Annotated in this window: 96 protein-coding genes and 4 pseudogenes; 53 read left to right on the forward strand and 47 right to left on the reverse strand. The window is 71.8% G+C overall.

The annotated features are described in order from the left end of the window. Positions 1 to 388 (reverse strand): annotated as a pseudogene (locus ACGWYJ_RS16930) (hypothetical protein); the annotation flags it as partial. Between the two features lie 204 nt (positions 389 to 592). Here ACGWYJ_RS16930 and recA point away from each other — a divergent pair. The 4 genes from recA (at position 593) to ACGWYJ_RS16950 (ending at position 6,435) form a co-directional block, all read left to right on the forward strand. Continuing rightward, the gene (gene recA, locus ACGWYJ_RS16935) at positions 593 to 1,684 is read left to right on the forward strand and encodes a recombinase RecA (RefSeq protein ID WP_285694933.1); all 1,092 of its coding nucleotides are present in this window, start codon (positions 593 to 595) and stop codon (positions 1,682 to 1,684) included. Positions 1,685 to 2,509: 825 nt separating this feature from the next. After that, positions 2,510 to 3,010 carry a regulatory protein RecX gene (locus ACGWYJ_RS16940; RefSeq protein WP_395106943.1) on the forward strand — a complete coding sequence of 167 codons (501 nt, stop codon included), beginning with the start codon at positions 2,510 to 2,512 and terminating at the stop codon, positions 3,008 to 3,010. 456 nt (positions 3,011 to 3,466) lie between these two features. Further along, positions 3,467 to 5,041 carry a ribonuclease Y gene (rny, locus tag ACGWYJ_RS16945; protein ID WP_395106944.1) on the forward strand — a complete coding sequence of 525 codons (1,575 nt, stop codon included), beginning with the start codon at positions 3,467 to 3,469 and terminating at the stop codon, positions 5,039 to 5,041. Between the two features lie 152 nt (positions 5,042 to 5,193). Then, a complete protein-coding gene (locus ACGWYJ_RS16950; RefSeq protein WP_395106945.1) occupies positions 5,194 to 6,435 on the forward strand; it encodes a glycerophosphodiester phosphodiesterase family protein in 1,242 nt (413 codons plus the stop codon). Here ACGWYJ_RS16950 and ACGWYJ_RS16955 read toward each other — a convergent pair. The 7 genes from ACGWYJ_RS16955 to ACGWYJ_RS16985 all read right to left on the reverse strand — a co-directional run bounded on the left by ACGWYJ_RS16955 (position 6,432) and on the right by ACGWYJ_RS16985 (position 13,076). Further along, the gene (locus ACGWYJ_RS16955) at positions 6,432 to 6,950 is read right to left on the reverse strand and encodes a Clp protease N-terminal domain-containing protein (RefSeq protein ID WP_395106946.1); all 519 of its coding nucleotides are present in this window, start codon (positions 6,948 to 6,950) and stop codon (positions 6,432 to 6,434) included. The two genes, ACGWYJ_RS16950 and ACGWYJ_RS16955, sit on opposite strands and share 4 nt — an antisense overlap. Beyond that, entirely contained in the window at positions 6,947 to 7,162 is a 216-nt protein-coding gene (locus ACGWYJ_RS16960) for a helix-turn-helix domain-containing protein (protein WP_395106947.1), read from the reverse strand. The genes ACGWYJ_RS16955 and ACGWYJ_RS16960 overlap by 4 nt, the downstream gene beginning before the upstream one ends. An 85-nt stretch (positions 7,163 to 7,247) precedes the next feature. Continuing rightward, positions 7,248 to 9,212 carry a S9 family peptidase gene (locus tag ACGWYJ_RS16965; protein WP_395106948.1) on the reverse strand — a complete coding sequence of 655 codons (1,965 nt, stop codon included), beginning with the start codon at positions 9,210 to 9,212 and terminating at the stop codon, positions 7,248 to 7,250. A 293-nt stretch (positions 9,213 to 9,505) separates the two neighbouring features. After that, positions 9,506 to 10,498 (reverse strand): amino acid ABC transporter permease, encoded by a 993-nt coding sequence (locus tag ACGWYJ_RS16970; RefSeq protein WP_395106949.1) that lies wholly within the window; start codon positions 10,496 to 10,498, stop codon positions 9,506 to 9,508. Beyond that, complete coding sequence (locus tag ACGWYJ_RS16975) at positions 10,495 to 11,196, reverse strand: amino acid ABC transporter permease (protein ID WP_395106950.1); 702 nt, start codon at positions 11,194 to 11,196, stop codon at positions 10,495 to 10,497. Before ACGWYJ_RS16975 ends, ACGWYJ_RS16970 begins: the two co-directional genes overlap by 4 nt. A gap of 175 nt (positions 11,197 to 11,371) precedes the next feature. Beyond that, the gene (locus ACGWYJ_RS16980; protein ID WP_395106951.1) at positions 11,372 to 12,241 is read right to left on the reverse strand and encodes a glutamate ABC transporter substrate-binding protein; all 870 of its coding nucleotides are present in this window, start codon (positions 12,239 to 12,241) and stop codon (positions 11,372 to 11,374) included. Between the two features lie 115 nt (positions 12,242 to 12,356). Next, entirely contained in the window at positions 12,357 to 13,076 is a 720-nt protein-coding gene (locus tag ACGWYJ_RS16985; protein ID WP_395107035.1) for an amino acid ABC transporter ATP-binding protein, read from the reverse strand. A gap of 364 nt (positions 13,077 to 13,440) precedes the next feature. On the opposite strand from ACGWYJ_RS16985, the gene miaB reads away from it, so the two are divergent. Both miaB and ACGWYJ_RS16995 read left to right on the forward strand, forming a co-directional pair. Next, positions 13,441 to 14,985: a tRNA (N6-isopentenyl adenosine(37)-C2)-methylthiotransferase MiaB gene (gene miaB / locus ACGWYJ_RS16990; RefSeq protein ID WP_395106952.1), complete on the forward strand. Its 1,545-nt coding sequence runs from the start codon at positions 13,441 to 13,443 to the stop codon at positions 14,983 to 14,985. Positions 14,986 to 14,997: 12 nt separating this feature from the next. Continuing rightward, positions 14,998 to 15,756, forward strand: coding sequence for a class III extradiol dioxygenase subunit B-like domain-containing protein (locus tag ACGWYJ_RS16995; protein ID WP_395106953.1), 759 nt, complete (start codon positions 14,998 to 15,000; stop codon positions 15,754 to 15,756). 51 nt (positions 15,757 to 15,807) lie between these two features. Here the strand turns inward: ACGWYJ_RS16995 and ACGWYJ_RS17000 are convergent, their stop codons facing one another. Then, positions 15,808 to 16,023, reverse strand: coding sequence for an antitoxin (locus ACGWYJ_RS17000; RefSeq protein ID WP_395106954.1), 216 nt, complete (start codon positions 16,021 to 16,023; stop codon positions 15,808 to 15,810). A gap of 166 nt (positions 16,024 to 16,189) precedes the next feature. Here ACGWYJ_RS17000 and miaA point away from each other — a divergent pair, with 166 nt between their 5' ends. Both miaA and dapF read left to right on the forward strand, forming a co-directional pair. Continuing rightward, the gene (miaA, locus tag ACGWYJ_RS17005) at positions 16,190 to 17,113 is read left to right on the forward strand and encodes a tRNA (adenosine(37)-N6)-dimethylallyltransferase MiaA (RefSeq protein WP_395106955.1); all 924 of its coding nucleotides are present in this window, start codon (positions 16,190 to 16,192) and stop codon (positions 17,111 to 17,113) included. A 7-nt stretch (positions 17,114 to 17,120) separates the two neighbouring features. After that, on the forward strand, positions 17,121 to 17,975 hold the full coding sequence (gene dapF, locus ACGWYJ_RS17010) for a diaminopimelate epimerase (protein WP_395106956.1): 855 nt from the start codon (positions 17,121 to 17,123) through the stop codon (positions 17,973 to 17,975). Positions 17,976 to 18,389: 414 nt separating this feature from the next. On the opposite strand, the gene ACGWYJ_RS17015 is transcribed toward dapF, so the two are convergent. Both ACGWYJ_RS17015 and ACGWYJ_RS17020 read right to left on the reverse strand, forming a co-directional pair. After that, a complete protein-coding gene (locus ACGWYJ_RS17015; protein WP_395106957.1) occupies positions 18,390 to 20,369 on the reverse strand; it encodes a sensor histidine kinase in 1,980 nt (659 codons plus the stop codon). A gap of 494 nt (positions 20,370 to 20,863) precedes the next feature. Further along, positions 20,864 to 21,487, reverse strand: coding sequence for a TetR/AcrR family transcriptional regulator (locus ACGWYJ_RS17020; protein ID WP_395106958.1), 624 nt, complete (start codon positions 21,485 to 21,487; stop codon positions 20,864 to 20,866). 103 nt (positions 21,488 to 21,590) lie between these two features. Here ACGWYJ_RS17020 and ACGWYJ_RS17025 point away from each other — a divergent pair, with 103 nt between their 5' ends. Then, a complete protein-coding gene (locus ACGWYJ_RS17025; RefSeq protein ID WP_395106959.1) occupies positions 21,591 to 22,574 on the forward strand; it encodes a hypothetical protein in 984 nt (327 codons plus the stop codon). Between the two features lie 62 nt (positions 22,575 to 22,636). Here ACGWYJ_RS17025 and ACGWYJ_RS17030 read toward each other — a convergent pair whose 3' ends face one another. The 5 genes from ACGWYJ_RS17030 to aceB form a co-directional block, all read right to left on the reverse strand. Beyond that, the gene (locus tag ACGWYJ_RS17030) at positions 22,637 to 23,353 is read right to left on the reverse strand and encodes a hypothetical protein (protein ID WP_395106960.1); all 717 of its coding nucleotides are present in this window, start codon (positions 23,351 to 23,353) and stop codon (positions 22,637 to 22,639) included. A gap of 165 nt (positions 23,354 to 23,518) precedes the next feature. Next, on the reverse strand, positions 23,519 to 24,817 hold the full coding sequence (locus ACGWYJ_RS17035; protein ID WP_395106961.1) for a (Fe-S)-binding protein: 1,299 nt from the start codon (positions 24,815 to 24,817) through the stop codon (positions 23,519 to 23,521). After that, a complete protein-coding gene (locus tag ACGWYJ_RS17040; RefSeq protein ID WP_395106962.1) occupies positions 24,818 to 26,071 on the reverse strand; it encodes an FAD-binding oxidoreductase in 1,254 nt (417 codons plus the stop codon). Continuing rightward, positions 26,071 to 27,540, reverse strand: coding sequence for an FAD-linked oxidase C-terminal domain-containing protein (locus ACGWYJ_RS17045; RefSeq protein ID WP_395106963.1), 1,470 nt, complete (start codon positions 27,538 to 27,540; stop codon positions 26,071 to 26,073). The genes ACGWYJ_RS17040 and ACGWYJ_RS17045 overlap by 1 nt, the downstream gene beginning before the upstream one ends. 60 nt (positions 27,541 to 27,600) lie before the next feature. Next, complete coding sequence (gene aceB, locus ACGWYJ_RS17050) at positions 27,601 to 29,202, reverse strand: malate synthase A (RefSeq protein WP_395106964.1); 1,602 nt, start codon at positions 29,200 to 29,202, stop codon at positions 27,601 to 27,603. A 269-nt stretch (positions 29,203 to 29,471) separates the two neighbouring features. Here aceB and hflX point away from each other — a divergent pair, with 269 nt between their 5' ends. The 6 genes from hflX (at position 29,472) to drmC (ending at position 39,739) form a co-directional block, all read left to right on the forward strand. Next, positions 29,472 to 30,977 (forward strand): GTPase HflX, encoded by a 1,506-nt coding sequence (gene hflX, locus ACGWYJ_RS17055; protein WP_395106965.1) that lies wholly within the window; start codon positions 29,472 to 29,474, stop codon positions 30,975 to 30,977. A 998-nt stretch (positions 30,978 to 31,975) separates the two neighbouring features. After that, the gene (hutI, locus tag ACGWYJ_RS17060) at positions 31,976 to 33,190 is read left to right on the forward strand and encodes an imidazolonepropionase (RefSeq protein WP_395106966.1); all 1,215 of its coding nucleotides are present in this window, start codon (positions 31,976 to 31,978) and stop codon (positions 33,188 to 33,190) included. Positions 33,191 to 33,282: 92 nt separating this feature from the next. Continuing rightward, the gene (locus ACGWYJ_RS17065; RefSeq protein WP_395106967.1) at positions 33,283 to 34,128 is read left to right on the forward strand and encodes a DegV family protein; all 846 of its coding nucleotides are present in this window, start codon (positions 33,283 to 33,285) and stop codon (positions 34,126 to 34,128) included. A gap of 436 nt (positions 34,129 to 34,564) precedes the next feature. Continuing rightward, positions 34,565 to 34,975 (forward strand): helix-hairpin-helix domain-containing protein, encoded by a 411-nt coding sequence (locus ACGWYJ_RS17070; protein WP_395106968.1) that lies wholly within the window; start codon positions 34,565 to 34,567, stop codon positions 34,973 to 34,975. Positions 34,976 to 36,036: 1,061 nt separating this feature from the next. After that, the gene (locus ACGWYJ_RS17075; protein WP_395106969.1) at positions 36,037 to 38,154 is read left to right on the forward strand and encodes a ComEC/Rec2 family competence protein; all 2,118 of its coding nucleotides are present in this window, start codon (positions 36,037 to 36,039) and stop codon (positions 38,152 to 38,154) included. 829 nt (positions 38,155 to 38,983) lie between these two features. Beyond that, positions 38,984 to 39,739: a DISARM system phospholipase D-like protein DrmC gene (gene drmC / locus ACGWYJ_RS17080; protein WP_395106970.1), complete on the forward strand. Its 756-nt coding sequence runs from the start codon at positions 38,984 to 38,986 to the stop codon at positions 39,737 to 39,739. Positions 39,740 to 39,964: 225 nt separating this feature from the next. Here the strand turns inward: drmC and ACGWYJ_RS17085 are convergent, their stop codons facing one another. Next, a complete protein-coding gene (locus ACGWYJ_RS17085) occupies positions 39,965 to 40,678 on the reverse strand; it encodes a hypothetical protein (protein ID WP_395106971.1) in 714 nt (237 codons plus the stop codon). Positions 40,679 to 40,788: 110 nt separating this feature from the next. Here ACGWYJ_RS17085 and holA point away from each other — a divergent pair, with 110 nt between their 5' ends. Beyond that, on the forward strand, positions 40,789 to 41,748 hold the full coding sequence (gene holA, locus ACGWYJ_RS17090; protein ID WP_395106972.1) for a DNA polymerase III subunit delta: 960 nt from the start codon (positions 40,789 to 40,791) through the stop codon (positions 41,746 to 41,748). Between the two features lie 6 nt (positions 41,749 to 41,754). On the opposite strand, the gene ACGWYJ_RS17095 is transcribed toward holA, so the two are convergent. The 3 genes from ACGWYJ_RS17095 to rpsT all read right to left on the reverse strand — a co-directional run bounded on the left by ACGWYJ_RS17095 (position 41,755) and on the right by rpsT (position 43,156). Beyond that, complete coding sequence (locus tag ACGWYJ_RS17095) at positions 41,755 to 42,168, reverse strand: SRPBCC family protein (protein ID WP_395106973.1); 414 nt, start codon at positions 42,166 to 42,168, stop codon at positions 41,755 to 41,757. A 19-nt stretch (positions 42,169 to 42,187) separates the two neighbouring features. Next, on the reverse strand, positions 42,188 to 42,733 hold the full coding sequence (locus ACGWYJ_RS17100; protein WP_395106974.1) for an RNA 2'-phosphotransferase: 546 nt from the start codon (positions 42,731 to 42,733) through the stop codon (positions 42,188 to 42,190). A gap of 150 nt (positions 42,734 to 42,883) precedes the next feature. Then, positions 42,884 to 43,156 (reverse strand): 30S ribosomal protein S20, encoded by a 273-nt coding sequence (gene rpsT / locus ACGWYJ_RS17105; protein ID WP_285694874.1) that lies wholly within the window; start codon positions 43,154 to 43,156, stop codon positions 42,884 to 42,886. A gap of 325 nt (positions 43,157 to 43,481) precedes the next feature. Between rpsT and lepA the strand changes: the two genes are divergently transcribed. Further along, positions 43,482 to 45,326, forward strand: coding sequence for a translation elongation factor 4 (gene lepA, locus ACGWYJ_RS17110; protein WP_395106975.1), 1,845 nt, complete (start codon positions 43,482 to 43,484; stop codon positions 45,324 to 45,326). A 110-nt stretch (positions 45,327 to 45,436) separates the two neighbouring features. Next, a complete protein-coding gene (locus tag ACGWYJ_RS17115) occupies positions 45,437 to 46,396 on the forward strand; it encodes a Uma2 family endonuclease (RefSeq protein ID WP_395106976.1) in 960 nt (319 codons plus the stop codon). A 15-nt stretch (positions 46,397 to 46,411) separates the two neighbouring features. Here the strand turns inward: ACGWYJ_RS17115 and ACGWYJ_RS17120 are convergent, their stop codons facing one another. Together ACGWYJ_RS17120 and ACGWYJ_RS17125 are read right to left on the reverse strand one after the other, a co-directional pair. Then, the gene (locus tag ACGWYJ_RS17120) at positions 46,412 to 46,837 is read right to left on the reverse strand and encodes a DUF4870 domain-containing protein (protein ID WP_395106977.1); all 426 of its coding nucleotides are present in this window, start codon (positions 46,835 to 46,837) and stop codon (positions 46,412 to 46,414) included. A gap of 131 nt (positions 46,838 to 46,968) precedes the next feature. Then, the gene (locus ACGWYJ_RS17125; protein WP_395106978.1) at positions 46,969 to 47,913 is read right to left on the reverse strand and encodes a hypothetical protein; all 945 of its coding nucleotides are present in this window, start codon (positions 47,911 to 47,913) and stop codon (positions 46,969 to 46,971) included. Between the two features lie 198 nt (positions 47,914 to 48,111). Here ACGWYJ_RS17125 and ACGWYJ_RS17130 point away from each other — a divergent pair, with 198 nt between their 5' ends. Then, positions 48,112 to 48,576: a hypothetical protein gene (locus tag ACGWYJ_RS17130; protein WP_395106980.1), complete on the forward strand. Its 465-nt coding sequence runs from the start codon at positions 48,112 to 48,114 to the stop codon at positions 48,574 to 48,576. A gap of 70 nt (positions 48,577 to 48,646) precedes the next feature. Continuing rightward, entirely contained in the window at positions 48,647 to 49,858 is a 1,212-nt protein-coding gene (gene hemW, locus ACGWYJ_RS17135) for a radical SAM family heme chaperone HemW (protein WP_395106981.1), read from the forward strand. Between the two features lie 24 nt (positions 49,859 to 49,882). On the opposite strand, the gene ACGWYJ_RS17140 is transcribed toward hemW, so the two are convergent. Next, the gene (locus tag ACGWYJ_RS17140) at positions 49,883 to 50,425 is read right to left on the reverse strand and encodes a DUF4870 domain-containing protein (protein WP_395106982.1); all 543 of its coding nucleotides are present in this window, start codon (positions 50,423 to 50,425) and stop codon (positions 49,883 to 49,885) included. Positions 50,426 to 50,522: 97 nt separating this feature from the next. Continuing rightward, on the reverse strand, positions 50,523 to 51,368 hold the full coding sequence (locus ACGWYJ_RS17145) for a DUF3097 domain-containing protein (RefSeq protein ID WP_395106983.1): 846 nt from the start codon (positions 51,366 to 51,368) through the stop codon (positions 50,523 to 50,525). Positions 51,369 to 51,627: 259 nt separating this feature from the next. On the opposite strand from ACGWYJ_RS17145, the gene hrcA reads away from it, so the two are divergent. The 3 genes from hrcA (at position 51,628) to ACGWYJ_RS17160 (ending at position 54,631) form a co-directional block, all read left to right on the forward strand. After that, the gene (gene hrcA, locus ACGWYJ_RS17150) at positions 51,628 to 52,641 is read left to right on the forward strand and encodes a heat-inducible transcriptional repressor HrcA (RefSeq protein WP_285694865.1); all 1,014 of its coding nucleotides are present in this window, start codon (positions 51,628 to 51,630) and stop codon (positions 52,639 to 52,641) included. Further along, a complete protein-coding gene (dnaJ, locus tag ACGWYJ_RS17155) occupies positions 52,642 to 53,778 on the forward strand; it encodes a molecular chaperone DnaJ (RefSeq protein ID WP_395106984.1) in 1,137 nt (378 codons plus the stop codon). 109 nt (positions 53,779 to 53,887) lie between these two features. Continuing rightward, positions 53,888 to 54,631, forward strand: a complete 744-nt coding sequence (locus tag ACGWYJ_RS17160; protein ID WP_395106985.1) for a 16S rRNA (uracil(1498)-N(3))-methyltransferase — start codon at positions 53,888 to 53,890, stop codon at positions 54,629 to 54,631. A gap of 26 nt (positions 54,632 to 54,657) precedes the next feature. Here ACGWYJ_RS17160 and ACGWYJ_RS17165 read toward each other — a convergent pair whose 3' ends face one another. Beyond that, entirely contained in the window at positions 54,658 to 55,335 is a 678-nt protein-coding gene (locus tag ACGWYJ_RS17165; protein WP_285694862.1) for a hypothetical protein, read from the reverse strand. After that, complete coding sequence (locus tag ACGWYJ_RS17170) at positions 55,332 to 55,919, reverse strand: SigE family RNA polymerase sigma factor (protein ID WP_395106986.1); 588 nt, start codon at positions 55,917 to 55,919, stop codon at positions 55,332 to 55,334. The genes ACGWYJ_RS17165 and ACGWYJ_RS17170 overlap by 4 nt, the downstream gene beginning before the upstream one ends. A gap of 357 nt (positions 55,920 to 56,276) precedes the next feature. On the opposite strand from ACGWYJ_RS17170, the gene ACGWYJ_RS17175 reads away from it, so the two are divergent. The 5 genes and pseudogenes from ACGWYJ_RS17175 to ACGWYJ_RS17195 all read left to right on the forward strand — a co-directional run bounded on the left by ACGWYJ_RS17175 (position 56,277) and on the right by ACGWYJ_RS17195 (position 60,749). Continuing rightward, positions 56,277 to 56,621, forward strand: coding sequence for a histidine triad nucleotide-binding protein (locus tag ACGWYJ_RS17175; protein ID WP_285694860.1), 345 nt, complete (start codon positions 56,277 to 56,279; stop codon positions 56,619 to 56,621). Between the two features lie 183 nt (positions 56,622 to 56,804). Further along, positions 56,805 to 57,518: pseudogene (locus ACGWYJ_RS17180) on the forward strand (PhoH family protein); the annotation flags it as partial. A gap of 990 nt (positions 57,519 to 58,508) precedes the next feature. Continuing rightward, positions 58,509 to 58,856 (forward strand): annotated as a pseudogene (locus ACGWYJ_RS17185) (PhoH family protein); the annotation flags it as partial. A 26-nt stretch (positions 58,857 to 58,882) separates the two neighbouring features. Continuing rightward, a complete protein-coding gene (ybeY, locus tag ACGWYJ_RS17190; protein ID WP_285694859.1) occupies positions 58,883 to 59,362 on the forward strand; it encodes an rRNA maturation RNase YbeY in 480 nt (159 codons plus the stop codon). Between the two features lie 43 nt (positions 59,363 to 59,405). Then, positions 59,406 to 60,749 (forward strand): hemolysin family protein, encoded by a 1,344-nt coding sequence (locus ACGWYJ_RS17195; RefSeq protein WP_285694857.1) that lies wholly within the window; start codon positions 59,406 to 59,408, stop codon positions 60,747 to 60,749. A gap of 44 nt (positions 60,750 to 60,793) precedes the next feature. Here the strand turns inward: ACGWYJ_RS17195 and ACGWYJ_RS17200 are convergent, their stop codons facing one another. Next, entirely contained in the window at positions 60,794 to 61,117 is a 324-nt protein-coding gene (locus tag ACGWYJ_RS17200; protein ID WP_285695090.1) for a cytidine deaminase, read from the reverse strand. Positions 61,118 to 61,370: 253 nt separating this feature from the next. Between ACGWYJ_RS17200 and ACGWYJ_RS17205 the strand changes: the two are divergent. The 4 genes and pseudogenes from ACGWYJ_RS17205 to era all read left to right on the forward strand — a co-directional run. Further along, positions 61,371 to 62,420, forward strand: a pseudogene (locus tag ACGWYJ_RS17205) (MMPL family transporter); the annotation flags it as partial. Positions 62,421 to 62,492: 72 nt separating this feature from the next. Next, the gene (locus ACGWYJ_RS17210) at positions 62,493 to 63,500 is read left to right on the forward strand and encodes an MMPL family transporter (protein ID WP_395107037.1); all 1,008 of its coding nucleotides are present in this window, start codon (positions 62,493 to 62,495) and stop codon (positions 63,498 to 63,500) included. A gap of 81 nt (positions 63,501 to 63,581) precedes the next feature. Further along, on the forward strand, positions 63,582 to 66,914 hold the full coding sequence (locus ACGWYJ_RS17215) for a BTAD domain-containing putative transcriptional regulator (RefSeq protein ID WP_395106988.1): 3,333 nt from the start codon (positions 63,582 to 63,584) through the stop codon (positions 66,912 to 66,914). Between the two features lie 48 nt (positions 66,915 to 66,962). Next, positions 66,963 to 67,886: a GTPase Era gene (gene era, locus ACGWYJ_RS17220; RefSeq protein WP_395106990.1), complete on the forward strand. Its 924-nt coding sequence runs from the start codon at positions 66,963 to 66,965 to the stop codon at positions 67,884 to 67,886. Here era and ACGWYJ_RS17225 read toward each other — a convergent pair. Beyond that, complete coding sequence (locus ACGWYJ_RS17225; RefSeq protein WP_395106991.1) at positions 67,877 to 68,704, reverse strand: hypothetical protein; 828 nt, start codon at positions 68,702 to 68,704, stop codon at positions 67,877 to 67,879. The two genes, era and ACGWYJ_RS17225, sit on opposite strands and share 10 nt — an antisense overlap. A 121-nt stretch (positions 68,705 to 68,825) precedes the next feature. Here ACGWYJ_RS17225 and ACGWYJ_RS17230 point away from each other — a divergent pair, with 121 nt between their 5' ends. The 3 genes from ACGWYJ_RS17230 (at position 68,826) to leuA (ending at position 72,308) form a co-directional block, all read left to right on the forward strand. Beyond that, a complete protein-coding gene (locus ACGWYJ_RS17230; RefSeq protein WP_395106993.1) occupies positions 68,826 to 69,437 on the forward strand; it encodes a TerB family tellurite resistance protein in 612 nt (203 codons plus the stop codon). 89 nt (positions 69,438 to 69,526) lie between these two features. After that, entirely contained in the window at positions 69,527 to 70,384 is an 858-nt protein-coding gene (gene ddaH, locus ACGWYJ_RS17235) for a dimethylargininase (RefSeq protein ID WP_395106994.1), read from the forward strand. Between the two features lie 217 nt (positions 70,385 to 70,601). Continuing rightward, a complete protein-coding gene (gene leuA / locus ACGWYJ_RS17240) occupies positions 70,602 to 72,308 on the forward strand; it encodes a 2-isopropylmalate synthase (protein WP_395106995.1) in 1,707 nt (568 codons plus the stop codon). A gap of 45 nt (positions 72,309 to 72,353) precedes the next feature. Here leuA and ACGWYJ_RS17245 read toward each other — a convergent pair whose 3' ends face one another. Continuing rightward, positions 72,354 to 72,608 (reverse strand): protealysin inhibitor emfourin, encoded by a 255-nt coding sequence (locus ACGWYJ_RS17245; RefSeq protein ID WP_285694849.1) that lies wholly within the window; start codon positions 72,606 to 72,608, stop codon positions 72,354 to 72,356. A gap of 58 nt (positions 72,609 to 72,666) precedes the next feature. Next, positions 72,667 to 73,695 (reverse strand): M4 family metallopeptidase, encoded by a 1,029-nt coding sequence (locus ACGWYJ_RS17250; protein ID WP_395106996.1) that lies wholly within the window; start codon positions 73,693 to 73,695, stop codon positions 72,667 to 72,669. Positions 73,696 to 73,887: 192 nt separating this feature from the next. Between ACGWYJ_RS17250 and recO the strand changes: the two genes are divergently transcribed. Next, a complete protein-coding gene (gene recO / locus ACGWYJ_RS17255) occupies positions 73,888 to 74,673 on the forward strand; it encodes a DNA repair protein RecO (protein WP_395106997.1) in 786 nt (261 codons plus the stop codon). Further along, positions 74,670 to 75,470, forward strand: a complete 801-nt coding sequence (locus ACGWYJ_RS17260) for an isoprenyl transferase (protein ID WP_395106998.1) — start codon at positions 74,670 to 74,672, stop codon at positions 75,468 to 75,470. Before recO ends, ACGWYJ_RS17260 begins: the two co-directional genes overlap by 4 nt. 217 nt (positions 75,471 to 75,687) lie before the next feature. Here ACGWYJ_RS17260 and ACGWYJ_RS17265 read toward each other — a convergent pair whose 3' ends face one another. The 6 genes from ACGWYJ_RS17265 to ACGWYJ_RS17290 form a co-directional block, all read right to left on the reverse strand. Continuing rightward, entirely contained in the window at positions 75,688 to 76,113 is a 426-nt protein-coding gene (locus ACGWYJ_RS17265) for an OsmC family protein (RefSeq protein WP_285694845.1), read from the reverse strand. 42 nt (positions 76,114 to 76,155) lie between these two features. Beyond that, entirely contained in the window at positions 76,156 to 76,542 is a 387-nt protein-coding gene (locus ACGWYJ_RS17270; RefSeq protein ID WP_285694844.1) for a Fur family transcriptional regulator, read from the reverse strand. Next, complete coding sequence (locus ACGWYJ_RS17275) at positions 76,539 to 77,408, reverse strand: metal ABC transporter permease (RefSeq protein ID WP_285694843.1); 870 nt, start codon at positions 77,406 to 77,408, stop codon at positions 76,539 to 76,541. Before ACGWYJ_RS17275 ends, ACGWYJ_RS17270 begins: the two co-directional genes overlap by 4 nt. Next, the gene (locus ACGWYJ_RS17280; RefSeq protein ID WP_395106999.1) at positions 77,408 to 78,133 is read right to left on the reverse strand and encodes a metal ABC transporter ATP-binding protein; all 726 of its coding nucleotides are present in this window, start codon (positions 78,131 to 78,133) and stop codon (positions 77,408 to 77,410) included. Before ACGWYJ_RS17280 ends, ACGWYJ_RS17275 begins: the two co-directional genes overlap by 1 nt. Next, entirely contained in the window at positions 78,130 to 79,122 is a 993-nt protein-coding gene (locus ACGWYJ_RS17285; RefSeq protein WP_395107000.1) for a metal ABC transporter substrate-binding protein, read from the reverse strand. Before ACGWYJ_RS17285 ends, ACGWYJ_RS17280 begins: the two co-directional genes overlap by 4 nt. Positions 79,123 to 79,183: 61 nt before the next feature. Next, positions 79,184 to 79,534: a DUF6703 family protein gene (locus tag ACGWYJ_RS17290; protein ID WP_395107001.1), complete on the reverse strand. Its 351-nt coding sequence runs from the start codon at positions 79,532 to 79,534 to the stop codon at positions 79,184 to 79,186. A 56-nt stretch (positions 79,535 to 79,590) separates the two neighbouring features. On the opposite strand from ACGWYJ_RS17290, the gene ACGWYJ_RS17295 reads away from it, so the two are divergent. The 3 genes from ACGWYJ_RS17295 to ACGWYJ_RS17305 all read left to right on the forward strand — a co-directional run bounded on the left by ACGWYJ_RS17295 (position 79,591) and on the right by ACGWYJ_RS17305 (position 82,933). Continuing rightward, positions 79,591 to 79,935, forward strand: coding sequence for an antibiotic biosynthesis monooxygenase family protein (locus ACGWYJ_RS17295; RefSeq protein WP_395107002.1), 345 nt, complete (start codon positions 79,591 to 79,593; stop codon positions 79,933 to 79,935). Positions 79,936 to 80,041: 106 nt separating this feature from the next. Further along, positions 80,042 to 81,328: a DUF1906 domain-containing protein gene (locus ACGWYJ_RS17300; protein WP_395107003.1), complete on the forward strand. Its 1,287-nt coding sequence runs from the start codon at positions 80,042 to 80,044 to the stop codon at positions 81,326 to 81,328. 216 nt (positions 81,329 to 81,544) lie between these two features. Further along, positions 81,545 to 82,933 carry a glycine--tRNA ligase gene (locus ACGWYJ_RS17305; protein WP_395107004.1) on the forward strand — a complete coding sequence of 463 codons (1,389 nt, stop codon included), beginning with the start codon at positions 81,545 to 81,547 and terminating at the stop codon, positions 82,931 to 82,933. A gap of 81 nt (positions 82,934 to 83,014) precedes the next feature. Here ACGWYJ_RS17305 and ACGWYJ_RS17310 read toward each other — a convergent pair whose 3' ends face one another. Further along, entirely contained in the window at positions 83,015 to 84,895 is a 1,881-nt protein-coding gene (locus ACGWYJ_RS17310; protein WP_395107038.1) for a glycoside hydrolase family 15 protein, read from the reverse strand. Between the two features lie 304 nt (positions 84,896 to 85,199). On the opposite strand from ACGWYJ_RS17310, the gene ppdK reads away from it, so the two are divergent. The 7 genes from ppdK (at position 85,200) to ACGWYJ_RS17345 (ending at position 93,872) form a co-directional block, all read left to right on the forward strand. Continuing rightward, positions 85,200 to 87,881, forward strand: a complete 2,682-nt coding sequence (gene ppdK, locus ACGWYJ_RS17315; RefSeq protein WP_395107006.1) for a pyruvate, phosphate dikinase — start codon at positions 85,200 to 85,202, stop codon at positions 87,879 to 87,881. Between the two features lie 108 nt (positions 87,882 to 87,989). After that, positions 87,990 to 88,853: a YdcF family protein gene (locus tag ACGWYJ_RS17320; RefSeq protein ID WP_395107007.1), complete on the forward strand. Its 864-nt coding sequence runs from the start codon at positions 87,990 to 87,992 to the stop codon at positions 88,851 to 88,853. 70 nt (positions 88,854 to 88,923) lie between these two features. Then, the gene (locus ACGWYJ_RS17325) at positions 88,924 to 90,177 is read left to right on the forward strand and encodes a deoxyguanosinetriphosphate triphosphohydrolase (RefSeq protein ID WP_395107008.1); all 1,254 of its coding nucleotides are present in this window, start codon (positions 88,924 to 88,926) and stop codon (positions 90,175 to 90,177) included. 101 nt (positions 90,178 to 90,278) lie between these two features. After that, positions 90,279 to 91,538 carry an NAD(P)/FAD-dependent oxidoreductase gene (locus tag ACGWYJ_RS17330; protein ID WP_395107009.1) on the forward strand — a complete coding sequence of 420 codons (1,260 nt, stop codon included), beginning with the start codon at positions 90,279 to 90,281 and terminating at the stop codon, positions 91,536 to 91,538. A gap of 91 nt (positions 91,539 to 91,629) precedes the next feature. Beyond that, the gene (locus tag ACGWYJ_RS17335; protein ID WP_395107010.1) at positions 91,630 to 92,850 is read left to right on the forward strand and encodes an MFS transporter; all 1,221 of its coding nucleotides are present in this window, start codon (positions 91,630 to 91,632) and stop codon (positions 92,848 to 92,850) included. 86 nt (positions 92,851 to 92,936) lie between these two features. Then, positions 92,937 to 93,470, forward strand: coding sequence for a GtrA family protein (locus tag ACGWYJ_RS17340; protein ID WP_395107011.1), 534 nt, complete (start codon positions 92,937 to 92,939; stop codon positions 93,468 to 93,470). 45 nt (positions 93,471 to 93,515) lie between these two features. Then, a complete protein-coding gene (locus tag ACGWYJ_RS17345) occupies positions 93,516 to 93,872 on the forward strand; it encodes a DUF305 domain-containing protein (RefSeq protein WP_395107012.1) in 357 nt (118 codons plus the stop codon). 27 nt (positions 93,873 to 93,899) lie between these two features. Here the strand turns inward: ACGWYJ_RS17345 and ACGWYJ_RS17350 are convergent, their stop codons facing one another. Then, a complete protein-coding gene (locus ACGWYJ_RS17350; RefSeq protein ID WP_395107013.1) occupies positions 93,900 to 94,772 on the reverse strand; it encodes an LLM class F420-dependent oxidoreductase in 873 nt (290 codons plus the stop codon). A gap of 115 nt (positions 94,773 to 94,887) precedes the next feature. On the opposite strand from ACGWYJ_RS17350, the gene ACGWYJ_RS17355 reads away from it, so the two are divergent. Continuing rightward, positions 94,888 to 95,349 carry a MerR family transcriptional regulator gene (locus tag ACGWYJ_RS17355; protein ID WP_395107014.1) on the forward strand — a complete coding sequence of 154 codons (462 nt, stop codon included), beginning with the start codon at positions 94,888 to 94,890 and terminating at the stop codon, positions 95,347 to 95,349. Here ACGWYJ_RS17355 and ACGWYJ_RS17360 read toward each other — a convergent pair. From ACGWYJ_RS17360 to ACGWYJ_RS17395, 8 genes are all read right to left on the reverse strand, one after another. Continuing rightward, complete coding sequence (locus ACGWYJ_RS17360) at positions 95,330 to 96,622, reverse strand: ABC transporter ATP-binding protein (protein ID WP_395107015.1); 1,293 nt, start codon at positions 96,620 to 96,622, stop codon at positions 95,330 to 95,332. The two genes, ACGWYJ_RS17355 and ACGWYJ_RS17360, sit on opposite strands and share 20 nt — an antisense overlap. Before the next feature lie 100 nt (positions 96,623 to 96,722). Next, positions 96,723 to 99,617: a DEAD/DEAH box helicase family protein gene (locus ACGWYJ_RS17365; protein ID WP_395107016.1), complete on the reverse strand. Its 2,895-nt coding sequence runs from the start codon at positions 99,615 to 99,617 to the stop codon at positions 96,723 to 96,725. Between the two features lie 22 nt (positions 99,618 to 99,639). Continuing rightward, the gene (locus ACGWYJ_RS17370) at positions 99,640 to 100,356 is read right to left on the reverse strand and encodes an urease accessory protein UreD (protein WP_395107017.1); all 717 of its coding nucleotides are present in this window, start codon (positions 100,354 to 100,356) and stop codon (positions 99,640 to 99,642) included. After that, the gene (gene ureG, locus ACGWYJ_RS17375; protein WP_395107019.1) at positions 100,353 to 101,030 is read right to left on the reverse strand and encodes an urease accessory protein UreG; all 678 of its coding nucleotides are present in this window, start codon (positions 101,028 to 101,030) and stop codon (positions 100,353 to 100,355) included. The genes ACGWYJ_RS17370 and ureG overlap by 4 nt, the downstream gene beginning before the upstream one ends. 12 nt (positions 101,031 to 101,042) lie before the next feature. Further along, positions 101,043 to 101,720: an urease accessory protein UreF gene (locus ACGWYJ_RS17380; protein WP_395107020.1), complete on the reverse strand. Its 678-nt coding sequence runs from the start codon at positions 101,718 to 101,720 to the stop codon at positions 101,043 to 101,045. Position 101,721: 1 nt separating this feature from the next. Beyond that, on the reverse strand, positions 101,722 to 103,449 hold the full coding sequence (locus ACGWYJ_RS17385; protein WP_395107023.1) for an urease subunit alpha: 1,728 nt from the start codon (positions 103,447 to 103,449) through the stop codon (positions 101,722 to 101,724). A 113-nt stretch (positions 103,450 to 103,562) separates the two neighbouring features. Further along, entirely contained in the window at positions 103,563 to 103,874 is a 312-nt protein-coding gene (locus ACGWYJ_RS17390) for an urease subunit beta (protein WP_395107024.1), read from the reverse strand. Further along, positions 103,871 to 104,173 (reverse strand): urease subunit gamma, encoded by a 303-nt coding sequence (locus ACGWYJ_RS17395; protein ID WP_285694818.1) that lies wholly within the window; start codon positions 104,171 to 104,173, stop codon positions 103,871 to 103,873. Before ACGWYJ_RS17395 ends, ACGWYJ_RS17390 begins: the two co-directional genes overlap by 4 nt. A 325-nt stretch (positions 104,174 to 104,498) precedes the next feature. On the opposite strand from ACGWYJ_RS17395, the gene ACGWYJ_RS17400 reads away from it, so the two are divergent. After that, a complete protein-coding gene (locus tag ACGWYJ_RS17400; RefSeq protein WP_395107026.1) occupies positions 104,499 to 106,118 on the forward strand; it encodes an FAD-dependent oxidoreductase in 1,620 nt (539 codons plus the stop codon). Positions 106,119 to 106,121: 3 nt separating this feature from the next. Next, positions 106,122 to 106,784 carry a Rid family hydrolase gene (locus ACGWYJ_RS17405; RefSeq protein ID WP_395107028.1) on the forward strand — a complete coding sequence of 221 codons (663 nt, stop codon included), beginning with the start codon at positions 106,122 to 106,124 and terminating at the stop codon, positions 106,782 to 106,784. A 47-nt stretch (positions 106,785 to 106,831) separates the two neighbouring features. On the opposite strand, the gene ACGWYJ_RS17410 is transcribed toward ACGWYJ_RS17405, so the two are convergent. Further along, entirely contained in the window at positions 106,832 to 106,984 is a 153-nt protein-coding gene (locus tag ACGWYJ_RS17410) for a hypothetical protein (protein WP_395107030.1), read from the reverse strand. A 173-nt stretch (positions 106,985 to 107,157) separates the two neighbouring features. Between ACGWYJ_RS17410 and dnaG the strand changes: the two genes are divergently transcribed. From dnaG to ACGWYJ_RS17425, 3 genes are all read left to right on the forward strand, one after another. Continuing rightward, complete coding sequence (dnaG, locus tag ACGWYJ_RS17415; RefSeq protein ID WP_395107031.1) at positions 107,158 to 109,071, forward strand: DNA primase; 1,914 nt, start codon at positions 107,158 to 107,160, stop codon at positions 109,069 to 109,071. A gap of 71 nt (positions 109,072 to 109,142) precedes the next feature. After that, positions 109,143 to 110,288 carry an RNA polymerase sigma factor RpoD gene (rpoD, locus tag ACGWYJ_RS17420; protein WP_395107040.1) on the forward strand — a complete coding sequence of 382 codons (1,146 nt, stop codon included), beginning with the start codon at positions 109,143 to 109,145 and terminating at the stop codon, positions 110,286 to 110,288. A 123-nt stretch (positions 110,289 to 110,411) separates the two neighbouring features. Then, positions 110,412 to 110,891, forward strand: a complete 480-nt coding sequence (locus ACGWYJ_RS17425; RefSeq protein WP_395107033.1) for a YbjQ family protein — start codon at positions 110,412 to 110,414, stop codon at positions 110,889 to 110,891. Positions 110,892 to 110,899 lie beyond the last annotated feature (8 nt).

Genomic DNA, 110,899 nt, shown 5'->3' on the forward strand with positions numbered 1-110,899 from the left:
CTAAGTCACCCGGATCCTGGCCGGGGGACAGAGGCCGCCACACGCTCTGCGGTGTCAGTCCCGCGAACGTGTCATGCCAGCCGGGCAGCTCGTGCGCCCGCCGATAGTCGTCCGGATGCGTCATCAGCAGCGTGCCCCGCTTCTTCAGGAGAGCGGCCATCGCCGCGTACTCCGCGCTGGTGAGCATCCAGCCGCGGTACCAGACGGGCCCGAGGTCCCTGGGGACGGCCCGTACCGCCGCCTCGGCGTCACCGCGCCGCAGCGCCTCGTGGTCGATCAGGGCGATCTCGCCGTAGTGATCCCGTACGGCGGCGGCCTCGCGGGCGAAATGGGGGTCAACGCGCCGGGGGCTGAGCGGATCGACGCAGAAAAGGACGGTCAGCGTCATGATGGAACCCTCCGTCGACGGCGCCAGGTTACGGGGTCCGCCATGCCGAGCGCACGGAGATTCGGCGGCCGGATCCGCGGCGGATCCGGTGTCCCGGACCATGATCGAACGGATGTTCGGTAAAGTCGGGTCGGGAACTGTCGGTGGCGCCCCGTAACGTCGCCTCCGACACCGAAGGACAGACGACAAAGGGGCGATCACCTCATGGCAGCGAACGATCGGGAGAAGGCCCTCGAAACCGCACTGGCCCAGATCGAGCGCCAGTTCGGCAAGGGCTCGGTCATGCGGATGGGCGACGAGGCGCGGGCACCGGTCGAGGTGATCCCCACCGGGTCCATCTCGCTCGACATCGCCCTCGGCATCGGCGGCCTGCCGCGCGGCCGGGTCGTGGAGATCTACGGCCCCGAGGGCTCCGGCAAGTCCTCCCTCGCCCTGCACGCGGTGGCCAACGTCCAGAAGAAGGGCGGCATCGCGGCGTTCGTCGACGCCGAGCACGCCCTCGACCCCGAGTACGCCCGCAAGCTCGGCGTCGACATCGACAGCCTGCTGGTGTCCCAGCCCGACACCGGCGAGCAGGCCCTCGAGATCACCGACATGCTCATCCGCTCCGGCGCGATCGACCTCGTCGTGATCGACTCGGTGGCGGCGCTGGTGCCGCGCGCCGAGATCGAGGGCGAGATGGGCGACAGCCACGTCGGCCTGCAGGCCCGTCTCATGTCGCAGGCCCTCCGCAAGCTCACCGGCGCGATCAACCAGACCAAGACCACCGCCATCTTCATCAACCAGCTCCGCGAGAAGGTCGGCGTCATGTTCGGCTCGCCCGAGACCACCACCGGCGGCCGCGCGCTGAAGTTCTACGCCTCCGTCCGGCTGGACGTGCGCCGGATCGAGACCCTCAAGGACGGCACCGAGGCGGTCGGCAACCGGGTCCGGGTCAAGGTCGTCAAGAACAAGATGGCCCCGCCGTTCCGGGTCGCCGACTTCGACCTGCTCTACGGCCAGGGCATCTCCCGCGAGGGCGGCCTGATCGACCTGGGCGTCGAGCACGGCTTCGTGCGCAAGTCCGGCGCCTGGTACACCTACGACGGCGACCAGCTCGGCCAGGGCAAGGAGAACGCCCGCAACTTCCTCAAGGCCAACGCCGACATGGCCGACGAGATCGAGAAGAAGATCAAGGAGAAGCTGGGCATCGGCCCCCGCGTCGACAAGGAGGCCGACCCCGCGCCCGCCGAGGCCGCCACCCCGCCGGCGCCCGCCCCCACCCGCAAGGGCAAGACCCCCAAGCCCGGCGACTGACCACCGCGACCACCCGGCGGAAACCGCGCACCCGCGCACGACGGCGATTCGCGCTGGAGGCGTATGTCACCGAGGCCGATCGGCAACCTACATGTGACGTCACTCCCTGACGAGGATTCCCCCGATCAGGGTGACTCCTGACGGAGGTTGGGGAATGATCTCGTTTGCAGGGCGGCGGCGCCCTACCCGGCACCGGCCGGTCGGTGCACGGACCTTCCCCTTTGGCGCCGCCGCTCCCACGGGCGGTGTCCCCGTCCAGGCACGTCCGGGCACCCCCACATGACCCGCCCGAGCGATCAGCGCCCGCCCGAGTCGCAAGAACCGCCGCCGTTCGGGTCGGGTGAGAGCGCCGGTGCGAGCGATGCCGAAGTGAGCGATGCCGGGGTGAGTGGGTCGTCGGAAGAGCGAGGGTTTCCCTGGGACGGGTGGGAAAGGGCGGGTCAGGGTGGTCCTTTCGGGGCTGAGTGGGCTCGCAAGGCGTGGACGGGTGAGCCCGCTTCGGCGCCGGAGGCAGGCGGCTCTGAGGATCGCGCGGGTGGCTCGTCGCGTGCGGGTCGGTCGAGGAGCGAGCGTTCGGGGCGCGTGCCCGGTGGTGGGGGCGGTCCGGCGGCGGGGGATGAGCGGGAGTCGGCAGGTGGGGGCGGCCCGCGGGCGGGGCGGTCCGAGAGTGTTCCGCGGGCTGAGGTGCGTGCGGGGAGTGCTCGGGAAGGTGATCAGAGCGTTTCCTCGGGGGACGGCCGTGGCGCGAAGGAAGGCGGCGCGGGAGGCGTTGCGCAAAGAAGCGGTGGGCGGACGCGGCGCCGGGGTGGGGCGGCGGACGGAGATGTGGAGGGGCGGGCCCGGGAGGTCTGCCTGCGGTTGCTCGGGGCGGCGCCGCGGACCCGCGCTCAGTTGGAGGACGCGCTGCGACGGAAGGGGATTCCCGACGAGGTCGCCGAGCGGGTGCTGGGCAGGTTCAGCGATGTCGGGCTGATCGACGACGAGGCGTTCGCGCAGGCGTGGGTTCGGTCGCGGCACACCGGGCGCGGGCTGGCGCGGCGGGCGCTGGCGGGGGAGCTGCGGCGACGCGGGGTGGCCGAAGAGACCGTCCGGGACGCTGTGGAGGGCCTGGACGCCGACGAGGAGGAACGGACCGCGCGGCGGCTGATCGAGCGGAAGGCGGCATCGACGCGGGGCGTCGAGCCGGTCAAGCGGATGCGGCGGCTGGTCGGTGTCCTGGCGCGCAAGGGCTACCCGCCCGGGCTGGCGTACCGGGTCGTCCGGGAGGTCCTGGAAGCGGAGGGGGACGACGTGGAGGGTCTGCCCGACGTGGTGGATCTGGAGTGAGCCCCGTGGCGTGGAGCGACACGCCGGGAGGTGACGGGGTGTCGGGCGAGGGGCGGTGGTGTTCATGGCCGCCGAACGTCCCAGGTCGGGGCGTCCTGGGATGCGGTAAGCGATTCCTCACGCGTCCGTTTGGTTAGTCCGGAATGCCCGGGGTTTGCTTGCTCATTACCTCCGTGCCGCTTACCGTTACGGCAGTGAGGAATTACTCCGCGCACTGCGGATTGCCATACGACCGAACACGTTCGCGCAGCTGAGAGGCATAGAGGACAGACGTTGGCCGACCTCGGTGGAGGACGGGCCGCGGGCTCCGGGTACGGCTCACCGCCGTCCTGGCGCTGTGGCGTACCCGCCGCGGGGCGTTGTCAGGCGTGCGGCGGTCCGGCCGAACGCGGGTAAATCCTCGCAGAGCAGGGCTCCGATCTCGGCGGGGCCCGCGGGCGAGGAAGGGTCTGCCTCATGGAGAGCGTCCTGCTGGGTGCCGCGCTTCTGGTGACCCTGGTCGCTCTCGTCATCGTCGTGTTGCGGCGTCCCGGCACGCCCGCCGGGTTCGATCCGGAGGAACTCGGCCGGGCGCAGCGGGACGCCGACGAGATCAGGTCGGACGCCCGGTCGCAGGCGCAGGAGATCCTCGCCAAGGCGGAGGCGCAGGCCCGGCGGATCGGCAGCGACGCGCGCGGCGAGGTGGAGAAGGAGGCCCGCGCGCTGCGGGAGGACCTGCGCGTCCTCCGCGAGGACCTGGAACGCCGGGAGGCCAGGCTCGCCGAGCGCGAGCAGCGGCTGGACGGCGAGGTCCGCCGCCTGGAGGAATGGTCCGAGCGGCTCCTGGAGTCCAAGAAGGCGCTGGAGGCCCGCAAGCGCGAACTCGGCGAGATGGAGGAGGAGCGCCGCCGGGTGCTCGAACGCGCCGCCGGGCTGACCGCCGAGGAGGCCAAGGCCGAGCTGGTCGCGGCCATGGAGAACCAGGCCAAGCGGGAGGCCATCCCGATCACCCGGGAGATCGAGAACGCGGCCAGGGCGGAGGGCGAGAAGCGCGCCCGCAAGATCGTCACCCTGGCGATCCAGCGGGTGGCCAGCGAGCAGACCGCCGAGTCGGTGGTGTCGGTGCTGCACCTGCCCGGCGACGAGATGAAGGGCCGGATCATCGGCCGCGAGGGGCGCAACATCCGCGCGTTCGAGTCCACCACCGGGGTCAACCTGATCATCGATGACACGCCCGAGGCGGTGCTGCTCAGCTGCTTCGACCCGGTGCGCCGCGAGGTCGGCCGGCTGACGCTGGAGAAGCTGGTGCTGGACGGCCGGATCCATCCCCAGCGGATCGAGGAGGTCTACGAGCGCAGCCGCGCGGACGTCGAGCAACTGTGCGTGCGGGCCGGTGAGGACGCCCTGGTCGAGCTGGGCATCACCGAGATGCACCCGGAGCTGATCACGCTGCTGGGGCAGTTGCGCTACCGCACGTCCTACGGGCAGAACGTGCTCAAGCACCTGATCGAGTCCGCCCATATCGCCGGGATCATGGCGGCCGAGCTGCGGCTGCCCGCCGAGCTCGCCAAGCGCTGCACGCTGCTGCACGACATCGGCAAGGCGCTCACCCACGAGGTGGAGGGCAGCCACGCCCTGATCGGCGCGGAGATCGCCCGGCGGTACGGCGAGCATGAGGACGTGGTGCACGCCATCGAGGCGCATCACAACGAGGTCGAGGTCCGCACGGTCGAGGCGGTGCTCACCCAGGCCGCCGACGCGATCAGCGGCAGCCGTCCCGGGGCGCGCCGCGAGTCGCTGGAGGCGTACGTCAAGCGGCTGGAACGGCTTGAGGAGATCGCCCGGGAGAAGCACGAGGGCGTCGAGAAGGTCTTCGCGATGCAGGCCGGCCGTGAGATCCGCGTCATGGTGAAGCCGGACGCGGTGGACGACATCCAGGCCCAGGTGATCGCCCGGGACATCGCCAAGCAGGTGGAGAGCGAGCTCACCTACCCGGGCCAGATCCGCGTCACCGTCGTCCGCGAGTCCCGCGCGATCGAGTTCGCCCGCTGACCCTCCAGTCCGCTGACCCTCCAGTACGGCTGATCCTCCGGCCCGCTGATCCGCCGTCGCTGACCTGCCCGGGATGTTGCGGGTGGTGTTCTGTGATGTTCATGTGCGCGTCCGGGACGGGTCATCGGCGCAGATCAACATCATTCCCCGACATGAGCGGAGGAATGATGACGAACAGGATCGCGGTGCTCGGAGCCGGTGTGGGGCTGGCGGTCTCGGCGGTGGTCATGAGTGTGGGGAGCGCGCAGGCCGGGGCGGACCGCGCGGTGGTCGTCGGGCACCGTGGGTCGCCGGGGCAGGCGCCCGAGGAGACGGCGGCCTCCTACGAACGGGCGCTCGCGGAAGGGGCGCAGGTGCTGGAGGCCGACGTGCAGCTCACCTCGGACGGGCGGCTCGTCCTGGTCCACGACGACACGCTGGCCAGGACCACGGACGTGGAGACCGTCTACCCGGACCGGTCGCCGTGGCGGGTCGGGCAGTTCACGCTCGACGAGATCAAGAGGCTGGACGCGGGTTCGTGGTTCGACTCGCGTTACAAGGGGCAGCGGGTGGCGACGCTGCAGGACCTCCTGCGGATCAACCGCGGAAGGGCCGGGCTGACGCTGGAGCTGAAGTCGCCCGCGAACAGCCCCGGGGTGGCGACGAAGCTGGCGCAGGAGCTCAACGCGGCGAAGCTGACGGACGGGGCCACGCTCAAGTCGGGCGCGTACCGTGTCCACGTCCACTCCAGGGACGAGGCGGCGCTGAGGGAGTTCCATGCGGCGGCGCCCAAGGTGCAACTGTCGTACCTCTCCGGGGGCGCGATGCTGAGCGACGCCGACCTGGACCGGTTGTCGGGGTGGACGGTCAGCGTCTACGCCCATCCCCGGGTGACGAGTGCCGCCGACGTCAAGCGCGCGCACGCGAAGGGGCTGAAGGTCGTCAGCGACCCGGTGGACAGCCCCAAGGAGATCGGCATGGCGGTGAACCAGGGCTACGACTGGGTCGTGACCAACTTCCCTGAGACGGTCCGCCGCGTCCTGGACAAGCGGAAGGAGACGTTCCGGGACGCGCGGGGCGTGGTCGTGGACAGCGTGTTCCCCGACCCGGGCGGCGATGACGTGCAGCCCGAGACGGGGGAACACGTCGTCCTGCGCAACACGACGTCCCGCGCGGTCGCCGTGGGCGGGGGCTACCTGCGGGACCAGGCGGGCAACCTGCTCACCATCGGTGCCGGCTACACGATCCCGCCGGGCAGCCTGCTGCGGGTGTACGTGGGCCCCGGGACGAACCGTCCCGGCGCCTACTACAACGGCCGTACGGCGGGCTTCCTCAACAACACCGGGGGCGACACCATCTCCTACTTCGGCCCCGACCACGCCCTGCTCGACATCGGCTCCTACATGGTTCCCTAGGCGGCGCCGAGGGCGGTCCAGAGTGTGCGGAGGTCGATGTTGTGGCTGCGCAGAATCTGGACCGCCTTGTTGCGGCGGTCGGCCAGCAGCCCCCAGAGAAGGTCTTCACGGGATGCCGAAGGGTGGCCATGGCGGCGAGCAGCCCACAGCGCGACTTCCAGGGTCTTGCGGGCGGCCTCATTGAGGGTCACCTGCGTCCCAGGGCCCGTGAGCGTCACCCGCAACGGGAGGAAGGGGGAACGCCTAAGCCTCCACAGGGAGGGATCGTCCAGGCGCAGGGAGGTGGCCTCTGACGCACGCCTGTGTACGTCATCGACGTCGATGCCCAGGGTCGCGAGAAGGTCCCTTTGAGACCGTCCAGCGAAGTCGGGGGTGAGGTCGAGCCCGGCTATGGGGCCGTCTTCGAGGAGTGCGTGCAGCAGAGGGCGGGTGCCCAGCGTCGGGCCTTCGGTGAGCAGGCCCGCGCGGATGAGGGCGTGGCGTGCGGACGGGTCGAACGAGGCGAGCGTCATCATGCCAGGCGCCTCGCGTGCTTCTTGTGGACGGACTGACGCCGCACCCCCAGCGCGGACGCTATGGCCTGCCAGGACCAGCCTTGGGCACGCGCGTTCGCGACATGGAGCGCTTCCAGTTCGTCGGTGAGCCGGCGCAGGGCGGCCACGGCGCCCAGGCCCGTGGCCGGATCGCGGCTGTCCACGGCCTGGGCGAGTTCGGTCATCGTCGTCATGCTGTCAGCCTAGGCTGACATGGCCGATGTGTCAGCCTAGGCTGACACAGTTCCTTCCGCGACCGCGTGAAGGCCCATGCGAGGGTCAGCCCACGATGAGGTCGATGGGGTCCACTCCCTGCGGCTTGAAGCCCAGCGTCTGGCCGTAGAAGGCGAGCTCCGCCTCCAGGCAGGCGATGACGGTGTCGGCGCGCCGGAACCCATGGCTCTCGCCCTGGAACGTCAGGTACGCGTACGGCGTCTTCTTCGACGCCAGCGCGAGCGCGAACCGCTCGGACTGGTCCGGCGGGACGACCGGGTCGTCCATGCCCTGCAACAGCAGCACGGGGCAGGACGTGTCATCGGCGCGGTTGAGCGGCGAACGCTCCTCGTAGGCGCGCTCGAACCCGGGCAGGGGGCCGATCAGCCCGAACAGGTAACGCGACTCGAAGTCGTGCGTGGCCTCGGCGAAGCCCTTCAGGTCGCTGATGCCGTAGTAGGACGTGGCGGCCTTGAACACGTCGGTGGTGGTGATGGCGGCCAGGGTCGTCCATCCGCCCGCGCTGCCGCCGCGGATGGCGATTCGCTCAGGGTCGGCGATGCCGGCGTCGACGAGCGCCTTGGCGGCGGCCACGGCGTCCTCGACGTCCACCACGCCCCACTGGCGGCGCAGGCGTTCCCGGTACGCGCGGCCGTATCCGGTGGAGCCGCCGTAGTTGACGTCGATGACGCCGATGCCGCGGCTGGTGAAGAAGGCACGCTCCAAGCTCAACGTGCGCGACGCGCGGCTCGTCGGCCCCCCGTGGATGAACACCACGTAGGGAGGCAGCTCCCCTTCCTGCCCCGCGTACTCCGGGTTGGACGGCGGGTAGATGTTGGCGTGGACGGGACGTCCGAAGGGGCCTTCGATCTGCTCCGCGCGTGCCTTGGGCAGGTAGGCGATGTCGGGCAGCTCCGCCAGCTCACGGCGCAGCCCCTCCACGCGCCCCGTGGTGGTGTCGATGCGCACGACCGACGGCGGGACGGTCATGCCCCCCGCTATGCCGACGATGGTGGAGCCGTGCGCCGACAACGACAACTGCCAGTCGTCGTAGGGGACCTCCAGGTCGACCAGCTCCAGGGTGTCCGGGTCGTAGATGCCCAGGCGCTGGTCGCCCTCCCCGTGCAGCACGGCGAGCCGGCCGTCCTCAAGGAGCGCGTAGGGCATGCCGCCCAGCTGCCACAGCGGCCCGGCGAACTCCTCCTCCGCCGGGTAGAGGGCCTGCGGCGACTCCCCGTGGAGACCGACCTGGTAGATGTTCCACCAGCCGGGCCAGTCGGAGATGACGTAAAGCGAGCTGTCGTCGCGCCACAAAGGCGCCAGAGCCGACTCGTTGAGACCGCCCTTGACAGTGCGGGGCGCGACGGCCTGCCCGTTCTCCAGCGCGGCCACACGGATCTCCGTGCCGTCCCAAGGCATCCTCGGATGGTTCCACTGGACCCAGGCCAGATGCCCGCCGCTGGGAGACGGGGTGGGGGAGGCGTAGAAATCGGCTCCGGTGACGAGCTCACGGATCGCGGACGCGTCAGCGGCGGCGCTGCCGTCCAGGGGGACGGCGACAATGGCGCGGCGAATCCCGTCAGGCGTGTGCCCCTCGCAAACGCACCACACCTCGGAGCCGTCCGGGGAAAGCGTGTAGTCGGCATAGCGAAGCCCGCCGGGAAGAGCCGGCTCAGGGGTCAGCGGGCGCGGCTTGGGGTCGCCCGGGTCAAGGCGATGCAACCGCTGGTCCTCGTAGTTGGAGAACACGATCGCAAAGCCCTCGCCGGTGCGGACGGGCAGATAGGACCGTCCGCCGTACTCATGCACCCGGGTGCGGGCGTCCCACGGAGCCTGCAGGAGCTCGGTGCGGTGACCGCCCTGCAGGTGGATGACCGTGGTCCGGCCGCCTTCCTCTGGTCGGGTCTCCTGCCACCACACATCGCTGTTATGGACGGTGGGAAAACTGAGGCGCAGCCGGGCGCGAGCGACGTCGGCGGCGGATATGGGGGAGGGCCAGGAGCCGTAGGGAAGGGTCGCACGAGCGGTCATATGCGAATCGTCCCGCATACGGGGATCCGTTGGGGCCATGACGGGGCAGTTGACCTTGGAAAGATACAAGCCGTTCACAGGGTGAGCGACCGCCAGGGCACCTCGCCATCGGCCGCCAGGGCGCCTTCCCTCGGCCGGCCGGACAGGTAGCCGAGTCCCCTTCCCACGCCGCCCCAGCGGCCTTCTCAGCGATCGGGGAAGGCCGGTGCCACGCCCGCCCTCGGAGCCGCGGAGACGGATGGGGCCACCGCATCACGCGGTGACCCCATCCGGCCGTTCCGTACGGGCGCCGATCAGGTGCTCGGGGTCTGACCGGCGACGGACATGCCGGCGGCGGGCGGCGCCCCGGTGCCGGTGCCGATCGTCTTGGCGGCGGTCCTGCGGCTGCGCCGGCTGCGCGCCTCGAGCCGGTTCGCCAGCATGCTGATCAGCATGTTGATCGCGATGTAGATGACCGCGACCACGATGCCCGCCTGCAGCACGTTGTTGCCGTAGTTCGCCGGGATCTGCTTGAACCCGGCCTGGAGCAGCTCGGCGTAGGCGATGATGAAGCCGAGCGCGGTGTCCTTGAGCAGCACCACGAGCTGGCTGACGATCGCCGGCATCATGACCGTGATGGCCTGCGGCAGCAGCACCAGCCGCATCACGCCGTTCTTGCGGAGCCCGATGGAGTAGGCCGCCTCGGACTGCCCCTTGGGGATCGAGTTGATCCCGGCCCGGAACACCTCGGCCAGCACCGACCCGTTGTAGAGCACCAGCCCGAACACCACGGCGGCGAACGCCGGAACCGTGATCACACCGGCGTTGATCTCGACGCCGAAGATCCAGCCGAAGGTGTCCACCATGACCCGCTGGAAGGTGCCGAACGGGGACTGGGCGATCACCGGGCTGATCTTGTTCGGGATGAAGAACGCCAGGAAGATCAGGATCAGCAGCGGGATGGCGCGGAAGAACTCCACGACCGCGCCCGCCGGGATCCGGATCCACCAGTGGTCCGACAGCCTGGCCAGCCCGAACACCACGCCGAACAGCAGGGCCAGGACCGAGGCCACGGCGGCGGCCTTCAGCGTGTTCCACAGGCCGGGCAGGATCAGGTTCGTCCAGACGTCGCCCTCCAGGAACGGGCTCCACAGCGAGCCCTCCCACTGGCCGCGCGTGTCCAGCCGCCACGCCAGCGCGACGATCACGGCGAGCAGGATCAGCCCGGACACCACGGTCAGGACCCGGTTGCGGGCCCGCGCCCGCGGGCCCGGGATGTCGAACAGGACGTTCGCCTCGCGGCTCATCGCGCCACCGCCATCCGCTTGGCCAGCCAGCCGAAGAAGAAGCCGGTCGGCAGGGTCAGGACCATGAAGGCGATCGCCACGCCGATGAACAGCGGCAGCGCCCCGCCTTGGAAGGACGGCTGGTCGAGCAGGGTCTTCATCACCGTCGCCGCCTCGGCGTAGCTGGCGGCGCTCGCCACCGTGGTGTTCTTGATCATCGCGATCAGGATGCTGCCCAGCGGCGCGATCACCGAGCGGAACGCCTGGGGCAGGATGATCAGCCGCAGCGACTGGAAGAAGGACAGGCCGATCGAGCGCGCCGCCTCCGCCTGGCCGAGCGGCACCGTGTTGATGCCCGAGCGCAGCGCCTCGCAGACGAACGCGCCGGTGTACCCCGACAGCCCCAGGACCGCCCACCAGTAGTAGCTGGTGGAGGTGTCGTCGGAGAACGTCAGCGCGAGGATGTCGTTCAGGCCGAGGCTGCACATCAGCAGCACCAGGGTCAGGGGGGTGTTGCGCAGGACGTTGACGTAGACGGTGCCGACCGTCCGCAGCACCGGCACGGGCGAGACCCGGAAGGACACCAGGATCGTGCCGATGATGAGGGACAGCACCGCCGAGAGGGCCGCCAGGCGGATGGTCGCCCAGAAGCCGTCGAGGAGCTGGTCGCGCTCGTCGAAGACCGAGCTGAAGTTGAACAGGTCGAGTAGCTGATCCATGAGGTTCCAGCGGGGGTCGGGACGTTCGGAGCGCTCCCCGGTCGGGTCGTCCGGGGAGCGCTCCGGAACGCCGGACCTCGCCTGCGCCAGGCACGGGTCCCGGCCGGTGCGCGCCGCCGCGGGACGCTTGCGGGCGGGCGGCGGGCACGGCGGCCCGGCCGGGAACGGGCCTGGATCAGGCGCAGCCCTCGAACTGCGGGACGGTGGTCTTCAGCTGCAGGCCGGTGCCGGCGAAGTGCTTCTCCAGGAGGGTCTTGGCCGTGCCGTCCTGGTACATCTTGGTGAGCGCCTTGTTGACCGCCTCGCAGGTCTCGGTGTCACCCTTCTTGATCCCGACGCCGTACTTCTCCTCGCTGATCGGGTTGTTGATGACCTTGAACTGGCCCTTCTGGGTGTTGGCGAACCCGGCCAGGATCAGGTCGTCGGTGCTCACCGCGTCCAGCGCGCCGGCCTTGAGCTTGGCGACGCACTCGGAGTAGCTGGAGGCGTCGACCAGCTTGACCCCGGAGATGGCCAGCTTGCCGTCCGGCGGGCCCTCGGTGACGCGGCGGAACGAGTTGGACCCGGCGGCCTTGCACAGCCGCTTGCCCTTGAGGTCCTGGGCCGTCTTGATGTCGTCGTTGTCGGCCAGGACCATCGTGTCCTGGGCGGCCACGTAGTACGGACCGGCGAAGGTGACCTGCTTCTTGCGGGCGTCGGTGATGGAGTAGGTGGCGACCACCAGGTCGACCTGGCCGCCGCCGAGGAACGACTCGCGGTTGGCGGAGACCGTCTCCTTGAAGGTGATGCCGCTCTCGGGGACGCCCAGTTCCTTGGCGATGTACTTGGCGACGTCGACGTCGAAGCCCTCGAAGGTGCCGTCGGGCTTCTTCAGGCCGAGCGCCGGCTGGTCGTACTTGATGCCCACGACCAGCTTCTTCGAGTCCTTGGCCTTCTGGACGACGGTCGTGGCCTGAGTGCTCTCGGTGTCGCTTCCACACGCGGTCAGGGCCATCGCCAGCGCGGTCGCCGCGCCGATGACGGCGCCGAAACGACGTACTCGCATTGCTCGTTCTCCCTCTGCTTCTGCCGGTGCCTACTGCCTGGGCCGCGGCTCGGGCGCGATCCTTCGACGTACGGGGGTCATCACGTGCTTCGAGCCGGCCGATCGGTCATGGTGATCAATGGGTGAGGATTTTGGACAGGAAGTCCTTGGCGCGGTCGGTGCGCGCGTTGGTGAAGAACTCGTCGGGGGTGTTCTCTTCGACGATCTGGCCGTCGGCCATGAACACGACCTTGCGGGCGGCCCGCCGGGCGAAGCCCATCTCGTGGGTCACCACGATCATCGTCATGCCCTCCCGGGCCAGCCCGGTCATGACGTCCAGCACCTCGTTGACCATCTCCGGGTCCAGCGCCGAGGTCGGCTCGTCGAACAGCATGAGCTTGGGCCTCATCGCCAGCGAGCGGGCGATCGCCGCGCGCTGCTGCTGGCCGCCGGACAGCTGGGCGGGGTACTTCTGCGCCTGGTTGGCGATCCCGACCCGCTCCAGCAGCTCCATGGCGTGCTTCTCGGCCTCCTGCTTGGCGACCTTGCGGACCTTGATCGGGCCCAGCGTGACGTTGTCGAGGATGGTCTTGTGGGCGAACAGGTTGAACGACTGGAACACCATCCCCACGTCGGCGCGCAGCTTGGCCAGCTCGCCGCCCTCCTGGGGGAGTTCCTTGCCGTCCACCATGATCACGCCGTCGTCGATCGGCTCCAGCCGGTTGATCGACCGGCACAGGGTCGACTTCCCGCCGCCGGAGGGGCCGATGACCACCACCACCTCGCCCCGGTCGACCGTGAGGTTGATGTCCTTGAGCACGTGCAGATCGCCGAAGTGCTTGTTGACATGCTTCATCACGACCAGGGGCGCGCCGTTCGCGCTGTCGTCCCGGGACCCGCCGTCCTTGGTGAGCTCGGGTCCGTCTCCGCTCTCGGTCATGCAGCCGGACTTTACGTCATCATTTCCTGCCCTCCGCTTTCGGCGCGGTACCGATCCGATCACGAATCCCCACGTCGGCGCCACGATCGGGGTTTCCGGACGGAAGGTGATCGGCCGGGCGGGACGGCCCGCGGAGGTCGTGGTGAGCGCTTGATCACCGGGTAACCGGCCGTTGACCAGCTTGATCAGCTTCCCCGCCCGGAACTGCCGGCGCCGGGCGCCTGGCGGGATTCAGCGCGTACGCGCAGAGGGGCGGTGGCGCGTAACCTTGGTGACTGTCATGAATGCGCCTAGGGAGACCGCCCGCACGTACGAGATCCGTACCTACGGGTGCCAGATGAACGTCCACGATTCCGAGCGGCTGGCGGGCCTGCTGGAGGACGCGGGGTACGTCCGGGCCGAGGACGCCGAGCCCGACGTCGTCGTCTTCAACACCTGCGCGGTACGGGAGAACGCCGACAACCGGCTCTACGGCAATCTCGGCCATCTGCGTCCCGTCAAGGACGGCCGTCCCGGCATGCAGATCGCGGTGGGCGGCTGCCTGGCGCAGAAGGACAGGGAGGCCATCGTCAAGCGCGCCCCCTGGGTCGATGTGGTCTTCGGTACGCACAACATCGGGTCGCTCCCTGCGCTGCTGGAGCGCGCCCGCGTCCAGGACGGGGCGCAGGTCGAGATCGAAGAGTCCCTGGTGACCTTCCCCTCGACCCTGCCGACGCGCCGGGAGTCCCCGTACGCGGCGTGGGTGTCGATCTCGGTGGGCTGCAACAACACCTGCACGTTTTGCATCGTCCCGGCGCTGCGCGGCAAGGAGCGGGACCGCCGTCCAGGGGAGATCCTGGCCGAAGTGGAGGCGCTGGTCGCCGAGGGCGTCCTGGAGGTGACGCTGCTCGGCCAGAACGTCAACGCCTACGGATCGGGGTTCGGGGCCCTGGCGTCCGCGCCCCAGGAGGTGCGCGACATGACCGCGGGCGGCCAGTCCGCCTTCGCGGGACTGCTGCGCGCGTGCGGTGAAGTGGACGGCCTTGAGCGGGTGCGGTTCACCTCGCCCCACCCCAAGGACTTCACGGACGACGTCATCGCCGCCATGGCGGAGACGCCGAACGTCATGCCGTCCCTGCACATGCCCTTGCAGTCGGGCGCGGATCCGGTGCTGCGGGCCATGCGCCGCTCGTACCGGCAGGAGCGCTACCTGGGCATCATCGAGAAGGTGCGCGCCGCCATCCCGGACGCCGCGATCACCACCGACATCATCGTGGGCTTCCCCGGCGAGACCGAGGAGGACTTCGAGCAGACCCTGCACGTGGTGCGCGAGGCGCGGTTCTCCGGGGCCTTCACGTTCCAGTACTCCAAGCGTCCAGGCACACCCGCGGCCACCATGGACGGCCAGGTGCCCAAGGAGGTCGTCCAGGAACGGTACGAGCGGCTGGTCGCCCTCCAGGAGGAGATCTCCTGGGAGGAGAACAAGAAGCAGATCGGCCGCACCGTGGAGGTGCTGGTGGCCGAGGGCGAGGGCAGGAAGGACGGCACCACCCGCCGCCTGTCCGGGCGCGCGCGGGACAACCGCCTCGTCCACTTCCGTGTGCCGGACGAGCCCGTTCGCCCAGGCGACATGGTCACGATCGAGGTCACCTACGCGGCGCCGCACCACCTGGTCGCCGACAAGCCCGCCCGGTCGGTACGGCGCACGCGCGCCGGGGACGCCTGGGAGGCACGGCAGGGCGGCGGTGCGCCGAAGGGCGTTGCGCTGGGCATGCCCACCATCGGACGTCCCACGACCCCGGTCGCGCTAGAGGCCGCGGCCTCCGGTTGCTCCACCTGCGGGTAGGCCGTCACGCGCATGTTGACCTACGCGGCCGTCTGCCCGCATCCGCCCTTGCTCGTACCGGAGATGGCCGGTGAGGCCGCTCCCGAGCTGGACGGTGTGCGGGCGGCCTGCCGCTTGGCCGTCCAAGAGCTGACCAAGGGGCTGTCGGCGGACGGCGGGGGAGCGAAGCTGATCGTGGTGGGCGGCGATACGGCCACGCGGACTTTCCCTCCCGATTCCGCCGGGAGCCTGCGTCCCTTTGGGCTCGACCTCGTCTTCGGCGGTGGCGGGGAGCCGCTGCCGCTGTCGCTGACCATCGGCCGCTGGCTCCTGGACGAGTACGGGGGCGGCGTCCAGCCCGCGTTCTTTCAGGCGGTCGCCTACGACGCGGCCACGCGGGACTGCCTCGACCTAGGCCGCGACCTGGCGCGTACAGCCGAACGGGTGGCGTTCCTGGTGATGGGGGACGGCTCGGCCTGCCTGAGCACGAAGGCCCCCGGCTACCTCGACCCGCGCGCCGAAGCGTACGACGCGGCCGTGGCCGAGGCGTTCAAGCACGCCGACACCGCCGCCCTGGCCGGCCTGGACCCCCGGACGTCCCGGGAGCTCCAGGCCGCCGGGCGGGCGGCGTGGCAAGTCCTGGCGGGCGCCACCACGCCCACGGGACCGGCGCGGGTCACCGACGCGGAACTGCTCGCCTACGAGGCGCCCTACGGCGTCGGCTATCTCGTGGCCACCTGGCGGCTCGCGGCGGCCCCGGCACCGGCGGACACGTCCCGGGCGCGGCCATGACCGCGCCCGGCGCCCCGCGCGGGGAGCGACCCGGCGCCCCAACCACCGTGGCTAGACGCCGTTGTCCTCGTCACGGCGGCGCTCCTCCGGTTCCCGGCCCTGCTGCCGGTCGATGTACTCCGAACCCTTCTGCTGCGCCTTGTCGACCTGCTCGGAGTACTTACCGCCCGTCTTCCGGTCGACCATGTCACCGGCCTTCTCGACGCCCTGTTTGGCCTTGTCGCCGTGCTGGCCGAGCATTTCCTTCACCTTGTCGACGATGGACATGTGGTTTCCCCCCGGATCCCTCGTCTCGTGGTGTTCCGTGGCGCCGCAGGGCGGCGGCCCCCGATGCGCGGCGAACCCGCCGCGACGCCCTTACCCCCGCATATCTACCCATTGCCCCCTTGCCCATGACGACCGCCATGAACAAGCAGGCACTTTCGTGACCCCGATGGACACCGACGACCCGGTGATCGCCGTGGTCGGGCCCACCGCGGCGGGCAAATCCGACCTCGCGGTGGAGCTCGCGCTGCGCCTGGACGGCGAGGCGATCAACGCCGACTCCATGCAGCTGTACCGGGGCATGGACATCGGCACCGCCAAGCTGACCCCGGACGAGATGCGCGGCGTCCCCCACCATCTCCTGGACATCTGGGACGTCACCGTCACCGCCAGCGTCGCCGAATACCAGCGGCTCAGCGACGCCGCCATCGCCGAGATCCACGCCAGGGGGCGGGTGCCCGTGCTGGTCGGCGGCTCCGGCCTGTACGTCCGCGCCGCGCTCGACCACCTGGAGTTCCCCGGCACCGACCCCGCGGTCCGGGCCCGGCTGGAAGCGGACCTGGCCGCCGACGGCCCCGCGGCGCTGCACGAGCGCCTCCGCGCCCGCGACCCCGCCTCGGCCGCCGCGATCCTCCCCAGCAACGGGCGGCGGATCGTCCGCGCCCTGGAGGTCATCGAGATCACCGGCCGCCCGTTCAGCGCGTCCATGCCCGCCCACGAGTACCGGCACGCAGGCGCCGTCCAGATCGGGCTGTCGGTCCCCAGGCCCGAACTGGACGCCCGCATCGCGCTGCGCGTGGAACGCATGTGGGAGGCCGGGCTCGTCGACGAGGTCCGCGAACTGGAAGAAGCCGGCCTCAGGGACGGCCTGACCGCCGGGCGCGCGCTCGGCTACGCCCAGGTGCTCCGGTTCCTGTCCGGAGAGTGGACGGAGGAACGGGCCAAGGAGGAGACGATCAGGGCGACCCGGCGCTTCGCCCGCAGGCAGGAGTCCTGGTTCCGGCGCGACCCCCGCGTGCGCTGGCTCCCCTACGACGCCCCCGACCTCGTCGAACGGGCCCTCGAAACGGTGCGCCGGACCGCGCGCCTATGATCGGGACATGCGGTTCGTCAAGGGGCACGGCACCGAGAACGACTTCGTGATCCTTCCGGATCCGGACGGCGTCCTCGACCTGACGCCGCGGGTCGTCGCGCGGCTGTGCGACCGCCGCGCCGGGATCGGCGCCGACGGCGTGCTCCGCGTCGTCCGCGCCAAGGCCGCCGGCGATCCCGCCATCGAGGCGATGGCCGGCCGGGCCGAATGGTTCATGGACTACCGCAACGCCGACGGCGGCATCGCCGAGATGTGCGGCAACGGCGCCCGGGTGTTCGCCCGCTACCTCGTCGACTCCGGCCTCGCGGCGCCCGGCGAATGGGACCTCGCCACCCGCGCCGGGCTCCGGCGCGTCACGCTGGGGTCCTCCGGTGACGTCAGCGTGGACATGGGACCGCCCGAATACCTGGGAACGGGTCATGCGAGCATCTCAGGACGCCCGTACACCGGCGAGCGGATCTCCATGGGCAACCCGCACCTGGCATGCGCGATCGACGAGCCGCTGTCCGGGCTCGACCTCACCCGGCCCCCCGCCTACGACCCCGCCCAATTCCCCGACGGCGTGAACGTCGAGTTCTACCGGACCATCGGCGAACGCCACCTGGAGATGCGGGTCTACGAACGCGGCTCCGGCGAGACCCGCTCCTGCGGCACCGGCACCGTCGCCGCCGTCGCCGCCGCGTCCCACCAGGCACGCCAGACCTCCCGGACGGCGCGATCGGCGGAGACCGAAGAGTGGACGGTGGACGTTCCGGGCGGCCGTGTCCACGTCACCCTCGACGGAACCACCGGGCACCTCCGCGGACCCGCCGTCCTCGTCGCCGAAGGCGAAATTTTTTTGGACCGCATCACCGTCCCCTGACACGGCCGCCCCGGCCGCGTCAAGGCCCCCTGATCTGGCCATACGGTCCAGACGCGGCTGGTCTACCCGATGACCTGGAGGGGTCTGCCCGGAAGGTCCCGAGAAGTTCGGGACGGGTGTCCCTCACCTTTGGGACCGAAAGGCGCTACCTTCAGTAGTGCACACCCTCTGGTGAAGGCCCGCTCGGACCGGGATGGGAGCCCCGATCCGAGTGGCGCCGAGGGCCGGTGGCTCCTTCTTGGCGGGGGGCGGCCACCGGCCCTCCACTCCATCCCTGGGGGTGGTGTGGTCGAAGCCGTTGGCTTCTTCCCCTTCGGGGATTCCGTCGTTTCTATCGGGGGGCGACCCCCCGAGCCCCCCGGTGCCGCCGCCAGCCCCCGCCCGCCTGCCCCTTCTTCGCGCGCCCCTTTTTCGTTAGTTGGGGGGTGGGGTGCCGGTGCCGTTCACCGGGAGTCTGGCCTTGACCAGGGTGCCGCCTTCCGGGGCCGGGGCGACCGTGCAGGAGCCGCCGATCTCGGTGGCCCGTTCGCGCATCGAGGACATGCCCACCCCCGAGCGTGCGTCCGGTGGCACGCCGATGCCGTCGTCGCGGACCGTCACATGCAGATCGCCGTTCAGGGAGAGCCGCACCACCGCGCTGCCCGCCTTCGCGTGGCGGTACACGTTGGTGAGCGCCTCCTGCACGATCCGGTACGCGGCGACCTCGGCGGCGGCCGGAAGGTTGTCCAGGTTCCCCTCGACCTGCACGTCCACCTCCGGGCCGTCCTCGGTCGCGACCACGCCGCCCAAAGCGCGGATGGCACCGGCCAGGCCCAGGTCGTCCAGCGCGGGCGGACGCAGCCCGTACACCAGCTCCCGGATGTCGCCGATCGTGCGACCCATGGTGGTGCGCAGCTCCTCAAGGAGCTCGTCCGCCGCCTCCGGGTCGGTCTTCAGCGTGATGCGCGCCGCGTCCACCGTCATGGCCAGGCTCGCCAACGTCGGGCCCAGGCCGTCGTGCAGGTCGCGGCGCAGCCGGCGGCGCTCCTCCTCACGGGTGCGCAGGATGCGTTCCTTGGAGCGTTGCACCTCCGCGGTGAGGCGGGCGGCGCTGGTCAGCTCGGCCAGGTTGCGCGCCAGCACCGAGGCCAGCCGGGGGTCGGGACGCCGGGTGACGCCGAACAGCAGCCGCCCCACCGGCTCCCCGTGCCAGACCAGCGGGATCAGCTGCGGGCGCTCGCCCAGCGTGCCGTCCTCGCTGGTGGCCGTGACCCGGCCGTCCTTGTCCAGCACCTCGATCAGCACGCCGGTCGCGCGCAGCGCCTCCCGCACCACCGAGGCCGCGGTCGCCAGCGCCGCGGACGGGTCGGAGGTGGTCTGCAACCGGCGGTTGAGCCGGTCGGCGATCCGGTACGGGTCCCGCTCACCGTGGATCAGCCGGTCGGTGGCGCGCTGCAGGCGGCGCCGCGCCGGCTCGAACACCGCCCCGGCCGCGATCGCCCCGATCAGCCCCGCCAGGGTGCCCTGCCCCGCGAACACGCCGCTGGCCAGCGCGACCAGCGCGAAGTACACGCCGGTGATCACGACGACCAGGCCGGCGTAGACCAGCGTCCTGCTGACCACCAGGTCGATGTCGTACAGCCGGTACCGGGTGATCGCGATGGCGATGCACACCGGAACGGCGGCGATGGCGAGGCTGCGCAGCGGATCCCCGACCGTCGGGGTGGTCTCGCCCACATAGATGATCGTCTGGGCGAACACCCCGGGATAGACCACCCAGCCGATCTGCCGCCGCACGTCCGGCGTGGCCCGGACGAAGCGCAGCACCATCGACCAGATGGACAGCGCCAGCGTCCCCAGGATGACCACGCTGATGGGCGGCGGGATGTCCTGGAACGGGTAGACCGAGACGCCGTTGTGGAAGCGGCGGGCGCCGGGGTCGATGGTCAGATGCACGCAGACGATCAGCGGGACCGCGCAGGCCACCGCGAGCACCGGCCGGAACAGCGACGACACCAGCCGCCCGTCCGGGAAGATCAGCGGCAGGATCAGGGTGAGGCCGAAGGTGTCGACCGCCCACAGCCACACCCCGAGCCAGTTCCACAACCCGGCCCCGGGCCAGCCGCGCGTCTCGAACAGCGGCCCCAGGTTGAGCGACAGCACGTACACCGAGGCGCTGAAGCCGCAGAACAGCATCACCTGCCCGACCCGCAGCCCGGGACGGTACCGCAGGAGCAGGGCCCCCACCGGCGCGAAGAACAGCGCGGTCACGATCTCGGGATGCCACCACACCATCCGCCGCGGCGCCGGCAGCCAGAGCCCCGCCAGCAGCGACCCGAACACGGCGAGGACGGCGCCCAGCGCGAGGATCAACGCCCACGGGACGCTCCTGCCCTCGCGATCCACGCTCTCCATGCGCGCTCCCGGCCCTCAAAGGTAATGGAATGTTAAAGCGTCCTGATGGCCGTCCCGCCGTCCGCGGGGCGTCCGCCTCAGGACACCGGGACGGCGGTCCGGCCACACTGGCCGCGCCGGATGTACCGGGCATTTCCGGTCACCGGCGGTGCCTTCGCTCGCGCGGGCGTGCCGAGGGGACGGGACGGCGCATGGCCTGATCGTCGGCTGGGTGGGCCCGCGGAGGTGGAGGGACGGCTTCATGCAGGACATCTCACGGGAGAAGGGGACGCGGGAGGCGTCCGGGTCGGGGGGGCTCCGGGCACGGGCGGGGAGTGCCCGGAATGTCGTGGGATGACGAGAAAGAGGTACCACGACCCACCCCTGCCAAGGCAACCCTCTCAGCGGGGAAGATGCCGCCGGCGGCGGTCACGGAACCCTGGCGGGGGCGGGTTCGGCGACCGCCGCCGGGCGCCGTCTCCGGTCGTCCTCAGGGGAGCGTCTTCGGGAGAGCGTCAGGTGCCCGTGGGGACGGCGGGGTCGATCAGGGCGGCCCTGGTCAGGGCGCGCACGCCCGCCGCGATCTCTTCGGGTTCGGCGTCCTCGGTGATGAGGCACTGGATCAGGAACCCGGGCAGCAGGCCGAAGAGGGCCTTGCCCGTGCACTCGGCGTCGGCGCCCGGGGCGAGCAGGCCGTTCTCGGCACAGCGCCGGGCGTAGGTGATCCAGTGCCCGCGCAGTCGCGTGAGGTTGTCCTGGACGTAGACGCGTAGCTCCGGCTCGTACATCGCCAGCGCCCATGCCTGCGGAGCGAGGCGTACGAAGCCGTCCTCCGCCGACCGGGCCTGGATGCGCCGGGTCATCCGCACGACGACCTCGTCGAGCGGCAGCAGCGGCTCGTGGGTCACCAGCTCCTCCAGGTACACGTGGAGGTCGCTGATCACCTGGCCGGTGATGGCCTCGATGAGCTCGTTCTTGCTCTTGAAGTACCGGTAGACCGCGCCGGCCGACAGTCCGGACTCGGCGAAGATGTCCTGCATGGACGTGGCGTGCACGCCCTTGCGTATGAAGCACCGGCGGGCGGCCTCCACGATCTGCTGACGGCGCCGCTCCAGGTACTCCTCGCTCACTCGTGGCATGGACCCAATATAAAACGAATGTTCGTTCTTGACGAGGGTGGCGCTCCGGTGCGACCCTGAGGAGAGTCAAAAAGAACGGACATTCGCTTTTTGGAGGCGGACGATGCGGTCCTCCCTGATCCAGCGTGCCGCGGGCGTCGCGCTCGTCGCCGTCGTCCTGCAACTTCTCATGATCGTCGCGTTCTCCTGGCCGGCCACCAGGATCGCCCCCCGCGACGTCCCCATCGTGACCGCCGGCCCGCAGGGCGCCGCCGTGGCCGAACGGCTGGACCGGGAGCGGCCCGGGGCGTTCGAGGTGACCGCGGTGGCCGACGAGGCCGCGGCGCGCGCCGTCCTGGCCGACTACGAGGCCTACGGCGCGATCGTCACCACGCCCTCCGGGCCCAAGGTGCTGGTCGCCTCCGCGGCGTCCCCGATGGTGGCCCAGCAGCTCACCCAGGTCGCGCAGCGGCTGTCAGGCACGCCGCCCGCCGCCGTCCAGGACGTGGTGGCCGCCGACGCCGACGACCCGCGCGGGGCCGGGTTCGGCGCCCTGGCGCTGCCGCTGATCATGTCCGGTATCGCCGCGGCCGTGCTGCTGACCTTCGCGATCCCGGGCCTGGCCGCACGCGCCACCGGGCTGGTGATCTTCGCGGCCCTGGGCGGTCTCGGCGCGGCGTGGCTGTCCCAGGGCTGGCTGTCGCTGCTGCCCGGCTCCTACCTGACCCTCGCCTCCGTCATGGGACTGGCCGTGCTCGCGGTCGCCGGCACCGTCGCCGGGCTCGCCGCGGCGATCGGACGGGCGGGCATCGGCCTGGGCGCGCTGACCTTCCTGCTGCTGGGCAACCCGCTGTCGGCCGCCACCTCGGCGCCCGAGCTGCTGCCGCAGCCATGGGGCGAGCTGGGCCAGCTCCTGCCGCCCGGCGCGGCGATCACGCTGGTGCGCTCGGTGACGTACTTCGACGGCGCGGGCGCCACGGCGCCGCTCATCACGCTGCTCGCCTGGGCGGCGGCGGGGCTCGCCCTGTTCGGGGTCGGGGGCCTGCGCTCCCGCGCCAGGACCGAGGACGTCGCGGAGGCGGAACGGGAGCCCGCCATCGCCTCCTGACCGCCTCTCACGTTCCGGCCGGTGACGCCGACCAGGGGGTCACCGGCCGGTCGCGCGGGTGCCTACGGGAACGCGACCTCGATGCCCTTGCGGTCGCTGGTGAACCGGGCGTCCCACACGTACAGCTTGAGGTCCTCGTCCTGGACGCCCTCCGTGACCGGCAGGTCCGAGGCGACGCGCACCAGGTAGGAGGCGCCCGGCGGGATCATCTTGTCGGCACCCTCGATGACGGGGGGCTCGGAGTCGCCGATGCGGGCGGTGATCTGGCTGCGGTTCGGCAGCGTGCACATGTCCTCGGGGACGCCCGGCTGGGGCATGCAGCGGGAGCGGGCGGACGCCGGCACCTGGGCCCGCGGCATGAACAGGTCGGCCGGGTAGTCCAGCAGTGCGGGGCGGCGCTGGGTGTTGGTGATGATGTAGTCGGCGTAGGCGTAGGTCAGGCCCTGGCCCGGGTTCTTGGACTCGCCCAGGGGCGCCAGGCTGGTGCCCGCCTTGACCGCCGCCAGGCCGTACCCGTAGCCCTCCGGCGTGGTGACGCTGAGCACAGGGCCCGCCTTGGGCGACGGGATGGAACCCGGGCCGTTGGGGTTGGACCGGCCCGTCCCGGCGTTCCCGCCCAGCGAGCCGGGACGGAGGACGACGATGGCGGCGGCGATGAGGGCGATGCCGAGCACGCCCGTCAGGGCGCCCGCGAGGCCGAGCCTGGCCGCCTTGCGTTTCCTCCGCCGCTGGTTCCGGGGCGGCGGACGGCGGGCTCCCGGCGACGGCCTTGGTGGCATCGGCCGTGGCTGCATCTGCCTCTCGTACATCGCTGTCCCCGTGGTGATCTGACTGGGCGCCCTTTCCGGATAGTAAGGAATGGCTCCCTTGACGGTAAGCCCACGATACAGAGTCACCGCGCCAACGAGTGGATCCCGAGGGGCCGGGCGGCCCCGCCCGCCGCCTCAGACGGCGGCTCTGAGCAGCGCGGACGTCCCCAGGCCGCGCAGCGAGGCGTCCAGGATCTCGGCGGTGTGCGCCACCGGGAGCCGCACCCCCTGACGCTCCAGCGCCGTCGCGATCTGCATGGAGCACCCGGGATTGGCGGCGACCAGGAGATCGGCCCCGGTCGCCCGTACCCCGGCCGCCTTCCGGTCGCCGAGCTCCGCGGCGGCCTCCGGCTGGAGCAGGTTGTACGTGCCCGCCGAACCGCAGCAGATCTCCGGGTCGGCGATCTCCTTCACGGTCAGCTCCGGGATCCCGGCGAGCAGCGCGCGGGGCTGGGCGCGCACGCCCTGCGCGTGCGCCAGATGGCAGGCGTCGTGATAGGCGACCGTGACGGGAAGCGGACGCCGTTCGGCGCGCGGCCCCAGTTCGGCGAGGAACTCGGCGAGGTCCTTGGTCTTGGCCGACAGCGCCTCCGCGCGTCCCGCCCATTCGGGCTCGTCGGCCAGCAGCCGCCGGTACTCCTTCATCGCCGAGCCGCAGCCCGCCGCGTTCACCACGATCACGTCGGCCGCCTCGAACGCGACGACGGTGCGGCGAGCGAACTCCCTGGCCTCGTCCTCGCGTCCCGAATGCAGCGACAGCGCCCCGCAGCAGCCCTGGCCGCGGGGGATCAGGACGTCACAGCCCTCCATCGCCAGCACGCGCGCCGTGGCCGCGTTCACACCGGGGAAGAACTCCCGCTGGACGCAGCCTGTGAGCATCGCCACGGTCGCCCGCCGTTCCCCGCGCGCCGCCACTCGCTCGGGGAGCCTGGTGGCGCGGGAGAGCGGCGGCGCGAGGCGTTCCATCGCCGCGAGGGACGGCGACATGCGTTCCAGCAGACCGGTGCGGCGGATCAGGCGGCCCAGCCCGCTCTTCTGGTACGCGCGGAGCGGCCCGCGCAGGGCGCGCAGCCGGTTCGGGTACGGGAACAGCCGGAAGACCGCCTCGCGCAGCATCCGCTCAGGGGCCGACCGGGGATGCTCGCGTTCCACCTCCGCTCGCGTCAGCTCGATGAGCCGGTCGTACTGGACACCGGACGGGCACGACGTCACGCAGGCCATGCATCCCAGGCAACGGTCGAAATGCTCCACCATCGCCCCGGACATGGGGGCACCCTGCGAGTGCTGCTGCATCAGGTGGATACGCCCGCGCGGGGAGTCCATCTCCTCACCCCACAGCACGTATGTGGGGCAGGTGGGCAGGCAGAACCCGCAATGCACGCAGTCGCCGAGCAGGTTGCGGAACTCGCCGTTCTCCACGTGGTCGTCCTCCACTCAGAGCCCCCCGGCGAAGCGGCCGGGGGACATGCGGTAGCCGGGGTCGAACTGCTCCTTGACCCGGCGCATCAGGGACAGCGCCGGAACGGGCCCCCAGACGTCGACCTCCGTCCGAACCGCCTCGGGCGCGTAACGCACGACCGCGCCGCCGCGGTGCGGCCTCCCGTCGAGCAGGCTCCGCAGCGCGCTGAGGGTCTGCGCGACCTGCTCGGGCGTCCTGTCGCCGGGCAGGCCGAGATGCCCGCGTCCCGCCGCCGACCAGGTGAGGGACGCGCCGGCGCCGGCCGTGGACAGCAGGGCGGGAAGCGCGGCGGGCGGCGCCGTGATGTCGATCAGCGTCGTGCCGTCCGGATAGGCGCCCCATCCGTCCGGGGCGGTCTCGCTGACCGCCGTCCCGTCCCCCATCAGGGCCGAAACCTGCTCGATGCGCGCCGCCACGCCCGCGTCCACGCCCTCCAGCAGCACGCCCAGCGTGAGCGCGCCGTCTCTCGCGGCGCACTCGATCGCGCTCGGGGCGGCGGGGGAGTGCAGCACCGCCTGGACGACCTCGTGGGCGCGCGTCCCGTCCGGAACGGCGCACGTCAGGTACGCCCGCGCCGCCGGGACGGGATGCAGCCGGAACGTCGCCTCGACGATCAGCCCGAGCGTCCCGTAGGAGCCGCTGAACAGCCGGCCCAGGTCGTATCCCGCCACGTTCTTGACCACCTTGCCGCCGGAGCGGGCCACCCGCCCGTCCGCGCGGACCACGGTCAGGCCGATCACCAGATCGCGCGGCGACCCGTACCGGAGGCGCAGCGGCCCGGCGGCGGCCGTCGCGATCGTCCCGCCCACGGTGGAGCCCGGGAGCGGCGCGTCGAGCGCGAGCCGCTGCCCCTTCTCGGCGAGGACCTCGGCGAGCCGGTCCGTGCCCAGGCCCGCCTCGACGGTGACCACCAGGTCACCGGCGGCGTGCTCGACGACCCGGTCCAGCCGGGCGGTGTCCAGGAGGAGGTCGCAGCGGCGCGGCGGCGTCCCCCAGTCCAGCCGGGTCTCCGCGCCGCGCGGCACCACCGCCAGGTCGTGCTCCGCGGCCACCCGCATCACCTCGGCGGCCTCGGCCACCGTCGCGGGCGCCGCCACCATGCCGGGAACGACACCGAGCACGCCCTCCTCGGGTTCCCCCGGACGGACGTCGTCACAGACCTTCGCGAGAGCCTTCAACGCGGCGTCGTTCGCGGCCTTGCCGCGCCGGGCCTGCTGCTTCGGCGGCATCAGAACAGTTCCGCCTTCCCCTGCTCCACCAGGGGATGCACGCCTTTCCGCACACCCGGTACCTCGCCGCACAACCGCGGGGTGGGGAAGACCTTGCCCGGGTTGCACAGCCCCGCCGGATCGAAGCCGCAGCGCACCATCTGCATGGTGTCCAGGTCGGTGTCGGTGAACATGCGCGGCATATAGCGGGACTTGTCGACACCCACCCCGTGCTCCCCGGTAATGGAACCGCCGTGCTCGATGCACAGGTCGAGGATCTTGCCGGAGACCTCCTCGGCGCGCTCCTCCGCCCCCTCGACCGCGTCGTCGAACAGCACCAGCGGATGCAGGTTGCCGTCGCCCGCGTGGAACACGTTCGCCACCCGCACCCCCGACTCCGCCGACAGCGCGTCGATCCCCGCCAGCACGCTCGGCAGGGACGTGCGCGGGATGACCCCGTCCTGCACCAGGTAGGACGGGCTGATCCGGCCGACCGCGGCGAACGCCGACTTGCGGCCCTTCCAGATCAGCGCCCGTTCCGCGTCGTCGGCCGCCACCCGGATCTCGAACGCGCCCGCGTCCCGGCACATCTCCTGGACCTGCGCGAACTGGTGCTCCACCTCGGCGGCCGGCCCGTCCAGCTCCACGATCAGCACCGCGCCGGCGCCCGGCGGATAGCCGCAGGACACCGCCGCCTCGGCCGCCTCGATCGACAGCGCGTCCATCATCTCGATCGCCGCCGGCACCACGCCCGCGCCGATGATCGCCGAGACCGCGGCGCCGCCCGCCTCGATCGAGTCGAACGCCGCCAGCAGCGTCTGCACCGCCTCGGGCGTCCTGGTCAGCCGTACCGTGATCTTGGTGGCGATGCCGAGCGTGCCCTCCGCCCCGACGAACACGCCGAGCAGGTCGTAGCCCGCCCCGTCCGCGGACAGCTCCGTGATCTCCCCGTCCGGGGTGACGATCTCGCAGGCCAGGACGTGATGCGCGGTGAACCCGTACTTCAGGCAGTGCGCGCCGCCGGAGTTCTCCGCGACGTTCCCGCCCACCGAGCAGATCTGCTGGCTGGACGGGTCGGGCGCGAAGTGGTACCCGTACGGGCGCACCGCGCGGCTCACGTCCAGGTTGATCACGCCGGGCTCCACGACGGCGCGCCGGTTCTCGATGTCGATCTCCAGGATCCGGCGCATCCGGGAGGTGACGATCAGCACGCCGTCGGTCCGCGGCAGCGCGCCGCCGGACAGCCCGGTGCCCGACCCGCGCGCCACGTACGGGATCCCCGCCGCCGCGCAGCAACGGACGATCTCGGCGATCTCCTCGGCCGTGCCGGGCAGCACGACCAGGCCGGGGGTGGCGCGGTGCGTGGTCAGCCCGTCGCACTCGTACGTGCGCAGCCGCACCGGATCGGAGATCACGGCGTCGTCCCCGAGCAGCCGCGCACAGCGCTCGGCCAGCGCCCGCAGGGGTTCGGACTCGGATATCGGTTCCATCGCGTCCACCATGCTCCCGCGCACCCCCTATCGCAAGATTGCGCCGGCCGCCCGCACCCCTCAGGGCATGCGCTCGTACGCCGGGGTGGTCAGGAACTCCGAGTACTCGTCCGCCAGGGTGACCTCCTTGAACAGCGCCACCGCCTGGTCATAGCGCCGCTCGTTGAACGCCCCGCCCAGCTCCGCGCGGATCTTGGCCAGCTCCTCGTCCATCAGGCGCTCCACCAGTTCCCTGGTGACCTTCTCGCCCTCCTTCAGCGCGACCCCGTTGTAGATCCACTGCCACACCTGGGAACGGGAGATCTCCGCGGTCGCCGCGTCCTCCATCAGGTTGTGGATCGCCACGGCGCCCGCCCCGTCCAGCCAGGTCGCCAGGTAGCGCAGCGCCACGTCGATGTTGTTGCGCAGCCCGGCCTCGGTGATCTCGCCGGGCGTCGCGGACACGTTCAGCAGGTCGGCGGCCGACACCGAGACGTCCTCGCGGAGCCGGTCGAGCTGGTTGGGCCGGTCGCCCAGGACGCCGTCGAAGACCTCCCGGCACACCGGGACCAGGTCGGGATGCGCCACCCAGGACCCGTCGAACCCGTCGTTCGACTCCCGCGTCTTGTCCGCCCGCACCTTCTCCAGCGCGACCTTGTTGACCTCCGGGTCCCTGCGGGACGGGATGAAGGCCGCCATCCCCCCGATCGCGTGCGCGCCCCGCTTGTGGCACGTCCGCACCAGCAGCTCGGTGTACGCGCGCATGAACGGCGCCGTCATCGTGATCGCGTTGCGCTCGGGCAGGACGAAGTCGGCGCCCCGGTCCCGGAACTTCTTGATCACCGAGAACAGGTAGTCCCAGCGTCCCGCGTTCAGCCCGGCGGAGTGCTCGCGCAGCTCGTACAGGATCTCCTCCATCTCGAACGCCGCCGGGATCGTCTCGATCAGCACGGTGGCGCGGATGGTGCCGCGCGGGATGCCCAGCGCGTCCTGGGCCAGGGTGAACGCGTCGTTCCAGAGCCGCGCCTCCAGATGGCTCTCGATCTTCGGCAGGTAGTAGTACGGGCCCTTGCCCTTGGCGATCTGCCGCCGCGCCCCGTGGAAGAGGTACAGGCCGAAGTCGAACAGCGACCCCGACATGGGCTTGCCGTCCACCAGGACGTGCTTCTCCTCCATGTGCCAGCCGCGCGGCCGGACCACGATGGTCGCCAGCTCCTCGTCGTCCTTGAGCGCGTAGGACTTGCCGGTCCTGGGGTCGGTGAAGTCGATGGTGCGGTCGAGCGCGTCCATCAGGTTGAGGTGGCCCTCGACCATGTTCTCCCACAACGGGGTGTTGGCGTCCTCGAAGTCGGCCAGCCACACCTTGGCGCCCGAGTTCAGCGCGTTGATGGTCATCTTGCGGTCCGTCGGGCCGGTGATCTCGACCCGCCTGTCCTCCAGGCCGGGCGCCGGGGGCGCCACCCGCCAGCTCTCGTCCGCCCGGACGGAGGCGGTCTCGGGCAGGAAGTCCAGCGTGCCGCCCGCCGACAGCCGCTCCTGCCGCTCCGCCCTGGCCCGCAGCAGTTCCTCGCGGCGCCCGCCCAGCTCGCGCTGCAGCGTCGCCAGCAGGTCAAGCGCCTCGGGCGTCAGGATCTCGTCGTACCGATCGCCGGGAGTGCCGGTGACCTCGACCTGTGCAGCCATCCGCCTGCCCTTTCGTATCGCGAAATTTCACTTCTGTTGTGTGAAGAAACGCTACTTCCCGCGCGTGACGGCGGTCAAAGCACCCCCGGGCCAGGTCTTCCCACGCGCCGTCCCGCAACCATCGCGCAGGTCACGGGCTCCACGGCGGGTTCGGTCAGGCGGGGCGGGCCGCCGGGGCGGGTTGGAGGCGAACCCGGATGACCTCCGGGGCCCGCCGTGAGACGATCTCGGGAAGACACGGCGCCGCCGCGGCGTTCTACCGAGGACATATGACTCATCCTTTTTCCGCAGACAGCGAGCCTCGAACGACCGACAGGGCCGAAAACGCGCTCCTGGCCGCCGAGGCGTACGACACGGACATCGATACCGACATCGACACCGACACCGATCGCGAGCCGCTGACCGGCGAACTCGACCTGGAGGACCGCCGGGCCCTGCGCCGCGTCGCGGGACTGTCCACCGAGCTGGCCGACGTCACCGAGGTCGAGTACCGCGCGCTCCGGCTGGAGCGCGTCGTCCTGGTCGGCGTCTGGACCGACGGCACGGCCGAGATGGCCGAGAACTCCCTGCGCGAGCTGGCCCTGCTCGCCGAGACGGCCGGATCGCAGGTCCTGGAGGGCCTCGTGCAGCGGCGCGGCCGTCCCGACCCGGCCACCTACATCGGCTCGGGCAAGGTCGAGGAGCTGCGCGACGTCGTCATCGCCACCGGTGCCGACACCATCATCTGCGACGGCGAGCTGACCCCGAGCCAGCTCCGGCACCTGGAGGAGACCGTCAAGGTCAAGGTGATCGACCGGACCGCGCTGATCCTCGACATCTTCGCCCAGCACGCCAAGAGCCGCGAGGGCAAGGCCCAGGTCGAGCTGGCCCAGCTCAACTACCTGCTGCCGCGCCTGCGCGGCTGGGGCGGCAACCTGTCCCGCCAGGTCGGCGGGCGCGCCGCGGGCGGCGTCGGCATCGGCGGGCGCGGCCCCGGTGAGACCAAGATCGAGCTGGACCGGCGCCGGATCCGCACCCGGATGGCCAAGCTGCGCCGCCAGATCGACGGGATGTCCAAGGCCCGCGACACCAAGCGCGGCGAGCGCCGCCGCCACCAGGTCCCGGCCGTGGCCATCGCCGGCTACACCAACGCGGGCAAGTCGTCCCTGCTCAACCGGCTCACCGGCGCCGGCGTCCTGGTGGAGGACGCGCTGTTCGCCACCCTCGACCCGACCGTGCGGCGGGCCGAGACGCCGGGCGGGCGCACCTACACGCTGGCCGACACCGTCGGATTCGTCCGGCACCTGCCGCACCAGCTGGTGGAGGCGTTCCGGTCCACGCTGGAGGAGGTCAGCGACGCCGGCCTGATCCTGCACGTGGTGGACGGCTCCGATCCCGACCCCGAGGCGCAGATCGACGCCGTGCGGGAGGTCCTCCGCGAGATCGGCGCGGACACGATCCCCGAGATCATCGTGATCAACAAGGCGGACGCGGCGGACGAGCTCGCCCTCGCCCGCCTCCAGCTCCGCGAACCGCACAGCGTGGTCGTCTCGGCCCGGACGGGCTTCGGCATCGAGCGGCTCCGCGCCGCCATCGAGGCCGACCTGCCCGTGCTGCAGCGCGAACTGCGTGCCCTCGTCCCGTACGACCGCGGCGATCTGGTCGCCAAGGTCCACGACCGCGGTGAGGTCCTCAAGCAGGAGCACACGCCGGAGGGCACCCTGCTGCACGCCCGCGTGCCGGATGACCTCGCTTGGGAACTCCAGCGCTACGAAAGCCTGGCCCCGACGTCTTGATGCCGCGCTCGCGCCCTGGGGTGTGGGCCGGTTTCGCAGGTCCTGGCTTCGATCAGGGGCGCCTTCCCTGGGTAGGCCCGTCGTCATGGCGGGAATGCCGGGAGGGCGCCCCTTCCTCATGTCCGCCTCCTCGGCGGATCGTTACTCTGCGTAATTGTGCTACGACAATATGGGCGAATCGGACACCCGCTCCGGTGTGCTCGGACCCTTTTCGGGCTGGCCAACGGCTGGCCTAGGTCTCGCCCAAATACGGGTAAGCGGGCCGGGGAAATGGCGAATGGTGGTCGCCGAACGGTGACAGCTTCTGCATTCCGCTTGACGCCGCCCGTGGAATCCGTACGGTCATAGGACCAGGGCGGGGCGAGGGCGGCGATGCACGGTGACCGGTTGTTGTGTGAAGTATTTGGCATTGTGCGGGCATTGTCCGGTTGTCGGAGTTCGGTGACCAGCGTGGACGTGCCACCGCGGGCCGCCTCCCGCCGGCGGCTCCCTGGAACCTTTCCCGTGGCGGTCGCGTTCGCCGAGCAGAGGTTGTCGGCCGGGCCGCCAGTGCACTACCGTGACGAAACCGATATCTCCGGTCTCGTTGCTCCTGGTGATCACTCGATCACCAGACCCTCCATCGGTGAATCGCCGGCACCCAGTCGGCGTTCCGGAACGAGAGCAGGTGGCCCACGTCATGGCAGACCCGTACACCAGCGCAGGTGGCTCGCCCCCGCACGCCATGGCTTGTCCGGGTCCGGGAGAGGCCGGCCCGCGCCGCTCGACCACGAGCGCGCCGCGGCACCGGTCGGTGAATGGCCCGTTCCAATCCGCTCCGCCGCAGGTCACCGCCTTGCCGCGCAGCGCCGGAAGCGCCACCCCGCCCGCCGCGTGGCCGCCCGCCGCGTGGCCGCCCGCCGCCCCAGTGACGCCCACGAACGCCACCCCCGCGTCGACTCCCGTCCCGTCCGGTGCCGCGCCCTGGGGCGCGCCGACCGTCCCGGGCCGGTGACCCTATGACCGTACGGCTGTTGACGAACATCGGCAGGCTCTGGACGGGCACCGACGTCTGCAGCAACGCCGCCGTGCTCATCCACGACGACCGGATCGTGTGGGCCGGTCCCGCCTCCGACCTGCCGCAGAGCGTGCCCGGCATCATCGACGACATCGTCGACGTCGACCACGTGGAGAACCTCGGCGGCGGGCTCGTCACGCCCGGCCTGATCGACGCGCACTCGCACCCGGTGTACGCGGGCAACCGCTGGGCCGAGCTGGCGATGCGCACCAGCGGCTCGTCCCATTCCGCGATCGCCGCGGCCGGCGGCGGCGTCAACTCCACGGTGACCGTCACCCGGGGCACCGACCCCTGGACGCTGTGCAACGGCGTCCGCGAACGCCTCCGGCAGTGGATCCTCGCGGGCACCACCACGGTCGAGGCCAAGACCGGCTACCACCTCACCCGCGACGGCGAGATGGCCGACATCCGCATGCTGCGCTCCCTTGAGGGCGAGCCGTCCATGCCCCGGATCCACGCCACGTTCCTGGCCGCGCACATCCTGCCGCCCGAGTTCTTCGGACGCCGCCGCGACTACATCGAGGCCGTCCGCCAGTGGGCCGGAGACGCGGCCGTCGCGGGCGCCGACAGCATCGACGTCTACTGCGACGAGGGCCACTTCACCGCCGAGGAGGCCCGCGCCCTCCTCCTGGCCGGCAAGCGCGCCGGGCTCAAGGCCCGCATGCACGCCTGCGCCAACGAGCGCATCGGCGCCGCCCAGGTCGCGGCCGAAGTGGGCTGCGCGTCCGCCGACCTGCTCACCCAGGCCAACGAGGACGACATCAAGGCGCTCGCGCACGCCGGCGTCACCGCGACCGTGTGCCCGGGCAGCGCGCTCAACAGCGCCCGTCCGCCCGCACCGGTCCGCGCCATGCTCGACCGCGGCGTGCCCGTCGCGCTCGGCACCGACCACAACCCCGGTCAGTGCGGCATCACGTCCATGCCGCTCGTGATCGGCCTGTCGGTCGCCATGTTCGGCCTCAGCGTCACCGAGGCGCTGCGCGCCGCCACCCTCGGCGGCGCCTCCGCCCTGCGCGTCGGCGACCGCGGCTCGCTCGCCCCCGGCATGCTCGCCGACATCGTCCTGTGGGACGCCGACCACGAGGGCGCCTTCGCCTGGGCGTTCGGCCTGCGCGCCCTGCGGGTGTGGCGCGGCGGAGTCCCCGTCCAGCCCTGACCCGCCGGCCGAACCTGGCCGTTACACAGGCTTGTTACACAGCGATACATCACGGTCACCCTCGCGTCCCGGCGCCGGAGTAGTCTCCTGCCATGGGAAGCGCGGTCGCGGTTGTCACGGATTCCAGTGCGTACCTCCCCCCACGCCTCGTCGAACGGCACGGGCTCACGATCGTCCCCCTCCAGATCGCCATCGGCGGTGAGACACGGGACGAGGGCGACGTCACCACCGAGCAGGCGGCGCAGGCGCTGAAGGAATGGCGCCCCGTCACCACGTCCCGCCCATCCCCCGAACGGTTCGCGCACGCGTTCAAGGCGGCCGCTGGAGCGGGCGCGCCCGCCGTCGTCTCCGTCCACCTCTCCGCGGCCATCTCCGGCACGCTGGAGGCGGCCCGGCTCGCCGCGGAGGACGCACCCGTACCCGTGCACGTCGTCGACTCCGGCACCATCGGCCTCGGCCTGGGCTTCGCCGCGCTCTCCGCCGCCGAGGCCGCACTCGACGGCGCCTCCCCTGAGGACGTCGTCGCCGCCGCGGAACGCCGCGCCGAACTCTCGCGCTCGCTGTTCTACGTCCACACCCTGGAACACCTCCGTCGCGGCGGGCGCATCGGCGCCGCCGCGACACTGCTGGGGTCCGCGCTCATGGTCAAGCCCCTGCTCGGCATCCAGAACGGGGCCATCACCCCCGTCGAGAAGGTGCGCACCACATCCCGCGCCCTGGCCAGGCTCGCCGACCTCGCCGTCGCGGAGGCGGCCGACCGCGAGGTCGACCTGGGAGTCCAGCACCTGGCCGCGGCCTCCCGCGCCGAGGCCCTGGCCGGCGAACTACGCGACCGCATCCCCCACGTCAGGGACCTCCACATCGGCGAAGTCGGCCCGGTCATCGGCGCCCACGTAGGCCCCGGCATGCTAGGCGTCGTCGTAGCCCCACGCCTCTAACCGGCGAGTTATCCACAGTCCCGGAACCGTCTCCCGTCCGAACACTCACATTCCTAACGTCGGACGCATGAAGCGTTACGGCAGGGAGACCGACCGGCTCCGCGTGCTTTCCGCACGGCCGCGTGCGACCGCGGAGAACGGCCGTTCAGGCCCCACTCCGCTCTTTCCGAAAAACGCGGAAGAATCTCCTTCTGACGCCCATATCAGAGCAGACTCCAACCGTCCCGCCGATCACCACAAGCGCTCCCACCTGCGCGAACGCCTAGACCCGGGAATCGCGGGCGGCCGAGTCCTCATCCTTTTCGGTCTGGTGGCAGCACTGGTGGCCGGTGGTTACTTCTGGGCGGCCCGCCCCGACCCCCAGCCCGTCTCAGCACCAGCCGGAGTCCCGTCCCTCACGTCTTCCGCGCCCCCTTCCCCCTCCCAGGGCGGCACGGTGGTCGTTCACGTTCACGGCAAGGTCAAACGCCCCGGCATCGTCACCCTCCCCGCCGGATCCCGTGTCGCGGACGCGATCAAAGCCGCCGGCGGAGCCCGTCCCGGCGCCGGTACCGGCCCCCTCAACCTGGCCCGCAGGCTCATCGACGGCGAACAGATCTCCGTCGGCGTCAGGGGAGCCCCGGCCCCGTCCGTCTCAGGCTCCACGAGCACGGCAGGCCCCTTGGACCTCAACACGGCGACCGCCGACCAACTGGACCAGCTACCCGGCGTAGGCCCCGTCCTGGCCCAACGCATCATCGACTACCGCACCCAGCACGGCGGCTTCCGCTCCGTAGAACAACTCCAGGAGGTCTCCGGCATCGGCTCCCGGCGCTACAACGACCTGAAATCGATGGTCCGCGTATGAACCAACCCCCCAACCCACCGCCGCGCCACGACCTCCGCCTCATCCCCCCAGCCCTGGCGACCTGGCTGTCCGCCTACCTGACCATCGGCCTCCCACCACCCCTCACCTACACCATCGCCGCCGTCACGACCGCAGCCGCCGCCCTACTCCTCCTCACCCCCCGCAAACCAACCCAACCTCCACCCCAAAGCCGAAATCCCAGCCCCAACAAGAGCCCCCACAGCCAACCGACAACCCCGAAACACCAGCAAGCCACAAGCACAAGCCCCAATCAGCCAACCCCAAAGCCACCCACACCGCGACAACAACAGAAGGAGCAAGCCAAGCCCCAAGGGCGGCCCAACCAACTCGCTGCGAACCGTCCAACGCCGTCCGAAAGCCAGCACCCAGGGCGAGCGGAGCCGCAAGGCTCGAAGCTCAACGAGGCAGGCGCAAAGTGTCCCGAGAGCACTCGCAGTCAAGAGGTGGAGCGGGCGGGGCTGCGAAGCCCTGAGTCCGACCAGTCTGGTACGACGCGAGCGGCGTCCTCCGCTGGACAGGAGCCAGCGCGTGCGGAGTGGCGAGGTCCAAAGCTTGAGCAGCCAGGTGCGGAGCGTCCCGCGAGCCCCCAGAAACAAAAGCCGGGGCGTGCTGAGCCACAAAGTCCAAAGCCGAACCGGCCCGCCGCGAAGCGTGCAGCGCCGTCCGGGAGACAGGAACCAGGACGTACGGAGCCGCGAAGCCTGGAGCCCAACCAAGCAGAGGCGAAGCACCCCACGACAACCCCAAGGCAGGAGGGGGAGCGCGCAGAGTTGCGAAGCCCTGGGCCCGACCGCCCTGGTGTGAAGCGGGCGGCGTCGCCCGGGGAGCAGGGGCTGGGGCGGGAAGGGCTGCGAAGTCCGGAGTTCAGCCAGGCAGGTGCGGAACGTCTCACGACGACCCGGAGACAGGAGGGGGAGCGGGCCGAGACGCGAAGGCCAGGGTCAAGTACGCAGGGGGCTGGACGGAGCTGGGCGGGGTGGGGTTGGCCGGGTTGGACGGGGTCGGGTCGATCCGAGAGCGGCTGGGGACGTTCGGAGCGGATGCTCATCGGGGTGGTGCTGGCTTGCGTGGCGGCGGCATCCCTTGCCGCGGGGCTGCGGGTCTCGGCCGTCGGCTCTGGGCCGGTGCGCGACCTCGCCGAGGCGCGGGAACGTGCGGTCGTCGAGGTCGTTCTCACCACTGACCCACAGCCCGTGGTACGGCCTGGACGGCCGATCATCCTGGCACGGGCGAGGGCCGAAGCCGTCCTCTTGCGCGGACGCCGCCTCCAGGTGCGCGTACCCGTCCTGTTGATCGCGGACGACCGGCGGTGGCTGGGACTGCTGCCAAGCCAGAAGGCCCGGGTGAGTGGCCGTCTCGCCCCGCCTCGCCGGGCCGAGCTCCTGGCGGCCGTGCTCTTCGTGCGTGGCCCGCCGATCTCCCTTGGCCGCCCGTCGGCGGTCCAGCGGGCGGCCGAGACCGTGCGTGCCCGGCTGCGGCTGGCCACCGACCATCTGCCGCCCGACCAGCGCGGTGTGCTTCCCGGCATGGTCGTGGGGGACACCTCGCGCCTCACCCCCGAACTGTCGGAGGACTTCAAGACCGCGGGCCTCACGCATCTGCTGGTGGTCTCGGGAGCCAACCTGGCGATCGTCATCGGCGCGGTGCTGGGGCTGTGCCGGCTCGCCGGCCTCGGACGGGTACGGGCTCCCCTCGTCGCGGTCCCCGCCGTGCTGGCGTTCGTGGTGGTGGCGCGGCCCGAGCCCAGCGTGCTGCGGGCGGCGGTCATGGGCCTGATCGGCCTGCTGGCACTGGTCACCGGACGGCAACGCCAGGGCCTGCCCGCCCTCGCCGCCGCCGTCCTGGCCCTGGTACTGATCGATCCCTCGCTGGCCCGCTCGTACGGGTTCGTGCTCTCCGTGCTGGCCACAGCCGGGTTGCTCGTCCTGGCGCCCATCTGGAGGGACCGATGGCGTCGCCGGATGCCCGGCCCCTTGGCCGATGCGCTCGCGGTCACCGCGGCGGCTCAGGTCGCCGTCGCCCCGGTGCTGGTCATGCTGTCGGGCGAGCTGGGAGTAGTGGCCATCGCGGCGAACCTGCTCGCGGCGCCGGTCGTCGCCCCGGCCACCCTGCTCGGTGCGCTCGCCGCCCTGGTCGCACTGGTGGCCCTGCCGCCGGCCCGACTGTTGGCGTGGGCCGCCGGACTCTGCGTGGGCTGGGTCGCGGCCATCGCCCGCACTGCGGCAGACCTCCCGTACGCCACCCTCCCGTGGCGAGGCGGTGCCCTGGGCGCGGTGAGCCTGCTTCTGGCGGCGGCCGTGGCGGTGCTCATCCTGCGCTCCCGCCGACTGCGTCTCGTCGCCATCGCAGCCATGACCGGTGTGCTCATCGCCGTCGTGGCCCTGCGCGCGGTCGGGCCCGGATGGCCGCCACCGAACTGGGCCATGGTCGCCTGCGACGTCGGCCAAGGCGACGCCCTGGTCCTCGCCACTGGACGGGCGTCCGCTGTCGTGGTCGACGCCGGCCCCGAACCCGCCCTCGTCGACGCCTGCCTGGATCGCCTCGGCGTACGCCAGGTGCCCCTGCTGGTCCTGACCCACTCCCACGCGGACCACATCGAAGGCACCGCCGGTGTCCGGCAGGGCCGCGTCATCCATACCGTGCTGGTCACGCCGTCAAGCTTCGGCCGAGAGGCCCGTCACGCGTTCGGCCTCACCCTACGCACCGCGATGACCGGCCAGCGCTGGAGCATCGGAGATCTCACCCTCTCCGTACTGGGCCCACCGCCATCGGCACCACGCCTGTCGGCGTCCGACGACGGAACCATGCTCAACAACGCAAGCATCGTCCTGGTGGCCCGAGCTCCCGGCTTCAGCGCGCTTCTGGCCGGAGACGTCGAGGAGGAGGCCCAACGTGCGCTCTCCCCGAGCATCCCGCCCGTCCACGTCCTCAAGGTCCCCCACCACGGCTCACGCTCCCAGTCCGCCCCCTTCTTCGCCGCCGCCCGTCCCGCCGTCTCGATCATCTCCGTGGGCAAGGAGAACGACTACGGCCACCCGTCCCCGGCCACCCTCGCTCTCCTGAACCACCAGGGCACCCGCATCCACCGCACCGACCAGCACGGAGACATCGCCATAACCAGGACAGCCACCGGCCTCTCCGTGGTAACCCGCCACTGATCCTCAGGAGCCGCCCCAACCAATCCACATGCCACAAACCCCGACTAAAAACTCAACTCACAACCACGCGTCGGTCGCTAGCACCGTGGACGGCCTATCAAGGTCGCGGCTGTCTTTAGAGATCGTGCGGCTGGGCGGTGATCCGGAGGCCGATGGCGATACCCCGGCCAGGATGAATCACTTGCCATTGGCGACACGGAGCAGTGCGCCGGTGCGCTCAAGCTGTCGTTGCGGCGGTTCCCGCCCGGCAGCGCGTGGCGTTCGCAGCGCTCTAGCCCAGATGCTCAGTCATCTCGTCCGGCTGCACCCTCTTGGTGATCCCGGGCGGCAGCTCATCAGGCCCGTCAGCGACACTTCCCGGGGGCGTGGGCGGGCTCGTTCAGCTCGGCTATCAGATGCGCATCCGAGCAGACGACTGGTGTCGGCTCAGGCATACGGGGACTGGAATCCCAGATGGCGATCACGATTGCCGAACGAGTCGGAAGCTGATCTCTCTGGTGGGCGTTGTCGTGGTGGCGTTGGCCGGGAGCTCTGTGGCGATCAGCAGTGAATCGTCCTGAATAAGAGAACGGTCCCAAATTCGGAAATCTGAAGCCAGATGTCTCGCGCCATGTCGATGACCTCTGGCAAGGTCGGCATGGGAGGTTTAATTCGCATTTCTTCGCAATTTCCGTATACTCGCGAGAAGGGTCATTGATGTGGTTTATCTTCCGTCTGTAGTCGTCCAAGGCGGGAGAGGAGACCACATGCGAGTGAGGCGACAAGTTTCCGATCGGCGGTTCGTCGTCCCCATCGGCGACGCGGACCCGGCGTTCTGCCCGGAGGCGCCGTGAGCAGCACCCCGCTTGAGCGGTTCCAGCGGGCCGCCGCCGCGCCCGCCGCAGTACTGGGACCGGCACGGCTGCGGAGGCTCGCCCAACGCTTCGAGAACGGGGCTTACGTCAGCTACGGCGATATCGAGCAGGACTTCCGCGCCGAAGTCGACGCCATCCGCGATGCCGCGTTCCAGGAGGACGACCTTCCCTTGGTCGCCGTGGCCGCGTACCTGAACGGCGCGGCGACGGCGCTCGAACACCAGGAGTCCGCGGTCCATGTCGAGCCGGTGTGGAGCGGGCCCACCAGCCACGCGGTGCCCGTGCGCTCGACCGCTCAGGCGCTCACCGGTGTCGTCGAGCGCGCGGGTCGTGAACTGCTCTTGATGACGTACTCGGCCGTGTCGTATCCGCCGTTGCAGGCGGCGCTTGGCGCGGCCGTCGGACGCGGGGTACGTGTCCACATCGTCGTCGAGACGTTCCAGGGAGCAGGCGCGATCTGCGGTGAGGAACCCGCCGCCGCCTTCCGTGAGTTGGGCTTCGAGCCGTGGCATTGGCCGGCGACGCGGCGTCCCGACCGGCGGGGGCTGATGCACGCCAGGATCGTGGTGGCGGACCGCCAGGAACTGCTGGTGTCCAGCGCCGACCTCACTCAGCCGGGTGTGGAGAACAACATCGCGGCAGGGCTGCTGGTGCGTGGTGGCCCCGCACCCGAACGGGCCGCAGAGCACTTCGACGCACTGTGCGCGGACGGCACCCTTGAGCGCATGTGAGCCGGTGACCACCTTCGCGGGCGGTTGCGAGCGGACGCCCTTCCCATCGGCGAAGGCGGGATGGGCGAGGTCTGGGACGCGATCGAGACCCGCCTGCGTCGCCATGTCGCGGTGACGTTCCTTTTCCGGGAAGCGGCCTCTGTGTCGCCTCCCGAGAGTTCCTCCAGTCGTGCTTGGAGCGGTGCGCACGATCATCCAGTGGCGCGAAAGTTTCTACGGTGAAGGTTACCTTCGTGATCTTTTCCGGGTGTGGAGTAGGGGGATCGGGGCTTCGGCCAGTTCCATGAAGTTCGTGCCCATGTCCCAGGATGAGCGTTCGGGGTAGCGGATCAGGTCGATGCATGCCTCGATCCATAGGGCGAGGAGGGCGAGGGCCTGCATGGCGAGGAAGATTTTCCATGCCGACCATGGGGTGTGCCGTTCCGAGGTGGCGAGGGGGCCGACTCGGCCCTTGCGATCCCATACCACTTCGAGTGTCTCGCCTTTGTTCGCGAGAGCGTGTCCGCGGGACAGCTGGCTCGGTCCTCCTTCGGGACAGCGCAGGGAATGCCGGTACACGGTGCGGGTTTCCCAGTGGCCGCCACCGTCGCCGTCGCTCACGTATTCCCGGTAGGTGCGCTTGATGACGTCCAGTACCTGGCAGACTCCGGACTGCCCGCTCAGGTCGAGAGCCGCGTTCTGGATGGCGGACTGCGCGGGCGCCACGCTCAGGAAGAGCAGCGCCGCCGCCACCATTCCGACCCAAGGCCAGCTCGACCAGAAGAACAACAGCCCGCACGCCCCGGCGACCAGAAGGAACAGCGCCAGGACGAGAACCAGATTCCATCCGCCGCCCATGCCATAGGCGATGGCATAGGCCCAGGCGATGACCAGCCCGGCCCCGATTCCCAGGACGACCAGGGGGCCGAGAAACCGCAGGAACCTGATGCGGAAGGGCATTCTGCGGCGGTACATACATTAATGATCGCATATGCTCTGGTAATGCAGATGTCGCCGGCATCCGTGCGCTCGGTGCGGCATGGGGGGCGCGGGCGTGGCATGCTGCTGGGGTGGCTGGGGACGGGATCACGCTGATCGTGGGGGACGAGGAGCTGCTCGTGGAGCGGGCCATCGGGGATGTGGTGGCTTCGGCGCGGGCGGACGACCCGGAGACCGAGGTGATCGATCTGGTTCCGGGGGAACTGGAGCCGGGGAAGCTGGCGGAGCTGACCTCGCCCTCGCTGTTCGGCGGTGGGAAGGTGCTGGTGCTGCGGTCGGCTCAGGATCTCGGGAAGGACCTGACGGCCGAGGTGCTGGCGTACGCGAAGGACCCGGCCGACGACGTGGCGCTGGTGGCCGTCCACCACGGCGGCGCCAAGGGGAAGGCGCTCGTGGACGGGCTGGCCAAGGCGGGGGCGCGGAAGGTGTCCTGCCCCAAGGTCACGAAGGTGGGGGAGCGGATCGACTTCGTCCGGAACGAGGTCCGGCGGGCCGGCGGCAGGATCTCGCCGGACGGCGCGCGGATGCTGCTGGACGCGGTGGGCAACGACCTGCGTGAACTGGCCGGTGCGTGCGGCCAGCTCGTGGCCGACACGGGAGGCCGGATCGACGACGCGGCGGTCGCCCGGTACTACCGGGGACGTGCGGAGGTGAGCGGCTTCACCGTGGCCGACAAGGCGATCGAAGGGCAGCTCGCGGACGCGCTGGAGCAGTTGCGGTGGGCCCTCGCCACGGGGGTCGCGCCCGTGCTCATCGTGAGCGCGCTGGCGCAGGGCGTGCGGAGTCTGGCGAAGGTGGGGGCCGCTCCGCGCGGGGCGAGGGGCGCGGCGCTGGCCAAGGAGCTCGGTATGCCGCCCTGGAAGATCGACCGGGTGCAACGGCAGCTGCGGGGCTGGTCCGGGGAGGGCGTGGCGCGGGCCCTGACCGCTGTGGCCAAGGCGGACGAGCAGGTCAAGGGCGGCGCGGCCGATGCCGCCTACGCCTTGGAGAAGGCGGTCGCGGAGGTCGTGGCGGCCCGTCAGGTGCGCTGAGCGGGGTCAGGACTCGGAAAGGCGTTTCAGGCCCTCCGCCTCCTGGGTCAGGTAGCGGCGGGTCAGGCGGCCGTACAGAAGACCGATCAGCGGAGCGGCCGCGCCTCGCTGGTCGAGGGTGAGGCGGACGGTGACCGTGCCGTCGCCGGGGGTCAGGTAGTGACCGGCCGTGGTCACCACACCGGGTGCGCGTGACTCCCAGACGAAGGAGCGTCCCGGGTCGAACTCGGTGACCGTCCAGATCGCCGGGCGGAGCCTGGGCTGGTGGAGGCGGGTCCGGGAGCCGTCGCCGAAGTCGTCGTCCAGCCGTTCGACACGGGTGACGGACGGCGTCATCTCCGGCCAGCGCCCGACGTCGACGAGGACGGACCAGACCGTGTCGGCGGCGGCGTCGATGTCGATGGTGGTCTCGAAGCGCATACGGTTCGTTCCTTGACGATCACGTGATGGTGAGGAAGCCCGGGGGGACCGCGTCCACGAGCCAGACCCCGTTGGCGCTGACACGGAACTCGTGGCCGGCGGCGGCCATGCCCGCCGCGTCGACGGTGAGGATGACCGGCTTGCCGCGGCGCGTCCCGACCCTGGTGGCGGTCTCGCGGTCGGGGGACAGGTGGACGGCGTGCCGGTCCATCGGCTTCAGGCCCTCCCGCCAGATCATGGGGAGGAAGCGGCCGACGGTGCCGTGGTAGAGGACCTCGGGCGGGGGAGTCACCGGCAGGCCGAGGTCGACCGGGATGGAGTGGCCCTGGCTGGCGCGGATCCGCTTGCCCGATTCGTCGAACGCGTAGCGCTTCTTGTCGTTGGCCGCCACGACCTGGCCGAGCTCGTCGCGGGTGATGGGGAAGCCGTGCGCCGCGGCCGCCGTCAGCAGTTCATCGACGTCGGCCCAGCCGGCCGGGTCGAGGGTCAGGCCGATCCGCTCGGGCTGGTGCCGCAGATGCCTGGCGAGGTACTTGGAGACCCTCACCATGCGGCGCTCGTTCATGACGAATCACGGTACCGGGGCGGTCGCCGGGGAGAGTACTGATTTGTCCGCGATGGCACGCCGTGGCGGGTCCCAGGCAACGTGAAACGGCCGGGCCGTGACGAAGGGGGCCCGGCCGTTGTCTCCGGCCGCGTTTACCTGAGCGCGGGCTTACTTGGTGCTCTGCAGAGCGGCCGCGCGCTTGGCGATGGCCGACTTGCGGTTGGCGGCCTGGTTCTTGTGGATGACGCCCTTGCTGGCGGCCTTGTCCAGCTTGCGGGCCGCGGCGCGCTGCAGCTCGATCGCCTTGTCGACCTCGCCGGCCTCGGCGGCCTCGCGGAACTTGCGGATCGCCGTCTTCAGCTCGGACTTGACGGCCTTGTTGCGCAGCCGGGCCTTCTCGTTCTGCTTGTTGCGCTTGATCTGGGACTTGATGTTAGCCACGTCGTAGTGCCTCAGCCTTGGTTCGCGATCCTCGCCTGCCGCGCAGCGGGCGGCAGGCCCATAACGTTCGGTGGTAGACGGGGCGACGGTGCCCCGAGGCACGACGGTACGCCACACGCAGTCGCACAGCCTACCAATCACCGGCCCCGGCCCCAAACCGTGGCGGACGGGCGCACTCGACCGCACTCGACTTGCACTCGGCTTGCACTCGACCATGAAGGACAGAACAGCCAAGTACAGAGCATCCGGCCGGGCATGGGACCATGGAGACGGCAGTCCATGCCAGTAGACAACTGCCCACCAGCGAGTTTGCGAACGGACCCCGGTGCCTCCGACTGAGCCGAACAAGACCGATCCCGCGATCATCAGGAACTTCTGCATCATCGCGCACATCGACCATGGCAAGTCGACGCTCGCCGACCGGATGCTGCAGCTGACCGGGGTGGTCGAGGAACGCCAGATGCGCGCGCAGTACCTCGACCGGATGGACATCGAGCGCGAGCGCGGCATCACGATCAAGAGCCAGGCCGTGCGGCTGCCCTGGACGGGTCCGGACGGCACCGACCACGTCCTCAACCTGATCGACACCCCGGGGCACGTGGACTTCTCCTACGAGGTGTCCCGGTCGCTGGCGGCGTGCGAGGGCGCGGTGCTGCTGGTGGACGCGGCCCAGGGCATCGAGGCGCAGACGCTGGCCAACCTCTACCTGGCGATCGAGGCGGACCTGCACCTGATCCCCGTGCTCAACAAGATCGACCTGCCCGCCGCGCAGCCGGACCGGTACGCCGAGGAGCTGGCCGGGATCATCGGCTGCGAGCCGTCCGACGTGCTGCGGGTGTCGGGCAAGACCGGCGAGGGCGTGCCGGAGCTGCTCAACCGGATCGTCGAGACGGTGCCGGCGCCGGTCGGCGACCCCTCGGGCCCGGCGCGGGCGCTGATCTTCGACTCGGTGTACGACACCTACCGCGGCGTGGTGACCTACGTCCGGATCGTGGACGGGCACCTGTCGCGGCGCGAGAAGAGCCTGATGATGTCGACCGGCACCGCGCACGACACGCTGGAGGTCGGCGTGATCTCGCCCGAGCCCAAGCCGGTGGACGGGCTGGGCGTCGGCGAGGTCGGGTACCTGATCACGGGCGTGAAGGACGTGCGGCAGGCGCGTGTCGGCGACACCGTGACCAGCGCGTCCAGGCCCGCGCGGGAGCCGCTGGGCGGCTACCAGGACCCCAAGCCGATGGTGTACTCGGGGCTGTACCCGGTGGACGGCGACCAGTACCCCGAGCTGCGGGACGCCTTGGACAAGCTGCGGCTCAACGACGCCGCGCTGGTCTACGAGCCGGAGACCTCGGCGGCGCTGGGCTTCGGGTTCCGCTGCGGCTTCCTCGGGCTGCTGCACATGGAGATCGTCCGGGAACGGCTGGAGCGCGAGTCGGGCCTGTCGCTGATCTCCACCGCGCCGAACGTGATCTACCGGGTGGTGATGGAGGACGGCACCGAGCACACCGTCACCAACCCCAGCGAGTTCCCCGAGGGCAAGATCGCGGCGGTGTTCGAGCCGGTGGTGAAGGCCACGCTGCTGTCCCCGAGCGAGCACATCGGCGCGATCATGGAGCTGTGCCAGGGGCGGCGCGGGGTGCTGCTCGGCATGGACTACCTGTCGGCCGACCGGGTGGAGATCCGCTACACGCTGCCGCTGGCGGAGATCATCTTCGACTTCTTCGACCAGCTGAAGTCGCGGACCCGCGGCTACGCCTCGCTCGACTACGAGCCGAGCGGCGAGCAGCAGTCCGACCTGGTCAAGGTGGACATCCTGCTGCAGGGCGAGTCGGTGGACGCGTTCAGCCAGATCGTGCACCGCGACAAGGCGCGCGAGTACGGGCTGATGATGACGGCCAAGCTCAAGGAGCTCATCCCGCGGCAGCAGTTCGAGGTGCCGATCCAGGCCGCGATCGGCGCGCGCATCATCGCCCGCGAGAACATCCGCGCCATCCGCAAGGACGTCCTGGCCAAGTGCTACGGCGGCGACATCTCCCGCAAGCGCAAACTGCTGGAGAGGCAAAAGGAAGGCAAGAAGCGGATGAAGACGATCGGGCGGGTGGACGTGCCGCAGGAGGCGTTCGTCGCGGCCCTGTCGACCGGCGAATCCTCCGCCGACAAGGGCAAGCGGTAACAGCCGTCCCAAGTCCCCGCACCTCAGCGGGAACGGGCCGCCTCGCGGGCGTTGTTCTCGAATCGGTAAAGTCACGGTGACGCAGCGTCCGCGGGAGGACACTGGGCGTCGTGAGTCATTCGTTGCTGCATCAGGTTCTGGTCTCCGGCCTGGTGGTGCCGGTCGGGCTGGCCGAGACCGCGGAGCAGTGGTCGGCGACGTCCACCGGGGTCCGGCTCGGCGATGACACCTGGCTCCGCTGCGACCTCGTGGTGTGCCACCGGGACACGAGGCGCCACCCGGACCGCCCCGGCGATCCGCGTGCCTCGGTGGACGGGCCGCCGCTGCTGGTCGTGGAGGTGACCTCCGCGGTCTCCCGCGCCGCCGACCTCGGCGCCAAGAAGGCCCTGTACGAGCGGCACGGCGTCCCCGCGTACTGGGTGGTGGACAGCCGGGGCGACCTGTCGGAGATCAGGGTGTACGAGCTGGGCGACGCCGGCCGCTACACCGAGCGCGCGCGGCTGCCGCGGGGCCGCGCGGCCACGCTGGCCCGCCCGTTCCCGATCGAGCTCGAGGCCGACCAGGTCTTCGCCCGGCTGCCGAGGCGGCCCCTACCCGTGCCCAGGAGGACGATCTCCGTGCCCGACCACGCATCCGACCCGTCCCGCGTCCAGGAGACGGGGCCGGACCTTCCGCACAGCGAGGAGCCGATCCTGATCGACGCCTTCGGCCGGCGCTGGCCGACCGGCGCGGAGAAGGTCGAGCTCTGGGACGGCTGCCCGGTCTTCTACGGCGCCTGGGACGAACGCGACATCGAGATCGCCTCCCGCGCGTACCCGGGGCGCGTCGTCCGCCTCGACCAGGAGCCGGGGGAGCCGGGCACCATGACCGTCCTGCCCGGACCGGACCCGGCGCGCCGCGCGCTCCGCGCCGCGCGTCCCGCGGACACCGCGGAACGCGCCGAGCGGGATGCCGGGCGGGATGCCGGGCGGGATGCCGGGCGGGATGCCGGGCGGGATGCCGGGCGGGATGTCGAGCGGGACGCAGAGCAGGACGCGCGAGCCTCGAAGTCCCACGTCAAAGTGAGCTGACCCTCGGCCCGGGGTTCAGCGGGCCTTGAGGAGGGGCCAGGCCACGAACTTGGGCACCCTTCTGAACTCGCCGCGGTTGGCCGCCCGGCCCGCGTAGACCAGGTAGAACATGACGGCGCCGGTGAAGCCCAGGGGCACCCAGATGAGCTCGGGGACGACCAGGGAGAGCAGGCCGCCCACCAGCCAGACCGCGATGGCGGCCACGCCCATGTTGAGGCCCTGGGCGGCGTGGCGGCGGACGAAGGGCGAGCGGCCCTTGCCGAAGAACACGACCACCGGTGCGATGGCGCCCACCAGGAACTGGCCGATGTACGCCATCAGCGCCCAGGTGGTGTCTTCGCCGCTTGTGGGCCCGTAGTGGCTCGGCGCGGGCTGCTGCTGCCAGGCGGGCTGCTGCCAGCCTGGGCCGTGACCTGGCGACGGGGGAGGCCCGTAGGCCATGGTGCGTTTCCTCTCGGAGTCCGCTTGTGGGGTCCGCCTCAAGCGCATCGCTTGCGGCGCAGTTTACGACTACTTGGACGCCGATGGGGTTCGCTGGTTCCGGCCGGTTTGTGGCGCGGTCCCGGGACGGCTCACGAGGCCGCAGATCGGCCGTGGCGGTGCCGGGAGCCGAGGGTGGCGGGAAGGCCTAGGGTGGCGTCTGTGAAACGCTCTGCGCCCGTCTCAGGGGCAGTCTCGGCCGCGTGCGTGACGAAACCCGGGCCGGGGGCGTGCAGGATCAGCCCCAGCTCGGTGATCTTGATGCCGTCCCTGCCGTACGGGACGACCTGGTGGCCGAGGCCGCGCAGAAGCTCGGCGACGTCCCGGGCGGGCTCGTCCAGCAGGTCGATCCCGTCCAGCCGCAGCCTCAGCCCGGGGTTGCCGCCCCAGCCCGTGCCGCGGAAGACGTGGATCTCCCCGATCCGCTCGGTGCCGTCGTCCGCGCGCATGGTGGAGACTCCGAGGCCGCCCCGCCCGATGCGCACGCTGCGGTGGTCCTCCCAGCCGCAGAGGAAGGACGCCCGTGGAGGCGGCGTGCGGCAGCGTTCGGACACGGCGGTGAGCACCGTCCAGGCATCCGTGGCGAGGGTGGAGAACAGCAGATGCGCGTTGGGCAGCAGAGCCCCGCGCCCCGGTTGCAGGGTCACGACGAACGGCGGCACACGACCGGGGAAGCGGGCGGGGTCGGGTTCGGCGAGGGTGATGAGCCCCTCCCACGAGGTCGGCTCCTCGACGGCGAACCACGCGATCGCGGCTTCCGCCCCGAGTTCGGCGAAGGTCTGGTTGGTGACCGCCTGCCCGACGTGGTCGCGGAGTGCCTGCGCCGTCTCGTCCAGGCGTCGGCGCCACCACGGCGGCTCAGGATCACGGTCGCGCCGGCTTGGGCTCTCCCACAGGACGCCCGATGCCCGCAAGGGGACGCGCTGTCCGTGCCCGTGCTCGTCCATGACGGTGTAGTGCCAGCCGTTCGCGTCGCCGCACAGCAGGACTCGCGTGGGCACCCTCCCGTACGCGGGCGGCGTCTCGTGATGAGCCATCCGGACGACCCTATCCACACACGCGGCGGAACCGGCCCGGCGGCGCGTGTCGATTCGAGGCGAACGCCCCTGGGCGTCCCATCCGGAACACCCGGACGTCCAGCGGTTTCACCGCGACACGGCCGGTGCTGCTTGGCCTGCGACGCCCGATCGGTACGGTCGGAGTCCAGTGGCGCCTATGGTTCCGGAGGTTCGACCGTGACCCACTCCGAGCGGGATCTGCGTTCTACGAAGGAGCGGGAAACGGTGGACGGGGCCGTCCGCGCGCTGCGCATGGCCGCCCCGCACGGCTGGGAACGGCTCGGGTTCGAGTTCCACGCGACCGTCGGCATTGACAGCGCCTCGTTCGAGGTGCGGGACGCCTCCGGGGAGACCCGCCCGGTGATGCCGCCCGGCCAGGCCATCGGGAAGATGGACGAGCTGCGTCGTGTGATGTACCGGCGGGACAAGGGCGCCTGGTTCACCGCCAGGCTGGAGATCGAGCGCGGCGGCCGGTTCAAGGCCGAGTTCGTCTACGACAAGGAACCCGATTTCACCCCGCCCCTCACCGGCTCCGCCTACGCCCTGGACCTTGAACGCTTCCCACGCGCCGAGGAGCACATACCGCGATGGCTCCGGGCCAAGCTGGACGCCGCCGCAGGCGCCGCTCACGCCGACACCTGAGCCGGTCCGCGTCCGCGATGGCCGGGATCGAGCGGCGCGACCATGGGAAAGGGCGCGGCAGACTTGGAGGATGCCCGCCACACTGCCCGACGGCGACCCCGTACCCGCTGATGGTGCGCTGCCCCGGAGCGCTCTGGAGGGCTTGGGGGAGCGGCCGTTCGCGTTCTACGTGCACGTCCCGTTCTGCGTGACGCGGTGTGGCTACTGCGACTTCAACACCTACACCGCCACCGAGCTAGGGCCTGGCGCTAGCCGCGACTCGTACGCCGATACCGCCATAGAGGAAGTGCGGCTGGCCAGGCGTGTCCTGGGCGCGACGGACCTCCCTGTGGAGACGGTCTTCGTGGGCGGGGGTACCCCCACGCTGCTGCCTCCGGACGACCTCGGGCGCATCCTGGACGCCATCGACGCCGCATTCGGGCTGGCGCCCGGTGCCGAGATCACCACTGAGGCCAATCCCGAGTCGGTGGACGAGCCCTACCTGGCCCGCCTGCGGGAGCGCGGATTCACGCGGGTCTCGTACGGGATGCAGAGTGCACGCGAGCACGTGCTGGCCGTCCTGGACCGCACCCACACCCCCGGCCGGGTCCCCCAGGTCGTGGAGTGGACGCGCAAGGCGGGCTTCGACCACATCAACCTGGACCTGATCTACGGCACGCCAGGGGAGAGCGATGACGACTGGAGGGCGTCCCTGGAGGCGGCGCTGGCGTCCAATCCCGATCACGTGTCGGCCTACGCGCTCATCGTCGAAGAGGGCACCCGCCTGGCCGCGCGGGTGCGCAGGGGGGACCTGACCCCGCCCGACGACGACGCGATGGCCGACCGCTACCTCATGGCCGACGAACTGCTCAGCGCCCACGGCCTGCACTGGTACGAGATCTCCAACTGGGCCTCGTCCCCGGGGGCCTCGTGCCGGCACAACCTCCTGTACTGGACGGGCGCCGACTGGTGGGGCGTCGGTCCCGGCGCCCACAGCCACGTGGGCGGCACGCGCTGGTGGAACGTCAAGCATCCCGCCGCCTACGCGTCCCGCCTCGCCGAGAAGGTCACCCCCGCGCACGCACGTGAGGTCCTGGACGACCGGGACCGGCGCATCGAGCGCATCATGCTGGAGTTGCGGCTGGCGGACGGCTGCCCGGCCGACCTGCTGGACGAGGCGGCGGCGCGGCGGGCGATCGGCGACGGGCTCATCGACCCCGAGCCCTACGAGACCAAGGGCCGCGCCGTGCTGACCCTGCGCGGTCGCCTGCTCGCCGACGCCGTCGTCCGCGACCTCACCTGAGCGCCCGGACCCGTCCCCGGCGGTCTACTTGATCATGGGCCAGGCCATGAAGGTCGGGAAGCGGTACCACTCGCCCCGGTTCCCGGCGACCGCGGCCATGATCAGGAACACCAGCTGCATCACGCCCACCACGAAGGTCGGGATCAGCCAGAGGCCGAGGGTGAGCACGCTCAGCACCAGGTTGAACACCAGGTAGATCAGCTGGGTGATGCCGAGGTTGAGGCCCTGCGCCCCGTGATGGCGCAGGAATGCCGACTCGTCCTTCTTGACCAGGTAGACGATCAGCGGGGCGAAGATCCCGATCAGGAACTGCCCCAGGTGCCCCAGCAGCGCCCAGGTGCGCTCGTCCGAGGTCGTCCCGTACCCGGGCTGACCGTACGGCTGCATCTGGCCGCCGTAGGCGGGGCCGTAGCCCGGCTGCCCGTACCCAGGGGCCTGCCCATAGCCGGGCGCCTGGCCGTAGCCCTGGCCGTACGGGTCCTGTCCGTATCCCGGGGGCTGTTGCTGCTGTCCGTAGCCCGGCTGGGGCTCTCCATATCCAGGCTGCTCGGGGGGCCCGTACGACATCGCATGCTCCTCTTCGCTGGCGGCGACGGCGGTTCGTGGGGAGCTGACAGTTGTTCCGTGGTTAAGCGTGACAAGGGTTAGACGCAGCAGCGGGTACCTAAAGTTGTTCCGGAACGGTGACGAAATCGATAAGTTCCTCGACCCTGCCCAGAAGGGCGGGCTCCAGATCGGTATAGGACGAGACGGCTCCGAGGATCCGTTTCCAGCCGGCCCGCACATCGTCCCCCCAACCCAATGCGGCGAGCACCCCTTCCTTCCACGGTACGCCGCGCGGGACGCTCGGCCAGGCGGCGATCCCGAGCGCCGAAGGCTTGACGGCCTCCCAGATGTCGATGAAGGGATGGCCGGTGATGAGCACGTGAGGCGAGGACACCTGGGCGGCGATCCGGCTCTCCTTGGAGCCCTCCACCAGGTGGTCGACGAGCACCCCTAGACGACGTCCCGGTCCGGGGCCGAACCCTTCCACGATGGCGGGAAGGTCGTCGACGCCCTCCAGGTACTCCACGACGACGCCTTCCACGCGCAGGTCATGGCCCCAGATCTTCTCGACCAGCTCCGCGTCGTGGACGCCCTCCACGTAGATGCGGCTCTCCTTGGCCACCCGTGCGCGCAGGTTCGGCACCGCGATGGACCCGGAGGCGGACCGGCGTACCCCCTGCCCGGACACGGCGCCGCCAGGGGCGCCACCGGACGGGCGGACGAGCGTCACGGGCCTGCCGTCGATCAGGAACCCGGCCTTGGCCAGGGGGAACACCCGCCGCTTGCCGAAGCGGTCCTCCAGGGTCACGCCGGACTTGTCACAGCCGACCACCGCACCGCAGAAGCCGCTGTCCGGGTCCTCCGCCACGAGCCCGATCTCGGCGGCGATCTCGGGGATCGTCCCCTTACGGGGGCGCCGCCAGTCCCCCGCCAGGACGTCGTCGCCGTAATCCTTGCTGCGCACGGTCCGGCACTCTACTGGGCGGGGCGGGCGCCCCCTCCGCGGTTCCGCCGGCGGCCGCCTCTCCGTGTCCTCTGTGTCCTCTTCCGTGTCCTCTCCGTGTCCGCCAATGGCCGCTCCGTGGTTCCATGAACACCCGCGGGGAAGACGCCCAGGGAGGACTCCGAATACGGCTCTGCGGGCCGTACACTTGGCACTCGAAAGAACGGAGTGCCAGCGAGTCGTGAACGGCTCGGGAATGGGGCAGGGGGGTGACCGCCAAGTGCTCGACGACAGGAAGCTCGCCGTCCTCCGCGCCATTGTCGAGGACTACGTCTCCACCAACGAGCCGGTCGGCTCCAAGGCCCTGGCCGACCGGCACAATCTCGGAGTGTCCCCGGCGACCATCCGCAACGACATGGCCGTCCTGGAGGAGCAGGGGTACATCCACCAGCCGCATACCAGCGCGGGCCGCGTCCCCACCGACAAGGGCTACCGGCTCTTCGTCGACCGGCTGTCGACGATCAAGCCGTTGTCGAGCGCGGAGCGCCGCGCGATCGAGACGTTCCTCAGCGGCGCCTACGACCTCGACGACGTGGTGAGCCGGACGGTGCGGCTGCTCGCCCAGCTCACCAGGCAGGTGGCGGTGGTGCAGTACCCGTCGCTCACCCGCTCGTCGGTGCGGCACGTGGAACTGGTCCCGGTCGCCGCGCACCGGCTGCTGCTCGTTCTGATCACCAACACCGGGCGGGTGGAGCAGCGGGTGATCGAGACCCCGGCCCAGCTGTCCGAGGAATCGATCGCCCACCTTCGGGCGTTGCTCAATACGTGCCTCGACGGGTGCGGGCTCGGCGAGGTCCCCGCCGCCGTCGCCGACCTGCCGGACCGGGTGCAGCCCGAGGACCGGCCGATCATGGCCGCGGTGCTGTCGGTGTTGCTGGAGACGCTGGTGGAGAAGAACGATGAGAAGATCGTCTTCGCCGGCGCCGCCAACCTGGCCGCGGTGGACTTCTCCCAGAGCCTGCGCGAGGTGCTGGAGGCGCTGGAGGAGCAGGTGGTGCTGATGAGACTGCTGGGCGAGGCCGGTGACTCCTCTACAGTGACGGTGCGGATCGGCACCGAGAACCCCGACGAGGGGCTTCGCTCGACCTCGGTGGTCGTCGCCGATTACGGGGTCGGCGACAAGACCCTGGCCCGGCTGGGAGTGCTCGGGCCGACACGGATGGACTACCCCGGCACGATGGGAGCGGTACGGGCAGTGGCACGCTACGTCGGACAGATCCTGGCGGGGTCGTAAGTGGCCAACGACTACTACGCGACCCTGGGCGTCCGCCGCGACGCCAGCCCCGACGAGGTCAAGAAGGCCTATCGGCGGCTGGCCAGGGAGCTCCATCCGGACGTGAACCCGGACCCGGAGACCCAGGAGCGGTTCAAGGAGATCACCCAGGCTTACGAGGTGCTCTCCGACCCGAAGAAGCGCGAGATGTACGACCTGGGCGCCGACCCGTTCGCGTCGGCCGGCGCCGGCGGCGGCCCCGGCGGCTTCGGCGCCGCGGGCTTCCCGTTCAGCGACATCATGGACGCGTTCTTCGGCACCGCCGCCTCGCGCGGCCCGCGCAGCCGCGCCCGCCGCGGGCGCAACGCCACGCTGCGGGTCGAGCTCGACCTCGGTGAGACCGCGTTCGGCACGACCCGCGAGCTGTCCATCGACACCGCGGTGACCTGCGCCACCTGCGGCGGTTCGGGCTGTGCGCCCGGCACCCACCCGGAGACCTGCGACACCTGCCACGGCCGCGGCGAGGTGCAGCAGGTGCAGCGCTCCTTCCTCGGCCAGGTCATGACGGCCCGGCCGTGCCCGCAGTGCGGCGGCTTCGGCAGCGTGATCCGCACCCCGTGCCAGGAGTGCTCCGGGGACGGCCGGGTCCGCACCCGCCGTACCGTCAAGGTCAAGATCCCGGCGGGCGTGGAGAACGGCATCCACATCCAGCTCGCGGGCGAGGGCGAGGTCGGCCCCGGCGGGGGACCGCCCGGCGACCTGTTCCTGGAGATCGTGGAACGGCCGCACCCGATCTTCGAGCGGGAGGGCGACGACCTGCACTGCACGGTGGAGATCCCGATGACGGCCGCCGCGCTGGGCACCAACGTGACCATCGAGACGCTGGACGGCGCCGAGGAGGTCGACATCAAGCCCGGCACCCAGTCCGGCCAGGTGATCACCCTGTACGGCCGCGGCGTCCGGCACCTGAACGAGAGCGGCCGCGGCGACCTGCTGATCCATGTGAACGTCGAGACCCCGTCCCGGCTCGACGACGAGCAGGAGGAGCTGCTGCGCCGCCTGGCCAAGCTGCGCGGCGAGGAGCGCCCGCCCGGCAAGTTCGCGCCCGGCCAGCGCAACGTCTTCTCCCGCCTGAGGGACGTGTTCAACCAGCACTGAAGGGATGTCAGGGCCGCCTACCGCGAGGGCCGGGACGGCGGCGCCTGAACGACGGCGCCCGAAGGACCGCGCCCAGGGTCGGCCCGGTCCCGCGGACGGGGGGAGTGGGATGAGCCCGCCGGTGTTCCTCGCCGGGGAGGCCGACCTGGGACGCGACCGGGTCGTTCTGGACGGCCCCGAGGGGCGTCATGCGGCGACGGTGAAGCGGCTGCGTCCCGGCGAGCGCGTCGACCTCACCGACGGGGCCGGGCTGATGGCCGAGTGCGTCGTCGTCGCGGCCGACCGCGCCGCGCTCACCGTGGAGGTGATCGCCCGGCGCACGGATCCGGCGCCCGAGCCCAGGCTGGTCGCCGTCCAGGCACTGCCCAAGGGCGACCGCGGCGAGCTGGCCGTGGAGACCATGACCGAGGCCGGGGTGGACGAGATCGTGCCGTGGGCCGCCGCGCGCTGCGTCACCCGGTGGCGCCCCGAACGCCGCGACAAGGCGCTGGGACGCTGGCGAGGCGCCGCCCGCGAGGCCGCCAAGCAGGCCCGCCGGAGCCGGCTCCCCGAGGTTCCCGGCCTGGCGTCCACCCCCGAGGTCGTACGGCGGGTCGCGGCGGCCGTCGCGGCGGGGGGCGCCGGTCTGGTCCTGCACGAGGGGGCGAAGGACCCGCTGAGCGCCGTCGCGCCGCCCTCCACAGGGGAGATCTTCGTGGTGATCGGGCCCGAGGGCGGCATCACCGACGACGAACTGGCCGCCCTGACCGCCGCGGGAGCGAGCGCCGTCCGGCTGGGACCGACCGTCCTGCGCACCTCGACGGCGGGCGTGGCCGCCCTCTCCGTCCTCCAGGCCGCCACGGGCCGCTGGTAAGCGCCCCCCGCCATGGGCGAGCCGGGCTACTGACCGGCGGGCTGCTCCGCCGACTGGCCCCCACCGGCCGGGGCCTCGGTCGTGGGCGGATCCGTCGGCTGGTCGGGATCCGGATCCGTCGGGACGCCGGGGTCCGGGGACGTGCTGGTCGGCGGCGTCGGCGGAGGGGTCGTCGCCGGGCACGGCTGGGACGGGGGAGCGGCCTGCCCCGAGGCGCCCGCCTCGGGCGCGCCGCTCGGTGACGGCGACGCGGCGGTGGCCGGGGGCTGCGCGCCGCAGGCCTCGGTCCCGGGCGAGGCCGCGGGCGACGGCGACCCCGCCGTGCTCGGATCCCCCTCGCCGCTCGGCCGCGTGGGGCCGGTCGGCCGGACGTCGGGTGGCAGGCCCCGCGTGGCGTCGCTGCCGTGGGCGCTGCCGCCACCGTCATCGCCGGAGGGACCGTGGTTCGCGGTGGACTGGATGAACTCGATGGCCTGCGGGGCGGTGACGCCGACGCAGGTGACGACCACGGCGACCGCCACGGCCACGATGGGGCGCGCCGCGTTGACGGTGAACCAGTCCCAGCCGAACCTGGGCCTGCTGCGCTCCTCGATGCGGGCGCGGATCTTCTCCAGGCCGTCCGCCCCCGGGATGACCTTGTCCGCCTCCGCGTGCAGGGCGCGGCGGAGGATGTCGCCGTGCTCGTCGTGGGGGTCGGTGGTCATGAGAACTGCTCCAGGATATTGCGTAGCGCGGCCATGCCGCGGGCCGTGTGGCTCTTGACGGCGCCGCGGGAGATGCCCATCGTCTTGGCGATCTCGGCTTCGGACAGATCGGCGTAGTAGCGCAGCACGAGCGCCTCGCGCTGGCGGGTGGGAAGCCGGTGCAGCGCCTCCACCACGGCGGAGCGCTCCAGCTCTCCGATGGCCCCGGCCTCCGCGCTCGGCGCGTCCGGCAGCCCCTTCGGAGCGTACTTCTCCACGACGGCGCGATGCCGCAGCACCGAGCGCGACCGGTTGACCACGGACTGGCGCAGGTACGACAGGGCCTTGTCGGGGTCGCGCAGCCGCCGCCACCCGCCGTGCATGGCGACGAACGCGTCCTGCACGACCTCCTCGGCCGTCCCCGAGTCACGTACCAGCATGGCCGCCAGCCGTACCAGCGACCGGTAGTTGGCACTGTACAGAGCGGTCACGGCCTGGTCGGCGTCCCAGGCCACGGCAACAGCCCCAGCCGTGCCCCTGGCCACGAGGGTCTCGGTCACGTCAATGGGACGCGCGCCCTCGTCGTCGGGTTTACGAAACGGCATCTGCTGTCTTGCCTCGGTCACGTGAACGCCCCGTACGAAAGGGCAGGCCGTGCTGTCTCTTCCTGGGTCACCTGTCCGCCGCCTTCACCGCACCCCGGCCGCTCGCTCCGGGCGGTCGTCCCGGCGGGCCGCTGGAAAGACGGACCGACCGGTCGTGCGAGAGCGCGCTGTGCCGACGAGCCGGGGGTACGCCTGGGCTGACCACCCTAATCGAGCGGGGCCCCTGGCAGGGTCGGAACCGGACACGGCTCGATCACCTTTGTGCACGATGCTCACGGCGCGTCCCGCCGGTCACGGCAGGTCGCGCGGGGGCCGCCCCGATAGGATCTCCGGACAGCACGTCGCGGGAGGAGAGCGATGACCGACTGCCTGTTCTGCAAGATCGTTTCAGCGGACGTGCCCGCCAAGATCGTCCGCGAGTCCGCGGGGACGGTCGCGTTCCGCGACATCAACCCGCAGGCGCCGACCCATGTCCTGGTCATCCCCCGCGAGCACCACGCGACGGTGGGCGACCTGGCCGACGCCGACCCCGAGCTGCTGGCCGAGCTGCTCCGGGAGGCCCGCCAGGTGGCCGTGGACGAGGGAGTGGCCGACACCGGCTACCGCATCGTCTTCAACACCGGCGCGCAGGCCGGCCAGACGGTGTTCCACGTGCACGCCCACGTCCTGGGCGGCCGCGGCCTGAACTGGCCGCCCGGCTGATCCCCCCCACACCTCCGCCCGTCCTCCACACGCGCGCCGCCGTTTCGCCGGTCGCGGACGGGGCACGGCGAGCGAAAATACGGCGGCGTTCCGCCGGAGGCGGCCAGTACCATTGGAAGGGTCAGACGCGGGACACACCGACAGCGAGAGAAGGCAGGTCACAGAGGCCGCAAGGCCCGGCTGATGGTCGAATCAACTCACGCGGGACGCCCCGGCCAGGCCGGCGCGCGCTCCCAGATCAAGATCGTGGTGCCGGACGACCACTCGATGGTGAGCCTGCTGGGCTCCCGGGACGAACTTCTGCACGTCATCGAGCGCGCGTTCCACAGCGACATCCACGTCCGCGGCAACGAGATCACCGTGACCGGCGCCGAATCCGAGACCGAGCTGGTGTCGCGGCTGTTCTCCGAGCTGATCGATCTGCTCAAGAGCGGCACCCAGCTCACCCCGGACGCCGTGGAGCGCAGCCTGGCGATGCTGCGCAACCAGACCGAGGAGCGCCCGGCCGAGGTGCTCACCCTGGACGTGCTGTCCAGCCGCGGGCGCACGATCCGGCCCAAGACGCTCAACCAGAAGCGGTACGTCGACGCGATCGACAAGCACACCATCGTGTTCGGCATCGGCCCGGCCGGCACCGGCAAGACCTACCTGGCGATGGCCAAGGCCGTCCGCGCCCTCCAGGACAAGCAGGTCAACCGGATCATCCTCACCCGCCCGGCGGTCGAGGCGGGCGAGCGGCTCGGCTTCCTGCCCGGCACGCTCTACGAGAAGATCGACCCGTACCTGCGGCCCCTCTACGACGCGCTGCACGACATGGTCGATCCCGACTCCATCCCCAAGCTGATGGCCGCGGGAACGATCGAGGTCGCGCCCCTGGCCTACATGAGGGGACGAAGCCAGCCGGTCTTCACCAAGGTGCTCACGCCCGACGGATTCCGCCCCATCGGCGACCTGCGGGTCGGCGACCTCGTCGTCGGCTCGAACGGGGAGCCGACCCCGGTCATCGGCGTCTACCCGCAGGGCGAGAAGGACATCTACCGGGTCGGGACGCAGGACGGGGCCTCGGTCCTCGCCTCCGGTGACCACCTCTGGGCGGTGCGCACCCGCGACGACCGCCGCCGCGGCAAGCCGCATCGCGTGCTGACGACCAAGGACATGATCGGCGACCTCCGGGCGGGCCACCACCACCGGTACGAGCTGCCGCTGCTGAGCGGCCCGGTCGCCTTCCCGCCCCGGGACGTGCCGATGGACCCGTACGCGCTGGGGTCGTCGCTCGGCGAGGGGAGCGTTCCGGAGTCCGGCCGGCCCGGACGCCCGGCTCCGGACGCCGTCGCGGGCATCGGGCCGGAGCGGGCGGCTCAGGGGCAGCGGACCATGGTGCTCGAGCGCCCGGTCGAGACGGTCATGGCCGGGCTCGGCCTCCAGGGACTCGCGCCGGAGGAGACGTTCGTCCCGGAGCCGTACCTGCACAACACCGCGGAGGTACGGCTCGCGGTCCTGCAAGGACTGCTCGACGCGAATGGCCGTCCCGGCCGGCGGGGCGGGCGGACCCGGAAGGTCCAGTACACGACCGTCTCCCCCCGGCTGCGAGACGACGTCACCTTCCTCGTGAGGTCCCTGGGCGGCATCGTCCACCAGCGGGCAGGCACCGCGTCCGGGCGGTCCGTGCCTCGTCGCGGGGATGCCCATGTCCTCGACATCCGGTTGCCTGAGCACATCGAGCCGTTCCGGCTTCAGCGGAAGCTGGACGACTACCGTGCCGCGGGCGGCGGGCGGCCGACGCGCTTCGTTCACGGCATCGAGCCCGAAGGCCGGGCCGAGGCCGTGTGCATCCAGGTGGCGGCGGCCGACTCCCTCTACGTCACCGAGGACTTCCTCCTCACCCACAACACCTTGAACGACTCGTTCATCATCCTGGACGAGGCGCAGAACACCTCGCCGGAACAGATGAAGATGTTCCTGACCCGGCTGGGATTCGGCTCCAAGGTGGTGGTGACCGGCGACGTCACCCAGGTCGACCTGCCCGGCGGGCAGCAGAGCGGGCTGCGCGTCGTCCAGGACATCCTCGACGGCGTGGAGGACATCCACTTCTGCCGCCTCAGCAGCCACGACGTCGTCCGGCACCGGCTGGTGACCGACATCGTGGACGCCTACAACCGCTACGACGCCCAGCGGGTGCCCGCGATCAAGCAGGGTGGCGCGAGGGGCGGCTCGTCCCGCAAGCGGGGGCGGTAGATGACCGACGGCGAAGGGCGGCGCCGGTGAGCATCGAGGTGCTGAACGAGTCCGGCGCGCCGATCGACGAGAAGGCGCTGGCCGACCTCGCCCGGCACGTCCTGGACGGCATGCGCGTCCACCCGCTGGCCGAGCTGTCGCTGCTGCTGGTCGACGAGGCCGCGATGAGCGAACTGCACGAGAAGTGGATGGGCGAGCCCGGCCCCACCGACGTCCTGGCGTTCCCCATGGACGAGCTGCGGCCCGGCCACATGTCCGGCGGCGCCGACGAGGACGGCGAACCCGACCCCGCCCTGCTCGGCGACGTGGTGCTGTGCCCTCCGGTGGCCGAACGCCAGGCGGCCGCCGCCGGGCACGGCCGCGACGAGGAGCTGGAGCTGCTGTGCACGCACGGCATCCTGCACCTGCTGGGCTACGACCACGCCGAACCCGAGGAGCACAAGGAGATGTTCGGGTTGCAGGACGACCTGCTGAGCTCCTGGCGGGAGAAACGCGGGCGACGATGAGCGAAGGGCGCCCGGCGGCGTCCCCGCCCGCCGGGGGAACGGGATGAGCTCGGCACAGGGCTGGCTGCCCGCACTGGCCGTCGGGCTGGTGATCACGGCGGGGCTGCTGGCCGGGATCGAGGCGGCGCTGACACGCGTGTCGCGGGTACGGGTCGACGAGCTGGTCCGCGCCGAACGGCGCGGCGCGCAGCGGCTCGCCGAGGTGGTCGCCGACCCGGCCCGCTACCTCAACATGGTGCTGCTGCTGCGGATCAGCTGCGAGCTGATCGCCACCGTGATCGTCGCGGACCTGTGCATCTCCCTGCTGGACGAGACCTGGCGCGCCTACGTCACCGCCGCCGCGATCATGATCGTGGTCAGCTATGTCGTCGTCGGGGTGGCCCCGCGCACCCTCGGCCTCCAGCACGCCGACCGGGTGGCGCTCGCCGGCGCCGCCGTGATCCACCCGGTCACCCGCGTGTTCGGGCCGCTGCCGCGCCTGCTGATCCTCCTCGGCAACGCCCTCACCCCCGGCAAGGGATTCCGCGAAGGCCCGTTCGCGTCCGAGGCGGAACTGCGCGACCTCGTCGACCTCGCCGAACAGCGCAGCCTGATCGAACCCGACGAGCGGGAAATGATCCACTCGGTGTTCGAGCTCGGCGACACGCTCGTCCGCGAAGTGATGGTGCCGCGCACCGACATCGTGTTCATCGAACGCGGCAAGACCCTGCGGCAGGCGCTGAAACTCGCCCTGCGCAGCGGCTTCTCCCGGATCCCCGTCGTCGGCGAGAACGAGGACGACGTCGTCGGCATCGCCTACCTGAAGGACATCGTCCGGCGCAGCGACGAGAACCGCGAAGGCGAATCCGTGGAGACCGTCGAATCCGTGATGCGCCCCGCCACCTACGTCCCCGACAGCAAACCCATCGACGAACTGCTCCGCGAGATGCAGGCCCGGCAGATCCACCTCGCCATCGTGATCGACGAGTACGGGGGCACCGCCGGCCTCGTCACCATCGAGGACATCCTCGAGGAGATCGTGGGCGAGATCGCCGACGAATACGACGTCGAGGCCCCCAGGGTCGAATGGCTCGACGAGGCCAGGACCACCGCCAGGGTCACGGCCCGCCTCCCCGTCGAGGACCTCGCCGAACTGTTCGACGTCGACATCGACGTGGAAGAGGTCGAAACGGTCGGCGGCCTCCTCGCCTACGCCCTGGGCCGCGTCCCGATCGAAGGCTCCACCGCGACGGTCGCGGGATTGACCCTACGAGCCGAAAGCATCGCCGGCCGCCGCAACCGCATCGGAACTGTGCTGGTCACTGTGGGGGAGAGACCCCCCACACCCCCCGGTGCGGGGTCAGCGGACCCCGCCGCTCGCCCGGGAGCTCGCGGCGGTGACCGCTGACCCGGGTAGTAGGGGCTACGCCCCTTGTCTCCTGTGGGATCGGCTCAGAGGGTCTTCTTGAGGGTTCCGTCCTGGGCGGCCAGCAGGATGGGGGCCTTGGGGCCCAGGTCGCGGACGGCGGAGATGTCCTCCGGGCGAACGGTGTCGGCGGTGGAGACGACCGCGGCGGCCTCCAGGTCGTCGGCGCCGCTGGACACGGCCATGGCGACCGCCACCTGGAGGGCGGATAGCTTGAGTGAGGGCAAATCCACGGTGGCGGCGGCGTAGGTGCGGCCGGTCTCGTCCCGTACCGCGGCTCCCTCGGCGGCACCGGCGCGGGCACGGGTCGAGCGGGCCAGGGTGATGATCTTGGTGTCCTCGGGGTTCATCTCGCTCACGGCCCCAGCCTAAAGCCCTCCCAGCAGCGCCGACCGAGCCGCAACCCAAAGACAAGCAGGGGCGAAGCCCCGAGGGGGTGTCGGGGGCGGAGTCCCTGGCCCCGCATCGGGGGGTGTGGGGGGTCGCCCCCCACATATGTCACAGCCCTCACGATGGTGCGCTTCTGCAAGTTCTCCGCAAGTTGGTGACAAGTGGGAGCGATCAGGGTGGGGGCGTCAAGGGTGGCTTCTTTTGGGGGAATCGATGTCTCGATTGCTTTACCGCCTAGGGCGGGCCGCGGCGTTGCGGCCTTGGCGGTTCATTGTGGCCTGGGTCTTGGTCATCGGGGCGCTGGCCGGTGCGGCGGGTGTCGCCGGCGGGTCGCTGCAGGACGACTACACGCTGGCCGGTACGGGGTCGCAGCGGGCGGCGGATCTGCTGATCGAGCGTTTCCCGGCGTTGTCGGGGGCGGACGCGCGGGTGGTGGTGCATGCCGGGGAGGGCCGGGTGGATCCGGCCGGGCTTGAGGGGGCGCGCCGGGAACTGGCGAAGCTGCCGCATGTGAGCGCGGTGGAGCCGGCGGTGCCGAGCCGGGACGGGACGACCGCGCTGATCACCGTCCGGTATGACGTGCCGGTCACGGATCTGCCGCCTGAGGAGACGTTGGAGCGGTTGCGGGACGCCACGGTCGGCCTGGAACGGGCCGGGAACCAGGTGGAGTTCGGCGGGGAGGTCCCGGAGAACGTGACGGCGCCGGACGGGATCGCCGAGGTGGTGGGGGTGGTCGCCGCGCTGGTGATCCTGCTGCTGGCGTTCGGTTCGGTGGTGGCGGCCGGGTTGCCGCTGGTGGTGGCGTTGGCGGGGCTCGGCGCCGGGGTGTCGGGGATCACGATCCTGGCGGCGTTCGCGAATGTGGCGACGACGGCTCCGACGCTGGCGGTGATGACGGGGCTGGGTGTCGGCATCGACTACGCGCTGTTCATCCTGACGAGGCATCGGGAGGGGCTGGCGCAGGGGCTGTCCGTGCACGAGGCGGCGGGGCGTGCCAATGCCACGGCCGGGCTTTCGGTGCTGTTCGCGGGGTTCACGGTGTTGCTGGCGCTGTCCGGGCTGGTCCTGTCGCGGATCCCGGTGTTCATGACGATGGGGTTCGCGACGGGGATCGTGGTGGCCGCGACGGTGGCCGGTGCGGTGACCTTGCTGCCCGCCGTTCTGGGGCTGGCGGGACGCGGGGTGCTGCGCAGGCGTGACCGGGCGGAGGGCGCCACGATCCGGGCGGAGTCGCCGCGGGTGCGGCGCTGGGCCGAGCATGTGGGGCGGCATCCGTGGCCGTGGCTTCTGGCCGCGCTGGCGCTGATGCTGACGCTGGCGGCTCCCGCGCTGGGGATGCGTACGTGGCCCAGCGACGCCAGCAGCGAGCCGGAGTCCAACACCGCGCGGCAGGCGTACGACCTGGTCGCCGACGCGTACGGGCCGGGCGCGAACGGTCCGCTGCTGGTGGCGGTGGATCTGCGCGAGTCGCCCGACGTCGCCGGTCTGCGTACGCGGCTGGCGGCGACGGAGGGCGTCGTGGCGGTCGCTCCGCCTCAGGTGTCGCCGGACGGGAGCGCCGCGGTGGTGGTGGTCACGCCCGCGTACGGCCCGCAGGACGAGCGTGTCGTCGACCTGGTCGACCGGGTCCGCGCGGACGTGCTGCCGCCCGGCTCGGAGATCACCGGGCTGACCGCCGCGTACGTGGATCTCAGCAGGGTGCTGGACGAGCGGTTGTGGCCGGTGATCGGGATCGTGGTGGCGACCTCGTTCGTGATGCTGATGATCGTCTTCCGTTCGCTGCTGACCCCGTTGAAGGCGGCCGCGATGAACCTGCTGTCGATCGGCGCCGCGTACGGGGCGCTCACGGCGATCTTCCAGTGGGGGTGGGGCGCGGAGCTGCTGGGGTTGCCGCACAGCGTGCCGGTGTCCAGCTTCATCCTGCTGCTGATGTTCGCGGTGCTGTTCGGCGTGTCGATGGACTACGAGGTGTTCCTGCTGTCGCGGGTGCGTGAGGAGTGGCTGCGTACGGGGAACGCGCGGGCGTCGGTGTCGACGGGACTGGCCGTCACCGGCCGGGTGATCTCCAGCGCGGCGCTGATCATGGTGGCGGTGTTCCTCGGGTTCGCGCTGGATCCGGGGCTCGTGGTCAAGCAGATGGGCGTGGGCCTGGCGGTGGCGGTCGCGCTGGACGCCACCGTGGTGCGGCTCGTGCTCGTCCCGGCCACGATGGCCCTGCTGGGACGGGCGAACTGGTGGCTGCCGCGCCCGCTCGACCGGGTGCTGCCGACCCTGGACCCGCACGGCGCCGATGCCGAGCCCGTGGCGGTCCCGGAGAGGGAACGCGAGCCGAGCCCGGCCTGACCTGGGGCGCGGTGCGCGCCCGCCTCCTGTACCAAGGGTGGGCCAAGGTTCGGGAGGGTCCCGGTTTAGGCTGGCCGGGACATGGCGAGCGTGCGGGTGCTGGGCACCTTCGAGGTGTGGGTGGACGGGGGCCTCGCCGATTTGGGCGGCCCCCGTCAGCGTTCGGTGCTGGCCAGGCTCGTGGCGGCGCGCGGCGCGATGGTCCCGGCCGACCGCCTGGTCGAGGATCTGTGGCCGGGGGAGGCGCCGCTCAGCGCCCCGGCGGGGTTGCAGTCGTTCGTGTCGCACCTGCGGCGCGCCCTGGAGCCGGGGCGACCGCCGCGCACACCGGCGCGGGTGCTGGTCACCGCGCCTCCGGGGTACGCGCTGCGGCTCGCGGACGACGATGTGGACGCCTGGCGGTTCGAGTCGCTGGTCGACGCGTCGGCCGAGCGGCTGGCGGCGGACGACGCCGCGGGCGCCCGCGAGAGCGCGGAGGCGGCGCTGGACGAGTGGCGCGGACCCGCGTACGCCGAGTTCGCCGACCTGCCGTGGGCGGTGACCGAGGCGTCCCGCCTGGACGAGCGGCGGCGCATCGCGACGGAGCGGCGCGCCGAGGCGATGCTGCGCCTGGGCACCGCCGCGGAGGCCGTGCCCGACCTGGAGGCGCACGCGGCGGCGAATCCGCTGCGCGAGGAAGCCTGGCGACTGCTGGCCCTCGCCCTCTACCGGACGGGCCGCCAGGGCGACGCGCTGGCCGCGCTGCGCGGTGCGAGGATGGTGCTGGCCGAGGAGCTCGGGGTGGATCCCGGGCCCGAGCTGCGCCGCCTGGAGGCCGGGATCCTCGCCCAGGACCCGGGCCTCATCGGCGCTCCGCGGCCACGCCTCCGCATCGCCCGCGAGCCCGAGCCCGCGCGTCCCGGGACGGTGTTCGTCGGGCGGCGGGACGAGCTGGACCGGCTGATCGCCGCGGCGCGGGACGCGGCGGCGGGCCGGTGCGGGCTCGTCCTGATCGGCGGCGACGCGGGCATGGGCAAGACCGCCCTGGCCGAGCGCCTGGCGGGCGAGCTGGCGGCCCAGGGCTGGACCGCCGCGTGGGGCCGCGCCGCGGAGACCGGCGGCGCCCCGGCCGCCTGGCCGTGGGCCGAGCTGCTGCGCGGGCTGGCCGCCGCCGTCCCGCCCGGCGGTGACCTGGCGGGACGTCTCGCCCCGCTGCTCACCGACACCGCGCCGGCGGGCGAGGGCGCGGACGTGACGACCGGCAGGTTCCGGCTTCACCTGGCCGTCGGCGACTACCTGGCCACGGTCGCGGCGGACGGCGTGCCGCTGCTGCTCGTCCTGGACGATCTGCACTGGGCGGACGAGGAGACCCTCGCGCTGCTGACGGCGCTTCCGGACCGGCTGCGCGACCGTCCCGTCCTGCTGGTGGGCACCTTCCGGCCGCCGGAGGCCACCGAGCGGCTGGCGGACGCGCTCGCCGCGCTGGCCCGGCGGGAGCCGCTGCGGCTGGAGCTGTCCGGGCTGGCCGCCGACGACGTGGCCGCGCTGGTCCGCGCCACCTGCGCCGTCGAGGTCGGGGACGCCGAGCTGGCGATGATCGCCGAGCGGACCGGGGGGAACCCGTTCTTCACCCGGGAGACGGCACGGCTGCTGGACGTGGAGGGGGTGTCCGCCGCGACCCGCCGCGTCCCCGCCGGGGTGGGTGACGTGCTGCGGCGCCGCATCGCCGGGCTGACCGAACCCGTCCAGACCGTCCTGCGGCACGCGGCGGTCGTGGGACGGGACGCCGACCTCGACGTCCTCATCGACGTGTCAGGGGGCGACGAGGACGCGGTCCTGGACGCGGTCGACGCGGGTCTGGCCGCCGGGTTGCTGACCGAGCCGGGCCCTGGGCGGGTCGGGTTCGCGCATGCCCTCGTCCGGGACACCCTCTACACCGGCCTGTCGCGGGCCCGGCGCACCCGGCTGCACGGGCGGGTCGCGGACGCGCTCGAACGCCGCCGTCCCGGTGAGGTCGCCGCCCTCGCCCACCACCATCTGGAGTCGCGCGCCGACCCCGCCAAGGCCGTCCGGTACGCGCGGTCGGCCGCCGAGGCCGCCGAGGCCCGTTTCGCCCACCGGGTCGCCGCCGACCTGTGGATCCGCGCCGCCGACCTGATGCGCGGCGAGGGCCGCGAGGCCCTGCGCGACCGGCTTGAGCTGGAGGCGGCCGCGATCCGCTCGCAGGCGCTGGCCGGCGATGTCGTCGAGGGGCGCGAGCGCAGGCGGCGTGCGCTGCGCGCGGCCCGCGAGCTGGGCGACATCGAGCTGATCAGCCGCGTGATCACCAGCTACGACGTGCCGACGCTGTGGACCAACCGCGAGTACGGCACGGTCGACTGGGACCTGGTCGACATCGCCGAGCGGGCGCTGGCGGAGGTGCCGGGGGGCGAGCCGCGGGTCCGGCTGCTCACCAGCCTGGCGATCGAGCTGGAGGGAGAGCACGGCGAGCGCGGGGACGAGGCGTCCGCCGAGGCGGTCCGGCTGGCGCGCGAGATCGGCCGTCCCGAGCTGCTGGCGGTCGCCCTCAACGGCCGGTTCCTCAACAGCTACCGCGGCGCCGGCGGGCTGACCCAGCGGCACGGCATCGCCACCGAGCTGCTCGGCCTCGCCACCGAGCACGGCCTGGGCCTGTACGAGGTGCTGGCCCGCCTGCAACTCCAGGAGTCCGCGATCGGCATGCTCGACCTTGGGGCGGGCAGGCGGCACCAGCGGGAGGGCATCGCCCTGGCCGAGCGGTACGGGCTGCCGCTGCTCGCCAAGATCGCCCGCTGGTACGAGGCGCTCACCCGGGCCCTCACCGGCGACTTCGACGAGGCGGAGCGGGCCTACTGGTCGGTCGCGGCGAACTTCGAGGACACCTCCGTCTGGAACAACGACCGTGGCATGGCCATGCTCGGGATCTTCTGCGGGCGGCTCGCGCAGGGCCGCGAGGGCGAGATGGTGGACGAGGCCCGGTGGATGTGGGAGCGCTGGCGGCACGTCGAAGCCACCGCCGAGATCTACGGTCTCGCGCTGATCGGCGCCGGGCGTCGCGGCGAGGCCGCGCGGGTCGTCGCGGACGCCACCGCGGACGTCCGCTACGACTACTTCTACGACCTGCTCCTCAGCCTGCGCGGACGCCGCGCCGTCGCGCTCGCCGACCGCCGCGTGGCGGAACGGACGTACCAGGACCTGCTGGAGTACCGCGACCGCGTCGCCGGGACCGCGACCGGCTGTATCGCCTACGGGCCGGTCGCGCACGTCCTCGGCGACCTCGCGGCGTTCCTGGAACGTCCCGGCGAGGCCGCCGGCCACTACCGCCGCGCCGCCGGGGTGGCGGACCGGGTCGGCTCCGCGCACTGGTCCGCCCTGGCCCGCGACGCGCTGCGCTCCCTGGGCACTCCGGCGGCCTGAGACGGCCGCCGGACGATCCGTCCCGCCGGGTACGCGACAATTGATGCCGTGACGACGCCGGGAGAGAAGACCGCCGGGGGGTACCGGTCCGGGTTCGCCTGTTTCATCGGGCGGCCCAACGTGGGCAAGTCGACCCTCATGAACGCCCTGGTCGGCACCAAGGTGGCGATCACCAGCAGCCGCCCGCAGACCACCCGCAGGGCGATCCGCGGCATCGTGCACCGGCCGGACGCCCAGCTCGTCGTGGTGGACACGCCGGGCCTGCACAAGCCCCGCACGCTGCTGGGCGAGCGGCTGGACAGCCTGGTCCGCTCCACCCTCACCGAGGTGGACGTGATCGGCTTCTGCGTGCCCGCCGACCAGCCCATCGGCCCCGGCGACCGGTTCATCGCCCGGGAGCTGGCCAACGTGAAGAAGACACCCGTGCTGGCGATCGTCACCAAGACCGATCTGGTCCCGCCCGAACGGGTCGCCGAGCAGCTGGCCGCGGTGTCCGAGCTGGGGGACTTCGCCGACATCGTCCCCTGCTCGGCGCGGAGCGGCTTCCAGGTCGAGCTGGTCGGCGACCTGCTGATCCGGCACCTTCCCGAGGGCCCGCCCCTCTACCCGGAGGGCGATCTCACCGACGAGCCCGAGCAGATCCTGGTCGCCGAGCTGATCAGGGAGGCCGCGCTGGAGGGCGTCCGGGACGAGCTGCCGCACTCGATCGCCGTGGTGGTGGACGAGATGCCCCCCAGAGAGGGCCGCGACGACCTCATCGACGTGTACGCGCACCTGTTCGTCGAGCGCCCCAGCCAGAAGGGGATCATCATCGGCACCAAGGGGGCCCGGCTGCGCGACGTGGGCACCCGCGCCCGTACCCAGATCGAGGCGCTGCTGGGCACGAAGGTCTTCCTCGACCTGCGCGTCAGCGTCGCCAAGGACTGGCAGCGCGATCCCAAGCAGCTCCGCAGGCTCGGCTTCTACGACTGACCGGCGCCCGGAGCGCCGGGCCACTGCCCCTGCTCACCGGTCTTCTGGGGTTGCTCTCGCGGCCAGTGCTCTTGTGGCCAGTGCTCTTGTGGCCACTGCGCCTGCGGCTGGGCCTCCGGCCGCGCCTCACCTTGCGCCGGGGGCGCGGGATCGTGGCCGGCGTCCGGGGCGGGGAAGGCGGCGGCGAACGCGGGCACGGCCTCCTGCGGGCGGACGGAGGCGAGACGGCGGGTGAGGGGACGGGCCAGGCTGAACCCGATGACCAGCAGCGACATCGCCACCGCCAGATACCAGCCGGTGATCACGGCGACCTCGTAGCCGACCGACAGGTTGTCGTCGGCGAGCCGGTCCTTGATCTGGTCGAGGCGCAGCACGAACAGCCCGCACACCAGCAGCGCCAGCGCCCCCGGTATCGCGGCCAGGGCGGAGGTGCGGGTGTCGCGGCCGATGATCCCCCAGAACGCCATGGCGATCGCGATCATCGCCAGCACCGGGACGGCCACGACCACGTTGTCGGCCTCAAGCCCGGTCACGCTGCCCAGGTCGCGGGTCAGCACCCGGCCGAACAGGTCGATCGAGATCCGCGCCTGCGCCCAGGGCAGGAAGGCCGAGACCAGCAGCACCGCGCCGGCGACGATCACGCCGATGTTCCAGGCGGAGCCGTGCGCCGCCGGGTCCGCCGGCGCCGCGTATCCCGTGGGGTACGGGGGCGGCGGGTACCCCTCGTACCGGCCCCGCTCGTCCAGCGGGGGAAGGAACGCCGGGCGGGTCCGCGGGTCGCGCGTCCGATCACCCTCGGGAGCCTGCTCGTCACTCATGTTCTCAGCGTAGGCGCCGCGGCGCGCCGGACGGCGGTGCGCGCGTCAAGGATCGGTCCGCGGACGGCGAGGATCGGTCGGTAGGTTGGAGGGTGGTGGCCGCTTCGGAGGGGGAGTCCCGGTGTTGCTGATCTTCGGCCTGTCGGTGTTCTTCCGCACGGTCGGCGAGGGGACCTTTCACTGCCCGCGCGACGGCGGCGACCGCCCGTACCGGCTCCGGTCGGGACGGCGCTGGTTCACCCTGTTCTTCATCCCTGTGATCCCGCTCACACGCGTGGGCGAGGTGGTCGAGTGCCGGTCGTGCAAGACCCGGTACACCACCGACGTCCTGAACGCGCCGACCGCGCGGGAACTGGCCGCGACCCTGCCCGCGGGCATGCGCGCCGCCGCGGCGCTGGTGCTGCGGGCCGGCGGCGCCGCGAACCCCGCGGCGCGGGCGCGGGCGGCCGAGGCCGTCCAGGGGTACGGGGAGCACGGGTACGGCGACCAGGGCCTCGACGCCGACCTGGGAACCGACGCCGCCCACCTCGAACGGCGCGTCTCCACGGCGGGCGCGCAGCTCACGCCGGAGGCCAAGGAGTGGTTCCTGGCGCAGGCGACCCGCGTCGGGCTGGCCGACGGACCCCTGAGCGACGCCGAACGCCAGGCCCTGAACCGGGTCGCGGACCTGCTGGGCATGTCCCGCGCCCACGCGCTCGGTGTGATCGTCACAGCGGAGGGCGCGGCGCGCTGACACGCCGGGCCGCCCGCCGGGGTTGCGGGACGCCTCAGGTGCGATCAGAGTGGCCGTGCACGCGAATCCCATGCTGACGGAGCGTCGCGATGGGCGACAGGACGGGTCCGGCGCCCGGCGGGAGACCGCGGGAAACCGGCGTCGCGCTGGTGAGGCGACCCGGGCCGCGGCTCGCCGAGGGCATCGTCACCCATGTCGAGCGCCGCCCGATCGACGTGGCGCTGGCCCGCCGCCAGCACGCCGCCTACGTGGACGCCGTGCGCGACGCCGGCTGGTCGATCCACGAGGTGGAACCCGCCGACGACTGCCCGGACGCGGTGTTCGTGGAGGACACCCTGGTGGTGGCCGGTGACGTGGCCGTGCTCGGCCGGTCGGGCGCGCCGCGGCGGCGCGCCGAGCTGCCCGGCGCCGAGCGGGCGGCCCGCGACCTCGGGCTGCGGGTGCACCGGATCAAGGAACCCGGCACCCTGGACGGCGGCGACGTCCTCCAGGTGGGCGACACCGTCTACGTGGGCCGCGGTCTCCGCACCAACGAGGAGGGCGTCTGCCGGCTCGCGCACCTGCTGGGCGGGCGGCGGGTCATGCCCGTCGCGCTGGACGGCGTGCTGCACCTGAAGTCGGCCATGTCGGCGCTGCCGGACGGCTCCCTGATCGGCCTGCCCGGCCATGTGGACACCTCCGTCGTCCCCTACCTGCGGGTGGTGCCCGAGCCGACCGGCGTCCACATGGTGATACTCGGCCCGGAGCACGTGCTGATGGCCGCGTCGGCGCCGCGCACCGCGGAGCTCCTGCGAGCCGACGGCTGGCGGGTCACCACGGTCGACATCGGCGAGTTCGAGGCACTGGAAGGGTGTGTGACCTGCCTTTCCGTCCTGATCCCGATGGCCGCCCGGACGGGGCCGCGGGCTCCGCGACGGCCATGTGACGGCTCCGCGACGGCCGTGTGACGAAGGACACGTACCGTCTCAGATAGCGGGATCGGTTTCCGTGACAGGCGCGTCATCTGTTAGCTTGGCGACCGTGCTGCGTGAGCTGCTCCTCCTTAGCGGCCGCAGCGGGGCCCCATAACGGTCGGCACCCCCGCTGCGGGACCTCTCCGTGCACGGCTTCGCTCCGCGACGTTGATCGTCGGCCGCAGGGATCGAGCAGAGGATCGCAACCATCATGTATCCGCAGCAGCAACCGTCCGGTATGCCGTTCGAGCGCTACCGCCCCTTCACCCCCGTCAAGCTGACGGACCGCACCTGGCCGGACAAGGTGATCACCGAGGCCCCGCGCTGGTGCGCGGTCGACCTGCGGGACGGCAACCAGGCGCTGATCGACCCGATGGACTCCCACCGCAAGCTGAAGATGTTCCAGCTCCTGGTGCGGATGGGCTACAAGGAGATCGAGGTCGGCTTCCCCGCCGCCAGCCAGACCGACTACGACTTCATCCGGCAGATCATCGAGGACGACCTGATCCCCGACGACGTGGTGATCCAGGTGCTGACCCAGGCCAGGCCGGAGCTGATCGAGCGGACCTTCGAGTCGGTACGCGGCGCCAGGCAGGCCATCGTCCACCTCTACAACTCCACCAGCACGCTGCAGCGCCGCGTGGTGTTCGGCCAGGACAAGGACGGGATCACCGCGATCGCCGTCGAGGGCGCCAAGCTGTGCGCGAAGCTGGCCGAGGACATGGGCGACACCGAGATCTTCTTCGAGTACTCGCCGGAGTCGTTCACCGGCACCGAGCTGGAGTACGCGGTCGAGGTGTGCGACGCGGTCAACGACGTGTGGAAGCCGACCCCGGACCGGAAGGTCATCATCAACCTGCCGGCCACCGTCGAGATGGCCACCCCCAACATCTACGCCGACCAGATCGAGTGGATGCACCGCAACCTGGCCCACCGCGACTCGATCGTGCTGTCCCTGCACCCGCACAACGACCGGGGCACCGCGGTGGCCGCGGCCGAGCTGGGGTACATGGCCGGCGCCGACCGCATCGAGGGCTGCCTGTTCGGCAACGGCGAGCGCACCGGCAACGTCTGCCTGGTCACGCTGGGCCTGAACCTGTTCACGCAGGGCGTGGACCCGAAGATCGACTTCTCCGACATCGACGAGATCCGCCGTACCGTCGAGTACTGCAACCAACTGCCGGTGCACGAGCGCCACCCCTACGGCGGCGACCTGGTCTACACCGCCTTCTCCGGCTCCCACCAGGACGCCATCAACAAGGGGTTCGACCACCTGGCCAAGGACGCCGAGGCGGCCGGGGTGCCGGTGGACGAGTTCCGCTGGGAGGTCCCGTACCTGCCGATCGACCCCAAGGACGTCGGCCGCACCTACGAGGCGGTCATCCGCGTCAACAGCCAGTCCGGCAAGGGCGGCGTCGCCTACGTCATGAAGACCGAGCACGCGCTGGAACTGCCCCGCCGGTTGCAGATCGAGTTCTCCCGGGTGGTGCAGCGGCACACCGACACCGAGGGCGGCGAGGTCACGCCCGAGCGGATGTGGGAGATCTTCGAGCGGGAGTTCCTGTCCAACGGCCCCCGGGTCGGGCTTCTGGCGCACCGCGCGTCCTCCCGGGTGGACGAGAAGGACATGCTCAGCTGCGACGTCCGGATCGACGGCGAGATCCGCGAGATCGAGGGCGTCGGCAACGGCCCGGTGTCGGCGTTCGAGTCCGCCCTCGCCTCCGTCGGCGTCCACGTACGGGTGCTGGACTACGTCGAGCACGCGCTGAGCGCCGGAGGTGACGCCCGCGCCGCCGCCTACGTGGAGTGCGACGTGGAGGGCACCACCGTCTGGGGCGTGGGCATCGACGGCAACATCGTCACCGCGTCCCTCAAGGCCATCCTGTCGGCCGTCAACCGGGTGGCGCGCGCATCATGAACCCGCGAGGGCGTGTCATCGCGGGTGACCCGCGATGACACGCCCTCAGTGCGCCTGCCCCAGCACGTGATGGACCAGTTCCCTCAACGGCCCCTTCAGCTGGGCCTCCCCGACGGTCGTGGTGTCGCCGTCGATGTCGATGTCGTACAGGAACTGGTCGGGGATCCGGCCGGGCGGCGGCACGGCGGACAGATCCACCCGGTCGACCAGCCCGGCCAGCATGGGATCGGTGGCGCTGTCGGATTGCCCGCGCTGCTCGATCCCCGCGAACCCCCCGCTGCGAACCACTGTCACCTTCACCGTCTCTCCCGGTCGCCCTCTCCCGGTCACCTGTGAGGCGCCGCGCCGGCGCCTCCGCTCACTGCTGGACGCCTACCCCCGTCCATGCGTCCCTTATCGCGCGTGTCTCCGCGGACTCGCCCCCGTACAGCTCGGTCGCCGTGGCGACGGTGGCGGCGGCGAACCCGGCGAAGTCGGTCGTGGCGGAGATCTTGCCACCGGTCAGCGTGTCGTACCAGACCCGTCCGGCCTTCTCCCAGGAATGGCCGCCGATCGCGGTGGCCGCCAGGTAGAAGGCGCGGTTGGGAATGCCCGAGTTGATGTGGACGCCGCCGTTGTCGCGCCGGGTGGGGTTGTAGGAGTCCATGTGACCCGGCTGCGGGTCCTTGCCGAGCCTCGGGTCGTCGTAGGCGGTGCCGGGCTCCTTCAGCGACCGCAGCGCGACGCCGTTGACGCCCTCGGCGAGCAGGCCCTGGCCGATCAGCCAGTCGGCCTCGTCGGCCGTCTGGCCGAGATGCCACTGCTTGACGCAGGAGCCGAAGACGTCGGAGACGGACTCGTTGAGCGCGCCCGGCTGGTCCCGGTACTCCAGCTTGGCGGTGTACTGCGTGATGCCGTGCGCCAGCTCGTGCCCGGTGACGTCGAGCGGGCCCGTGAAGCCCAGGAACAGCTCACCGTCGCCGTCCCCGTAGACCATCTGCCGGCCGTCCCAGAACGCGTTCTGGTAGTCGCGGCCGTAGTGGACGGTGGAGATGAGCGGGAGCCCCCCGCCGTCGATGGAGTCGCGCCGGTAGGCCGCCTCGAAGAAGTCGAAGGTCACGCCCAGCCAGTCGTAGGACTGGTCCACGGCGCTGTCACCGGTGGCCGGATCGCCCTCCCCACGGGCCTTCTCCCCGGGGAGCCGCTCCTGGTTCTTGGCGTTGTGAACGGTTCGTTTAGGTGTGAAGTCCGCGCTGGGCGCCGGGGGCGCGGCCGCGAAGGAGACGCGCGCGTCGCGCTGCGCGAAGCTGATTTCCAAAGAGCGCTGGGCGAGGTCGCGCAGCGCCGGGTTCTCGGCGGCTTCGGCGACCCTTTCCAGTATGTGTGGGGGCACGATGGTGCATCTCATGCCAACACGCTGACAGCTCGTTGTGATGGAGGCCACAGGTTCCGCGCAACTCTCACGACCAATTCCGGTCACATACCGTGATGGACAGCTCTCGGGAGGTAGGGGCCCGGGTGCGACGGATGGGCCTTTCCGCCGCCCGGCACGCCATCGCGCGGCGGTGATCGCACACGGCGGATGCGGGACAATGGGGACGTGAGCCTGTACCGCGACGAGGGCATCGTCCTGCGCACCCAGAAGCTGGGCGAGGCCGACCGCATCATCACGGTGCTCACCCGCCGCTCCGGCCGGATCCGCGCGGCGGCCAAGGGAGTGCGCAAGACCACATCCAGGTTCGGGGCGCGGCTGGAGCCGTTCACCCACGTCGACCTCCAGTTCTACGAGCGCCGCTCGCTGGACCTGATCACCCAGGCCGAGACGCTGCGGCCGTACGGGGAACAGCTGGTCACCGACTACCCCCGCTACACGGCCGGGACGGCGATGCTGGAGACGGCGGAGCGGCTGACCGCCGAGGAGGGCGAACCCGCGCTGCGCCAGTTCCTCCTGCTGGTGGGCGGGCTGCGGACGCTGGCCGAACGCTCCCACGACCCCCGGCTCGTCCTGGACGCGTTCCTGCTGCGGTCGCTGTCGGTGGCGGGCTGGGCACCGGCGATCGACGAGTGCTGCCGGTGCGGCGACCGGGGCCGGCTGCGCGGCTTCGCGATCGCCGCGGGCGGCGCCGTCTGCGCGCGCTGCCGCCGCCCCGGCGCCGCGACCCCCGCCCCGCCGACGTTCGCGCTGATGCTGGCGCTGCTGCGGGGCGACTGGGAGTACGCAGACGGGAGCGACCCCCGGCACCGGGTAGAGTGCAGCGGCCTGGTCGCGGCCTACCTGCAATGGCACCTGGAGCACGGCATCAGATCCCTGCGGCACGTGGAGCGGGACGATGCCGCGCAGGCCCGCGGCCGCACCCCGGACCCGAGCGACAGGGAGTCAGTTTGAGAAGGGCCGTTCAGCCCCCGGAACCGCACAAGGACGGCGCGCGCCCCCCCGCGATCCCCGCCGACCTGGTGCCCCGGCACGTCGCCATCGTGATGGACGGCAACGGCCGCTGGGCCAAGGAACGGGGACTGCCCCGCACCGAAGGCCACAAGATGGGCGAGAGCTCCCTCTTCGACGTGATCATGGGCGCGATCGAGCTGGGCATCCCCTACCTGTCGGCGTACGCGTTCTCCACCGAGAACTGGAAGCGCTCACCGGACGAGGTGCGCTTCCTCATGGGCTTCAACCGGGATGTCATCCGGCGCCGCCGCGACCAGCTGAACGCGATGGGCGTACGGGTGCGCTGGGCCGGCCGCCGCCCCCGGCTCTGGCGCAGCGTGATCAGCGAGCTGGAGACGGCCGAGGAGATGACCCGCGACAACGACGTCCTCACCCTCCAGTTCTGCGTGAACTACGGCGGGCGCGCCGAGATCGCCGACGCCGCCGCGGCCATCGCCAGGGACGTCCGCGACGGCCGCCTCAACCCCGACAAGATCACCGAGAAGGTCTTCGCCCGCTACCTCGACGAGCCCGGCATCCCCGACGTCGACCTGTTCCTGCGCTCCTCCGGCGAGCAGCGCACCTCCAACTTCCTCATCTGGCAGTCGGCCTACGCGGAAATGGTCTTCCTCGACACCCTGTGGCCCGACTTCGACCGCAGGCACCTCTGGCACGCCTGCGAGATCTACGCCTCCCGAGACCGCCGTTACGGAGGCGCACTGCCGAATCCTGTGGGGGGAGCAACCCCCCACGCGTGACCGTGTGGGGGGGCGACCCCCCACGCCCGACCGTGTGGGGGGCGACCCCCCACGCCCCCCGGGGACGCGGCGGCCGCGTCCCTGCGCTCGCAGGGCTCGCTTCGGGCCGCGACCTCTCGCCGCGGTCAGGGGCTCTGCCCCCGACACCCCCGGCAGGGGGGCTTCGCCCCCCTGCACCCCCCTTGGGGCTACGCCCCGTGTGGGTTTGTGGGCGCGGTCAGGTCAGGGCGGCGTCCAGGGTGATCTTGGTGCCGGTCAGGGCCTTGCTGACCGGGCAGTTCTCCTTGGCGGTCTGGGCGGCCTTCTCGAAGTCGGACGCGGAGATGCCCGGGACGGAGGCGCGGACGGTCAGGTGGATCCCGGTGATGCCCTCGCCGGGCTGGAAGGTCACCTCGGCCTTGGTGTCGATGGTCTCCGGGGGAGTGCCCGCCCCGGCGAGGCCCGCCGACAGGGCCATCGAGTAGCACGTCGAGTGGGCACCGGCGATCATCTCCTCGGGGCTGGTGCGCCCGTCGGGCTGCTCGGCCCGGGACGCCCAGGTGACCTCGAAGGTGCCGATGTTGGAGGAGTCCAGCGAAACCCGGCCCTGGCCGCCGATCAGCGGGCCTTCCCAGCGCGCGTTCGCGATACGTGTCGTAGCCATGAGATCGATTGTCGCGCATCGGGCCCGGAACGGCCGGGAAGGTCAGGTCGCGGCGCGGGAGCAGTCGCCGCAGGTGCCGAACACCTCGACGGTGTGGGTGATGTTGACGAACCCGTGCTCGGCGGCGATGGCCTCCGCCCACTTCTCCACGGCCGGGCCCTCCACCTCGATGGTGTGCCCGCACGAGCGGCACACCAGGTGGTGGTGGTGCTCCTCGGACCGGCAGGCGCGGTAGACGGCCTCGCCCTCGGCGGTGCGGAGCACGTCCACCTCGCCGGAGTCGCTGAGCGCCTGGAGCGCCCGGTAGACGGTGGTGAGGCCGATCTTCGAGCCGTCCGCCCTCAGGTCGGCGTAGATGTCCTGGGCGCTGCGGAATCCCTCGCAGGAGGCCAGCGCCTCGCGTACCGCGTTCCGGCGGGTCGTTGTCATCCCCGTACCACCTCCGCCTCGGCTTCCACTCGCGCGGGAGCGGCGGGCGAGACGACCGTGCGCCTGCGCCGCAGCACCGCGCCCCCGATCACCGCGATCACGAACAACGCCAGCGCCAGCAGCACGATCGAGGGTCCGGGCGGCAGGTCGTACTGGAACGACCCGGCGAGCCCGGACACCGCCGACAGTACACCGATCGCCATCGCCAGCAGCATCGTGGCGCGGAATCCCCTGGTCAGCTGCTGCGCGGCCGCCACCGGGACGATCATCAGCCCGCTGACCAGCAGCAGCCCGATCGCGCGCATCGAGATCACCACCGTGACCGCGGCCGTGGCGGCGACCAGCACGCTGAGGAACCGGGTGGGCAGGCCCGCCGCCCTGGCCAGCTGCTCGTCCTGGCAGAGCAGGAACAGCTCCCGGCCGAACAGCGCCACCACGCCCAGCACCGCCGCCGCCAGGCCCGCCACCACGTACAGGTCCGTCGCCGACACGCTGCTGATCGAGCCGAACAGGTAGGACTGGAGGCTCGCGCCGCCGCCCTGGGCGTTGGTGAGGATCACGCCGCCCGCCAGGCCGCCGTAGAACAGCAGGGCCAGCGCCACGTCCGCGCCGCTGCGGCTGCGCTCCCGAAGCACCTCGATCGCGACCGCGCCCAGCACCGACACCACCAGCGCGACCAGGACCGGCGAGGACCCGGTCAGCAGGCCGAGCCCGATCCCGGTCAGCGCGATGTGCCCGATGCCGTCGCCGAGCAGCGACAGCCCGCGCTGGACGATGAACGTGCCGATCGCCGGCGCGGCCAGCCCGATCAGCACCGCCATCGCCAGCGCGATCCGCATGAAGTCGTACTGCAGCATGTCGGCCATCACGCCACGCTCCCCGCCGGGGCGCGGCCCGTCTCGCGGGCGACACGGCCGTGGTCCAGGACGACGGTACGGGTGATCAGCGGCTCGACCGGGCCCAGCTCGTGCGCCACCAGCACCACGGTGCGGCCCTCGGCGGCCAGCTCGCGCAGCGTGCCCGCCAGGGCCGCCTGGCTGGCCGCGTCCACCCCGGCCATGGGCTCGTCCATCACGTACACGTCGGGCTCGCCCGCGAGGGCGCGGGCGATCAGCGCCCGCTGCTGCTGCCCGCCCGACAGATGGTGGACGGAGTCGCGGGCGCGGCCCGTGAGCCCGACCATCTCCAGGGCGCGGTCCACCGCGGCCCGGTCGGCGGCCGAGGACGGCCGCCAGCGCGACTGCCGGGCGACCCGGCCGGACGCCACGACCTCGCGGACGGTGGCGGGCACCCCGCCCCCGACGCGCAGCCGCTGCGGGACGTACCCGATCCGCCGCCAGCCGTGGAACCGCGCCGGCGGGACGCCGAAGATCTCGGTACGGCCCGCGGCCAGGGGCAGCAGCCCCAGCAGCGCCTTGACCAGGGTGGACTTGCCGGCGCCGTTGGGGCCGAGCACGGCCAGCAGGTCACCGGGCGCGACCACCAGGTCGATGCCGCGCAGCACGTCGCGGCCGTCGAGCCGGACCTCGCCGCCGCTCATCGCGAAGGGCGGCGGCCCGTCAGGACGGACGTCGTGTGGAAAGGGCTTCATGGGCATCCAAGTGCGGGCTTCAGAGTGGCGAGGTTCTTGCGCATGATCGAGAGGTAGTCGGCGGAGGAACCGGCGGCGACGCCCTCGACCGGGTCGAGCACCGCGGTCCGCACCCCGGCCGAGCGGGCGAGCGCCTCGGCGACCCGCGGGCTGACCAGCGTCTCGGTGAAGATCGTGGTGGCCTTGGCCGCCTTGACCCGCTGGGTCAGCTCGGCCAGCCGCCGCGGCGACGGCTCGGCGGCCGGATCGACCCCGGCGATGGAGACCTGCCGCAGGCCGTACCGGTCGGCGAGGTACCCGAACGCGGCGTGCGCGGTCACGATCGTCTTCTGCGTGCAGGACGCCAGGCCCGTCCGGAACTCCCCGTCCAGGCGGTTCAGCTCGGCGGCGGTCGCGGCGGCGCGTGACTTGTAGCCCGCGGCGTGCGGCGGGTCGGCGGCGGCGAGCCGGTCGCCCAGCGCGGTGGCCACGGTGGCCAGGCGGCTGGGGTCGAGCCAGATGTGCGGGTCGAAGGTGGGCTCGTCATCGGCGTGGCCTTCTTCGCCGTGTTCGTGCTCCTCCTCGCCCGACGGAGGCGGCAGCGTCTTGACCACGCTCGCGGCGTCCAGGGACTTGTCCTTGGCGTGCTCGGTGACGGCGTCGTCCACGGCGGGCTGCACGCCTCTCACGTAGACGGCGAGATCGGCCTTGCCGATGTCGGCGACCTGGCGGGGGGTGAGTTCGAGGTCGTGCGGCTCGATGCCCGGCTTGGTGAGGGTCCGGACGGAGCCGTCCGGACCGGCGACCTTACCGGCCACCCAGGCCATCGGGTAGAACGAGGCGACGATCTCGGCCTGTCCGCCGCCCCCTCCGGACGTGCCGGAGTCGCCGCAGGCGGCCGTCCCGACCAGGACGGCGAGCCCGGTGAGGGCCAGCCCGGCGACGCGGACGGAGCCGCGCGAGGCGCGGGGGGATCCGAGGAGACCACGAGGGCCGCGAATGGTGAGCACCCCCCAAGTGTGGCCAAAATGAAAACCGTTGTCAAAATCAGGCGGTAGCGGGACGAGACGCCTAGATCAGATGGCTCACGGCGAACGCCGCCAGGACGACCATCGCCGCCAGCCGCAGCGCCCGTCCCCGCGCGTCCAGCGCCGGCCAGTTGAGGTAGGCGAACCAGGCCAGCAGGACCAGCAGGACCAGCAGCCCAGACGCGCCCACCCAGCCGGTCCCGGCCATGCCGGCCACCAGCAGCCCGAAGATCACCACCAGCGGGAGCCAGCGCGGCAGGCCGCCCAGGAACACCAGCGGCGCGGCGCTCCGGCGCTCGATCGCGCCGCGCAGCCCCTCGTGCCGCGCCTGCCCGTGCCGCTCCTGGCCGCGGGGGCGGCCCGCCCCGCCTGGTACGTTCGCGCGTCCCTTCACGGGCCCCAACGTAGCCGCCGTCCGCTCAAGGAGGGCGCCGGTGCCAGGATGGAGACGTGATCGCGATAACCCGTTACCGGGTACCCGGGCCCGAGGCCGCCGGCTTCGCCGAGCGGATGACCGCCGTGCTGGACGCGCTCGCGGCCAGCCCCGGCTACCGGTCGGGACGGCTGGCCCGCACCGTCGACGACCCCGGCCTGTGGGCTCTGGTGACCGAATGGGAGGGCGCGGGCTTCTACCGCCGCGCCCTGGGCGGCTACGAGGTGCGGCTGGCGTTCATCCCGCTCGCCGCCATGGCCGTCGACGAGCCCGGCGCCTACGAGATCGTCGTCTCCCGCCCCGAGGAGGGCGGCGGGACCGCCGGTCGTTCCGCCGGTCAACGGTCGTCAAAGAAGCTCTGAGGCGGGTTTTCGCCCTCCGGTCACCGGTGATCAACTCTCCCGTCATGATCATGTAGGGAGAGCTGTGATGCGCCATGGGCCGGTACTCGGGGGAATCCTCGGAATCGTGGCGGTCTCGCCGTTCCTCACCGGTCCCGCGGCGACCTCCGCGCGGTCCCCGGGAGACGCGACCGCCACGCTGAGCGCCGCCGCGCACACCGCGTCCCGGGAGACCATGGGGGCGCCGCGGACGGTCACCTACCGCGGGCTGCGGATCCCCGTCCCGGACGGCTGGCGGGTCCACCGCCTCGACCGTGATCCGGAACGCTGCGTCCGGTACGACCGGCGCGCGATCTACCTCGGCTCGCCCGGCTCCCAGGCCGGCTGCCCCGCCCATCTGGTGGGCGCGGAGGACGTCCTGCACGTCACCCCGGCCGCGTCCCGGGGCGCGGAGAGGCGGCGGGGCGCCGCGAGGGCCTCGGCCAGGCTGGCGCGCCACACCGTACGCCCGGCGGTGGACCACCAGACGCGGCTGACCGTCCCGGAGGCCGGGGTCACGATCAACGGCCGGTACGGGGACGGTCCCGAGGACCTCCAGCGCCTCATCCGTTCCACCAGCGTCGAGTACCCGCCGCCTGCGGACGACATCGAGAGCTACCTTCCGGGCTGGAGCGACGAAGAGGCCGACCCTGGCTGGTACCCCTCGGAGCAGTCCGGGGGATACCCGGAGCGGCCCTGGGTCAAGGGGAAGGGCTTCGACACCTGCGCCGCACCCTCCCTGCACGCGATGCGGGCTTGGCGTCCCTCGTTCAAGGTCAGCAACATCTACATCGGCGGCGCCGCCCGTGCCTGCGCCCAGCCCAACCTGACCCGTTCCTGGGTGAGCTCCGTACGCGGCATGGGATACCGGCTCATCCCGACCTATGTCGGCCCGCAGGCGCCCTGCGCTCGGTACAGGCCAAGGTTCACTGCCGGGTCCGCCGCCCGAGAGGGCCGTGAGGCCGCGGTGGACGCCGTGCGCAAGGCCAAAGCCCTCGGCATACCTCGGGGGAAGCCCATCTACTACGACATGGAGTACTACTGGTCCGCCGACTCCTCGTGCCGTAAGGCCGTCATGACCTTCCTCCACAACTGGACCGTGAAGCTCAAGGCCCTCCGGTACGTGCCCGGTGTCTACGGCAGCGTGAGCTCGGTCGTACGCGACCTGGCCCATGCCAAGGGGATCCGCCGTCCCACCGCGCTGTGGTTCGCGCACTGGGACGGGAAGACGGCCTTGTACGGCCACCCGATGATCCCGGATGATCTGTGGCGCCCGCACCGCCGTATCAAGCAGTACAGGGGCGGCCACAAGGAGACGCACGGCGGTGTCACGATCAACATCGACAGCAACCAGGTGGACGGCCGGGTCTACTGACCGGCCGAACCCGGGGCCGACGTGCCGCCGCGTCCCGTACGGGCGCCCCCGCAGGTGCTCTAAGCTGGGGGACGCTCATGGAGCGCCCGGGGTGACAGCGCTCCGCGGCAGCATGACACCGGGGATCACACGCACCGCGGCCCGCCGCTCCTCGCGACCCGCGTGGCCGGGCGTACGGATACATCCCACCGACCGCCAGTTGGATGGAGAATGCTCATGGCACGCCGTTCCGACGTGTTGGACACGATCGTCAACCTCGCCAAGCGCAGGGGCCTCGTCTACCCGTCGAGTGAGATCTACGGCGGGCTGCGCGCCTCCTGGGACTACGGGCCACTGGGCGTGGAGCTGAAGAACAACGTCAAGCGCCAGTGGTGGAAGTCGATGGTGCAGGGCCGCGAGGACATCGTCGGGCTCGACTCGTCGGTGATCCTGGCCCGCGAGGTGTGGGAGGCCAGCGGCCACGTCCAGGCGTTCGTCGACCCGCTGACCGAGTGCCAGTCCTGCCACAAGCGCTTCCGGGCCGACCACCTGGAGGAGGCGTACGCCGAGAAGCACGGGAGGCAGCCCCAGGGCGGCCTGGCCGACATCACCTGCCCCAACTGCGGGGTCAAGGGCTCCTTCACCGAGCCGCGGATGTTCAACGGGCTTCTCAAGACCTACCTGGGCCCGGTCGAGGACGAGTCCGGCCTGGCCTACCTGCGTCCCGAGACCGCCCAGGGCATCTTCATCAACTACCTCAACGTCCAGCAGTCGGCGCGCCGCAAGGTGCCGTTCGGCATCGGGCAGATCGGCAAGTCCTTCCGCAACGAGATCACGCCCGGCAACTTCATCTTCAGGACCCGCGAGTTCGAGCAGATGGAGATGGAGTTCTTCGTCCGCCCCGGCACGGACGAGGAGTGGCACCAGTACTGGATCGACGAGCGGATGCGCTGGTACACCGACCTGGGCATCAGCAAGGACAACCTGCGGCTCTACGAGCACCCGCAGGAGAAGCTGTCGCACTACTCCAAGCGGACGGTCGACATCGAGTACCGGTTCGACTTCGTCGGCTCGGAGTGGGGCGAGCTGGAGGGCATCGCCAACCGCACCGACTACGACCTGACCACGCACTCCAAGGCGTCCGGCGCCGACCTGTCGTTCTTCGACCAGGAGGCGGGGGAGCGGTTCGTCCCGTACGTGATCGAGCCCGCGGCCGGCGTGGACCGCTGCGCGCTGACGTTCCTGCTGGACGCCTACGCCGAGGACGAGGCGCCCAACGCCAAGGGCAAGATGGAGAAGCGCACGGTGATGCGGCTCGACCGGCGCCTCGCCCCGGTCAAGGTCGCGGTGCTGCCGCTGTCGCGCAACGCCGACCTGTCGCCGAAGGCCCGTGACCTGGCCGCCGCCCTGCGCCGCAACTGGAACGTGGAGTTCGACGACGCGGGCGCCATCGGCCGCCGCTACCGCCGCCAGGACGAGATCGGCACCCCGTTCTGCGTCACCGTGGACTTCGACTCCCTGGAGGACGACGCGGTGACCGTCCGGGAGCGCGACACCATGAGCCAGGAGCGCATCGCGATCGCGCAGGTGGAGTCCTTCCTCGCCGCCCAGCTCATCGGCTGCTAGGCCCTGTCGGCCCGGGGGCCGTCCCCTCCCGCACGGTGAGGGGACGGCCCCCGCGCGTTCACGCGGCCCGGACGTCCGCGGTCAGGCCAGGGGCGACGGGCGGCTCTCCTCCTGCTCGGCCCTGATGACCTGCATGACCGCGTTGATCAGGGCCAGGTGGGTGAACGCCTGCGGGAAGTTGCCGAGCTGGCGCCCGGTGTGCGGGTCGATCTCCTCGGCGTACAGCTGGAGCGCGCTGGCGTACGACAGCAGCTTCTCGCACAGCGCCCGCGCCCGCTCCACCTCGCCGATCATGACCAGCGTGCTGACCAGCCAGAACGAGCAGATGGTGAAGCTGCCCTCGTCGGAGTGGAAGCCGTCGTCGGTCTCGGCCGGCCGGTAGCGCAGCACCAGGTCGTCCTCGGACAGCTCGTCGGCGATGGCCAGCACCGTCTCCCTGACCCGCTTGTCGTCGGGCGGCAGGAAGCCCAGCAGCGGGATCAGCAGCGCGGACGCGTCCAGCGCGGTGGCGCCGTAGTGGGCGACGAACACCCCGCGCTCGTCCAGGGCGTTGGCCAGCACGTCGGCGTGGATCTCGTCGGCGGCCTCCTGCCAGCGCTGGGCGCGTTCGCGGTCGCCGCGGATGCGGGCCAGCCGCGCGCCGCGGTCCGCGGCCACCCAGCAGAAGACCTTGGACGAGGTGAAGTGCTGCGGCTCGCCGCGCACCTCCCACATGCCGCAGTCGGGGGTGCGCCAGTTGGCCAGCGCGTCCTCGACCTGCTTGACCACGATCTTCCAGAGCCGGTCGTCCAGCCGGTCCCGCTTGCGCACGAACAGGTAGATCGAGCCGATGATCGCGCCCCACACGTCGTGCTGGGCCTGCATGTACGCCTCGTTGCCGATGCGCACGGGACGGGCGTCGTTGTAGCCGCTGAGATGGTCCAGGGTGGACTCGGGAAGCTCCTCGCGGCCGTCCAGCCCGTACATGATCTGGAGGCGGCCCTCGGCGGCCTCGGCCACGTCGGTGATGAAGTAGAAGAAGTCGTTGGCCTCCCAGTCGTACCCGAGGGTGTAGAAGGCCCACAGCGCCATCGTGGAGTCGCGGATCCACGTGTAGCGGTAGTCCCAGTTGCGGTCGCCGCCGGGGCACTCCGGCAGGGATGTGGTCGCCGCAGCGGCCACCGCCCCCGTGGGCGCGTAGGTGAGGCCCTTCAGGGTGAGCGCGCTGCGCTGGAGGTGGCCGCGCCAGGGGTGGTCGGGGAAACGGCCGCGGTCGAGCCAGTGCTGCCAGTGGTGGACGGTCCACACGAGGCGCTCACGGGCCTCGTCGTAGGTCTGCGGCGGCTCGTGCTCACTCCAGGACAGGGCCACGTACCGGGCCTCCCCTTGCTTGAGGAGGGTGCGGGCGGTCGCCAGAGAGCCCTCGAAGCCCACGTTCATGTCGGTGGTCAGGCGCAGGTTGATCCCGTTGCCCTCGGCGACGGCCTCGTGGTAGCCCTCGCCGGTGTGCGTCCAGGGCGCGGGGGTCCGGCCGTAGTCGAACATCGGCATGCAGTCGAGCCGCACCTGGACCTGGCCGTTGACGCACCGGACCATCCGCAGCAGGACGTGGTCGGCGTCGTAGTCGGTGGGGGCCCGCCGGTGGGTGTGGGACCGTTCCGTCTCGTGGTGCCAGGGCCCCATGAGCAGGGCGTCGGTCACCACCAGCCAGCCGCCGTGCACCCACCACGTGGTCTCCATGACCATCGTGCCGGGGATGTACCGCTGCGCCGCGGGGACCTCCACACCGGCCGGGCCGACCCGGAAGTAGCCGGCGTCGCGGTCGAGGATGGAGCCGAACACGCTCGGCGAGTCCATTTTGGGCAGGCACATCCACTCGATGTTGCCGCTGGGGGCGACCAGCGCGGTCGTCTCGCAGTCGGACAGGAATCCGAAATCGGCGATCGGAGCGAACGGTTCCCCCGCCCGGCCACCGGCGACCATCGGCCTCACGGCCTCACCTCCTCTTTCCCTTTCCATCTTTCCCTCTCGATCCCCATGGGCACGCCAGGGACCCTGGCCTTGTGCCGGGTATGTCGTTGTCAGCCGTATTGGCGTAGACCAGTTGGAATAGACCAGTACAGCCCTCTGACCTGCGCGAACGGCCATCGGCGCCAGGGGCGCCGAACGAAGCTCGGTGGCGCGGGTACAGTCCCGCCATCAGGGCCTCGGGCTCCCTCACCCGGGAGGGCCCGGCGGCCTTGAACCCGTCCTTGCCGGGCGGTGCCGGAACGTGAGGGAGGACCCCGTGCCCAAGTTCGTGTTCGACTTCACCGAAGGAAACAAGGATCTCAAGGACCTGCTGGGGGGCAAGGGCGCGAACCTCGCCGAGATGACCAACCTCGGCCTCCCGGTGCCCCCCGGGTTCACGATCACCACCGAGGCGTGCCGGCACTACCTGGAACACGGGACCCTGCCCGAGGGCCTCACGGACGAGATCGGCGCGCACCTGTCCGCGCTGGAGTCGGCGATGGGCAAGCGCCTCGGCGACCCCGGCGACCCGCTGCTGGTCAGCGTACGGTCCGGGGCCAAGTTCAGCATGCCGGGCATGATGGAGACCGTCCTGAACGTCGGCCTCAACGACGACTCCGTCCAGGGCCTGGCGGCGCGGTCCGGGGACGAGCGGTTCGCCTGGGACTCCTACCGGCGGCTCATCCAGATGTTCGGCAAGACCGTCCTGGGCGTGGAGGGCGACCCCTTCGAGGACGCCATCGACGACGCCAAGCGGGCCAAGGGCGTCGAGGACGACTCCGACCTGGACGCCGCCGACCTGCGCGCGCTGGTCGCGACGTTCAAGGACGTCGTCCGCGAGCGGGCGGGCCGCGGCTTCCCCACCGACCCGCGCGAGCAGCTGGACCTGGCGATCAGGGCGGTGTTCGACTCCTGGAACGCGCCGCGCGCCGTCCTGTACCGGCGCCAGGAGCGGATCCCGGTCGACCTGGGCACCGCCGTGAACGTGTGCTCCATGGTCTTCGGCAACATGGGCCTGGACTCGGGGACGGGCGTGGCGTTCACCCGTGACCCCGCCAGCGGCGAGCAGGGGATCTACGGCGACTACCTGCAGAACGCCCAGGGAGAGGACGTGGTCGCCGGCATCCGCAACACCGTCCCGCTGGCCGAGCTGGAACGGATCGACGCGGCCTCCTACCACCGGCTCCTGGAGATCATGGAGACGCTGGAGAACCACTACCGCGACATGTGCGACATCGAGTTCACGATCGAGCGCGGCAAGCTGTGGATGCTTCAGACCCGGGTCGGCAAGCGCACCGCCGCCGCGGCGTTCCGGATCGCCTGCCAGCTCCTCGACCAGGGCCTGATCGACCTGGACGAGGCCACCGAGCGGGTCACCGGCGACCAGCTGGCCCAGCTGATGTTCCCCCGGTTCGACGAGGCCGCGCTGAAGGACGCCCGTCGGCTGACCAAGGGCATGAACGCCTCCCCGGGCGCCGCGGTCGGCGTCGCGGTGTTCTCGTCCGGCGCCGCCGAGGAGGCCGCCGCGCGCGGCGAGGACGTGATCCTGGTCCGCCGCGAGACCAACCCCGACGACCTGCCCGGGATGGTCGCCGCCAAGGGCGTGCTGACCTCCCGCGGCGGCAAGACCTCCCACGCCGCCGTCGTCGCCCGCGGCATGGGCAAGACCTGCGTGTGCGGCGCCGAGGAGCTGGAGGTGGACGTCAGGGAGCGGCGCCTCACCGCCCCGGGCGGTGTGGTGGTGCGCGAGGGCGACGTGATCTCCATCGACGGCAGCAGCGGCGAGGTCTACCTGGGCGAGGTGCCGGTCGAGGACTCCCCGGTCGTGCGGTACTTCGAGGGACGGCTCGGGGACGCCGAGGGCGGCGACCTGATCACCGCCGTGGACCGGATCATGAAGCACGCCGACTCCCGGGCCCGGCTCAAGGTGCGCGCCAACGCCGACAACGCCGAGGACTCCGCCAGGGCCCGCAGGTTCGGCGCCACGGGCATCGGGCTGTGCCGCACCGAGCACATGTTCCTCGGCGACCGGCGGCAGCTCGTGGAGAAGCTGATCCTCGCCGAGACCGAGGAGGAGCGCACCGCCGCGCTGGACGCCCTGGAGCCCCTCCAGCGGGCCGACTTCGAGGAGATCCTCGCCGCCATGGACGGGCTGCCGGTGACGATCCGGCTGATCGACCCCCCGTTGCACGAGTTCCTCCCCGACCTGACCGACCTCTCGGTCAGGGTCGCCCTGGCCGGTGACGGCGCCGACCCGCAGGACCGGAGGCTGCTGGAGGCCGTCCGGCGCCTGCACGAGCAGAACCCTATGCTCGGACTGCGCGGCGTGCGGCTCGGTTTGGTGATTCCCGGTCTGTTCGCGATGCAGGTGCGGGCGATCGCCGAGGCCGCGGCGCAGCGCAGGAAGGCCGGCGGCGACCCGCGCCCGGAGATCATGATCCCGCTGGTGGGGGCCGTCCAGGAGCTGGAGGCCATCCGCGAGGAGGCCCGCGGGGTGCTCGCCCAGGTCGCCCGCTCCACCGGCGAGGACGTGCCCGCGCTGATCGGCACCATGATCGAGCTGCCCAGGTCGGCGCTGACCGCCGGGCAGATCGCCGAGGCCGCCGAGTTCTTCTCCTTCGGCACCAACGACCTCACCCAGACCACCTGGGGCTTCTCCCGGGACGACGTGGAAGCCTCGTTCTTCTCCCGCTACCTGGAGCTGGGGATCTTCGGCGCGTCGCCGTTCGAGACCCTGGACGTGGAGGGCGTGGGGCGGCTGGTGCGGATCGCCGTGGAGGAGGGGCGGCGCACCCGTCCCGATCTGCACCTGGGCATCTGCGGCGAGCACGGCGGCGACCCCGACTCGGTGCACTTCTGCCACGAGGTCGGCCTGGACTACGTCTCCTGCTCCCCGTTCAGGATCCCGGTGGCCCGGCTGGAGGCCGGACGCGCCGCGATCCTGGCGGGGCGCGGGTAGGCCCGGGGAGGGGAGCGGACCACGGGTACCGGAATGTGACTCGAAACGGTCTCGTGGAAGAGAACCCGCCGCCCTCCACGGGGCATCTCAATTAACGTGTCGAACGCGATGACGTTGGAATTCGAGGCCCCTGAGCCGGGCCGTGGCGCGCGTCCGGCGGGCGGCCCCGAAGCGGGCGGGGCCTCGGCGGACAAGACCAGGGAAGAGCGGCTGCCGGGCCGCCCGAGCGAGTTCGCCGGCGACGGCGCGGGCGACGGCCACAGCGACGACGACGGGGGCTCCGGCGGACGGCCCGATGGCGGCAAGAGGCGCCGCCCGCGCTGGGTGTCGATCACCTGGCTGGTCGTCCTCGGCCTGGTCGCCTTCGCCGTCCTCACCCCGCTCACCGTGGCCTGGCGGGTGTGGTACCAGGCGCGGCAGGACGAGACCCCGCGCTCGGACGCGATCATCGTGCTCGGCGCCGCCCAGTACAACGGCCGTCCCTCGCCCACCCTCCAGTGGCGCCTGCAGCACGCCCTCGACCTCTACCGGGAGGGCAGGGCCAAGGCGATCGTCACCGTCGGCGGCAAGCGGGAGGGCGACGCCTTCACCGAGGCCGAGGCGGGCAAGCGCTGGCTGGTGCGGCGCGGCGGCGTCCCGGAGAGCCGGGTGGTCGCGGTGCCGGTCGGCAACGACACGCTGGAGAGCATGCGGGCGGTCGGCCGCGAGTACGACCGGCTCGGCTGGAAGACCGGGATCATCGTCACCGACCCCTGGCACGGCCTGCGGTCCAAGCGGATGGCGAGCGACAGCGGGATCGACGCGGCCGCCTCGCCCACCCGCAGCGGCCCCAGCGTCCAGACCCGCGAGACGCAGTTCCACTACATCGTCCGGGAGACCGGCGGCTACCTGTCGTACGTACTGTTCGGCAAGAGCGTCCGGGCGCCCAGCGAGACGATCAAGACGGTTCCGTCCAGCACCGGCGGCCCCTGATCGCGTCGCCGCCGCCCGCCGCCCGGCGCGCATCCGGAGTCGCCGCTTACGCTGGTGGATGATGACGGGGATGACGGGTTATTCGGAACGGGACCAGGAACGCTGGGCTCCCGAGGCCCCCAAGCGCCGCGACCGCACCGCGTTCGAGCGGGACCGCGCGCGGGTGCTGCACAGCGCCGCGCTGCGGCGGCTGGCCGCCAAGACCCAGGTCGCCTCGCCGGGCTCGGACGCGCCCGGCAGTGTGCAGAGCCTGCGCACCCGGCTCACCCACTCGCTCGAATGCGCCCAGGTGGGACGGGAGCTGGGCAAGTCGCTGGGCTGCGACCCCGACCTGGTGGAGACGGCCTGCCTGGCGCACGACATCGGGCACCCCCCGTTCGGGCACAACGGCGAGGTCGCCCTGGACGCGGTCGCGCAGAGCTGCGGCGGCTTCGAGGGCAACGCGCAGAGTCTGCGGGTGCTGACCCGGCTGGAGCCCAAGTCGTTCGCCCCCGCCGGGCCGCCGCTGTACGGGCGCAGCGTCGGCCTCAACCTCACGCGGGCGGCGCTGGACGCGGCCATGAAGTACCCGTGGCCACAGGCGGACGCGGTCAACGGCAAGTTCGGGGTGTACCAGGACGACTCGGATGTCGCCGAGTGGGTCCGCGAGGGCGCCCCCGGCACCAGGACCTGCTTCGAGGCCCAGGTGATGGACTGGAGCGACGACGTCGCCTACTCCGTCCACGACCTGGAGGACGCCCTGGTCGCGGGGCACATCGACTTCGACCACCTGGCCGACCCCGGGGAGCGGCGGCTGGTCGCGCAGACCGCGATCAAGCTGTACTGCGACGACGCCACGCTGCCCGAGCTGGAGGAGCGCTTCGCCGCCCTGCTGGCCGAGCCGTTCTGGCCGGACCACTACGACGGCACCCCGCGCACCCTGGCCGCGCTGAAGAACCTCACCAGCACGCTGATCGGCCGGTTCTGCCTGGCCGCCGAGGACGCCACCCGCGCGGTGTACGGCGACCGCCCGCTCACCAGGTACGCCGCCGACCTGATCGTCCCGCGTGCCCAGCGGCTGGAGTGCGCGCTGCTCAAGGGCATCACCGCCCACTACGTCTGGATCAGCCACGAGGAGATCCGGGCCCGCCAGCGCGAGCTGATCCTGGAACTGGCGGAGCTGATGCGCGCGGGCGCCCCCGCCACCCTCGACCCGGCCTTCCGCGCCGCCTACATCGAGGCCCCGGACGAGGCCGCCCGCCTGCGCGCGATCGTCGACCAGATCGCGTCGCTGACCGACACCTCGGCCATCGACCGCCACGCCCTGCTGCGCGGCCGCGCCTGATCCGCGGGGGTCCCGCCGCGGGGCTTGGTTCGGGACCCTTGTCTCGGGTTAAGACGCCGCTGTAGGGATAAGCAAAGACCCGCGGGCTTCGGGAGGTCGCCATGGCTCAGGAGACACCGTCCCAGCAGACACCGTCCGGGGAGACCTTCGTCATCGTCGGCGCGAGCCTGGCCGGGGCGAAGGCCGCCGAGACGTTGCGGGAGGAGGGGTTCGGCGGCCGGATCGTCCTGATCGGGGAGGAGGACGAGCGGCCGTACGAGCGGCCACCGCTGTCGAAGGACTACCTGCTGGGCAAGCAGGAGCGGGACAAGGCCCACGTGCACGAGGCCGGCTGGTACGAGCGGAACGGGATCGAGCTGCGGCTCGGCGTCCGCGCCACCGCGGTCGACCGGATCGGGCACCGGGTGGACCTCGACGACGGGGACCGGCTGACCTACGACAAGCTGCTGCTGACCACCGGCGCGTCCCCGCGCAGGCTGAAGGTGCCGGGCGCGGAACTCCAGGGGATCCACTACCTGCGCTCGATGGAGGACTCGGCGCGGCTGCGGGAGACGCTGGAGCCGGGCGGGCGGCGGATCGTGGTGGCCGGGGCCGGATGGATCGGCCTGGAGACGGCCGCGGCGGCCCGCGCCTACGACAACGAGGTGACGGTGATCGAGCCGGAGCCGACGCCGCTGCACTCCTCGCTGGGCCCCGAGGTGGGCGGGCTGTTCGCCGACCTGCACCGGGCGCACGGCGTGAACCTGCGGCTCGACCAGGGGGTGGCGGGGTTCTGGGGCGCGGGACAGGTGTCCGCGGTGGTGACGTCGGGCGGCGCGGAGATCCCCGCCGACGTGGTGATCGTGGGGATCGGGGTGCGGCCCAACACCGAGCTGGCCGAGGCGGCGGGCCTGGAGGTGTCCGACGGCGTGCTGGTGGACCAGTCGCTGCGCACGTCCGACCCGGACGTCTTCGCGGCCGGCGACGTGGCCGGCGCCTACCATCCGCTGCTGGGCAAGCGGATCCGGGTGGAGCACTGGGCGAACGCGCTCAACGGGGGACCGGCGGCGGCCCGGTCGATGCTGGGGCAGGCCGTCAGCTACGAGCGGCTTCCCTACTTCTTTACCGACCAGTACGAGCTGGGCATGGAGCTGTCGGGGCTGCCGGCCCCGGGGGAGTACGACGACGTGGTGTTCCGCGGCGAGCCCGAGAGCGGCGAGTACCTGGCGTTCTGGCTGTCCGGCGGGCGGGTCGCGGCGGGGATGAACGTGAACGTGTGGGACGTGACCTCCGACATCCAGGCGCTGATCAGGGCGGGCGAACGGGTGGACGCGGCGCGGCTGGCCGACCCGAAGGTCCCGCTGGCCGATCTGATCCACTGACCCGCGCCGGTCCGGCGCCCGGAGGATCTCGGGAAAAACCGGCGGAAAAAGGGAGTGATCCTGGCCCGGTACGCCACGTAGGGTCGGCTGGGTGGTGACGCAGACGGTCGACGCGCCCCGCCGGGCGCGGGTCGCGGTGACGGTGGCGTTCCTGATCCACGGTCTGGTCACCGCGGCCTGGGTGGCGCGGATCCCGCAGATCAAGCAGGAGCTGGGGCTGAGCGAGGGCGCGCTGGGCCTCGCCCTGCTGGGGGCGCCGGTCGGGGTGGTCCTGGCGGTGCGGTCGGCCGGGTGGGCGGTCGCGCGGTTCGGCAGCCGCGCCGTCACGCTGGCGATGGGCGCGGCGGCGGCGCTGTCGCTGGTGGCGCTGGGCGCGTCCTGGAACCTCGGCGTCCTGACCGGCTCGCTCTTCCTCATGGGCGCCACGCTGGGCCTCATGGACGTGGGGATGAACGCGCAAGGCGTGATCGTGGAGCGCCGGTACGCGCGCCCGCTGATGTCGGGGCTGCACGCCTCGTACAGCATCGGGACGCTCGGCGCGGCCCTCGCCGGATCGGCCGCGGCGCAGCTGGAGGTCCCGGTCGAGGTCCACCTGAGCGTCTGGGCGGCCCTGCTGCTGGTACTGCTGTTCGCCGGATGCCGCGGGTTACTCGGCCCGTCCGCCGACGCGCCGCCCGAGAGCCCGCGGGCGAAGGCGGACATCCCGCGGAACGGCGCGGACCCGGGCGGCGAGCGCCCGGAGGCCGCCTCGCGGGCACGGGCGGGACGCTGGGCGCTGGCGCTGCTGGGCGTGATCGGGCTGTGCTCGTTCGTCGGCGAGGGCGCGATGGCGGACTGGAGCGCCGTCTACCTGCGCGAGACGCTGCGCGCCGACCCCGGCGTCGCGGGGCTCGCCTTCGCCGGGTTCTCGGTGGCGATGGCGGTCGGCCGGCTGGCGGGCGACCGGCTGGTGGCGCGGTTCGGGCCGGTCGCCGTGCTGCGGATCGGCGCCCTGACCGCCGTACTGGGGCTCGGGACCGGGCTCGCGGCAGGGAACCCCGCCATGGCCGTTCTGGGATGCACGCTGTTCGGGCTGGGCGTCGCACCGGTCGCCCCGATCACCTTCAGCGCCGCGGGCAACCTGCCGGGCGTGCCCGCCGCGACCGGGCTGTCCCGCGTCGTCGGGGTCGGCTACACCGGCCTGCTGGCCGGGCCGCCGATCATCGGGTTCATCGCCGGCGCCGTGGGGCTCACCTGGGCGCTGGTGGTCCCGGTGGGCCTGGCCGGGCTCATCGCGCTGCTGGCCGCGGCGACCGCGACGGCGGGCCGCTGAACCCGGGCGTCACGGCTCGGGCGCGGCCGGGTAAAAGATCGGCCGGTGGGTCTTCCCTTTTTCACGTTCGGGTAAGGTCTGGGCGGGTGAGCACCTTGCAGCGGCCGGCAGCGGTCCCGCCGGCCCCGGGCGAGCCCGCCGCGGCCGGGCGGGCCGAGCCGGCGGAGCCCGCCCCGGCGTCGCCCGTCCCGGTGTCCGGGGCGCCCCGGCGCCTCCCGAGGTTCGTGCGCGAGCTGGCGACCTTCGGGTTCGTGGGCTTCATCGGCACCGTGATCACCATCGCGGGGGCCAACCTGATGCGGCACTGGCTGGACGGCGGCCCGGTCACCAGCGTGGTCGTCCCCACGATGGTGTCGACCGTGACCTCCTACCTGCTCAACCGGCACTGGACGTTCCGGCACCGCGACAGCGACGGCTCCGGCAAGGAGTTCGTCATCTTCTTCGGGCTGAACGGCGTCGGGACCGGCATCCAGGCGCTCTGCACCGGCTTCACCTTCTACACCCTCGGTCTGCACGACGGCCTGTCCTACAACATCGGGCTGCTGGTCGGGCTCGGCCTGGCCTCGGCGTTCCGCTACTGGTCGTACAGGAAGTGGGTGTTCACCCCGGCCACGGTGTGACGCGGCCACTTGCGACCGGCCCCTTGTGGCAAGGCGAAGGCCCCGGTGGGACGGACGTCCCACCGGGGCCTCTGCTCTCACCCGATCAGTCGAAATCGAAGGGGCGCCCCCGGCGGCGGGCACGGCGGGCACGGCGCGCCGTCCACCGGCGCGACCGCGCACGCCGCCATGCCCGGGATGGCGACCCCGGAGCAGATGCGGAGGCTCAGGGCGGCCAGGGGCGCCGAGTTCGACCGGCTCTTCCTGACCCTGATGATCACCCATCACCAGGGCGCGCTCACCATGGTCAAGGACGTCCTGGGCAAGGGCACCGACGTGCTCATCCAGGACCTGGCCCTGGACGTGCGGGCGAGCCAGCAGGCCGAGATCAACCGCATGCGCGCCCTGGCCGCGGAGCTGTAGCGGTACGCCGGGCCGTGGCGCGGATCCCTACCGGCCGGCGGGGGTGATCTTCTCGATCTGGGGCCGGGCCTCGCTCAGCAGGCCCGGCAGGTCCTGGCCGGTGCCCTGGGAGAAGATGACGTGCTCGATGCCGGCCTCGGCCAGCCGCCCGGCGATGTCCACGGCGCGGTCCACCGACGGGTCGCCGGGCGCCATGAACGTCAGCGCGGTCTTCTGGATGTCGGCGTAGTCGCGTCCCTCGCGCTCGCAGTGCTCGCGCAGCACCTCCAGCTTCCGGGGCAGCTCGTCGCCGTCGAAGAGGTTGCAGGCGTCGGCGTACTTGGCGACGAGCCGCAGCGTCTTCTTCTCCCCACCGCCGCCGACCAGGATCGGGGGGTGCGGACGCCGCAGCGCGGGCGGAGAGTTGAGCGGGCGTTCCAGCCGGTAGTGCGCGCCCTCGAACGGGGACTCGTCGCCCTTCCACATCTGGAGGGCGATCCTCAGCGTCTCCTCAAGGCGCTCGAAGCGCTCGGCCGTCGGCGGGAACGGGATGCCGAGGCCGCGCGACTCCTCGTCGTTCCAGGCGGCGCCGATGGAGAGCCAGGCCCGTCCGCCCGACAGCACGTCCAGCGTCGTCACGGTCTTCACCAGGATCCCCGGGTGCCGGTACACGGTCCCGGTGACCATGGTGCCGAGGGTGATCCGCTCGGTGATCGCCGCCGCGTAGGACAGCGCGGAGTAGCCCTCCAGCATCGGCTCCTCGGGCCGGCCGACCACGCCGATCTGGAAGAAGTGGTCCATCACCCAGAGGGAGTCGAGGCCGCCCTGGTCGGCCTCGCGGACCATCCGGGTGAACGTAGGGCCGATCTCCCCGGTCCCGCCGGGAAAGGTGAAGCTGGGAATCTGCAGTCCTATGCGCATGCACGATCCTTCGTGTGATCCGGTCGCGTCGAGCCCTACTCTGCGACCTGGAGCGCGCTCCAGGTCAAGCCGGATCCTTGACCTGGAGCGCGCTCCAGGTGCCACTCTAGGATCCGTGACCTTCTATTCCCCTGGGCAGGCCGCCGAAAAGAGCGGTTTCAGCATCGACACGTTGCGCTACTACGAGAAGATCGGGCTGCTGGAGGGCATCGCGCGCAGCGCCTCCGGCCGCCGCCTGTTCAGCGAGGACGACCTGGCGTGGCTGCACATGCTGCGCTGCCTGCGCGACACCGGGATGCCGATCGCCGAGATGCGCCGGTACGCCGAGCTGGTGCGCGGCGGCGACGGGACGCTGCGCGACCGGCTGGCGCTGCTGCGGGACCACGACCGCAGGGTCGAGGGGCAGATCGCGCGGCTGCGCGCGCAGCAGGGGCACATCCGCTGGAAGATCGACCTCTACCAGGGCCTCGCCGGAACCGACGGCGCGGGCTGCGCCGCGGCCGCGGCGAACGGGGACTGCGCCGGGGAGACGGCGGACGGGGACGCGGCCATGGAGGTCAGCGCCGCGGCGGGGTGATCCGGACGCCGTCCTCCCGGAAGATCAGCATCCGGTCCAGGTCCACCTCCAGCCGGACCTCCTCGCCGCGGTCCGGGCGCCGCGTCCCGCTGGTGAAGATCAGATCGGAGCGGCGGTGGTGGCCCTCGTGCTCCTCCTCCGGCGGCGGCTCCAGGCGCGACCCGTCCCGCCCGAACAGGCCGCGCAGCCGCCCCCCGAAGGCGCCGAGCCCGCCGGGGACGGCACGCGCCTGCTCAGCGCCGGCCGTGGCGGCCTTGCGCTGCGCGCCGACCGAGTTGGCGTCCACCGTCGGGATGCCCGCCTCCGCGTAGGCGAGCCAGTCGTGCCCATGGAACTCCAGGACGCGCACCCGGCCGGTCAGCGTCCGCCCCGGCGTGCCCTCGTGGACGGGGGTCAGCGCGTCCGGCCGGATCCCGCAGAGCACCGTGCGGCCGTGCAGGCTGATCAGCGACGGCGAGCGCGGATCGCTCCACGGCACGGTCAGCCGCTGCGGGCCCAGTTCGAGCACGACGCCGAGGTCCTGCACGGCCCACGCGGTGCCCTGCAGCAGGTTGATCGGCGGGGAGCTGAGGAACGCCGCCACGAACAGCGTGGCCGGGTCCTGGTAGATCTGCTCGGGGGTGCCCACGTCCTCCAGCACGCCGTCCCGCAGCACCGCGATCCGGTCCGCCATCGTCATCGCCTCGACCTGGTCGTGCGTGACGTACACCGTGGTGGTGCCGGTGGACCGGACCAGCGCGGCGATCTCCAGCCGCAGCTCGGTGCGCAGCCCCGCGTCCAGCGACGACAGCGGCTCGTCCATCAGGAACAGCGACGGCTCGCGGATCAGCGCCCGGCCGATCGCGGCGCGCTGCCGCTGCCCGCCCGACAGCGTCCCCGGCATCCGGTCGATCATCGAGCTGATGCCCAGCGCGCGGGTCAGCTCGGTCACCTTCGCGCGCGCCTCCGCGCGGTCGCTGCCCGACACCTCCAGCGGGAACATCATGTTGCCCCCGACGGTGCGGTGCGGGTACAGGGCGCCCTCCTGGAACACCATCGCGACGTTGCGGTCGCGCGGCGACAGGTCGTTGGCGACGCCGCCGTTCAGCCAGAGCGTGCCCTCGCTCACCTCCTCCAGTCCCGCGATCATCCGGAGGATGGTGGACTTGCCGCAGCCGGACGGTCCGAGCAGCACGAACAGCTCGCCCTCGCGGATGTGCAGATGCACGTCGCGCACCGCGCGCTGGTCGCCCGGGTAGACCTTGCTCACACCATCGAGTACGACATCCGTCATCGGGGGCCACCTTGGGTGGGGCGGGGTGACTGTGGCCACTGATCTCACCGTGCTCCCGCCCGTTTGTCCAGAGTGTTCTCCATCGAAAGACGGCAGGTGGTCAGTCCCAGGCCACGCGGAGGACGGTCGTGGCCTCCAGCGGATCCTCGCCGCGGTGGGTGGCGAGCACGCCCTCACCCTCGGGCGACTGCGTGAACAGGGGTTCTCCGCCGGACACCCAGGTGTTCCACGCCTCGGCGAACGCGTCGGTCCGCCGCCGGTTCTGGCCGAAGACGGACGGGACGGAATGGTAGACGACCCCGTCGGCCTCCCCGTATCCCGCCGCCCACCGCCGGGCGCGCTCCAGCCGTTCTGCGCCGGTCCTGGGGTTGACGACATAGCGCGGCACCACGTAGCGGGGCGTGGCCATCGGCCCGAGGACCTCGTCCAGCGCCGTCGCGAACCGTTCGGAGGTGGCGGCGTCCACGTCGGCGAGCGAGAAGCGGTAGGTGCCGTCCGGCTCGGGGTGCACGGCGACGCCCTCGGCGCCGCGCCGGGACAGCCCGGCCGCGCGAAGCGCGTCGGCGACCGCGTAGGCGAAGGAGGTGATGGGCGGCTCGCCTGCCAGCGCCTCGATACCGTCCGCCGCCTCGTCGACCGCCCGGTCCCTGGCCCGCACGGAGCCCACGATCTCGCGCAGGCCGCGGGCCCGCCGCCGGCTCTCCAGGGACGTGAGCAGGGCGAGGGCGATGAGCCCGGCGGTCAGCGGCCCCTGGACGCCGAAGGGCAGGGCGGCGAGCGCGGAGCACGCCGTCACCGGCAGCGTGACCGCGAGGAAGGCGGGCACCCTCCGCCGCTTCGGCCAGCGCAGCTCGGGCAGCGGCTCGGGACGCGCGGTGGTGAGGTCGGCCGCCGGTACGGCCTCCGGCCTCACCGGCTCGATCGTGGAGACCGGCGTGCCGATGGCGAGCGCCGCGGAACGGGCGGGACGGATCCGCAGGGTGTGCACGAGCTCGTCGCGGAACGGCGTCCCGAGCCTCCACGCCTCGCGCGTCGCCGCCCTGTTCTCGGCGCGTTCGCGCATCGCCTGGTTGAGCCGCGCGTACGGCACGGCCTCGCCGGGGACGGGGTCGGGCGGCGCGTACGGGGAGAACGACGCCTCGACATGCGCCACGCCCGACACGATCTCGCCGTTCGGCGCGGCCGCCAGGTAGCCGTTGTGCTTGCGGACGAACCGGTCCCAGTCGGCCGTTCCCTTGGGGTGCTCGCCGGACACGCACACCACCGTCCAGGTGTTGGCGGACTTCTCCGGCCACGACGGGTCCAGCCGCAGCGCGCGCCCGCGGGTCTGGACGACGGCGGTGGGCGTGGTCGCCGTGGTCAGGTCGATCAGCGTGTTGATGCCGCGGGCGTCCCAGCCCTCGCCGAGCAGCCCGCGGGTGCCCACCAGGACCTGGCAGCCGCCGGACTCGAAGAACGCCGTGATCAGCCGGACCCACACCCGCGACGACCACGACCCGGTGATCAGCGCGATCCCGCCGCCCGCCGGCTCCACCTCCAGGCCCCGCTCGTGATGCTCCAGCACGAACGCCCGCGCGGTCTCCTCGGCGGCGGCGACCGTGCGTCCCGTGACCAGCATGGGGGACAGCGCGCGGGTGCGCGGATCGGCGACCAGGCTCCGCAGCATCAGCCACGCCGACCCCGCCTCCTCGTCCAGGACGTCGCGCAGCCGCGCGGGCAGCGTCGCGCCCGCGCGTTCGTGGTCGCACAGCACCAGGCAGCGCAGCCGGGCGCCCAGCGCGGACGCCTCCAAGGCGGCGATCTCCACCGCCCCGTGGGTCTTGGCGGCGCTGCGCGCCAGCACCCGGTCCACGGGCGACCGGGCGGCCCGGATGCCGCGCCGGGTCAGCTGGTAGCCGACGGCCGGCAGCGCGCGCTTGATGGCCTCCAGCGCGCGCTGGTCCTGCTCCTTCTCGCTGGGCCGCAGGCAGTGGACGACGTAGTCGTTGAGCAGCGCCACCCAGTCCTCGGCGGTCGGATCGTGCCGGTGCTCCTCGCGCAGCCGGGCGCCCGGCGGCAACGCCAGCAGCCCGGCGTGGTGAAACCGCAGCGCCGCGGCGGCGATCCTCGGCTCGGCCGTCTCGACCCGCGCCCAGGACACCGTGCCGCCCTCCGCCGTGCCGCCGTCGCGCCCGCGGACGAACGTGCGGTCGACCATCCGGGCGTCCAGCCACTCCAGCAGGCCGGTCGAGGTGAAGCCGGGTTCGAGCAGGCCCGCGGTCAGCTCGGCGAACCGCTCGGCCTCCCCGGCGACGTAGGCCGCCTCCACGGCGGTCGGCGTGGTCAGCCAGGCCAGCTCGGCGAACGGCGCGAGGTAGCCCTGCCGCACCATCGCCGGGATGGACGCCCCGAGGATCGGCACCCCGAACAGCTCGTCCACCAGCTTGGACTCGTCGGGGGTCAGCGACTCCGGCGGAGTGGCGGTCAGGCCGATCACGCGCGCGTCCGGCAGTTCCTTCAGGATCTCGGCGAGCAGGCGTCCCCACACGTCCAGCAGGTGGTGGCACTCGTCCAGGATCAGCGTCAGCGGCCCCGCGTCGTGCAGCGCGGTGACCAGGGCGCGGCCGTTGTCGTGCAGGAGCCGCACCAGCCCGCCCGCGCGCTGCTTGGTGTGCCCCTCCTCGTCGGTCTCGGCGTCCGGGTCGAACACCGCCAGGGACTGGTAGGTCAGGACGGTGACCGCGTGCCGCAGGTCGCGGTCGGTGCCCGCCTCGCCGCCGCAGCGCCGCCAGTGCTCCACCCACTGGTTCTGGATCGCGGTGTTGGGGACGAGCACCACCGTGCGCCGGCCGAGCCTGCGCGCCGCCTCCAGGCCCACCAGGGTCTTCCCGGTGCCGGGCGGAAGCATCACCCAGGCCCTGGACCGGCCCTCGTTCCAGGCGTCGGCGAGCTTGCCCAGCGCCTTCTCCTGGTACGGCCGCAGCTCCCCCGGCCAGCCCACCCCGTCAAAATCCACCGCCACATTGTGACCGAACGGGTCATACCACCGCGAGACGCCGTCTGAGGACGGCCGAGTCCGGTGCCGTCGCGGTGATGAGCACGCCGGGACCGGCGAGGGGCATCACGGCCAGCCCTTCCCCCGTTCGCGCGGAGCGGGGAAGGTCGCCGCCTACCAGCAGGACGCTTCCGACGGCACGGGCGTCCCCGAGGACGGCACGGCCCCGGTAGATGTGAGGGTCGTCCAGGCACAGCTCGTGCCGGAGCAGGGGAGCCCCGCCGAGGGTCACGTCCATGCGGCTGCTGTGGCGGCCAGGCTCTTCGCCGTGGCGTCCCAGGATCAGCTCCTCCCGCCAGCGCAGCGTCGCCCCGTGCGCGAGCGTGATGTGGGCTGTGGCGCGATGGTCGCAGCGGGCCGCGGCCACCGTCGGCTCGGGCGCGTAGTCCAGATGCCCACCGGCGTCCACGTCGGCCCGTACCGTCATCCGGGACGGGCCGTCGCCGGGCAGCGCGAGCGAGGTGGCGGCCGAGCGCAGCGCAAGCCGCGCACCGGCCCGCACGATGAGCTCCAGTTCGAGATCGTCGCCGCCGAGCGGGCCCGCCGCCGCACCCACCAGGTGGACACCGCCGGGCGTGGCGCGCAGCGCCAGCGGCCCGTCCGAGCGAAGCCGGGTCAGCCGCGTCCCGCCGGACGGGGAGCGCTCGGCGGTGACCGCGGCCCGAGCGGTGTAACCCCTGGTGGAGGCGGTCCGGGTCATGTGGTCACCGCTTGGCGGCCCGCCCACTCGCGCAGCACGCCGCGGAGCCAGCCGGTCACCTCGGGGGCGTCGGGACGCTCGCGCAACGAGGTGAACGCCACCGGCCCGCCGTCGCGGACGCGCGCGGCGTCCCGCGCCATCACCTCCAGGTCGCTCCCGACCAGCGGCGCCAGGTCGGTCTTGTTGACCACCAGCAGGTCGGCCGCCGCGACGCCCAGGCCGCCCTTGCGCGGGACGTCGTCGCCGCCCGCCACGTCCAGCACGAAGATCTGCGCGTCGGCCAGACCCCGGCTGAACAGCGCGGTGAGGTTGTCCCCGCCGCTCTCGACGATGACCAGGTCCAGCGTCCGGCCGTGCCGCTCCTCCAGCTCCTCCACCGCGTCGAGGTTGGCGGAGATGTCGTCCCGGATGGCGGTGTGCGGGCACGCGCCCGTCCGCACCGCGGTGATCCGGTCGGCGGCCAGCACCGCCTCGCGGCGCAGGAAGTCGGCGTCCTCGGTGGTGTAGATGTCGTTGGTCACCACGGCCAGCTCGAACTCGTCGCGCAGCGCCCGGCACAGCGCGGCGGTCAGCGCCGTCTTGCCGCTGCCGACCGGCCCGCCGATGCCCAGCCGCAGCGCGCGGCCCTGCGCGGGCGCCTCCCGGTACGGGTCGTGGTGATGGTGTGCCCCCATGGTGAACCTCCGTCAGGACTCGAACAGGCGCAGGTCGGCGCCCAGGTGCAGTTCGGCGTACCGGTCGAGGGCGGGCGCGGAGAGCGCCGGCAGCCCCGCCCAGTCATCGGGCCGCCGCGACGCCCGGCCCGCCACGGCGTCGATGGACGGGGCGAGGTCGGCCAGGACCCCGTGGACGGCCAGCGGGTCGAGGCCCAGCAGCCGCACGCCCGCCGAGGCCGCGCCGGTGACCGCCCCGTACGCGCTGATGGCGGCGGCCTGCGCCGGCGTGCCGCCCGCCGCCGCGGTCGCCGCGCCCTGGACGAGGGGCTGGTGCGGTGGCTCACGGCACGCGTCGGCGAGGGCGTCCAAGGCCGGATGTGGCCAGGTGCGCCGTGCCACGCGCAGAAGCGATCTGCCTTGCGCGCGGGACGCCTTGCGCTGGGCGGGCGAGGGGGTGCGTGCGTCCGCTTCCGCGTCCAGCCGTTCCCACGCCCAGCCAGAGGCGCGGGCGTGGGCGCAGGCGGCGGCGGCCAGGGCGGCCGACACCAGGCCCGCCGTCGCCAGACGTCCCCGGAGGAAGTCGGCCAGCCCCGCGACGTCCCTCACCTCGCCCGCCGTCACGGCCGGTTCCAGCCCGCCCGAGTGCGCGTGCCCGCCCGCCGGAAGCCGCGAGTCGGCGAGCAGCAGCAGCCGGGCGGGCAACTCCATGTCAGAAGAGGAAATAGCGCTGGGCCATGGGCAGCTCACCGGCCGGCGCGGGCTCGATCTCCTCGCCGTCGACCATGACGGTGAACGTGTCGGGATCCACCTCGATCCTCGGCAGCGCGTCGTTCAGCGGCATCGCGTCCTTCCCGAGCCCCCGGGTGTCCTTGACCGGCACCAGCGCCCGCCGCACCGCCAGCCTCCCGGCCAGCCCGTCCTCGATCGCGGCCTGCGACACGAAGTGCAGCGACGTCCCGGCGGCGACCGGCGGGGCGGCGCCGAACATCGGGCGCGGGAGCACCGGCTGCGGCGTCGGGATCGACGCGTTCGCGTCCCCCATCGCCGCCCACGCGATCATCCCGCCCTTCACCACCACGTGCGGCCGGACCCCGAAGAACGCCGGATCCCACAGCACCAGGTCGGCCAGCTTGCCCGGCTCCACCGAGCCGACCTCGCCGTCGAGACCGTGCGCGATCGCCGGGTTGATCGTGTACTTGGCGACGTACCGGCGGGCGCGCAGGTTGTCGGCCGGTCCCTCCAGGTCGCCCCGGCGCCGCTTCATCACGTGCGCGGTCTGCCAGGTGCGGATCACCGTCTCGCCGATCCGCCCCATCGCCTGCGAGTCCGACCCGATCATCGAGATCGCGCCCAGATCGTGCAGCACGTCCTCCGCCGCCATCGTGGTCGGCCTGATCCGGGACTCGGCGAACGCCAGATCCTCGGGCACCGACGGGTTGAGGTGATGGCACACCATCAGCATGTCGAGGTGCTCGTCGAGCGTATTCACCGTGTGCGGCCTCGTCGGGTTGGTGGACGACGGCAGCACGTTCGGATGCGAGGCCACCGTGATGATGTCCGGCGCGTGCCCGCCCCCGGCGCCCTCGGTGTGGTACGCGTGGATCGACCGGCCGCCGATGGCCTCCAGCGTCGACTCCACGTACCCGGCCTCGTTCAGGGTGTCGCTGTGCAGCGCCACCTGCACGCCCGACGCGTCCGCCACGCGCAGGCACGCGTCGATCGCGGCGGGCGTGGACCCCCAGTCCTCGTGCAGCTTGAACCCCGACGCCCCCGCGCGCAGCTGCTCCCAGAGGGCGTCCTCCGACACGGTGTTGCCCTTGCCGAGCAGCGCCACGTTCACCGGGTGGCCGTCCATCGCCTCCAGCATGCGCTGCAAGTACCAGGTGCCCGCGACGGTGGTCGCCTTCGTCCCCTCCGCCGGGCCCGTGCCGCCGCCGATCAGCGTGGTCACCCCCGCGCCGAGCGCCGTGTCCACCAGCTGCGGGCAGATGAAGTGGACGTGCGAGTCCACCGCGCCCGCCGTCAGGATCCTGCCGTTGCCCGCCAGCACCTCGGTGGACGGCCCGATCACCAGGTCCGGATGGACACCGTCCATCGTGTCCGGATTACCCGCCTTGCCGAGCGCGACGATCCGCCCGTCCCTGACACCGACGTCGGCCTTGACGATCCCCCAGTGATCCAGCACCACCGCACCGGTGATGACGAGATCGAGCGCCCCCTCGGCACGCGTCGCACGCGCCTGGCCCATCGACTCCCGGATCACCTTGCCGCCCCCGAACACCGCCTCGTCCCCGGCACCCGCCGGCCCGCGACTGCGATCCTCGGTGACCTCGATGAACAGATCCGTGTCGGCCAGCCGCACACGATCCCCCACAGTGGGCCCGTACAACGCGGCATACCGCTCCCGCGAGAGCTGAGTCGCCCGCTCAGTGTTCATGGCCTCGCCTCCGCTCGGCGCTTCGCGGGCGCTTTGGGCGGTGTCTTCCCTCGTCGCTCCAGTCGCTCGTTCCTCGCTCCCTGCGCTCCTCAGTCCAGACACCGCCCGCCCGCTCAGTGCTCATTGCCTTGGGCTCCTTCCAGGCGGAGGCCGGGGACGACCCGGGCTCCGGCCAGCGGGACGAGGTCGACGTCGCGGGTGATGCCGGGCTCGAACCGCACGGCCGTACCGGCGGGGATGTCGAGGCGGTGGCCGCGCGCCGCGTCCCGGTCGAAGTCCAGCGCGGGATTGGCCACGGCGAAGTGGTAGTGCGAGCCGACCTGAACCGGCCGGTCACCGGTGTTCACGACCGTGACCGTGACCCGGGGACGTCCCGGGTTCAGCTCGACCGGCTCGGCACCGACGACGATCTCCCCCGGGATCATGGGATCGGCCTGTGGACGGTGACGAGCTTGGTGCCGTCGGGGAACGTCGCCTCGATCTGCACCGAGTCCAGGAGTTCCGGGACGCCCTCCATGACGTCGTCACGGGTGAGGACGGTGCGGCCGGACTCCATCAGCTCGGCCACGGTGCGCCCGTCGCGGGCGCCCTCCAGGATGTGCACCGCGATGATCGCGGTGGCCTCGGGATGGTTGAGGCGCAGCCCGCGGGCCCGCCGATCGCGGGCCACGCCGGCGGCCACATGGATCAGCAGGCGTTCCTGCTCGTGTGGAGTGATCAGCACAGTTCACGACGCTATCCCCATGCTGACCTGCGGCGGAACGGGCACGTTGCGCATTTAACGCCGTTTTCACACGGCGGGGGTGGCCTTAACGCGCCGTCGGCGCGTCCAAGGCGGCCGACCGGTTCCCGGCCGTGGCCGGCGGCGGGGCGCGTACGGGAGGCGAGCATCCTATCGAGATCGGGCGTTCCGGACCTTCGTTGTGAGGAGGTTGAAACCAGCATCTAACGCCACGTTTTGCTGTGAAACACAACCCTTACCCGGCGATCCCGTGTCCGAAATGCAGTGATCTCAGACTCCCGGTCGTCAAGATCAATGGAGGTGTTCCTTGGCGATCGGACATGCATCGGACGAGCCCGGGTTCAGCCGGCGGAGCTTCCTCGCGCGGGTCGGCGCCACCGGCGGCGCAGGCGCGATGTTCGCCACCATGGGCGCGCTCGGCCTGGCGCCCAGCGCCGAGGCGGCGACCAAGACGCCCTTCCAGCCTCCGCGTCCGTCGGACTTCTCGCTGCGCGGCCGGGGAGCGGCGAAGGTCGTCGTGCTGGGCGCGGGCATCGCGGGACTGACCGCCGCCTACGAGCTCGGCAAGGCCGGGTACAACGTGACGATCCTGGAGGCGCAGGACCGGGTCGGCGGGCGCAACCGGACCCTGCGCGGTGGCGACAAGCTGACCGAGATCGGCGGCGCCACCCAGCACATCGGGTTCTCCAAGGGCCAGTACATGAACGCCGGGCCCGCGCGCATCGCGCAGTGGATGACCACCATGGACTACTGCCGCGAACTCGGCGTGCCCCTGGAGGTGTTCACCAACTCCAACGCCGACGCCTACATCTACAACGAGTCGGCCGGCATGACCGCCCCGGTGCGCTGGCGCACCGCGAAGGCCGACGTGTACGGCTACATCTCCGAGCTGCTGGCCAAGGCCACCGACCAGGGCGCGCTGGACCAGCGGCTCACCGCGACCGACAAGGAACGGCTGATCTCGTTCCTGACCTCGTTCGGGGCGATCAGGGGACGGGCCGACGGGTTCGCCTACCGGGGCACCGACGGGCGCCGCGGCTACTCGGTGAACCCCGGCGCCGGGCACACGTCCGGAACGGTCCTCGGCCCGGTGCCGTCGCTGTCGGAGGTCCTGGCCAGCGGCGTCGGGCTGCGCTTCTCCTTCGAGTTCGGCTACAGCCAGGCCATGCTGATGTTCCAGCCGGTCGGCGGCATGGACCAGATCCCGCGCGCGCTGGCCCAGGCCATCGGGCACGGGAAGATCCGCACCGGCAGCAAGGTCACCAAGATCACCAATCTGGCGCGCGGCGTCCGGGTCGAGTACCAGAAGAACGGCCGGACCAGCGTCCTGGAGGCGGACTACTGCATCGCCACCCTGCCGCCGCACATCCTCGCCAAGATCCCGCACAACCTGGGCGCGAACGTGCAGGCGGCGCTGGCCACCCCCGTCCCGGAGTCCACCGGCAAGATCGGCCTGGAGTACCGCAGGCGCTGGTGGGAGGAGGACGAGGGCATCTACGGCGGCATCACCAACACCGACCTGGACCTGTCCACCATCTGGTACCCGTCGTCCGGCTACGGCAGCGGGGGACGCGGTGTGGTCATCGGCTACTACAACTTCGGGGGGAACGCCGACCGGTACGCCGCGATGACGCACGCCGACCGGCTGCGGCGCGCGCTCGACCAGGGCGCGAAGATCCACGGCGAGAAGTACCGGCAGGGCGTGGCCTCCTCCGCGTCCATCGCCTGGACCCGGCAGCCGCACATCGAGGGCGGCTGGATCGGGTGGCCGTCGAGGGGCGCCGAGTACGCCCTGCTCAACGAGCCGCAGGGCAACGTCTACTTCTCCGGGGACTGGCTCAGCTACGAGATCGCCTGGCAGCACGGCGCGTTCGAGTCCGCCCGGAAGGTCGTCACCGAGCTCCACCAGCGCGTACTGAAGGGCTGACCCATGGCACGCACTTCGCCGCTCGCGCGCAGGCTCGTCCTGGCCGGGGCCGCGGCCGTCGTCCTCGTCGGCGGGGGAGGCGTGGCCTCCGCCGCGCCGCACAAGGCGCCGCGCCCGCCCAAGCCCACCGAGGTCCGCCCCGCGTTGCCGGCGGGCCAGAGCAACCCGTCCATCGCCGAAGGCGTCGCGGTCGGCTCGGCGGTCGCCACCTACACCGCCAGCGGGATCGGGCCGACGGCCGCCAACCCGTCCGCCCCCGCCGGCGCCCCCGAGCGTTACGTCGACTTCCCCGGCGGGACGCTGCCGCCCGGCGTGACGCTGACCGAGGCGCAGGCCATCAACGCGCTGAAGGCCATCGGCGAGAACCTGAAGGCCCAGGGGCTCACGCACCGGGACGTCATCTCGATGCGCGCCTACCTCTCCAACCCGCCCGGTGCCGACGTGGCGGACTTCGCCGGGTGGAACCGCGCCTACCGGCAGTTCTACGCCAACACCGACCTGGTCACCGGGAAGGTGGTGGACGTCCCGCTGGGAAGCGCGCCGCCCGCGAAGCCGATGCTGGTCAACCCCGCCCGCCCGGCCCGGGTCACCATCGAGATCGAGAACCTGCCGGTCAACGGCTGGCTGGTCGAGGTCGAGGTGGTGGCGGCCTTCCGCCGCCACTGAGCGACCGGGACCGAGCGGTCAGGACGGAGCGGACTCCGGCACCACCCTCAGTCCGATGACGGGTGGTCCGGCACCAGCCCGTCCCGGAACACGATGTCCTCGGCGCATCCCGGGGAGGCGAAGCGGATCACCGTCACCTCGCCCTCCCGGCGGACGACTCGGTACGTCTGCCGGGAGGGCGAGATCGCCAGGTCCGGCACCCACACCCACGCCGGCCGGCGCCGCCACGGCGAGCAGCCGGGACGTCACGCCGTCGTCGGCGGTGGTCGGCCACACGATCGGTGTCGTCACATGCTCCTGCATATCAGTGAGGTGTGACGGGCTTTGGGGTCTCGGGGGATGGATGTCCCTTGGCAGGAATAGACTCGCCGCCGTGGCAGGCCGGATTCGTAACGAGGACATCGCGCTGGTTCGCGAGCGGTCGCCGATCGAGGCGGTGATCGGTGAGTATCTCCAGCTCCGCAACGCGGGCGGCGGCAACCTCAAGGGTCTGTGCCCCTTCCACGACGAGAAGTCGCCGTCGTTCAACGTCACCCCGGCCCGCGGCCTGTGGTACTGCTTCGGCTGCGCGGCGGGCGGCGATGTGATCAAGTTCGTGCAGGAGATCGACCACCTGTCGTTCGGCGAGGCGGTGGAGCGGCTGGCGGCCAAGGCCGGCGTCCAGCTCCGGTACGAGGAGGGCACGGGCGGCTACACCCCCCGGCAGGACTCGGGGCAGCGCGCGCGCCTGCTGGAGGCGCACCGGGCCGCCGCCGAGTTCTACGCCGAGCGGTTGCAGAGCCCCGAGGGCGGCCTGGGCCGCAAGTTCCTGTCCGAGCGGGGGTTCGAGCTCGCCGACGCCGCGGCGTTCGGAGTCGGGTTCGCGCCGCGCGAGTGGGAGGGGCTGGTCCGGCACCTGCGCGGGCGCGGCTTCGCCGACCGCGACCTGATCATGGGCGGGCTGGCCAAGGAGGGGCGCCGCGGCCCCATGGACCGGTTCCGCGGCCGGCTGATGTGGCCGATCCGGGACCTGAGCGGGGACGTGATCGGGTTCGGCGCCCGCAAGCTCTACGACGAGGACGACGGCCCCAAGTACCTCAACACCCCCGAGTCGCCGCTGTTCCACAAGGGCTCGGTGCTGTACGGGGCGGATCTGGCGAAGAAGGAGATCGCGCGGCGCCGGCAGGCCGTGGTGGTCGAGGGCTACACCGACGTGATGGCCTGCCACCTGTCCGGGGTGCCGACGGCCGTCGCCACCTGCGGCACCTCGTTCGGCGACGACCACATCAAGATCCTGCGCCGGCTACTGATGGACCAGGACGAGTTCCGCGGCGAGGTGATCTTCACCTTCGACGGCGACTCCGCCGGGCAGCGGGCGGCGCTGCGGGCGTTCGCCGACGAGCAGAAGTTCGTCACGCAGACCTTCGTGGCGGTGCAGCCCGACGGCCTGGACCCGTGCGACCTGCGCGTCCGGCAGGGCGACGCGGCGGTGCGCGACCTGGTGGCCTCCCGGGTGCCCCTGTTCGAGTTCGCCATCCGCAGCGCGATCCAGCAGCACGACCTCGACACCGCCGAGGGACGGCTGGCCGCGCTCGACGCGGCGGCGCCGGTGGTCGCCTCCATCAAGGACCGCGCGCTGCGCCAGATGTACGCGGTCAGCCTGGACCGCTGGCTCGGCATCATGGACGAGCAGTTCGTGCTGGGCCGGGTGCGGGAGCTGTCCGCGCGGCGCGGCGGGGCGGGCGCCCCCGCGAACGGCCGGGGCCGGACACCGAACGGCCGCCGGGGCGCCCCCGGGACGCCGGCCGGCGACGAGCGTCCCGCGTTCGATCCGGCCGATCCCGAGGTGCGGCGCGAACGGGAGCTGCTGAAGCTGGCGGTGCAGTGGCCGGCGCTGCTGGGACCGGAGTTCGACCAGGTCCCGGCGGACGCGTTCATCGCGCCGCCGCACGCCGCGGTACGCCAGGTCATCGCCTCGGCCGGGGGCGTCACGGCGGCCGGGGGCAGCGCCGAGTGGGTGGCGCGGCTGCTGGAGCGGGCCCCGAACGACCAGGTCAGGGCGCTGGTGACGCAGCTCGGAGTGGAGCCGGTACACGCCGCACAGGAATCGGACGACCGCTATGCCGCCGAACTGCTCGCCCGAATCCAGGAACGCCAGCTCACGCGCTTGATCACGGAGCTGAAATCTAAACTCCAGCGGCTGAATCCGGCCGAACAGGCCGAGGAGTACAACCGGGTCTTCGGCGATCTTGTGGCGTATGAGCAGCAGAGACGGGTGTTGCGGGAGCGTGGTCTCGGGTCGCAGTGATCCGGCCAATCTCGAAATGGGTCCTGTGATCTTGGGCCCGATTGACGCAGACTGTCACCGTGGGCCCTTCGGTGCTGCCTAGCGAGGCGCCATCGGTTGACCAGGTGGCGGACCTTGTCGCGCGCGGCAGAGAACGCGGCGGTGTGACCGTCGATGACGTAGCCGCTGCACTCGATCGCTCCGACTTGCCGGACGACTCTCTCGAGCGGGTCGTCCGGATGCTCGCAGAGCAGGGGGTAGAGGTCCTCGAGTCCCAGCAGGAGACCGAGGACGTCACGCGAGCGGACGAGGGAGACCTCGGCAAGCGGGCGCCGACGAGCGATCTGGTCCGGATCTACCTCCGGGAAATCGGTCGCGTACCGCTGCTCACGGCAGAAGATGAAGTCGAACTCGCGAAATCGATCGAGGCGGGACTGTTCGCCGAGGAGAAGATGGCGCACACCGCCATCCTGTCCCGGTCCGAGCGGCTCGACCTCGAACTGCTCGCCCGCGAGGGAGTGCGGGCGAAGCAACGCCTGATCGAGGCCAACCTGCGCCTGGTGGTGTCGATCGCCAAACGCTATGTGGGCCGGGGGATGCTGTTCCTCGACCTGATCCAGGAGGGAAATCTCGGACTCATCCGTGCGGTCGAGAAATTCGACTACACCAAGGGATTCAAGTTCTCGACCTACGCCACCTGGTGGATCAGGCAGGCGATCACCAGGGCGATCGCCGACCAGGCCCGGACCATCCGGATCCCCGTCCACATGGTGGAGACCATCAACAAGCTGGTCCGGGTGCAACGGCAGATGCACCAGGACCTCGGCCGTGAACCCACCCCCGAGGAGATCGGCCTGGAGATGGGGCTGAGCCCCGCCCGGGTCGTGGAGATCCAGCGGATCGCCCAGGAGCCGGTCTCGTTGCAGTCGCCGATCGGTGAGGAGGATTCCGACCTCGGCGACTTCATCGAGGACGCCGACGCGGTCGTGCCCATGGAGGCGGCGGCGTTCATCCTGCTGCAGGACCAGCTCGAGGACATCCTGGGCACGCTGTCGGACCGCGAGCAGCGCATCATCCAGCTGCGCTTCGGGCTGACCGACGGCCATCCGCGGACGCTGGAGGAGGTCGGCCGGGAGTTCGGGGTCACGCGGGAGCGGATCCGCCAGATCGAGTCCAAGACTCTGGCGAAGCTGCGCCACCCCTCGCGCGCCCAGATGCTCCGGGAGTACCTCGACTGATCGCGGACCGATCGCGGCGCCGCCCGCCGCTGCCCCGCCCCCTACGGGCGCCGGGGCCGCGGCGGGCGCGTCGAATCGGGCGGAGCAGCACATTTCCCCGTCCGCGTGGATTACGGTTGGGGCATGCTGATCGTGACGACTGATGGCCTCCCGGGGTACGAGATCCGCAGCGTGCTCGGTGAGGCGCTGGGGGTGGCGGTCCAGACCGATCAGGGCCGTGCCGGGACGGGGGGCACTTCCAGCAGCACGTTCCGGGTGACCGGCGAGCAGCCGGTCAACGGGCTGGCCGCCGCGCGCCGCCAGGCCGTGGAGCGGCTCGGTGAGGAGGCGCGCCGCAAGGGCGCGAACGCCGTGGTGGGGATGTGCTTCGACACCGCCGCGCTCGCCGGGGGCGGCCACGAGGTCTGCGCGTACGGCACCGCGGTGTGGGCGGAGGCCGCGCCCGCGCAAAGCGCGCAGCCGGCGCAGCCCGGTCACTCGGCGGCGATCCCCAAGCAGCAGCCGCAGGGGCAGCAGGTGCCGCCGTACGGCGAGCACCAGCCGAGCGGCCCCCCGATGGCGGCGCGCAACCTCACCATCGGTTTGAGCGACCGCCCCAGGTGATCCGGCGC

This window comes from Actinomadura sp. SCN-SB, assembly GCF_043906805.1.
In the GTDB taxonomy this organism is placed as follows: domain Bacteria; phylum Actinomycetota; class Actinomycetes; order Streptosporangiales; family Streptosporangiaceae; genus Spirillospora.

Bases quoted from the DNA above. Each gene is read 5' to 3' on its own strand.
- recA (WP_285694933.1), top strand. From the start codon at position 593: ATGGCAGCGAACGATCGGGAGAAGGCCCTCGAAACCGCACTGGCCCAG.
- rny (WP_395106944.1), top strand. From the start codon at position 3,467: ATGGAGAGCGTCCTGCTGGGTGCCGCGCTTCTGGTGACCCTGGTCGCT.
- ACGWYJ_RS16950 (WP_395106945.1), top strand. From the start codon at position 5,194: ATGAGCGGAGGAATGATGACGAACAGGATCGCGGTGCTCGGAGCCGGT.
- ACGWYJ_RS16955 (WP_395106946.1), bottom strand. From the start codon at position 6,950: ATGATGACGCTCGCCTCGTTCGACCCGTCCGCACGCCACGCCCTCATC.
- ACGWYJ_RS16960 (WP_395106947.1), bottom strand. From the start codon at position 7,162: ATGACGACGATGACCGAACTCGCCCAGGCCGTGGACAGCCGCGATCCG.
- ACGWYJ_RS16965 (WP_395106948.1), bottom strand. From the start codon at position 9,212: ATGACCGCTCGTGCGACCCTTCCCTACGGCTCCTGGCCCTCCCCCATA.
- ACGWYJ_RS16970 (WP_395106949.1), bottom strand. From the start codon at position 10,498: ATGAGCCGCGAGGCGAACGTCCTGTTCGACATCCCGGGCCCGCGGGCG.
- ACGWYJ_RS16975 (WP_395106950.1), bottom strand. From the start codon at position 11,196: ATGGATCAGCTACTCGACCTGTTCAACTTCAGCTCGGTCTTCGACGAG.
- ACGWYJ_RS16980 (WP_395106951.1), bottom strand. From the start codon at position 12,241: ATGCGAGTACGTCGTTTCGGCGCCGTCATCGGCGCGGCGACCGCGCTG.
- ACGWYJ_RS16985 (WP_395107035.1), bottom strand. From the start codon at position 13,076: ATGAAGCATGTCAACAAGCACTTCGGCGATCTGCACGTGCTCAAGGAC.
- miaB (WP_395106952.1), top strand. From the start codon at position 13,441: ATGAATGCGCCTAGGGAGACCGCCCGCACGTACGAGATCCGTACCTAC.
- ACGWYJ_RS16995 (WP_395106953.1), top strand. From the start codon at position 14,998: ATGTTGACCTACGCGGCCGTCTGCCCGCATCCGCCCTTGCTCGTACCG.
- ACGWYJ_RS17000 (WP_395106954.1), bottom strand. From the start codon at position 16,023: ATGTCCATCGTCGACAAGGTGAAGGAAATGCTCGGCCAGCACGGCGAC.
- miaA (WP_395106955.1), top strand. From the start codon at position 16,190: ATGGACACCGACGACCCGGTGATCGCCGTGGTCGGGCCCACCGCGGCG.
- dapF (WP_395106956.1), top strand. From the start codon at position 17,121: ATGCGGTTCGTCAAGGGGCACGGCACCGAGAACGACTTCGTGATCCTT.
- ACGWYJ_RS17015 (WP_395106957.1), bottom strand. From the start codon at position 20,369: ATGGAGAGCGTGGATCGCGAGGGCAGGAGCGTCCCGTGGGCGTTGATC.
- ACGWYJ_RS17020 (WP_395106958.1), bottom strand. From the start codon at position 21,487: ATGCCACGAGTGAGCGAGGAGTACCTGGAGCGGCGCCGTCAGCAGATC.
- ACGWYJ_RS17025 (WP_395106959.1), top strand. From the start codon at position 21,591: ATGCGGTCCTCCCTGATCCAGCGTGCCGCGGGCGTCGCGCTCGTCGCC.
- ACGWYJ_RS17030 (WP_395106960.1), bottom strand. From the start codon at position 23,353: ATGCCACCAAGGCCGTCGCCGGGAGCCCGCCGTCCGCCGCCCCGGAAC.
- ACGWYJ_RS17040 (WP_395106962.1), bottom strand. From the start codon at position 26,071: ATGCCGCCGAAGCAGCAGGCCCGGCGCGGCAAGGCCGCGAACGACGCC.
- ACGWYJ_RS17045 (WP_395106963.1), bottom strand. From the start codon at position 27,540: ATGGAACCGATATCCGAGTCCGAACCCCTGCGGGCGCTGGCCGAGCGC.
- aceB (WP_395106964.1), bottom strand. From the start codon at position 29,202: ATGGCTGCACAGGTCGAGGTCACCGGCACTCCCGGCGATCGGTACGAC.
- hflX (WP_395106965.1), top strand. From the start codon at position 29,472: ATGACTCATCCTTTTTCCGCAGACAGCGAGCCTCGAACGACCGACAGG.
- hutI (WP_395106966.1), top strand. From the start codon at position 31,976: ATGACCGTACGGCTGTTGACGAACATCGGCAGGCTCTGGACGGGCACC.
- ACGWYJ_RS17065 (WP_395106967.1), top strand. From the start codon at position 33,283: ATGGGAAGCGCGGTCGCGGTTGTCACGGATTCCAGTGCGTACCTCCCC.
- ACGWYJ_RS17075 (WP_395106969.1), top strand. From the start codon at position 36,037: ATGCTCATCGGGGTGGTGCTGGCTTGCGTGGCGGCGGCATCCCTTGCC.
- ACGWYJ_RS17085 (WP_395106971.1), bottom strand. From the start codon at position 40,678: ATGCCCTTCCGCATCAGGTTCCTGCGGTTTCTCGGCCCCCTGGTCGTC.
- ACGWYJ_RS17095 (WP_395106973.1), bottom strand. From the start codon at position 42,168: ATGCGCTTCGAGACCACCATCGACATCGACGCCGCCGCCGACACGGTC.
- ACGWYJ_RS17100 (WP_395106974.1), bottom strand. From the start codon at position 42,733: ATGAACGAGCGCCGCATGGTGAGGGTCTCCAAGTACCTCGCCAGGCAT.
- ACGWYJ_RS17120 (WP_395106977.1), bottom strand. From the start codon at position 46,837: ATGGCCTACGGGCCTCCCCCGTCGCCAGGTCACGGCCCAGGCTGGCAG.
- ACGWYJ_RS17125 (WP_395106978.1), bottom strand. From the start codon at position 47,913: ATGGCTCATCACGAGACGCCGCCCGCGTACGGGAGGGTGCCCACGCGA.
- hemW (WP_395106981.1), top strand. From the start codon at position 48,647: ATGCCCGCCACACTGCCCGACGGCGACCCCGTACCCGCTGATGGTGCG.
- ACGWYJ_RS17140 (WP_395106982.1), bottom strand. From the start codon at position 50,425: ATGTCGTACGGGCCCCCCGAGCAGCCTGGATATGGAGAGCCCCAGCCG.
- ACGWYJ_RS17160 (WP_395106985.1), top strand. From the start codon at position 53,888: ATGAGCCCGCCGGTGTTCCTCGCCGGGGAGGCCGACCTGGGACGCGAC.
- ACGWYJ_RS17165 (WP_285694862.1), bottom strand. From the start codon at position 55,335: ATGACCACCGACCCCCACGACGAGCACGGCGACATCCTCCGCCGCGCC.
- ACGWYJ_RS17170 (WP_395106986.1), bottom strand. From the start codon at position 55,919: ATGCCGTTTCGTAAACCCGACGACGAGGGCGCGCGTCCCATTGACGTG.
- ACGWYJ_RS17175 (WP_285694860.1), top strand. From the start codon at position 56,277: ATGACCGACTGCCTGTTCTGCAAGATCGTTTCAGCGGACGTGCCCGCC.
- ACGWYJ_RS17195 (WP_285694857.1), top strand. From the start codon at position 59,406: ATGAGCTCGGCACAGGGCTGGCTGCCCGCACTGGCCGTCGGGCTGGTG.
- ACGWYJ_RS17200 (WP_285695090.1), bottom strand. From the start codon at position 61,117: ATGAACCCCGAGGACACCAAGATCATCACCCTGGCCCGCTCGACCCGT.
- ACGWYJ_RS17210 (WP_395107037.1), top strand. From the start codon at position 62,493: ATGCGTACGTGGCCCAGCGACGCCAGCAGCGAGCCGGAGTCCAACACC.
- ACGWYJ_RS17215 (WP_395106988.1), top strand. From the start codon at position 63,582: ATGGCGAGCGTGCGGGTGCTGGGCACCTTCGAGGTGTGGGTGGACGGG.
- ACGWYJ_RS17225 (WP_395106991.1), bottom strand. From the start codon at position 68,704: ATGAGTGACGAGCAGGCTCCCGAGGGTGATCGGACGCGCGACCCGCGG.
- ddaH (WP_395106994.1), top strand. From the start codon at position 69,527: ATGGGCGACAGGACGGGTCCGGCGCCCGGCGGGAGACCGCGGGAAACC.
- leuA (WP_395106995.1), top strand. From the start codon at position 70,602: ATGTATCCGCAGCAGCAACCGTCCGGTATGCCGTTCGAGCGCTACCGC.
- ACGWYJ_RS17250 (WP_395106996.1), bottom strand. From the start codon at position 73,695: ATGAGATGCACCATCGTGCCCCCACACATACTGGAAAGGGTCGCCGAA.
- ACGWYJ_RS17265 (WP_285694845.1), bottom strand. From the start codon at position 76,113: ATGGCTACGACACGTATCGCGAACGCGCGCTGGGAAGGCCCGCTGATC.
- ACGWYJ_RS17270 (WP_285694844.1), bottom strand. From the start codon at position 76,542: ATGACAACGACCCGCCGGAACGCGGTACGCGAGGCGCTGGCCTCCTGC.
- ACGWYJ_RS17275 (WP_285694843.1), bottom strand. From the start codon at position 77,408: ATGGCCGACATGCTGCAGTACGACTTCATGCGGATCGCGCTGGCGATG.
- ACGWYJ_RS17280 (WP_395106999.1), bottom strand. From the start codon at position 78,133: ATGAAGCCCTTTCCACACGACGTCCGTCCTGACGGGCCGCCGCCCTTC.
- ACGWYJ_RS17305 (WP_395107004.1), top strand. From the start codon at position 81,545: ATGGCACGCCGTTCCGACGTGTTGGACACGATCGTCAACCTCGCCAAG.
- ACGWYJ_RS17310 (WP_395107038.1), bottom strand. From the start codon at position 84,895: ATGGTCGCCGGTGGCCGGGCGGGGGAACCGTTCGCTCCGATCGCCGAT.
- ACGWYJ_RS17320 (WP_395107007.1), top strand. From the start codon at position 87,990: ATGACGTTGGAATTCGAGGCCCCTGAGCCGGGCCGTGGCGCGCGTCCG.
- ACGWYJ_RS17325 (WP_395107008.1), top strand. From the start codon at position 88,924: ATGACGGGTTATTCGGAACGGGACCAGGAACGCTGGGCTCCCGAGGCC.
- ACGWYJ_RS17330 (WP_395107009.1), top strand. From the start codon at position 90,279: ATGGCTCAGGAGACACCGTCCCAGCAGACACCGTCCGGGGAGACCTTC.
- ACGWYJ_RS17350 (WP_395107013.1), bottom strand. From the start codon at position 94,772: ATGCGCATAGGACTGCAGATTCCCAGCTTCACCTTTCCCGGCGGGACC.
- ACGWYJ_RS17360 (WP_395107015.1), bottom strand. From the start codon at position 96,622: ATGACGGATGTCGTACTCGATGGTGTGAGCAAGGTCTACCCGGGCGAC.
- ACGWYJ_RS17370 (WP_395107017.1), bottom strand. From the start codon at position 100,356: ATGACCCGGACCGCCTCCACCAGGGGTTACACCGCTCGGGCCGCGGTC.
- ureG (WP_395107019.1), bottom strand. From the start codon at position 101,030: ATGGGGGCACACCATCACCACGACCCGTACCGGGAGGCGCCCGCGCAG.
- ACGWYJ_RS17380 (WP_395107020.1), bottom strand. From the start codon at position 101,720: ATGGAGTTGCCCGCCCGGCTGCTGCTGCTCGCCGACTCGCGGCTTCCG.
- ACGWYJ_RS17385 (WP_395107023.1), bottom strand. From the start codon at position 103,449: ATGAACACTGAGCGGGCGACTCAGCTCTCGCGGGAGCGGTATGCCGCG.
- ACGWYJ_RS17390 (WP_395107024.1), bottom strand. From the start codon at position 103,874: ATGATCCCGGGGGAGATCGTCGTCGGTGCCGAGCCGGTCGAGCTGAAC.
- ACGWYJ_RS17405 (WP_395107028.1), top strand. From the start codon at position 106,122: ATGGCACGCACTTCGCCGCTCGCGCGCAGGCTCGTCCTGGCCGGGGCC.
- ACGWYJ_RS17425 (WP_395107033.1), top strand. From the start codon at position 110,412: ATGCTGATCGTGACGACTGATGGCCTCCCGGGGTACGAGATCCGCAGC.